At 69.6% G+C, this 112,440-nt stretch carries 111 protein-coding genes, 1 tRNA gene and 1 riboswitch; of the genes, 45 read left to right on the forward strand and 67 right to left on the reverse strand.

Annotation, left to right across the window (positions count from 1 at the left end; translation table 11 throughout):
- Positions 1 to 5 precede the first annotated feature (5 nt).
- The 6 genes from RAC81_RS03250 to RAC81_RS03275 form a co-directional block, all read right to left on the reverse strand.
- Positions 6 to 1,301, reverse strand: a complete 1,296-nt coding sequence (locus RAC81_RS03250) for a citrate synthase (RefSeq protein WP_251585836.1) — start codon at positions 1,299 to 1,301, stop codon at positions 6 to 8.
- Positions 1,302 to 1,472: 171 nt separating this feature from the next.
- Positions 1,473 to 2,585, reverse strand: a complete 1,113-nt coding sequence (dapC, locus tag RAC81_RS03255) for a succinyldiaminopimelate transaminase (protein ID WP_375080999.1) — start codon at positions 2,583 to 2,585, stop codon at positions 1,473 to 1,475.
- 3 nt (positions 2,586 to 2,588) lie between these two features.
- A complete protein-coding gene (gene fdxA / locus RAC81_RS03260; RefSeq protein WP_050721431.1) occupies positions 2,589 to 2,909 on the reverse strand; it encodes a ferredoxin in 321 nt (106 codons plus the stop codon).
- Between the two features lie 9 nt (positions 2,910 to 2,918).
- The gene (locus RAC81_RS03265) at positions 2,919 to 3,416 is read right to left on the reverse strand and encodes a histidinol dehydrogenase (RefSeq protein WP_375081000.1); all 498 of its coding nucleotides are present in this window, start codon (positions 3,414 to 3,416) and stop codon (positions 2,919 to 2,921) included.
- Positions 3,417 to 3,481: 65 nt separating this feature from the next.
- A complete protein-coding gene (locus RAC81_RS03270) occupies positions 3,482 to 3,796 on the reverse strand; it encodes an AzlD domain-containing protein (protein ID WP_375081001.1) in 315 nt (104 codons plus the stop codon).
- Positions 3,793 to 4,503: an AzlC family ABC transporter permease gene (locus tag RAC81_RS03275; RefSeq protein WP_375081002.1), complete on the reverse strand. Its 711-nt coding sequence runs from the start codon at positions 4,501 to 4,503 to the stop codon at positions 3,793 to 3,795. Before RAC81_RS03275 ends, RAC81_RS03270 begins: the two co-directional genes overlap by 4 nt.
- A gap of 93 nt (positions 4,504 to 4,596) precedes the next feature.
- Between RAC81_RS03275 and RAC81_RS03280 the strand changes: the two genes are divergently transcribed.
- A complete protein-coding gene (locus RAC81_RS03280) occupies positions 4,597 to 5,145 on the forward strand; it encodes a helix-turn-helix domain-containing protein (protein ID WP_375081003.1) in 549 nt (182 codons plus the stop codon).
- Here the strand turns inward: RAC81_RS03280 and RAC81_RS03285 are convergent, their stop codons facing one another.
- The 4 genes from RAC81_RS03285 to typA form a co-directional block, all read right to left on the reverse strand.
- Positions 5,146 to 6,771 (reverse strand): MFS transporter, encoded by a 1,626-nt coding sequence (locus RAC81_RS03285; RefSeq protein ID WP_375081004.1) that lies wholly within the window; start codon positions 6,769 to 6,771, stop codon positions 5,146 to 5,148.
- A gap of 43 nt (positions 6,772 to 6,814) precedes the next feature.
- Positions 6,815 to 7,840 (reverse strand): glutaminase A, encoded by a 1,026-nt coding sequence (glsA, locus tag RAC81_RS03290; protein ID WP_375081005.1) that lies wholly within the window; start codon positions 7,838 to 7,840, stop codon positions 6,815 to 6,817.
- 105 nt (positions 7,841 to 7,945) lie between these two features.
- A complete protein-coding gene (locus tag RAC81_RS03295; RefSeq protein ID WP_375081006.1) occupies positions 7,946 to 8,818 on the reverse strand; it encodes a phospholipase in 873 nt (290 codons plus the stop codon).
- Between the two features lie 161 nt (positions 8,819 to 8,979).
- The gene (gene typA / locus RAC81_RS03300; protein WP_096714842.1) at positions 8,980 to 10,893 is read right to left on the reverse strand and encodes a translational GTPase TypA; all 1,914 of its coding nucleotides are present in this window, start codon (positions 10,891 to 10,893) and stop codon (positions 8,980 to 8,982) included.
- Between the two features lie 100 nt (positions 10,894 to 10,993).
- Here typA and RAC81_RS03305 point away from each other — a divergent pair, with 100 nt between their 5' ends.
- The gene (locus tag RAC81_RS03305) at positions 10,994 to 11,779 is read left to right on the forward strand and encodes a CPBP family intramembrane glutamic endopeptidase (protein ID WP_375081007.1); all 786 of its coding nucleotides are present in this window, start codon (positions 10,994 to 10,996) and stop codon (positions 11,777 to 11,779) included.
- A gap of 21 nt (positions 11,780 to 11,800) precedes the next feature.
- Here the strand turns inward: RAC81_RS03305 and RAC81_RS03310 are convergent, their stop codons facing one another.
- The 13 genes from RAC81_RS03310 to RAC81_RS03370 all read right to left on the reverse strand — a co-directional run bounded on the left by RAC81_RS03310 (position 11,801) and on the right by RAC81_RS03370 (position 28,040).
- Positions 11,801 to 12,364 carry a PH domain-containing protein gene (locus RAC81_RS03310; RefSeq protein WP_375081008.1) on the reverse strand — a complete coding sequence of 188 codons (564 nt, stop codon included), beginning with the start codon at positions 12,362 to 12,364 and terminating at the stop codon, positions 11,801 to 11,803.
- 2 nt (positions 12,365 to 12,366) lie between these two features.
- Positions 12,367 to 14,040: a dipeptide ABC transporter ATP-binding protein gene (locus RAC81_RS03315; protein WP_375081009.1), complete on the reverse strand. Its 1,674-nt coding sequence runs from the start codon at positions 14,038 to 14,040 to the stop codon at positions 12,367 to 12,369.
- Positions 14,037 to 14,978: an ABC transporter permease gene (locus RAC81_RS03320; RefSeq protein WP_375081010.1), complete on the reverse strand. Its 942-nt coding sequence runs from the start codon at positions 14,976 to 14,978 to the stop codon at positions 14,037 to 14,039. Before RAC81_RS03320 ends, RAC81_RS03315 begins: the two co-directional genes overlap by 4 nt.
- Positions 14,971 to 15,897 carry an ABC transporter permease gene (locus RAC81_RS03325; RefSeq protein ID WP_375081011.1) on the reverse strand — a complete coding sequence of 309 codons (927 nt, stop codon included), beginning with the start codon at positions 15,895 to 15,897 and terminating at the stop codon, positions 14,971 to 14,973. Before RAC81_RS03325 ends, RAC81_RS03320 begins: the two co-directional genes overlap by 8 nt.
- Positions 15,898 to 15,995: 98 nt before the next feature.
- Positions 15,996 to 17,633 (reverse strand): ABC transporter substrate-binding protein, encoded by a 1,638-nt coding sequence (locus RAC81_RS03330; protein WP_375081012.1) that lies wholly within the window; start codon positions 17,631 to 17,633, stop codon positions 15,996 to 15,998.
- A gap of 259 nt (positions 17,634 to 17,892) precedes the next feature.
- On the reverse strand, positions 17,893 to 20,769 hold the full coding sequence (gcvP, locus tag RAC81_RS03335) for an aminomethyl-transferring glycine dehydrogenase (RefSeq protein ID WP_375081013.1): 2,877 nt from the start codon (positions 20,767 to 20,769) through the stop codon (positions 17,893 to 17,895).
- Positions 20,770 to 20,776: 7 nt separating this feature from the next.
- On the reverse strand, positions 20,777 to 21,154 hold the full coding sequence (gene gcvH / locus RAC81_RS03340; RefSeq protein ID WP_251585868.1) for a glycine cleavage system protein GcvH: 378 nt from the start codon (positions 21,152 to 21,154) through the stop codon (positions 20,777 to 20,779).
- Positions 21,151 to 22,257: a glycine cleavage system aminomethyltransferase GcvT gene (gene gcvT, locus RAC81_RS03345; protein WP_375081014.1), complete on the reverse strand. Its 1,107-nt coding sequence runs from the start codon at positions 22,255 to 22,257 to the stop codon at positions 21,151 to 21,153. The genes gcvH and gcvT overlap by 4 nt, the downstream gene beginning before the upstream one ends.
- Before the next feature lie 150 nt (positions 22,258 to 22,407).
- Positions 22,408 to 22,502: riboswitch (glycine riboswitch) on the reverse strand.
- Positions 22,503 to 22,643: 141 nt separating this feature from the next.
- Positions 22,644 to 23,480, reverse strand: coding sequence for an ABC transporter ATP-binding protein (locus RAC81_RS03350; protein ID WP_375081015.1), 837 nt, complete (start codon positions 23,478 to 23,480; stop codon positions 22,644 to 22,646).
- Positions 23,477 to 24,340, reverse strand: a complete 864-nt coding sequence (locus RAC81_RS03355; protein ID WP_375081016.1) for an ABC transporter ATP-binding protein — start codon at positions 24,338 to 24,340, stop codon at positions 23,477 to 23,479. Before RAC81_RS03355 ends, RAC81_RS03350 begins: the two co-directional genes overlap by 4 nt.
- Positions 24,337 to 25,320 carry an ABC transporter permease gene (locus RAC81_RS03360; RefSeq protein ID WP_375081017.1) on the reverse strand — a complete coding sequence of 328 codons (984 nt, stop codon included), beginning with the start codon at positions 25,318 to 25,320 and terminating at the stop codon, positions 24,337 to 24,339. The genes RAC81_RS03355 and RAC81_RS03360 overlap by 4 nt, the downstream gene beginning before the upstream one ends.
- The gene (locus RAC81_RS03365) at positions 25,313 to 26,308 is read right to left on the reverse strand and encodes an ABC transporter permease (protein ID WP_251585878.1); all 996 of its coding nucleotides are present in this window, start codon (positions 26,306 to 26,308) and stop codon (positions 25,313 to 25,315) included. The genes RAC81_RS03360 and RAC81_RS03365 overlap by 8 nt, the downstream gene beginning before the upstream one ends.
- A 40-nt stretch (positions 26,309 to 26,348) precedes the next feature.
- A complete protein-coding gene (locus tag RAC81_RS03370; RefSeq protein WP_375081018.1) occupies positions 26,349 to 28,040 on the reverse strand; it encodes an ABC transporter substrate-binding protein in 1,692 nt (563 codons plus the stop codon).
- Between the two features lie 277 nt (positions 28,041 to 28,317).
- On the opposite strand from RAC81_RS03370, the gene RAC81_RS03375 reads away from it, so the two are divergent.
- The 7 genes from RAC81_RS03375 to RAC81_RS03405 all read left to right on the forward strand — a co-directional run bounded on the left by RAC81_RS03375 (position 28,318) and on the right by RAC81_RS03405 (position 35,682).
- Positions 28,318 to 29,004, forward strand: coding sequence for an NUDIX domain-containing protein (locus RAC81_RS03375; RefSeq protein WP_375081496.1), 687 nt, complete (start codon positions 28,318 to 28,320; stop codon positions 29,002 to 29,004).
- Entirely contained in the window at positions 29,001 to 30,338 is a 1,338-nt protein-coding gene (gene nadA / locus RAC81_RS03380; RefSeq protein WP_375081019.1) for a quinolinate synthase NadA, read from the forward strand. Before RAC81_RS03375 ends, nadA begins: the two co-directional genes overlap by 4 nt.
- Positions 30,335 to 31,819 carry an L-aspartate oxidase gene (gene nadB, locus RAC81_RS03385; protein WP_375081020.1) on the forward strand — a complete coding sequence of 495 codons (1,485 nt, stop codon included), beginning with the start codon at positions 30,335 to 30,337 and terminating at the stop codon, positions 31,817 to 31,819. The genes nadA and nadB overlap by 4 nt, the downstream gene beginning before the upstream one ends.
- Entirely contained in the window at positions 31,819 to 32,670 is an 852-nt protein-coding gene (nadC, locus tag RAC81_RS03390; RefSeq protein ID WP_375081021.1) for a carboxylating nicotinate-nucleotide diphosphorylase, read from the forward strand. The genes nadB and nadC overlap by 1 nt, the downstream gene beginning before the upstream one ends.
- Before the next feature lie 4 nt (positions 32,671 to 32,674).
- A complete protein-coding gene (locus RAC81_RS03395; protein ID WP_375081022.1) occupies positions 32,675 to 33,814 on the forward strand; it encodes a cysteine desulfurase family protein in 1,140 nt (379 codons plus the stop codon).
- Positions 33,815 to 33,934: 120 nt separating this feature from the next.
- A complete protein-coding gene (locus RAC81_RS03400; RefSeq protein WP_375081023.1) occupies positions 33,935 to 34,882 on the forward strand; it encodes a glycosyltransferase family 2 protein in 948 nt (315 codons plus the stop codon).
- Complete coding sequence (locus tag RAC81_RS03405; RefSeq protein ID WP_375081024.1) at positions 34,879 to 35,682, forward strand: SDR family NAD(P)-dependent oxidoreductase; 804 nt, start codon at positions 34,879 to 34,881, stop codon at positions 35,680 to 35,682. The genes RAC81_RS03400 and RAC81_RS03405 overlap by 4 nt, the downstream gene beginning before the upstream one ends.
- 22 nt (positions 35,683 to 35,704) lie before the next feature.
- Here RAC81_RS03405 and RAC81_RS03410 read toward each other — a convergent pair whose 3' ends face one another.
- A complete protein-coding gene (locus RAC81_RS03410) occupies positions 35,705 to 37,756 on the reverse strand; it encodes an ABC transporter ATP-binding protein (RefSeq protein ID WP_375081497.1) in 2,052 nt (683 codons plus the stop codon).
- Positions 37,757 to 37,932: 176 nt separating this feature from the next.
- Between RAC81_RS03410 and RAC81_RS03415 the strand changes: the two genes are divergently transcribed.
- The gene (locus RAC81_RS03415) at positions 37,933 to 39,408 is read left to right on the forward strand and encodes an MDR family MFS transporter (RefSeq protein WP_375081025.1); all 1,476 of its coding nucleotides are present in this window, start codon (positions 37,933 to 37,935) and stop codon (positions 39,406 to 39,408) included.
- Between the two features lie 128 nt (positions 39,409 to 39,536).
- Here RAC81_RS03415 and RAC81_RS03420 read toward each other — a convergent pair whose 3' ends face one another.
- Positions 39,537 to 39,686 carry a hypothetical protein gene (locus RAC81_RS03420; protein WP_375081026.1) on the reverse strand — a complete coding sequence of 50 codons (150 nt, stop codon included), beginning with the start codon at positions 39,684 to 39,686 and terminating at the stop codon, positions 39,537 to 39,539.
- 131 nt (positions 39,687 to 39,817) lie between these two features.
- On the opposite strand from RAC81_RS03420, the gene RAC81_RS03425 reads away from it, so the two are divergent.
- Positions 39,818 to 40,417 carry a 1-acyl-sn-glycerol-3-phosphate acyltransferase gene (locus tag RAC81_RS03425; protein ID WP_375081027.1) on the forward strand — a complete coding sequence of 200 codons (600 nt, stop codon included), beginning with the start codon at positions 39,818 to 39,820 and terminating at the stop codon, positions 40,415 to 40,417.
- On the opposite strand, the gene RAC81_RS03430 is transcribed toward RAC81_RS03425, so the two are convergent.
- A complete protein-coding gene (locus tag RAC81_RS03430) occupies positions 40,384 to 40,584 on the reverse strand; it encodes a hypothetical protein (protein ID WP_096715215.1) in 201 nt (66 codons plus the stop codon). The genes RAC81_RS03425 and RAC81_RS03430 overlap by 34 nt on opposite strands.
- Before the next feature lie 84 nt (positions 40,585 to 40,668).
- Between RAC81_RS03430 and RAC81_RS03435 the strand changes: the two genes are divergently transcribed.
- Positions 40,669 to 41,193 (forward strand): DUF6328 family protein, encoded by a 525-nt coding sequence (locus tag RAC81_RS03435; RefSeq protein ID WP_375081028.1) that lies wholly within the window; start codon positions 40,669 to 40,671, stop codon positions 41,191 to 41,193.
- A 22-nt stretch (positions 41,194 to 41,215) separates the two neighbouring features.
- Here RAC81_RS03435 and RAC81_RS03440 read toward each other — a convergent pair whose 3' ends face one another.
- Complete coding sequence (locus RAC81_RS03440) at positions 41,216 to 41,755, reverse strand: Dps family protein (protein ID WP_375081029.1); 540 nt, start codon at positions 41,753 to 41,755, stop codon at positions 41,216 to 41,218.
- A 102-nt stretch (positions 41,756 to 41,857) separates the two neighbouring features.
- Here RAC81_RS03440 and RAC81_RS03445 point away from each other — a divergent pair, with 102 nt between their 5' ends.
- The 3 genes from RAC81_RS03445 to RAC81_RS03455 all read left to right on the forward strand — a co-directional run bounded on the left by RAC81_RS03445 (position 41,858) and on the right by RAC81_RS03455 (position 43,219).
- Entirely contained in the window at positions 41,858 to 42,367 is a 510-nt protein-coding gene (locus tag RAC81_RS03445) for a GNAT family N-acetyltransferase (protein WP_375081030.1), read from the forward strand.
- A 76-nt stretch (positions 42,368 to 42,443) separates the two neighbouring features.
- The gene (locus tag RAC81_RS03450) at positions 42,444 to 42,743 is read left to right on the forward strand and encodes a Fe-S cluster assembly protein HesB (RefSeq protein WP_096715219.1); all 300 of its coding nucleotides are present in this window, start codon (positions 42,444 to 42,446) and stop codon (positions 42,741 to 42,743) included.
- 131 nt (positions 42,744 to 42,874) lie between these two features.
- Entirely contained in the window at positions 42,875 to 43,219 is a 345-nt protein-coding gene (locus RAC81_RS03455) for a LysR family transcriptional regulator (RefSeq protein WP_375081031.1), read from the forward strand.
- A gap of 4 nt (positions 43,220 to 43,223) precedes the next feature.
- On the opposite strand, the gene RAC81_RS03460 is transcribed toward RAC81_RS03455, so the two are convergent.
- From RAC81_RS03460 to RAC81_RS03470, 3 genes are all read right to left on the reverse strand, one after another.
- A complete protein-coding gene (locus RAC81_RS03460; RefSeq protein ID WP_375081032.1) occupies positions 43,224 to 43,772 on the reverse strand; it encodes an isochorismatase family protein in 549 nt (182 codons plus the stop codon).
- 4 nt (positions 43,773 to 43,776) lie between these two features.
- Positions 43,777 to 44,337, reverse strand: a complete 561-nt coding sequence (locus tag RAC81_RS03465) for an alpha/beta fold hydrolase (RefSeq protein WP_375081033.1) — start codon at positions 44,335 to 44,337, stop codon at positions 43,777 to 43,779.
- A gap of 98 nt (positions 44,338 to 44,435) precedes the next feature.
- Positions 44,436 to 45,860 carry a M20/M25/M40 family metallo-hydrolase gene (locus RAC81_RS03470; RefSeq protein ID WP_375081034.1) on the reverse strand — a complete coding sequence of 475 codons (1,425 nt, stop codon included), beginning with the start codon at positions 45,858 to 45,860 and terminating at the stop codon, positions 44,436 to 44,438.
- 202 nt (positions 45,861 to 46,062) lie between these two features.
- Between RAC81_RS03470 and RAC81_RS03475 the strand changes: the two genes are divergently transcribed.
- The gene (locus tag RAC81_RS03475; RefSeq protein WP_375081035.1) at positions 46,063 to 46,944 is read left to right on the forward strand and encodes a manganese catalase family protein; all 882 of its coding nucleotides are present in this window, start codon (positions 46,063 to 46,065) and stop codon (positions 46,942 to 46,944) included.
- Positions 46,945 to 47,036: 92 nt separating this feature from the next.
- Here RAC81_RS03475 and RAC81_RS03480 read toward each other — a convergent pair whose 3' ends face one another.
- The 4 genes from RAC81_RS03480 to RAC81_RS03495 all read right to left on the reverse strand — a co-directional run bounded on the left by RAC81_RS03480 (position 47,037) and on the right by RAC81_RS03495 (position 49,570).
- Positions 47,037 to 47,357, reverse strand: a complete 321-nt coding sequence (locus RAC81_RS03480; RefSeq protein ID WP_375081036.1) for a HigA family addiction module antitoxin — start codon at positions 47,355 to 47,357, stop codon at positions 47,037 to 47,039.
- Positions 47,344 to 47,625: a type II toxin-antitoxin system RelE/ParE family toxin gene (locus tag RAC81_RS03485; protein ID WP_375081037.1), complete on the reverse strand. Its 282-nt coding sequence runs from the start codon at positions 47,623 to 47,625 to the stop codon at positions 47,344 to 47,346. Before RAC81_RS03485 ends, RAC81_RS03480 begins: the two co-directional genes overlap by 14 nt.
- A gap of 94 nt (positions 47,626 to 47,719) precedes the next feature.
- Complete coding sequence (ychF, locus tag RAC81_RS03490; protein WP_375081038.1) at positions 47,720 to 48,793, reverse strand: redox-regulated ATPase YchF; 1,074 nt, start codon at positions 48,791 to 48,793, stop codon at positions 47,720 to 47,722.
- A 36-nt stretch (positions 48,794 to 48,829) separates the two neighbouring features.
- Positions 48,830 to 49,570, reverse strand: coding sequence for a class I SAM-dependent methyltransferase (locus RAC81_RS03495; protein ID WP_375081039.1), 741 nt, complete (start codon positions 49,568 to 49,570; stop codon positions 48,830 to 48,832).
- Between the two features lie 59 nt (positions 49,571 to 49,629).
- Between RAC81_RS03495 and RAC81_RS03500 the strand changes: the two genes are divergently transcribed.
- Together RAC81_RS03500 and RAC81_RS03505 are read left to right on the forward strand one after the other, a co-directional pair.
- Positions 49,630 to 50,253, forward strand: a complete 624-nt coding sequence (locus RAC81_RS03500; RefSeq protein ID WP_375081040.1) for an exonuclease domain-containing protein — start codon at positions 49,630 to 49,632, stop codon at positions 50,251 to 50,253.
- A gap of 71 nt (positions 50,254 to 50,324) precedes the next feature.
- Positions 50,325 to 51,584, forward strand: a complete 1,260-nt coding sequence (locus RAC81_RS03505) for a DNA recombination protein RmuC (protein WP_375081041.1) — start codon at positions 50,325 to 50,327, stop codon at positions 51,582 to 51,584.
- Positions 51,585 to 51,607: 23 nt separating this feature from the next.
- Here the strand turns inward: RAC81_RS03505 and RAC81_RS03510 are convergent, their stop codons facing one another.
- Complete coding sequence (locus RAC81_RS03510; RefSeq protein WP_375081042.1) at positions 51,608 to 51,910, reverse strand: hypothetical protein; 303 nt, start codon at positions 51,908 to 51,910, stop codon at positions 51,608 to 51,610.
- A gap of 158 nt (positions 51,911 to 52,068) precedes the next feature.
- Positions 52,069 to 53,055 carry a class II fructose-bisphosphatase gene (gene glpX / locus RAC81_RS03515; RefSeq protein WP_251585932.1) on the reverse strand — a complete coding sequence of 329 codons (987 nt, stop codon included), beginning with the start codon at positions 53,053 to 53,055 and terminating at the stop codon, positions 52,069 to 52,071.
- A 182-nt stretch (positions 53,056 to 53,237) separates the two neighbouring features.
- Here glpX and fbaA point away from each other — a divergent pair, with 182 nt between their 5' ends.
- Positions 53,238 to 54,266 carry a class II fructose-bisphosphate aldolase gene (gene fbaA / locus RAC81_RS03520; RefSeq protein WP_375081043.1) on the forward strand — a complete coding sequence of 343 codons (1,029 nt, stop codon included), beginning with the start codon at positions 53,238 to 53,240 and terminating at the stop codon, positions 54,264 to 54,266.
- A gap of 64 nt (positions 54,267 to 54,330) precedes the next feature.
- Here the strand turns inward: fbaA and RAC81_RS03525 are convergent, their stop codons facing one another.
- From RAC81_RS03525 to RAC81_RS03535, 3 genes are all read right to left on the reverse strand, one after another.
- Positions 54,331 to 54,852, reverse strand: coding sequence for a DUF6264 family protein (locus RAC81_RS03525; protein WP_375081044.1), 522 nt, complete (start codon positions 54,850 to 54,852; stop codon positions 54,331 to 54,333).
- A 253-nt stretch (positions 54,853 to 55,105) separates the two neighbouring features.
- A complete protein-coding gene (locus tag RAC81_RS03530; protein ID WP_375081045.1) occupies positions 55,106 to 55,894 on the reverse strand; it encodes an IclR family transcriptional regulator in 789 nt (262 codons plus the stop codon).
- A gap of 2 nt (positions 55,895 to 55,896) precedes the next feature.
- Complete coding sequence (locus tag RAC81_RS03535; protein WP_375081498.1) at positions 55,897 to 56,940, reverse strand: 4-hydroxy-3-methylbut-2-enyl diphosphate reductase; 1,044 nt, start codon at positions 56,938 to 56,940, stop codon at positions 55,897 to 55,899.
- A gap of 90 nt (positions 56,941 to 57,030) precedes the next feature.
- Between RAC81_RS03535 and xseA the strand changes: the two genes are divergently transcribed.
- The 6 genes from xseA (at position 57,031) to RAC81_RS03565 (ending at position 62,419) form a co-directional block, all read left to right on the forward strand.
- Positions 57,031 to 58,311 (forward strand): exodeoxyribonuclease VII large subunit, encoded by a 1,281-nt coding sequence (gene xseA / locus RAC81_RS03540; protein ID WP_375081046.1) that lies wholly within the window; start codon positions 57,031 to 57,033, stop codon positions 58,309 to 58,311.
- 110 nt (positions 58,312 to 58,421) lie between these two features.
- A complete protein-coding gene (locus tag RAC81_RS03545) occupies positions 58,422 to 58,661 on the forward strand; it encodes an exodeoxyribonuclease VII small subunit (protein ID WP_341935061.1) in 240 nt (79 codons plus the stop codon).
- Entirely contained in the window at positions 58,658 to 59,296 is a 639-nt protein-coding gene (locus tag RAC81_RS03550) for a DUF4245 family protein (RefSeq protein ID WP_375081047.1), read from the forward strand. Before RAC81_RS03545 ends, RAC81_RS03550 begins: the two co-directional genes overlap by 4 nt.
- A gap of 3 nt (positions 59,297 to 59,299) precedes the next feature.
- A complete protein-coding gene (locus RAC81_RS03555) occupies positions 59,300 to 59,989 on the forward strand; it encodes a carbonic anhydrase (RefSeq protein ID WP_375081048.1) in 690 nt (229 codons plus the stop codon).
- Positions 59,986 to 61,386: a class II fumarate hydratase gene (locus tag RAC81_RS03560; RefSeq protein WP_375081049.1), complete on the forward strand. Its 1,401-nt coding sequence runs from the start codon at positions 59,986 to 59,988 to the stop codon at positions 61,384 to 61,386. Before RAC81_RS03555 ends, RAC81_RS03560 begins: the two co-directional genes overlap by 4 nt.
- A gap of 193 nt (positions 61,387 to 61,579) precedes the next feature.
- On the forward strand, positions 61,580 to 62,419 hold the full coding sequence (locus RAC81_RS03565; RefSeq protein ID WP_375081050.1) for a DUF559 domain-containing protein: 840 nt from the start codon (positions 61,580 to 61,582) through the stop codon (positions 62,417 to 62,419).
- Between the two features lie 90 nt (positions 62,420 to 62,509).
- On the opposite strand, the gene RAC81_RS03570 is transcribed toward RAC81_RS03565, so the two are convergent.
- Together RAC81_RS03570 and RAC81_RS03575 are read right to left on the reverse strand one after the other, a co-directional pair.
- Entirely contained in the window at positions 62,510 to 63,892 is a 1,383-nt protein-coding gene (locus RAC81_RS03570) for a PhoH family protein (protein ID WP_096715239.1), read from the reverse strand.
- A gap of 198 nt (positions 63,893 to 64,090) precedes the next feature.
- The gene (locus RAC81_RS03575) at positions 64,091 to 64,870 is read right to left on the reverse strand and encodes an isoprenyl transferase (RefSeq protein ID WP_375081499.1); all 780 of its coding nucleotides are present in this window, start codon (positions 64,868 to 64,870) and stop codon (positions 64,091 to 64,093) included.
- A 120-nt stretch (positions 64,871 to 64,990) separates the two neighbouring features.
- Between RAC81_RS03575 and RAC81_RS03580 the strand changes: the two genes are divergently transcribed.
- Positions 64,991 to 65,719: a hemolysin III family protein gene (locus tag RAC81_RS03580; protein ID WP_375081051.1), complete on the forward strand. Its 729-nt coding sequence runs from the start codon at positions 64,991 to 64,993 to the stop codon at positions 65,717 to 65,719.
- A gap of 10 nt (positions 65,720 to 65,729) precedes the next feature.
- Here the strand turns inward: RAC81_RS03580 and RAC81_RS03585 are convergent, their stop codons facing one another.
- A complete protein-coding gene (locus RAC81_RS03585; RefSeq protein ID WP_375081052.1) occupies positions 65,730 to 66,041 on the reverse strand; it encodes a hypothetical protein in 312 nt (103 codons plus the stop codon).
- A 69-nt stretch (positions 66,042 to 66,110) separates the two neighbouring features.
- Between RAC81_RS03585 and RAC81_RS03590 the strand changes: the two genes are divergently transcribed.
- Both RAC81_RS03590 and greA read left to right on the forward strand, forming a co-directional pair.
- Positions 66,111 to 66,497 carry a DUF4307 domain-containing protein gene (locus RAC81_RS03590; protein ID WP_375081053.1) on the forward strand — a complete coding sequence of 129 codons (387 nt, stop codon included), beginning with the start codon at positions 66,111 to 66,113 and terminating at the stop codon, positions 66,495 to 66,497.
- A gap of 96 nt (positions 66,498 to 66,593) precedes the next feature.
- Complete coding sequence (gene greA / locus RAC81_RS03595; protein ID WP_096715243.1) at positions 66,594 to 67,082, forward strand: transcription elongation factor GreA; 489 nt, start codon at positions 66,594 to 66,596, stop codon at positions 67,080 to 67,082.
- Between the two features lie 133 nt (positions 67,083 to 67,215).
- Here the strand turns inward: greA and ilvA are convergent, their stop codons facing one another.
- Complete coding sequence (gene ilvA, locus RAC81_RS03600) at positions 67,216 to 68,445, reverse strand: threonine ammonia-lyase (protein WP_375081054.1); 1,230 nt, start codon at positions 68,443 to 68,445, stop codon at positions 67,216 to 67,218.
- Entirely contained in the window at positions 68,442 to 69,638 is a 1,197-nt protein-coding gene (locus RAC81_RS03605) for an AI-2E family transporter (protein ID WP_375081055.1), read from the reverse strand. Before RAC81_RS03605 ends, ilvA begins: the two co-directional genes overlap by 4 nt.
- A gap of 114 nt (positions 69,639 to 69,752) precedes the next feature.
- On the opposite strand from RAC81_RS03605, the gene RAC81_RS03610 reads away from it, so the two are divergent.
- Together RAC81_RS03610 and RAC81_RS03615 are read left to right on the forward strand one after the other, a co-directional pair.
- Positions 69,753 to 71,030, forward strand: a complete 1,278-nt coding sequence (locus tag RAC81_RS03610) for a winged helix-turn-helix domain-containing protein (RefSeq protein WP_375081056.1) — start codon at positions 69,753 to 69,755, stop codon at positions 71,028 to 71,030.
- Positions 71,027 to 71,506: a hypothetical protein gene (locus tag RAC81_RS03615; RefSeq protein WP_375081057.1), complete on the forward strand. Its 480-nt coding sequence runs from the start codon at positions 71,027 to 71,029 to the stop codon at positions 71,504 to 71,506. The genes RAC81_RS03610 and RAC81_RS03615 overlap by 4 nt, the downstream gene beginning before the upstream one ends.
- A 39-nt stretch (positions 71,507 to 71,545) precedes the next feature.
- Here the strand turns inward: RAC81_RS03615 and RAC81_RS03620 are convergent, their stop codons facing one another.
- The 3 genes from RAC81_RS03620 to RAC81_RS03630 all read right to left on the reverse strand — a co-directional run bounded on the left by RAC81_RS03620 (position 71,546) and on the right by RAC81_RS03630 (position 74,753).
- Positions 71,546 to 72,112, reverse strand: a complete 567-nt coding sequence (locus tag RAC81_RS03620) for a LemA family protein (protein ID WP_050721493.1) — start codon at positions 72,110 to 72,112, stop codon at positions 71,546 to 71,548.
- Between the two features lie 83 nt (positions 72,113 to 72,195).
- The gene (locus RAC81_RS03625; RefSeq protein ID WP_375081058.1) at positions 72,196 to 73,509 is read right to left on the reverse strand and encodes a D-arabinono-1,4-lactone oxidase; all 1,314 of its coding nucleotides are present in this window, start codon (positions 73,507 to 73,509) and stop codon (positions 72,196 to 72,198) included.
- Positions 73,506 to 74,753, reverse strand: a complete 1,248-nt coding sequence (locus tag RAC81_RS03630; protein ID WP_375081059.1) for an amino acid deaminase/aldolase — start codon at positions 74,751 to 74,753, stop codon at positions 73,506 to 73,508. Before RAC81_RS03630 ends, RAC81_RS03625 begins: the two co-directional genes overlap by 4 nt.
- An 86-nt stretch (positions 74,754 to 74,839) precedes the next feature.
- Here RAC81_RS03630 and RAC81_RS03635 point away from each other — a divergent pair.
- A tRNA-Leu gene (locus RAC81_RS03635) sits at positions 74,840 to 74,915 on the forward strand.
- An 11-nt stretch (positions 74,916 to 74,926) separates the two neighbouring features.
- On the opposite strand, the gene RAC81_RS03640 is transcribed toward RAC81_RS03635, so the two are convergent.
- From RAC81_RS03640 to RAC81_RS03685, 10 genes are all read right to left on the reverse strand, one after another.
- Complete coding sequence (locus RAC81_RS03640; RefSeq protein WP_375081060.1) at positions 74,927 to 75,712, reverse strand: cation-transporting ATPase; 786 nt, start codon at positions 75,710 to 75,712, stop codon at positions 74,927 to 74,929.
- 278 nt (positions 75,713 to 75,990) lie between these two features.
- Entirely contained in the window at positions 75,991 to 77,568 is a 1,578-nt protein-coding gene (locus tag RAC81_RS03645; protein WP_375081061.1) for an NAD(P)/FAD-dependent oxidoreductase, read from the reverse strand.
- 39 nt (positions 77,569 to 77,607) lie between these two features.
- Entirely contained in the window at positions 77,608 to 78,897 is a 1,290-nt protein-coding gene (locus RAC81_RS03650) for a S8 family serine peptidase (protein ID WP_375081062.1), read from the reverse strand.
- The gene (locus RAC81_RS03655) at positions 78,894 to 79,436 is read right to left on the reverse strand and encodes a DUF501 domain-containing protein (protein WP_375081063.1); all 543 of its coding nucleotides are present in this window, start codon (positions 79,434 to 79,436) and stop codon (positions 78,894 to 78,896) included. The genes RAC81_RS03650 and RAC81_RS03655 overlap by 4 nt, the downstream gene beginning before the upstream one ends.
- A 61-nt stretch (positions 79,437 to 79,497) precedes the next feature.
- Positions 79,498 to 80,058 carry a septum formation initiator family protein gene (locus tag RAC81_RS03660; protein WP_375081064.1) on the reverse strand — a complete coding sequence of 187 codons (561 nt, stop codon included), beginning with the start codon at positions 80,056 to 80,058 and terminating at the stop codon, positions 79,498 to 79,500.
- A gap of 55 nt (positions 80,059 to 80,113) precedes the next feature.
- Complete coding sequence (gene eno, locus RAC81_RS03665; protein ID WP_375081065.1) at positions 80,114 to 81,394, reverse strand: phosphopyruvate hydratase; 1,281 nt, start codon at positions 81,392 to 81,394, stop codon at positions 80,114 to 80,116.
- A gap of 99 nt (positions 81,395 to 81,493) precedes the next feature.
- Entirely contained in the window at positions 81,494 to 82,153 is a 660-nt protein-coding gene (locus RAC81_RS03670; protein WP_375081066.1) for an O-methyltransferase, read from the reverse strand.
- 33 nt (positions 82,154 to 82,186) lie between these two features.
- Complete coding sequence (locus tag RAC81_RS03675) at positions 82,187 to 83,155, reverse strand: lysostaphin resistance A-like protein (protein ID WP_375081067.1); 969 nt, start codon at positions 83,153 to 83,155, stop codon at positions 82,187 to 82,189.
- Positions 83,152 to 84,204, reverse strand: coding sequence for a DUF1648 domain-containing protein (locus RAC81_RS03680; protein WP_375081068.1), 1,053 nt, complete (start codon positions 84,202 to 84,204; stop codon positions 83,152 to 83,154). Before RAC81_RS03680 ends, RAC81_RS03675 begins: the two co-directional genes overlap by 4 nt.
- On the reverse strand, positions 84,201 to 84,629 hold the full coding sequence (locus RAC81_RS03685; protein WP_375081069.1) for a GntR family transcriptional regulator: 429 nt from the start codon (positions 84,627 to 84,629) through the stop codon (positions 84,201 to 84,203). The genes RAC81_RS03680 and RAC81_RS03685 overlap by 4 nt, the downstream gene beginning before the upstream one ends.
- A 106-nt stretch (positions 84,630 to 84,735) precedes the next feature.
- Here RAC81_RS03685 and RAC81_RS03690 point away from each other — a divergent pair, with 106 nt between their 5' ends.
- Together RAC81_RS03690 and RAC81_RS03695 are read left to right on the forward strand one after the other, a co-directional pair.
- Positions 84,736 to 85,206, forward strand: a complete 471-nt coding sequence (locus tag RAC81_RS03690) for a DUF4442 domain-containing protein (RefSeq protein ID WP_375081070.1) — start codon at positions 84,736 to 84,738, stop codon at positions 85,204 to 85,206.
- Positions 85,207 to 85,260: 54 nt separating this feature from the next.
- Positions 85,261 to 86,490, forward strand: a complete 1,230-nt coding sequence (locus RAC81_RS03695; RefSeq protein WP_375081071.1) for an APC family permease — start codon at positions 85,261 to 85,263, stop codon at positions 86,488 to 86,490.
- Here the strand turns inward: RAC81_RS03695 and RAC81_RS03700 are convergent.
- Complete coding sequence (locus tag RAC81_RS03700) at positions 86,462 to 87,310, reverse strand: helix-turn-helix domain-containing protein (protein ID WP_375081072.1); 849 nt, start codon at positions 87,308 to 87,310, stop codon at positions 86,462 to 86,464. The genes RAC81_RS03695 and RAC81_RS03700 overlap by 29 nt on opposite strands.
- A gap of 87 nt (positions 87,311 to 87,397) precedes the next feature.
- Here RAC81_RS03700 and RAC81_RS03705 point away from each other — a divergent pair, with 87 nt between their 5' ends.
- A complete protein-coding gene (locus RAC81_RS03705; protein ID WP_375081073.1) occupies positions 87,398 to 87,922 on the forward strand; it encodes a VOC family protein in 525 nt (174 codons plus the stop codon).
- Here the strand turns inward: RAC81_RS03705 and RAC81_RS03710 are convergent.
- From RAC81_RS03710 to RAC81_RS03720, 3 genes are all read right to left on the reverse strand, one after another.
- Positions 87,891 to 88,715, reverse strand: coding sequence for an SGNH/GDSL hydrolase family protein (locus tag RAC81_RS03710; RefSeq protein ID WP_375081074.1), 825 nt, complete (start codon positions 88,713 to 88,715; stop codon positions 87,891 to 87,893). The two genes, RAC81_RS03705 and RAC81_RS03710, sit on opposite strands and share 32 nt — an antisense overlap.
- 51 nt (positions 88,716 to 88,766) lie before the next feature.
- A complete protein-coding gene (locus tag RAC81_RS03715) occupies positions 88,767 to 90,038 on the reverse strand; it encodes a histidine--tRNA ligase (RefSeq protein WP_375081500.1) in 1,272 nt (423 codons plus the stop codon).
- 63 nt (positions 90,039 to 90,101) lie between these two features.
- Positions 90,102 to 90,707: a MazG family protein gene (locus tag RAC81_RS03720; RefSeq protein WP_375081501.1), complete on the reverse strand. Its 606-nt coding sequence runs from the start codon at positions 90,705 to 90,707 to the stop codon at positions 90,102 to 90,104.
- A 148-nt stretch (positions 90,708 to 90,855) separates the two neighbouring features.
- Between RAC81_RS03720 and RAC81_RS03725 the strand changes: the two genes are divergently transcribed.
- Together RAC81_RS03725 and gdhA are read left to right on the forward strand one after the other, a co-directional pair.
- Positions 90,856 to 93,543, forward strand: coding sequence for a phosphoenolpyruvate carboxylase (locus RAC81_RS03725; protein ID WP_375081075.1), 2,688 nt, complete (start codon positions 90,856 to 90,858; stop codon positions 93,541 to 93,543).
- Between the two features lie 232 nt (positions 93,544 to 93,775).
- Positions 93,776 to 95,101 (forward strand): NADP-specific glutamate dehydrogenase, encoded by a 1,326-nt coding sequence (gdhA, locus tag RAC81_RS03730; protein ID WP_375081502.1) that lies wholly within the window; start codon positions 93,776 to 93,778, stop codon positions 95,099 to 95,101.
- 84 nt (positions 95,102 to 95,185) lie between these two features.
- Here gdhA and RAC81_RS03735 read toward each other — a convergent pair whose 3' ends face one another.
- From RAC81_RS03735 to RAC81_RS03750, 4 genes are all read right to left on the reverse strand, one after another.
- The gene (locus RAC81_RS03735; RefSeq protein WP_375081076.1) at positions 95,186 to 96,613 is read right to left on the reverse strand and encodes an APC family permease; all 1,428 of its coding nucleotides are present in this window, start codon (positions 96,611 to 96,613) and stop codon (positions 95,186 to 95,188) included.
- Positions 96,614 to 96,765: 152 nt separating this feature from the next.
- Positions 96,766 to 99,696: an aminotransferase gene (locus RAC81_RS03740; protein ID WP_375081077.1), complete on the reverse strand. Its 2,931-nt coding sequence runs from the start codon at positions 99,694 to 99,696 to the stop codon at positions 96,766 to 96,768.
- Positions 99,693 to 100,313, reverse strand: coding sequence for a gamma carbonic anhydrase family protein (locus tag RAC81_RS03745; protein ID WP_375081078.1), 621 nt, complete (start codon positions 100,311 to 100,313; stop codon positions 99,693 to 99,695). The genes RAC81_RS03740 and RAC81_RS03745 overlap by 4 nt, the downstream gene beginning before the upstream one ends.
- Before the next feature lie 39 nt (positions 100,314 to 100,352).
- Positions 100,353 to 100,514: a hypothetical protein gene (locus RAC81_RS03750; protein ID WP_375081079.1), complete on the reverse strand. Its 162-nt coding sequence runs from the start codon at positions 100,512 to 100,514 to the stop codon at positions 100,353 to 100,355.
- Between the two features lie 173 nt (positions 100,515 to 100,687).
- On the opposite strand from RAC81_RS03750, the gene RAC81_RS03755 reads away from it, so the two are divergent.
- Complete coding sequence (locus tag RAC81_RS03755; RefSeq protein ID WP_375081080.1) at positions 100,688 to 101,569, forward strand: SDR family oxidoreductase; 882 nt, start codon at positions 100,688 to 100,690, stop codon at positions 101,567 to 101,569.
- A 62-nt stretch (positions 101,570 to 101,631) separates the two neighbouring features.
- On the forward strand, positions 101,632 to 101,847 hold the full coding sequence (locus RAC81_RS03760; RefSeq protein ID WP_375081081.1) for a VOC family protein: 216 nt from the start codon (positions 101,632 to 101,634) through the stop codon (positions 101,845 to 101,847).
- A gap of 6 nt (positions 101,848 to 101,853) precedes the next feature.
- Here RAC81_RS03760 and mfd read toward each other — a convergent pair whose 3' ends face one another.
- Positions 101,854 to 105,417: a transcription-repair coupling factor gene (gene mfd, locus RAC81_RS03765; protein ID WP_375081082.1), complete on the reverse strand. Its 3,564-nt coding sequence runs from the start codon at positions 105,415 to 105,417 to the stop codon at positions 101,854 to 101,856.
- A gap of 216 nt (positions 105,418 to 105,633) precedes the next feature.
- Between mfd and RAC81_RS03770 the strand changes: the two genes are divergently transcribed.
- The 7 genes from RAC81_RS03770 (at position 105,634) to RAC81_RS03800 (ending at position 111,225) form a co-directional block, all read left to right on the forward strand.
- Positions 105,634 to 106,200, forward strand: a complete 567-nt coding sequence (locus tag RAC81_RS03770) for a GNAT family N-acetyltransferase (RefSeq protein ID WP_375081083.1) — start codon at positions 105,634 to 105,636, stop codon at positions 106,198 to 106,200.
- 48 nt (positions 106,201 to 106,248) lie between these two features.
- Entirely contained in the window at positions 106,249 to 107,112 is an 864-nt protein-coding gene (locus RAC81_RS03775; protein ID WP_375081084.1) for an Fpg/Nei family DNA glycosylase, read from the forward strand.
- A 277-nt stretch (positions 107,113 to 107,389) separates the two neighbouring features.
- Positions 107,390 to 108,445 (forward strand): bifunctional diaminohydroxyphosphoribosylaminopyrimidine deaminase/5-amino-6-(5-phosphoribosylamino)uracil reductase RibD, encoded by a 1,056-nt coding sequence (gene ribD, locus RAC81_RS03780; protein ID WP_375081085.1) that lies wholly within the window; start codon positions 107,390 to 107,392, stop codon positions 108,443 to 108,445.
- Entirely contained in the window at positions 108,445 to 109,074 is a 630-nt protein-coding gene (locus tag RAC81_RS03785) for a riboflavin synthase (RefSeq protein ID WP_375081086.1), read from the forward strand. Before ribD ends, RAC81_RS03785 begins: the two co-directional genes overlap by 1 nt.
- Positions 109,071 to 110,339: a GTP cyclohydrolase II gene (gene ribA, locus RAC81_RS03790; protein ID WP_375081087.1), complete on the forward strand. Its 1,269-nt coding sequence runs from the start codon at positions 109,071 to 109,073 to the stop codon at positions 110,337 to 110,339. The genes RAC81_RS03785 and ribA overlap by 4 nt, the downstream gene beginning before the upstream one ends.
- Entirely contained in the window at positions 110,336 to 110,812 is a 477-nt protein-coding gene (gene ribH, locus RAC81_RS03795; protein ID WP_375081088.1) for a 6,7-dimethyl-8-ribityllumazine synthase, read from the forward strand. The genes ribA and ribH overlap by 4 nt, the downstream gene beginning before the upstream one ends.
- A gap of 53 nt (positions 110,813 to 110,865) precedes the next feature.
- Positions 110,866 to 111,225 (forward strand): Fe-S protein, encoded by a 360-nt coding sequence (locus tag RAC81_RS03800; protein ID WP_375081089.1) that lies wholly within the window; start codon positions 110,866 to 110,868, stop codon positions 111,223 to 111,225.
- A 105-nt stretch (positions 111,226 to 111,330) separates the two neighbouring features.
- On the opposite strand, the gene RAC81_RS03805 is transcribed toward RAC81_RS03800, so the two are convergent.
- On the reverse strand, positions 111,331 to 112,314 hold the full coding sequence (locus tag RAC81_RS03805) for a LacI family DNA-binding transcriptional regulator (RefSeq protein ID WP_375081503.1): 984 nt from the start codon (positions 112,312 to 112,314) through the stop codon (positions 111,331 to 111,333).
- Positions 112,315 to 112,440: the final 126 nt, after the last annotated feature.

Raw genomic sequence — 112,440 nt, forward strand, 5'->3', positions numbered from 1 at the left:
GACCGTCAGCGGGTCTGGAAGGTGCGCTCGACCGATCCCGTGTACAGCTGCTGCGGACGGCCGATCTTGGTCTGCGGGTCGAGCTGCAGCTCCCGCCACTGGGCGAGCCAGCCGGGCAGGCGGCCGATCGCGAAGAGCACGGTGAACATGCGGGTCGGGAATCCCATGGCCTTGTAGATCACGCCGGTGTAGAAGTCGACGTTCGGGTAGAGACGACGCTCCTTGAAGTAGTCGTCGGCCAGCGCGATCTCCTCGAGCTCCTGCGCGAGGTCGAGCAGCGGGTCGGTCACGCCGAGTTCGGCGAGGACCTCACCGGCGGCCTCCTTCACGAGCTTGGCGCGCGGGTCGTAGTTCTTGTAGACCCGGTGGCCGAAGCCCATGAGCTTGACGCCCTCCTCCTTGTTCTTGACCCGCTCCACGAAGCGCGAGACGCTCTGACCGGAATCGCGGATCTGGCCGAGCATCGTGAGCACGGCTTCGTTCGCGCCGCCGTGGAGGGGGCCGGAGAGGGCCTGGATACCGGCGGAGATCGACGCGAACTGGTTGGCCCCCGTGGAGCCGACGAGGCGCACGGTCGAGGTCGAGGCGTTCTGCTCGTGGTCCTCGTGCAGGATGAGGAGGAGCTCGAGCGCCTTCGACATGACCGGGTTGATCTCGTACGGCTCGGAGTTGACGCCGAAGTTCAGCTTGAGGAAGTTCTCCACGAAGCCGAGCGAGTTGTCGGGGTAGAGGAACGCCTGACCGACGCTCTTCTTGTGCGCGTAGGCGGCGATCACCGGCAGCTTCGCGAGCATGCGCACCATGTTGAGCTCGACGTGCTCGGGGTTGTGCGGGTCGGTCTGGCCCTCGTAGTAGGTCGAGAGCGCGGCGACGGCAGACGACAGCACCGACATGGGGTGCGCCGTGTGCGGCAGCGCGGAGAAGAAGCGCTTGAGGTCTTCGTGCAGCAGCGTGTGGCGGCGGATCTTCTCGTCGAACTCGGCGAGCTCGGCCGCCGAGGGCAGCTCACCGTAGATGAGGAGCCAGGCCACCTCGAGGTAGCTCGTCTTCCCGGCGAGCTGCTCGATCGGATATCCGCGATACCGCAGGATGCCCTTGTCGCCGTCGATGAACGTGATCTCCGACTTCGTCGACGCCGTGTTCACGAATCCGTAGTCCAGGCCGGTGTAGCCGGTCTGCCTGGTCAGCGTCGAGAAGTCGATGCTGTCGTGTCCGGCCGTGCCGCGCACGACGGGGAACTCCGCCGTGGTCTCGCCGATCGTCAGCTTCGCCGTCGCCTGCTGGTCTGCCGCTGCGCTCACGCGGGGGCCTCCTCATGGGTCTTCATCAAGCCTGGTGTGGCGATGTCACGACGCTGTGCGTCGGGGTCGGGCCGAGATCGTCGATACGCGACCGAATCGCTCCTACAGCCTAGTAGGCGCATAGGCCTACTGTGACATCGCACAAAACAACGGGGGTGTCGGGGAGGACTTCTACAGCGCCGAGTCGCGCAGGCGCCGCGCCGCCTCGTGCACCCGCGCCGTGGGCGCGGTGAGTGCGAGCCGCACGTGCTGCCCCGAGGAGGCGCCGTAGAACGAGCCGGGACCGGCGAGGATGCCGAGGTCTGCCAGGCGCGTCATGCTCGCCCAGGCGTCCTCCCCCGCTGTCGCCCACAGGTACAGACCGGCCTCGGAGCCGTCGATGCGGAACCCCGCCGCCTCGAGGGCCGGGCGCAGGGCGTCGCGGCGCTCGCGGTAGAGCTCCTTCTGCGCTGCCACGTGCTCGTCGTCGCCGAGCGCGACGGCCATGGCGTGCTGCACGGGAGCCGGAGGCATCAGCCCCAGGTGCTTGCGAGCCGCCAGGAGGTCGCCCACGATGCGTGCGCAGCCAGCGAGGAACGCGGCTCGATAGCCGGCGAGGTTCGACTGCTTGCTCAACGAGTAGACGCTCAGGAGGTTCGCCCTGCTGCCCGCGGTGACCCGCGGGTCGAGGATCGACGGAATCGTCTCGGATGCCCAGGCGCCGTCCCAGCCGAGCTCCGCGTAGCACTCGTCGCTCGCGAGCACGGCGTCGAGCTCCCGTGCGCGGCGCACCGCTGCGGCGAGTTCATCGACGGTCCACGTACGACCGTCGGGGTTGCCCGGCGTGTTGATCCAGATGAGCTTGGCGCCCTCCGGCCATTCGGCGGGATCGTCGGCGGCGACCGGGGTCGCTCCGGCGACGCGCGCGCCCACCTCGTAGGTCGGATAGGCCACCCGCGGATGCACGACGATGTCACCCTCGCCGAGCCCCAGAAGCGTCGGGAGGAGCGCCACGAGCTCCTTCGAGCCGATGGTGGGGAGCACGTTGTCGACCGTGAGGTCGGGCACTCCCCTGCGGCGCGCGTACCAGTCGACGATCGCCTCGCGGAGGATCGGCGTGCCGACGGTCTGCGGGTAGCCGTGCGCATCGGTCGCGTCGGCGAGCGCCCGGCGGATCAGCTCGGGTGTCGGGTCGACCGGAGAGCCCACGGAGAGATCGACGAGACCGTCAGGATGCTGCGCCGCCCGCTCGCGGTATGGGACCACCGCGTCCCAGGGGAAGTCGGCGAGGTCGTGGACGCTCACGGGCTACTCGCCCTGCGGCGGCAGCGCGGCGATGATCGGGTGGTCGTGGGCGATGACGCCGACCTTGGCCGCCCCACCGGGCGAACCGACCTCGTCGAAGAACTCGACGTTGGCCTTGTAGTAGTCCTGCCACTCCTCGGGCAGGTCGTCCTCGTAGTAGATCGCCTCGACGGGGCAGACCGGCTCGCAGGCACCGCAGTCGACGCATTCGTCGGGGTGGATGTACAGCGACCGTTCGCCCTCGTAGATGCAGTCAACGGGGCACTCGTCGATGCAGGCGCGATCCTTGACATCGACGCACGGGAGGGCGATCACATACGTCACGCCACCAGTCTACGTGCCGAGACCCGTGCGATCTCCCCGCTCGGGCTCGATGCCGTCGGCTGGGCGCCGATCGATGCCGGGGACCTCGGTGATGGGGGCGGGAGATGCGCCCGCCTGAGCCGCTGCCGCAGACGCCTCCGTGCGCGACGGCACGCGCGCGATCCGCGGCCACGCGACGACGAGGAGTACGAGCCCGGCGACCAGGTAGATCCAGATCCTGCCGCTCAGGGACTCCTGCACGACGATCGATCCGCCGGGTCCGACGCCCGAGATCAGCACCAGCATGCCGAGCATGCCGAGGCCGGAGGCCAGGGCGGCTCCGCGGTCGTGGGTCAGGGCACGGATGGCGATGAGGATGGCGCCGCACGCGATCGTGCCGACGATGAGCCCGACGGGCACCGGCCCCCACGTCACGCTGTGGGCGATGGTGCCGGCCACGCCGAAGACGCCGCCGACGAGAGCCGCGGCGACCCAGGACAGCACCCGGGAGATCCATCCGATACGCACGGATCGATCCTACGCGCGCTCGACACCCGCCACGGTCGATGCCGACGCCGCCGCGACGACCGGCCTCACGCCGCGAGCCCCGTCAGTCTCAGCAGCGCGGCGACCGCCGCCGCGGCGACGACGACCACGAGGAACGACTGCCGCATCCACAGGAGTCCGCCGGCGACGAGGAGCGCCGGTACCCGCGCGTCCACGACGACGGCCTGCCCGGCACCGAGGGTCTGCACCGCCACGAGGGCCGCCAGCAGCGCCACCGTCAGCAGGTCGGAGATGCGCGCCGGACGCGGCGCCTCGAGCACCTTCGGCGGCACCAGGTACCCGACGGCCTTGAGCGCGAGACAGATCACGGCGGCGAGCAGGACCGCGCTCCAGACGCTCATCGCCCCTCCTCCGGCGCAGACGCCCCTCGCACATCATCGCGGCCCAGCCAGTCGAACCATCCGACGAGGATCGCGACCAGTGCTGCGACCAACACGGGGAGGCCGGGCATGAGGGCGGGCGTCAGAGCCGCGGCGACGACAGCCGCCGCCACACCGACCGCGATCGCCTGGCGCTGCTTCAGACGCGGCCACAGCAGGGCGAGGAAGGCGGCGGCGGCCGCGGCATCCAGCCCCCAGGCCTTCGGGTCGCCGAGCACGTCGCCGACGAGCGCGCCCACGAGGGTGGTGAGGTTCCACCCGAGGAAGATGCCGATGCCGGTGACCCAGAAGCCGACCTGTCGCAGACGAGGGTCGCTCTGCGAGACCGCGACGGCCGTGGACTCGTCGATCGTGAAGTGCGCAGCCGCTGCGCGGCGTGCGGATGTCGTGCCGACGAGGGGAGACATGCGCATGCCGTAGGCGATGTTGCGCACGCCGAGCAGCGCCGCGGAGGCGATCGCGGACGGCAGAGCGGCCACACCACCGGCGGCGAAGACCCCGACGAACGCGAACTGCGATCCCCCGGTGAACATGAGCAGGCTCAGCACGCAGGTCTGCCAGACGTCGAGACCCGAGGCGACCGCGAGGGCACCGAACGAGACGCCGTACGCGCTGGTCGCGATCACGACGCCGGCGGCCTCGCGCCAGACCTCGCGCTCGGCCGTCATTCGCCGACCGTTCGATCGAGTGAACACATGACCATCATTCTGAACACCCCAGAGAGGATAGTCAAGCGAACGATCGTTTGACATGATGAACGGATGGACGACCTCCGCACTCGCATCGCCCGCACCCTCCGTCGAGAGCGCGAGGCGGCAGGCATCTCGGTCTCGGAGCTCGCCCGTCGCGCCGGCATCTCCAAGGCGACGGTCTCGCAGCTGGAGGCGGGCGCCGGCAACCCCAGCGTCGAGACCCTGTGGGCACTCGGCGTCGCGCTCGGCGTGCCGTTCGCCGTCCTCGTCGATCAGCAGTCGAACGCCCCGACGCTCATCCGGGCGGACGAGCACGCCGGCGTCCCGTCGTCGGCATCCGCTTACAGCGCCACCCTGCTGTCCGCGAGCCCACCAGGGGCACGTCGCGACGTGTATATGATCCAGGCCGAGCCGGGCGACCCGCGTCGGTCGGATCCGCACCACGGCGGAACGACCGAGCACGTCATCCTGGTCTCGGGCCAGGCGCGCATCGGTCCGGTCGGCGACGCGGTGCTGCTGAATCCCGGCGACTACCTCTCGTATGCCGGAGACGTGCCGCATGTCTTCGAGGCCGTCGTACCGGGCACGAGCGCGGTGCTCATCTCGGAGCTGCGCTGATCATTCCCCTGCCGGCACGGGCGACGGGTCGGGGATCTCGTCGGGCTTGTAGCGCGGCAGACGTGACGCAGGCAGGATCGCGATCGCGCTGACGCCGGCGAGGAGCAGGAGCCCCAGCCGGAGCGTCCCCAGCCGCGCCTGCTCGTTCACGGCCACCGCGGCGTCGACCTGAGCCGGGGTCGCATCGGTTCCCTCGAGCACCGCTCGCAGATCGTCGTTGCTGATGAAGTTCACGTCGTCGAGGTCGACCTGCGCGACGAGCTCGGGCGGCAGTTCCGGATGCTCGACCACAGCACGCCCGACGCTCAGACCGAGCAGCGACACAAGCAGCGCACCGGCGAGCGCCGTGCCCACCGCCGAGGCCAGGTTCTGCGTCGTGCCGCGCAGGGAGCCGACATCGCCGGCGAGCTCCGACGGCGCGGCCGTGACGAGCACGTTGAACACGAGCGTGACGAGCGCACCCTGCCCGATGCCGAAGACGATGAGTCCGAGGATCGTCGCGAGGGTCTCCCAGTTGTTGTTCACGACGATCGACAACCACACCAGCGCCACCGTGGTGAGCACGAAGCCGAACATCCCGATGATCCGGGGCGGATAGCGGCGGTAGAAGCGCACCACGAGAGTGGCCGTGATGAAGACGGTGAGGTTGAACGGCATCATCGCGAGCGAGGTGTCGAACGGAGTGCGGCCCTGCACGATCTGGATGTACAGCGGAATGGTGAAGTTCACGCAGGCTTCCAGAGCGACGACGATGAACATCGCGTACACGGCGGCCCGCTCGCGCGACGACTGGAGCACGCGCAGGTCGATCAGTGGAACCCCGCCGCGGGCGATGCGCCGGCGGGTCCACACGAAGAACCCCTGCCCCAGCACGATCCCCGCCACGACGAAGACGGGGGCGGGCGAGAGCCCGAGGATGCTGAACGGCGCCGCGTCCGTCGCCGCCAGCGCACCCCAGCCGTTGAGGTTGTTGAAGCCGAGGGTGAGCAGCACGATCGCGGTGCCGATGAGGAGCGACGCCACGAGGTCGATGCGGATGGAGGAATCACCGCGGTCGCCGCGCAGGGTGAAGCTCAGTGCGAAGACGATCACCGCGATGGCGAGCACGATCACGAACAGGGGGCGCCACCCGACGAGGGTTCCGAGCGTGCCGCCGATGAGGAATGCGGTGACGCCGGAGATCGCCCGCGCCGACCCGATCGCTCCGATGGCCGTGGCCTGCTGACCGCCGCGGTAGTTCTCGGCGATCAGCGCGACGATCGAGGGGACGATGATCGCGGCTGCGGCACCGGCGACCGCCTGCCCGGCGATCGCCCACCCGACGCTCGGCGACACGATCATGAGCACGGCGGAGCCGGCGAACAGGACGATGACGATCCGGAAGATGAGCACCCAGCCGACCCGCTGGCCGAGCTTGGCGCCGGTCATCACGAGCGCGGCCACCGCCAGGCCGTACATCACGATGGTCGTGCTCGCTACGGTGGGCGGCACGCCGAACTCGGCGACGATGCCCCCGAGCGAGATCGGCAGCGCGGCGACGTTGAACGACATGAGCACCTGCGCGAGGAAGAGGCTGACGAGAGGCAGCCAGGAGGTCCGGGTCTCGGGCGATGCGGTGGAGGTCATGGCGTCTCCTTTGTGGTGGGTGACCAGGCGTCGGCGATGGTCTTCATCCCCGCGCGAGCTCGTCGGCCGAGTGGTCGCGTGCGGGCGCCGAGGCGAAGAGGTCGAGCCCGAGCGATCGGGAGAGATGGGCGATCGCTCGCTGCGATCGGATCGAGTTGCCCGCGCGGTCGAGCAACGGCGAGAAGCCCGCCACGGCGCACTTGCCGGGCGAAACGGCGACGATCCCTCCGGCGACCCCCGACTTCGCGGGCAGGCCGATCTCGAACAGCCACTCCCCCGACCGCTCGTAGAGGCCGGTCGCGGCGACCACGGCGAGCGTGTCCCGGCAGACGTCCGCGGAGACGACGCGATCCCCCGTGACCGGGTTCACCCCGCCGTCCGCGAGCGTCGCCCCCATGACGGCGAGGTCGTGGGCGGTGACCAGGAGCGCGCACTGTCGCGTGTACACGTCGACCGCCTCGTCGGGGTCGCCGTCCAGCCTGCCGTAGCTGCGCAGCAGACGCCCCAGTGCGCGGTTGCGGTCGTTGGTCTCGGCCTCCGAGGCGTAGACCCGCCCGTCGAGTCGGAGCTGCCGCCCCGCGAACGCCGACAGCCCCTCCCTGAGGAGCTCCCAGCGCTCGACCGACGTCTCGCCGGGCAGCAGCGCCGTGGTCGCGATCGCACCTGCGTTCACCATGGGGTTCATCGGATGGCCGTCGTTGAGCTCGAGCGCCATCACCGAGTTGAACGCGAGTCCTGTGTTGTTCACCCCGACGATCTCGCGCACCTTCTCGTGGTCGTGCTCCTGGATCGCGAGCGCGTAGACGAACATCTTCGAGATGGACTGGATCGAGAACGGATGCTGCGCGTCACCGGCATCATGCAGGCCGCCGTCCACCTCGACCAGAGCGAGTCCGAACAACGACGGATCCGCGTGCGCGAGCTCGGGGATGTAGTCGGCGACCGTGCCGTCGTCGATGCCGATGCTCTCGGCGTGCGCCTCGCGGACGAGGTCCTCGACGCTCGCCCATCCGGGCAGCGAGCCCGTCGAGACGCGAGCGGGGATGTCGTGCCGTGCCGCGGACTCCACGCGCCCTCCTCGGATCGGTGACGCCCCAGCCGCCTTCGCTCACGCTAGCGCGACGACGGCCCCCTGCCTAGAGGCAGAGGGCCGTCGGGTGAGCGCAGGGCTGGCTCAGTACCAGTTGGTGGCCTGCGAATGACCCCAGGCGCTGCACGGGGTGCCGTACACCGAATCGATGTAGCCGAGTCCCCAGGCGATCTGTGTCGCGGCGTTGTCCCGCCAGTCGGAGCCTGCGGAGGCCATCTTGCTGCCGGGAAGAGCCTGCGGGATGCCCGTGGCGCCACCGGAGGAGTTGTAGGCCTTGTAGTTCCAGCCGGACTCCTTGGTCCACAGCGAGTTCAGGCACGAGAACTGGTCGTCACCCCAGCCGTACTGACTCGCCATCATCTGCCGCGCCGTGGCCTTCGCGCCTTCGGGGGTGTTCGCCTGCGCCAGCGCCGCTGCGGCCGCTGCCGCCTGCTCCTGCTCGACCTTGCGCTGCTGGGCGGCCGCGTAATCGTTCTGCAGGGTGGCTGTCTCGGCCGTCACGGCCTCGGTCTCGGAGGCGACGTAGGCCTCGAGGCTCGTGACCTCACGCGACGACAGCCCGTCGCGGTCGCCGAGCCTGTCGATCCAGGTGGTCAGGTCCGAGGTGTCGACCGCAGCGGGTGCACCGGCGAGATCGAGGCCGGAGGCGGCGACCTCGGCGGTGACAGCGTCCGCGGCGGCCGCCGCGTCCTGAGCGAGCGACATGTGGATCGCGGCGTCGTCGGCCTTCTTGGTGAGCGGCGCCACGCCGCCGGTCACGAACGAGGTGACGTCGGCGACGGCGTCGGGCGTCTCGGCGCCCGCCGCCGGCGCCGACACGATGCCGACGGTGAGGGCGGCGCCGATGACGCCCCCTGCGATGGTTCCGAAGATCCACTTCGGGCGACGGGCGGTTACCGCGTTGCGGGCCTCCGCCACGGACGAGGCGCGCCGAAGCGCACGGGTGTTCTGCAGCATGGGTTTCGACTTTCGGGTCGTCGTACGCCCCTTGGAGGAGCCCTCATCGGGAGTCGGCTCCGGGCGCAAGGTAACGATTCTGCAACATCGCACCTGAGCGCTTCATGAGAGAGGGCCCTGCCCCGTCGTCGGACGGTGCAGGGCCCTCTCAAGCGACCCGGTCAGGCGTTGGCGTCCTGACGCTTCAGACGGGCGGTCTCGCGGGCGCGGGTCGTCGCGTCCAGGTTGACCTTGCGGATGCGCACGGCCTCGGGCGTGACCTCGACGCATTCGTCGTCGCGGGCGAACTCCAGGCTCTCCTCGAGCGTGAGCACGCGAGGCGGCGTCATCGACTCGAAGTTGTCGGCCGTGGCCGACCGCATGTTCGTGAGCTTCTTCTCTTTGGTGATGTTCACGTCCATGTCGTCGGCGCGCGAGTTCTCGCCGATGACCATGCCCTCGTAGACCTCCGCCGTGGGCTGCACGAAGAACGACATGCGCTCCTGCAGGGCGATGATCGCGAACGGAGTGACGACACCCGCGCGGTCGGCGACGATGGAGCCGTTCTGACGGGTCGTGATCTGACCGGCCCACGGCTCGTAGCCGTGCGAGATGGCGTTCGCGATGCCGGTGCCGCGCGTGGTGGTGAGGAACTCGCTCCGAAAGCCGATGAGACCGCGCGACGGAACGATGAACTCCATGCGCACCCAGCCCGTGCCGTGGTTCGTCATGTTCTCCATGCGTCCCTTGCGGTTCGCCAGGAGCTGCGTGATCGCGCCGAGGTGCTCCTCCGGCGTGTCGATCGTCAGGTGCTCGAACGGCTCGTACGTCTTGCCGTCGATCTTCTTCGTGACCACCTGCGGCTTGCCGACCGTGAGCTCGAAGCCCTCACGGCGCATGTTCTCGACGAGGATGGCCAGCGCGAGCTCTCCGCGGCCCTGGACCTCCCACGCGTCAGGACGGCCGATGTCGACCACCTTGAGCGAGACATTGCCGATGAGCTCGCGGTCGAGACGGTCCTTCACCATGCGCGCGGTGAGCTTGTGCCCCTTGACCTTGCCCATGAGCGGCGACGTGTTGGTGCCGATCGTCATGGAGATGGCGGGGTCGTCGACCGTGATGGCGGGGAGCGGACGCACGTCCTCGGGGTCGGCGATGGTCTCGCCGATGGTGATGTTCTCGAAGCCGGCGATCGCGACGATGTCACCGGGGCCGGCGGACTCGGCCGGGTACCGCTCGAGCGCACGGGTCTTGAGGAGCTCCGTGACGCGAGCGTTGCTCGTGGTGCCGTCCGAGCGCACCCAGGCGACCGTCTGACCCTTCTTGAGCGTGCCGTTGAAGATGCGCAGGAGCGCGAGGCGACCCAGGAACGGGCTCGAGTCGAGGTTGGTGACCCAGGCCTGCAGAGGCGCCTCGTCGTCGTACGACGGAGCCGGGACGTGCTCGAGGATCGCACCGAAGAGCGGCTCGAGGTCGTCGTTGTCGGGCAGCGAGCCGTCGGCGGGGCGGTTCAGCGACGCGGCGCCCGCGCGACCGGAGGCGTAGACCACGGGCACGTCGAGCAGCGCGTCGACGTCGAGGTCGGGCACGTCGTCGACGAGGTCGGAGGCGAGGCCGAGCAGCAGATCGTGCGCCTCCTCCTCGACCTCCGCGATGCGGGCGTCGGGGCGGTCGGTCTTGTTGACCAGGAGAATGACGGGCAGCTTCGCCTCGAGCGCCTTGCGCAGCACGAAGCGGGTCTGCGGCAGCGGACCCTCGCTCGCGTCGACGAGCAGCACGACGCCGTCGACCATCGAGAGACCGCGCTCGACCTCGCCGCCGAAGTCGGCGTGGCCGGGGGTGTCGATCACGTTGATCGTGATCTCCTGGCCGTCGGCGTGGGCGCCCTTGTAGGTGATCGCCGTGTTCTTGGCGAGGATCGTGATGCCCTTCTCGCGCTCCAGGTCGTTGGAGTCCATGGCGCGCTCGTCGACGTGGGCGTGTTCACCGAACGAGCCCGTCTGGCGGAGCATCGCGTCGACGAGGGTGGTCTTCCCGTGGTCGACGTGCGCGACGATTGCGACGTTGCGGAGGTCAGAGCGGAGGGCGTGCGCCATGCAGGAGTCCTAAAGAGTGTGGGTTTTCGCCGGGAAGCCGACATTCCAGGTTACCGTATGCGCACGGCTCGTTCTTGAGCGGGATGAGTACGATCAGCACGTGACCGCCGCCGACCTCTCCCCCGCCCCGTCGCGCTCCCGACTGTGGTGGGAGGTCGCGATCGTGCTGGCCCTGGGACTCGGCCAGTCAGCGGTGTACGCGATCGTGCAGCTCGCCTACCGTCTGAGCGATTCGACGCCGCTCGCCGATCAGACCGCGACGTTGAATCCCTCTCGCAGCGACCGCGAGGTGTTCGACCTCATCTACCAGGTGCTGTCGATCGGATTCTCGATCGTTCCCGTGCTCCTCGTCTGCTTCCTGCTCTGGCAGTCGCGCACGCCTCACCTGGGCGCACTCGGACTGGACGGGCGGAAGGTCGGATCGGATGCCGGGCGCGGCATCCTCCTGGTCCTGGCGATCGGCATCCCCGGCCTGGCGCTCTACCTCGTCGGGCGAGCGCTCGGCCTGTTCGTGGCGGTGAACCCGGCAGGACTCGACGCGCACTGGTGGACCGTGCCGGTGCTGCTCCTGGCCGCGGCTCGCGCCTCCATCCAGGAGGAGTTCGTGGTGCTCGGGTACCTGTTCGCCCGGCTGAGGCAGCTGGGTTGGGGGCCGTGGCCGATCGTCCTCGCGACGTCGGTCTTGCGAGCGAGCTACCACCTCTACCAGGGCCCCGGTGCCTTCATCGGGAATCTCGCGATGGGGCTGCTGTTCGGCTGGCTGTTCCAGCGCTCCGGACGGCTGCTGCCGTTCCTCGTCGCGCACTTCCTCATCGACGCGACCGTGTTCGTCGGCTACCCCTGGGCGGCGGCCACGTGGCCGGAGCTGTTCGGGCTTCCTGGCTGATGACCCGTGCCGTCGCCGCTGTCAGTTCGCGGTGATCACGATCGAGACGATCGCCCACGCCACGACGAGTCCGAGTGCGAGGAGCGCGCGCCCATCCCACTCGCGGCGGATCGGCGCATCCGTCGCGCCGGACGCGGCCTGCCAGCGATCGCGGATCTCTGTGAGATCGCGCAGCCCCGCCGGGGCTTTTGTCTCCGCGTCGTGGTCGGACGGACGCCGCGTCGGCCGCGCTCTGGCCGGCCCGCCGTAGCAGGTGACATCGGCGCCGTCTTCGAGCGAGAACACGAGCTGCCAGCGCAGGTCGATGTCGCGGACGCGATTCCAGCCGAATGAGGTGCGACGGAGCATGTTCTGCACCACCGCCCCGCTCTCGTCCACGCGCACTGCGGAGACGAAGGCCACTTCGTAGACGACCCAGATGGCCAGCAGCACCCAGGGAGCGAGCAGAAGCATCTGACCCCATCCCGCGCGGAAGACGGCGTCGCCCAGCAGGAAGAGTGCGAGCAGCGAGCACAGCACGAACGTCACCGGCCCGGAGGCCGCGCGGAACGTCCGCGCGGCCCCCGGCCGAGAGTCTGCCGACACGCTCAGTGACCGCCGAGGGTGATCGACGCACCCGGGATCGCCTGCAGCAGCCGATCCGTGTACTCCTGCTGGGGGTTGGCGAAGATCTCGTCGACAGTGCCCTGTTCGACGACCTTGCCCTTCTCCATCACGCACACCAGGTCGCTCGACACACGAACGACCGCGAGGTCGTGCGTGATGAACAGATACGTCAGCCCCAGCTCCGACTGCAGGTCGGCGAGGAGCTTGAGGATCTGGTCCTGCACGAGCACGTCGAGCGCCGAGACGGCCTCGTCGAGCACGACGATGTCGGGCTTGAGCGCGAGCGCGCGGGCGATCGCCACGCGCTGACGCTGACCGCCCGAGAGCTCGTTCGGGTAGCGCGTCGCGAGGGCACGCGGCAGCGCGACCTGGTCCAGCAGCTCCTCCACGCGCTCACGGTGCGACGCACGATCCCCGACCCCGTGGATCTGCAGCGGCTCGGCGATCGTGTTGCCGATGTTGCGCAGCGGGTCCAGTGAGCCGTACGGGTCCTGGAAGACCGGCTGCATCCGCCGACGCAGGCCGAACGCCTGCGCGTTGGAGAGGTTCGAGACGTCCTGACCGTCGATCTCGATCGTGCCGGCGGTCGGGTCCTCGAGCTTGAGGACCATCTTCGCCACTGTCGACTTACCCGAGCCCGACTCCCCGACGAGCGCGAGCGTCTTGCCACGGGGGATCTCGAACGACACGTCGTCCACTGCGCGGAAGGCCTCACTGCGGAAGCCGCCCTGGCGGATCTTGTAGTCCTTCGTGAGTCCGGCGACTCGGACCGTGGGCGGGATGTCGGCCAGGTCGTCGATGGTCTCGATGCCCCGGTCCTCCACGACCGCCTGGATGCGCTGCGACGCCACGCTCGGCGCCGCCGCGACCAGTCGCTTCGTGTAGGGATGCTGAGGATCCTCGAGGATCTGACGGCTCGGCCCCGCCTCGACGATGTTGCCGCCGTTCATCACGATGATCTTCTCGGCGCGCTCGGCCGCGAGGCCGAGGTCGTGCGTGATCAGCAGCACCGAGGTACCGCGATCGCGCGTCAACGACGCCATGTGGTCGAGGATCACACGCTGCACCGTCACGTCGAGTGCCGAGGTCGGCTCGTCGGCGATCAGGAGCTTCGGGTCGGCCGCGAGGCCGATGCCGATCAGGGCCCGCTGGCGCATGCCGCCGGAGAACTGATGCGGGAACTGGTGCAGACGGCGCTCCGCGTCCGCCAGCCCCGCCTGCTTCAGCACCTCGATCGTGCGTGCATTGACGGCGTCCCGGCCCTGGGCGAGGCCGTTCGCGCGGATCGCCTCCTTGACCTGGAAGCCGATGCTCCACACCGGGTTCAGGTTCGACATGGGATCCTGCGGCACGAAGCCGATGTCCCGGCCGCGCACCGCCTCGATCTCTCGGCGGTTGAGCGTGGTGAGCTCCCGCCCCTCGAGGGTGACGGACCCGCCGGTGACCTGACCCGTCCCGGGGAGCAGGTTCACGATGGCCGTGGCCGTCGTGGACTTGCCCGATCCGGACTCGCCCACGATCGCGACGGTCTCTCCAGGGAAGATGTCGAAGCTGGCCCCGTGCAGGACCTCTCGCATGCCCTCCTGCGTGCGGAACGCGACCGTGAGGTCGCGCACGCTCAGCAGCGGCACCTGTGCGGCAGTGCGATCGCTCATCGGCGTGCCCTCGCCTTCGGGTCGAGGGCGTCTCGGATGAGCTCGCCCAGGGTCACGAACGCGAGCACCGCGAGGGTCAGCGCGATCGACGGATAGATGAGCGCCATGGGGGCGACCCGCAGCGCGGCCTGAGCCTGCCCGATGTCGTTGCCCCAGGACATGACGCTGCTGCCGAGTCCGACGCCGAGGAACGACAGGGTCGCCTCGGCGACGATCGCCGCAGCGAAGCCGAGCGTCGACACCACGAGCAGCGGTGCGATCGCGTTCGGGATCACGTGACGCAGCAGCGTTCCGAACTTCGACTGTCCGAGCGAGCGCGACGCCATCACGAAGTCCGCCTGGCGGACCCGCAGGATCTCGGCTCGCACCACACGGGCGGTCGAGGCCCACGCGAACCCGCCGATGGCGAGAGCCAGCGTCCAGACCGATCGCGCGTCCGAGAAAACGGTCATGACGACCACGGCGGCGAGGATGTACGGGATGGCGAAGAAGATGTCGCCGATGCGCGAGAGCAGCGCGTCGAGCCAGCCGCCGTAGAAGCCGGCCAGCGCGCCCATCAGCAGACCCAGGAACGACGAGATGATCGTCGCGATCAGACCGACCGAGAGGGATGTCTGAGACCCCCACACGATGCGCGAGTAGATGTCGCAGCCCTGGAAGGTGTAGCCGAGCGGGTGTCCGGCCGCGGGACCCTCGTTGCTGTACATGAGGTCGCAGCTGCGCGGGTCGACGTTCGTGAAGAGCGACGGCCACGCGGCGACGAGGATGAACAGACCGGCGAGCACGACCGAGAACCAGAACAGCGGACGACGACGCAGGTCACGCCAGGCGTCGCGCCACAGGTTGCTGGGCTTCTCGGAGATGCGGACGGCGTCGACGGCGATGGACTCCGTCTCGACCGGAGCGACGTAGTGCTTCTGGGTCGTGGGGTCAGACATAGCGGATCCTCGGGTCGAGCAGACCGTAGAGCAGGTCGATGAGCAGGTTGACGAGGACGTACAGGATCACGAACACCGTCACGAAGGAGACAACGGTCGGCCCTTCACCGCGCTGCACGGCCTGGAACAGCGTGTTCCCGACTCCCGGCACGTTGAAGATGCCCTCCGTGACGGTCGCGCCGACGAGCAGGACGCCGAAGTTCGTCGCGGAGTTCGTGATCACCGGGATCAGCGAGTTGCGCAGCACGTGCACCGGGATGACCCGGCTGCGCGACAGGCCCTTGCTGTACGCCGTGCGCACCCAGTCCTGGTTGAGGGTGTCGATGACCGAGCTGCGCATGAGGCGCATGCTCACCGCGAAGAGGCTGAATCCGAGCACGATCGCGGGCAACCAGAGTCCGCCCCAGTCGTTGTCGGCGCCGACCGTGGGTTTGAACCAGCCCCATTGGATCGCGAGGAAGTACTGGGCGAGGAAGCACATCACGAAGATCGGGATGGCGATCGCGACCAGTGCCACGACGAGTGCGGTGTTGTCGAAGATCTTGCCCTTGCGGAGGCCCGAGATGGTGCCGATGATGATCGCGAGCGTGAACTCGATGCCGATCGCCATGAGAGCGAGACGGCCCGTCACGGGGAGGGTCTCGGCGAGCACAGTGGAGACGGGGCGTCCGGAGAACGTGTCGCCCAGGTCTCCCTGGAGCACGCCGGTGATGTAGTACCAGTACTGGACGATGAAGGGGTCGTTCAGGTGATACTGCTCGCGCAGCGACTCGACGAGTGCCGGGTTCGGGGTCCGGTCGCCGAAGAGCGCGAGGATCGGGTCGCCGGGCATGGCGAACACCAGGAAGTAGATGAGCAGGGTGGCCCCGAAGAACACGGGGATCACCTGCAGAAGACGTCTGAGGATGTAGCTGAGCATCCGCTGTCCCTTTCTAGGAACGCGAGCAGGGTAACCACAACAGCCTACGAGGCGGTGACGCTTCCGTCACCGCCTCGCGGGCTTGTTCGTGATCAGGCCTACTCGGCGGCCTTGGTGATCTGGTAGTACAGCGGGACGGAGTTCCAGCCGAACTCGACGTTCTGGACGCTCTCGCTGTAACCGCCGGTCACGTTGGAGTACCAGAGCGGAATGGCGGGAAGGTCGTTGAACAGGATCTCCTGCGCCTTCGTGAAGTCCTCGAGCTGAGCATCAGCGTCGGGGTTGCTGATGCCGGCGGCGATCAGCTCGTCGAACTCGGGGTTCGAGTAATCGCCGTCGTTCGAGCCGGCGTTGCTCGCGTAGAGCGGGCCGAGGAAGTTGTACAGACCCGGGTAGTCCGCCTGCCAGCCGGAGCGCGCAGCGGTCTTGATCGTACGGTTGTTGATCTCCTCGCGGACGACCGCGAACGTCGGGTACGGAGCGCCGGAGGCGTCGATGCCGAGCGTGTTCTTGATCTGGTTCGTCACCGCGTCGACCCACTCCTGGTGGCCGCCGTCGGAGTTGTACGCGATCTGGAACGTGCCTTCCCACGGCGAGATGGCGTCGGCCTCGGCCCACAGCTCCTTCGCCTTCTCGGGATCGTACTTCAGCACCTCGTTGCCGGGGACCGAGTCCGACCAGCCGTCGATCACCGGTGAGGTGAAGTCGGCGGCCGGGGTACGGGTGTCGGAGAAGATCTTCTCCGTGATCTGCGCGCGGTCGATGGACATCGAGATCGCCTGGCGACGGAGGATGCCCTCCTCACCGGAGAAGTGCGGCAGGAACTGTCCGATCGTGAACGACTGGAAGACGGCGGACGGCTGGTTCACCGCGCGGTCGCCGAGGTCGTCCTGGAAGGTGGGCAGCGAGACCGCGGGGATCTGGTCGATCACGTCGACCTGACCGGCCTGCAGGTCGGCGTACGACGCCTCCTGCGTGGCGTAGAAGTTGATCGTCAGACCACCGTTCTGCGCCTTGCGGCCTCCCTCGTAGTCGTCGTTGCGGACGAGGTCGATCTGGACGTCGTGCTGCCACGCGCCCTCGCCGTCGAGCATGTAGGGACCGTTGCCGACGGGGTTCTCGCCGAAGGCAGCCATGTCCTCGAACGCGACGTCGGGGAGCGGGTAGAACGCCGAGTAGCCGAGGCGCAGCGCGAAGTCCGACGCCGGCTTGTTCAGCTTGATCGTGAACGTGTAGTCGTCGACCTGCTGCAGACCGGTGAGCTCGGAGTCCTCGTCGTAGCTGAAGCCCTCGATGTCCTCGAAGAAGTAGCTGGAGAGGTGAGCGTTCGATGCCTTGGCACCCTCGTTCCACGCCTTGATGAAGTTGTCGGCGGTGACCTCTTCACCATCGGTGAAGGTCTGGCCCTCCTTGAGCTTCACGGTGAGGTTCTGCGGGTCCTCCGTCGTGATCTCCTCGGCCATGTCGTTGACCGGCTTGCCCTCGGCGTCGTAGTAGATGAGTCCTGCGAAGATCTCGTCGAGGATCTTGCCGCCACCCACCTCGTTGGTGTTGGTGGGGATCAGCGGGTTCTCGGGCTCGGAGCCGTTCGTCGTGATGATGGCATCCGGGTCGGCCTCGCCGCCGGCGCTGCCGCCGTCGTTGTTGCCGCCGCCGCCGCTCGCGCAGCCCGCGAGCGCCAGGGCGCCGATCGCGAACAGCGCGGTGCCCGCAAGGGCGATCTTGTTGCGCTTCACTGTGTGTCCTCCTGTGGACGGGTATTCATCAGACTGCGCGCTCATCGTCGAACGCGTAGGGATAGTTGAGCGTAACCCGGGGTTCGCACAACCCCGCGCTCGGCTAATGAACCGTTACTGAGTGGTGACCATCCGTAATATTGCTGAAACACGCGGTCGACGCGAGTACGGTTGTTGGCCGCTCCGCGCGAGCGCCCGCTCGACGTTCGCGAAAAGGGGGTCGGATGCCGCGGCATCCGACCCCCTTCTGCACGTGCGATCAGGCGAAGGCCTCGATCGGCGGGCAGGCGCACACGAGGTTGCGGTCGCCGTATGCCTGGTCGATGCGGCGCACCGGCGGCCAGTACTTGCCCGCGACGAGGGCGTGCACCGGGTAAGCGGCGTCCTCGCGCGTGTAGGCGTGCTCCCACTCCCCTGCGATGAGCGACACCGCGGTGTGCGGAGCGTTCACCAGGGGGTTGTCGTCGGCGGGCCAGCGCCCGGCGGCGACGGCATCCGCCTCCGCCTTGATCATCACCATGGCCTCGACGAAGCGCTCGATCTCGTCGATGTCCTCCGACTCGGTCGGCTCGACCATGAGGGTGCCGGCGACCGGGAACGACATGGTCGGGGCGTGGAATCCGTAGTCGATGAGCCGCTTCGCGACGTCGTCGACCGTGACGCCCGTGGCCTCCCTGAGGGGACGCAGGTCGAGGATGCACTCGTGCGCCACGCGTCCGTTCTCGCCGCTGTAGAGCACCGGGTAGTGCTCGCCGAGGCGTGCGGCGATGTAGTTCGCCGACAGGACGGCGGATGCCGTGGCGCGGCGCAGTCCGTCGGTGCCCATCATGCGGACGTACGCCCACGAGATCGGCAGGATGCCCGCGGAGCCGTACGGCGCCGCCGAGATCGGACCGCCGTCGAACACGAAGCCGCCCGCGTGCTCGGCGCGCTGCGCGAGCGGGTGCGAGGGCAGGAACGGCGCGAGGTGGGCCTTCGCGGCGACCGGACCGACGCCTGGTCCGCCACCGCCGTGCGGGATCGCGAACGTCTTGTGCAGGTTGAGGTGCGAGACGTCGCCGCCGAGGTCGCCGAAGCGCGCGTAGCCGAGCAGGGCGTTGAGGTTCGCCCCGTCGACGTACACCTGACCGCCGGCGTCGTGCACGGCCGCTGTGATCTCCACGACGTCCTGCTCGTACACGCCGTGCGTGGACGGGTAGGTGATCATCAGCGCCGCGAGCTCGTCGGCGTGCTGGGCGATCTTCGCGCGCAGATCCGCGAGGTCGACGTTGCCGAGGTCGTCGGTCGCGACCACGACCACCTTCATGCCCGCGAGCACGGCCGAGGCGGCGTTCGTGCCGTGGGCCGACGACGGGATCAGGCAGATCGTGCGATGCGTGTCGCCGTTGGCGTGGTGGTACCCCCGGATCGCCAGGAGCCCGGCCAGCTCGCCCTGCGAGCCCGCGTTCGGCTGCAGCGAGACGGCGTCGTATCCGGTGACCTCGGCGAGCCACGACTCGAGCTGGTCGATGAGGTCGAGGTAGCCCTGCACATCGGATGCCGGGGCGAACGGGTGGATGCCGGCGAACTCCGGCCACGTGATCGCGGCCATCTCGGTGGCGGCGTTGAGCTTCATGGTGCAGGAGCCCAGCGGGATCATGCCCCGGTCGAGCGCATAGTCTCGATCGGCGAGCGACTTCAGGTAACGCATCATGGCGGTCTCGCTGCGGTGCGCGTGGAAGACCGGGTGCGTCAGGTACTCGTCCTGGCGGAGCAGCGCCTCGGGGAGCGCCGAGAGCGGGCCGGTCAGGCCGAACACGCGCTGCTGGGGCCCGCCGAACACCCGGGCCACCTCGTGGAGGTCCGCGGTCGTGGTGGTCTCGTCCACCGAGATGCCCACGGTGTCGGTATCCACCGCGCGCAGGAGGATGCTCTTCTCGTGCGCGGCCGCGATGCGCTCGGCTGCGGCGCCGGGAACCCGCACCTGCAGGGTGTCGAAGAAGGCGTCGTGCACGACCTCCGCGCCCGCCTCGATCAGCCAGTCGCGCAGCAGGGCAGCCTTCGCGGCCGTCTCACGGGCGATGGCGCTGAGCCCGTCCGGGCCGTGGTAGACCGCGTACATGGAAGCCATGACGGCGAGCAGCACCTGAGCGGTGCAGATGTTCGACGTGGCCTTCTCCCGGCGGATGTGCTGCTCGCGGGTCTGCAGCGACAGTCGATAGGCGGGCCGGCCGTCGGCGTCGACCGAGACGCCGACGAGGCGTCCGGGCAGCTGACGCTCGAGACCGGCGCGCACGGCCATGTAACCGGCGTGCGGTCCGCCGAAGCCCATCGGCACACCGAATCGCTGGGTCGTGCCGACCGCGACGTCGGCGCCCATGCTCCCCGGTGACGCGACGAGCGTCAGGGCGAGCAGGTCGGCCGCGACGACCGCGAGGCCGCCGGCGAGGTGGGCGGCGTCGATCACGGCGGTCGGGTCCCACACGCGACCCGAGGCGCCGGGGTACTGCACGAAGACGCCGAACAGCTCGGCGGGCAGCTGCTCCCCCGCGGCGAGGTCGACCGTCACGAGCTCGATGCCCACGGCCTCGGCACGCGCGGCGAGGAGGGCCCTGGTCTGCGGGAACGCGTCGGCGTCGACGGCGAACACGTTCGACGTCGTCTTCGAGGCGCGGCGCGCGAGCAGCATCCCCTCGACCACGGCGGTCGACTCGTCGAGCATCGAGGCGTTGGCGGTGGTCAGACCCGTCAGCTCCGAGACCATGGTCTGGAAGTTGATGAGCGCCTCGAGGCGGCCCTGCGAGATCTCCGGCTGGTACGGCGTGTAGGCGGTGTACCACGAGGGGTTCTCGAGAACGTTCCGCTGGATGACGCTCGGGGTGATGGTGCCGTAGTAGCCGAGACCGATCATCGGCCGGTTCACCGTGTTGCGGCGGGCGAGCGAACGGAGTTCGGCCAGCGCCTCCGTCTCGCTCGCGGCGGGCGGGATGACGCTGTCCTCGCGCTCCGGCGTGAAGATCGAGGCGGGCACCGCCTCGCGCATCAGGGCCTCGATCGGGCTCTGTTCGGGGGATTCGGCGGAGAGCCCGAGCGCGTCGAGCATCCGGCTCTGGGCGGACGAGGTGAGTCCGATATGACGATCGGCGAAAGAGACCACGAGGTGATCAGCCCTCCGTGTGCGCGACGTACGCGTCGCGGTCGAGGAGTCCGTCGAGCGCGTCGTCCGCGACCTCGACCTTGATGAGCCACGCGTCCTCGAACGGCGAGGAGTTCAGCAGCGCAGGGTCGTCGACGACGGCCTGGTTCACCTCGGTCACCGTGCCCGCGACGGGCGCGTAGAGCTCGGAGACCGACTTCGTCGACTCGGCCTCGCCGAACACGTCGCCGCGGGAGACCGCCGTGCCGACGGCCGGCAGCTCCACGAAGACGATGTCGCCGAGGGCGTCAGCCGCGAAGTCGGTGATGCCGACGGTCGCCACGGCGCCGTCGACGGAGACCCATTCGTGCTCTTCGCTGTACTTGAGGGTGGTCAGATCGGTCATTTCGTCCTCCGGTAGAAAGGCAGAGCGGTCACGGTCGCGGGGATGCGGGTTCCCCGCACGTCAAGGAATACTGCGGATCCCTCCGCAGCGGAAGAAGGATCGACGTACGCCATCGCGATGGGATGGCCCAGCGTCGGGCTCAGGGCACCGCTCGTGATCTCGCCGATCGGCGTGCCGTCCTCGGTCACGACCGCGTAGCCGGCGCGACCGGCGCGCTTACCGTCGGCCGCGAGACCCACGAGGACGCGGGCGTCGGATGCCGGCTCGACGGCGTCCTTCCCCACGAAGCTCTCCTTCGCGGTGACCACGACACGGCCGAGGCCGGCCTGCGCGGGCTTGGTGTCGAGCGTGAGCTCGTGGCCGTAGAGCGGCATGCCGGCCTCCAGGCGCAGCGTGTCGCGGGCGGCGAGACCGGCGGGGATCAACCCGTGCGGCTCGCCCGCAGCGACCACGGCATCCCACAGCTGTCCGGCGAGCGCGGCAGGGACGAGCAGCTCGAAGCCGTCCTCGCCCGTGTAGCCGGTGCGGGCGAGCAGCAGCGGCTCGCCTCCGAACGTCGCGGTCGCCCACGCGTAGTAGCGCTGCTCCGACCACGGGATGCTGACGTCGGCGACGCCCTCGGTGTCGGCGAGGATCGCCTCGGCGTTCGGACCCTGCACGGCGATGAGGGCGTAGTCGTCGGAGACGTCGTCGACCTCGACCGTGAAGCCGTCGGTCCGGGCGGAGAGCGCCTCGCGCACGGCATCCCGGTTCCCGGCGTTCGAGATGACGAGGTAGTCGTCGTCGTCGAGCCGGTACACGATGACGTCGTCGATGATGCCGCCGGTCTCGGCGAGCAGCAGGGAGTACTTGGCCTTGCCCACGGCGAGCGCCGACAGTCGCCCGGCCAGGGCGTGGTCGAGGTAGGCGTCCGCCTCGGCGCCGCGCACCGTGAACTCGGCCATGTGCGAGATGTCGAAGATCCCGGCGGCCTGGCGCACCGCGTGGTGCTCGGCGAGGTCGGAGGTGTAGCGGACCGGCATCTGCCAGCCGCCGAAGTCGGTGAACGACGCGCCGAGAGACTCGTGGCGGTCTCGCAGCGGTGTGTAGCGGGGGTCGGACATGGAGTTCTCCCGGGCTGGGTCGGGCGGAACGGCGGCGACGTCGTTCCTCGGAACTCCCCCTCTGTCATGGGCCTGAGAGTTTCACCCCGGAGGGGCTTTCACCGTCGGCGGACGTGGGGCTCTGCGCTCCACGTCGCTTTCCAGAGTGGCCGGGACCCCGCGGTACGCGTACCTGAGAGATTGGCGGGGAGGCTTGCTCCTTCGGTGCCCGGCTGCGTTCGCCGGGGCTCTCCCGCGTGGCCCGTTCGGCCTGTGTTCGATTGTGGTTTCAGTGTAGCGGGCACGATCCGCCGTTCCGATCGCGATTCGTGCCGCGTCGGTCGGGCCGGAGCGGCACGGAGTGCGACCGGAGTGCGACCGGAGCGCGAAGAGCAGGATGCCGCCCCTCAGCGCCCGGCGAGCTCCGCCCTCACCTCGTCGCGGAGACGACCCAGGTTCTCGGGCTCGGGTGCAGCGCCGAGGAGAGTCTTGGTGTACTCGTGCTGCGGGTTCAGGATGACGTCGTCGGCGGGCCCTCGTTCGACGACGTCGCCCTTGTAGAGGACCATGATCTCGTCGCTGAAGTGCCGCGCGGTGGCGAGGTCGTGAGTGATGTACAGCACCCCGAGGTCGTCTTCGCGCTGCAGGTCGGCGAGCAGGTTCAGCACCCCGAGCCGGATCGACACGTCGAGCATCGACACGGGCTCGTCGGCGACGATGAACCGTGCACCGGGTGCCAGCGCGCGCGCGATCGCCACGCGCTGGCGCTGCCCGCCGGAGAGCTCGTGCGGACGACGCTCGGCGAAGCTCTCGGCCGGTGTGAGACGCACGCGCTCCAGCAGCTCGAGGGCGCGCTCGCGCACCTCTGTGCGCGACAGCTGCGGGTGATGCAGCCGGATCGGCCGCTCCAGGTGGTGGAAGATCGTGTGGTACGGGTTCAGCGACGCGAACGGGTCCTGGAACACCATCTGCACCTGCGAGCGGTAGCCCTCCACCGCGCGACCGCTCGTGCCGGTCTCCTTCCCGTCGAGCAGGATCTGCCCGCTCGTCGGGGTCTCGAGCTTCATCAGCATCCGAGCGATCGTCGACTTGCCCGATCCGGACTCCCCGACGAGCGCTATCGTCCTGCCCGCCTCGATCGTGAACGAGACGTCCTTGACGGCATGCAGCGTCGATGTCTTGAATCCGGACCGCAGGTGGAAGTCCTTGACGAGGTTCCTCGCCTCGAGAGTGGGCGCGCTCATCGGATCTCCTCCTGGCTGACGCGGCTGCCGGAGCGGACGAAGTCGCCGCGCTCCCCCGTCAGGCTCGGGAAGCTCGACAGCAGGCGCTTGGTGTACTCGTGCTGCGGTGTGCGGTAGATCTCCTCCGCCGTGCCCTGCTCGACGATCTCGCCCTGCAGCATCACCGCGATGCGGTCGCTGATCTCGATGAGCATCGGCAGGTCGTGGGTGATGAAGATGACCGCGAAGCCGAGGCGCTCGCGCAAGCGCATGATCTCGCGGATGATGCCCCGCTGCACGACGACGTCGAGAGCGGTGGTCGGCTCGTCCATGACCATGACCTGCGGGTCGAGGGCGAGGGCCATCGCGATCATCATGCGCTGCCGCATGCCGCCCGACAGTTCGTGCGGGAAGCTGCGGAGGCGAGAGGGATCGACGCCCACGAGCGTGAGCAGCTCCTCGGCCCTCGCCTGCTTGTCGCGCTTCGACATGCCGGGTCGGTGCGTGTCGAAGATGTCGAAGATCTGCGCCCGCACGTCGATCACCGGGTTGAGCGAGTTCATCGCGCCCTGGAACACCATCGAGATCTTGTCCCAGCGGAAGGCCCGCAGCCCGTCGCCGTCGAGCGCGACCACGTCGATGTCGGCTCCGTTCCGATCGTGGAAGACGATCTCGCCGCCTGTCATGAGCGCCGGCGCTTTGAGCAGCCGGTTCATGCCGTACGCGAGGGTGGTCTTGCCGCATCCCGACTCGCCGGCGAGACCGAGGATCTCCCCGCGGTTGAGAGTCAGCGAGACGTTGCGGACCGCCTTGACCGGCGGGTCGACCTCGTACTCGATGGACACGTTGCGTGCGGTCAGCACGGCTTCCGGGGCGCTCACGCGGCGACTCCCTTCGTCTTGGCGGCCTTGCGCACGCGGCGGGCGGCGTCGGGCGCGTTGCGCAGCTTGGGGTTGATGACCTCGTCGATCGCGAAGTTGATGAGGGCGAGACCCGCGCCGAGGAGCGCGATCATCACACCCGGCGGCACGAACCACCACCAGGCGCCTCGACCGAGCGCCTGGCCCGACTGCGCGTCGTTGAGGATGCTGCCCCACGTGATCGACGAGTTGGGGCCGAGACCGAGATACGACAGCCCGGCCTCGCCGAGGATCGCGAAGATGATCGCGAAGAGGAACTGCGCGGTCAGCAGCGGCAGCAGGTTCGGCATGATCTCGACGAGGATGACGCGGAACGAGCGCTCCCCCGCGACCTTCGACGCGTACACGTAGTCGCGCGTGCGCAGCGAGCGGGTCTGCAGCCGCAGCACGTACGCGGCACCGGCCCAGGAGGTGATGCCGAGCACGAACGCCACGAGCTGCCAGCTGCGCTGCGGCACGAACGACGCGATCACCATAACGAGCGGAAGCCCGGGGATGACGATCATCACGTTGGTCAGGAGCGCGAGGGCGTCTTCGCGCCAGCCGCCGAGGTAGCCGGCCAGCACGCCGAAGACCAGCGACAGGACGATCGCGATGCCGCCGGCCACGACACCCACGAGCAGTGATCCCTGCGCGCCGATCGCGAGTTGCGCCAGCATGTCGTTGCCGAGCTTGGTCGTGCCGAGCCAGTGCTCCGCGGACGGAGGCTGAAGGGCGGCGTTGTCGGTGCTGCGCGGGTTCTGGGTGAAGAACGGGGCGATGATCGCGAAGAGCACGATCGACAGCACGAGGATGAGGCCGACGACGAACTTCGCCGAGCGGGTCGGCAGCAGACCGCGGCCCTTCTTCGGCTTCTGCGTCGCGAGCGTGACGGTGGTCGCCGGCTCCGAGGTCGGCTGCTCCTTGACGATCTGCATCGGGGTGAGCTTGGTGTCAGACATTCTGGCGCGCCCTCGGGTCGATGAATCCGTAGATCAGGTCCATGAAGAAGTTGGCGGCGAGCACCGTGATCGTGATGACGAGGAACAGCCCCTGCATGAGGGCGTAGTCGTTGTTGGTCACGGCCTGGAACATGAGCTTGCCGATGCCGGGGTAGGTGAACACCTGCTCCATCACGATCGAGCCCGCGACGACGAAGCCGAGGGTGATCGAGAAGCCGGCGATCGACGGGATGGCGGCGTTGCGCGCGGCGTAGGTCGTCATGATGCGGCGGGGACGAAGGCCCTTGGCCTCGGCGGTGAGCACGTAGTCCTCCGACATCGTCTGCACCATCATGTTGCGCATGCCGAACAGCCATCCGCCGACAGAGCTGACCACGATGGTGAGCGCGGGCAGGATCGCGTGCGACAGCGCATTGGAGAAGAACGCCCACGTCGGCTCGGGGCCATCGGGGAAGTCGAACACGTCGTAGCCGCCGAAGATCGGGAACCATCCGAGCCCCACGGCGAAGACGGCGACGAGGATGAGCGCCATCCAGAAGTACGGGATGGACTGCAGCACGGTCGTCGCGGGGATGATGTGGTCGACCCAGGTGCCGCGCTTCCAGCCGGCCCAGGCGCCGAGCACGACGCCGAGGATGAAGGAGATGACGGTCGCGGTCCCGACGAGGATCAGCGTCCACGGCAGCGCCTGGCCGATCAGCTCGGTCACCGGGGTCGGGAACTTGGTGACGGACACCCCTAGGTCGCCCTGGAACATCCGCCCCCAGTAGGAGAGGTACTGCTCCCAGAGGGAGGAGTCGTCGCCACCGAGCAGCAGCTTGATGTTGCGGATGGTGGTCTCGGAGACCTCGCCGCCCGCACGCTGCATCTTGGCGATCATGATGTCGGCTGGATTGCCCGGCATCATGCGGGGAAGCAGGAAGTTGATGGAGATGGCGGCCCACAGCGTGAACGCGTAGAACCCTATTCGTCGTGCGTAGAACTTCATGACGGTCTTCTTCGACTCCCTGCTTCCCCGGTGACGCGGACTACTCGGCGGGCTGCAGGTGCGTCAGGACGTAGCCTGCCGCGATCGAGCCCCAGGACGGCGGGAAGGCGTAGAGGTCGTCCTCCGTCGGCCAGCCCGTGTAGTCCTTCGTGTTGTAGAAGGTCTGGGTCGCGTTGATCACCAGCGGGATGTACGGCAGGTCGCGCACGATCTCGGTCTGGATCGTCCCGTACAGCTCCTTCTTCGTCGCCTCGTCGTTCGTGCTGATGGCGGACTGCACAGCCTGATCGACGACCGGGTTGTTGTAGCGGCTGAAGTTCCAGCGGCCGGTCGGGACCTCTTCGCCGACAGGGCCGGTGGAGCCGACGGTCGTGCCGCCGAACCAGTCGCGGTAGATCTGGAACGGGTCGGCCACGGAGGTGCCGATCATGCCGCCGACGATGAGCTGGAAGTCACCGCTCTGACGCGAGTCGGAGAACTCCTGCCACTGCACGGTCGACGCGTTGATCTTGATGCCCGCGGCCTCGGCCTGCTCGGCGATGAGCTTCGCGGCGTCGTTGTAGTCGGTCCAGCCGTCGACCGAGGTCAGGGTGAGCTCGACCTTCTGGCCGTCCTTCTCGTAGATGCCGTCCGAGCCCTTGGTGTAGCCGGCCGCTTCGAGGATCGACCCCGCCTCGGCGGCATCCGGCTCCTGCGGGCTGACCTCGTTCGCGGAGTCGGCGACCCACTTCTCGTCGCGGGGAAGCAGCGCGTATGTGGGCGAGATGTCGCCGGTCAGGCCGACGAACGCCTTGTCCTTGATGGTGCTGCGGTCGATCGCGGCGTTCAGCGCCTGACGCACCGCGACGTCGGTCTGCGGACCGGAGCAGCCGAGCTCGGCGTTGGAGCAGGTGTAGAGGACGGTCGGATCCTGCGGGGTGTTGATCCACGAGATCGCGCCGTTCGCGGTGACGTCGTCGGGGTTCGGGATGAACATGCCGGTCCAGTCCAGTTTGCCGGCGGCGAGGAGGTCCTGCGCGGTCTGGTTGTTGTCGACCGCGATGTACTGCACCTTCTTCACGCCGAGGTCGTCGGCGCCGCGGAAGTTCTCGTTCGCGACGAGGGTGTAGGACTCGCTCGTGGTCTTGTCGACGACGTAGGGGCCGGAGCCGACGGGCTCCTCGTTCGCGAAGTTCGCGTAGTCGTCGACGTCGGCCCAGATGTGCTCGGGAAGGATGTACGTCGAGCCGAGACGCTGGAACTCGGTCGTGAACTGCGCGGTCGAGTAGGTGAGCACGACGGTGGTGTCGTCGGTCGCCTCGGCTGAGACGAGGCCGTTGCCCTCGGGGTTGTTGGCCTCGTAGTTGAACGAGAACGCGACGTCGGCGGCGGTGAGCGGCTCGCCGTCGCTCCACTTCAGGTCGGGCTTGATGGTGATCGTGATCACCGTGCCGTCCTCGTTGTACTCGTACGTGTCGCCGATCATGCCCTCCGGCTCGGAGTCGGAGGTCTTGTTGAAGAAGAACAGCGGCTCGTAGATGGGGCCGAGCGCACCGTGGAGCACGGTGGGCGCGAAGGGGTTGTAGTTCGCCGTGATCGGGGTCTGGCTTCCGGCCCAGACGCGGAGCGCGCGGTCGCCGTCTGCGCCGCTCCCGTCGTTGCCGCCCGCGCCACAGGCCGTCAGGCCCAGGGCGAGGACGGAAGCCCCCGCCACGGCGGTGAGCGCGATCTTGCGCTTTCCGGTACGGATCATTCTGTCGTTTCCTCTCGGTGCTGCACTGCAGGAGGGATTCTCCGGATGGAGACGGACCCCTGGGCGGGGCTCGGGCAAACCCCGGAAGGGGGTTTGTTAGGACAGTAACCTAACAAACCCGCCCACCCTCGACAAGACCTCGCGACGCTCCTGCATAACGTTTCGGACTCGACCGACGGATGCCGTCACATTGCTGCACTAAGGGTCGCGATGACACTAAGATCGATCGCGGGAGGTTAAGGTGCCGAAGACCCGAAGTGACGAGATCGACATCGCGGTGTCGACCGTGATTCTCACGCTGCGACGTGCCGAGAGCGGCGAGCCTGTGCTCGCCCTCCCTCTCGTGCGTCGCACCCGTGCGCCCTTCGACGGCGAGTGGGCGCTGCCCGGCGGATGGCTCACTGCAGCCGAGTCGCCCGTCGACGCGGCAGCGCGCACGCTGGCCGAGACCACCGGCCTCACCCCGAGCTACCTCGAGCAGCTGTACGCGTTCGGAGCAGTCGACCGCTCCCCCACCCGGGTCGTGTCGATCGTGTACTGGGCGCTGCTGCGGCAGGACGACGTCGACGCGCAGAGCGCCGCGCACCGTGCATCCGGTCTCGCGCCGGAGAACGTGCGCTGGTTCGATCTCTCCGAGCGCCCTCCTCTCGCCTTCGACCACGACAAGATCGTCGACTACGCACTGTGGCGTCTCCGCAACAAGGTGGGCTACAGCCGCGTCGCGCAGGGGTTCCTCCCCGCCGAGTTCACCCTCTCCGATCTCCGCGAGGCGTACCAGTCGATCCTCGGCCGCCAGCTGGACCCGGCGAACTTCCGCCGTCAGGTCGAGGGCACGGGGAACCTGATCCCCACCGACCGCTTCCGCACCGGGAGCCATCGGCCCGCCCGCCTGTACCGATACGACACCGATGTGGAGCTGGCCGATCGCGGCCCGCTCGGTCCCGAGGAAACGAGCATCCGATGAGCATCACCTTCGTCCCCACCCCGTCCGTGCCGACCTCGGACGCCTCCGTGGATCACGCGATCCAGGCGATCGTCGCCGGCGCCTCGACCGACGCGACCTGTACGACCGATCTCGCCGCGGGCCCGTGGGACTTCGACATCCGTCCGGGATACGGACCGGGGTCGTCGATGGGCGACGTGATCCCCACCGGCGCACCGCGGCAGGGCGAACTCCCCGCCGAGTATCGCGAGGCGACGGAAGAGGAGCTCGACCGGCGGATCCGTGCCGCGAAGGAGGTGCTCGGCGATCGCGTCGTGATCCTCGGCCACTTCTACCAGCGGGAGGAGGTCGTGCGGCACGCCGACTACGTCGGCGACTCGTTCCAGCTCGCGACCGCCGCCAAGGACCGACCGGATGCCGAGGCCATCGTGTTCTGCGGAGTGCACTTCATGGCCGAGACGGCGGACCTGCTCTCCGGCCCTGACCAGGCCGTCGTGCTGCCGAACCTCGCCGCCGGCTGCTCCATGGCGGACATGGCCGACATCGATCAGGTCGAGGATTGCTGGGAGCAGCTGGCCGATGTGCTCGGCGACCTCGACGAGCGGGACGAGGACGGGCGCGTCCCGGTGATCCCCGTGACCTACATGAACTCCTCCGCGGCGATCAAGGGCTTCGTCGGACGCCACGGTGGGATCGTCTGCACCTCCTCGAACGCGCAGACGGTGCTGGAGTGGGCGTTCGAGCGCGGTCGCCGCGTGCTCTTCTTCCCCGACCAGCACCTCGGCCGCAACACGGCGAAGGCCATGGGCGTTCCGCTCTCGCAGATGCCGATGTGGAACCCGCGCAAGCCGCTCGGCGGATCCACCGAGGCGGAGCTCGCCGATTCCCGCGTCATCCTCTGGCACGGGTTCTGCTCCGTGCATCGCCGATTCACGGTCGGCCAGATCGACCAGGCGCGTGCCGAGCACCCCGGGGTCCGCGTCATCGTGCATCCCGAGTGCCCGATGGAGGTCGTCGACGCCGCCGACGAGGCGGGGTCGACCGACTACATCCGCCGCGCCATCGCCGCCGCGACCGAGCCCACGACCTTCGCGATCGGCACCGAGATCAACCTGGTGCGGCGCCTCGCCGCCCAGTTCCCGCAGCACGAGATCTTCTGCCTCGACCCGGTCGTGTGCCCGTGCTCGACGATGTACCGCATCCACCCCGGTTATCTCGCGTGGGTGCTGGAGGAGCTCGTGGCCGGGCGCACCCCGAACCGGATCCGGGTGACCTCAGACGTGGCCGACCCCGCACGCGTCGCCCTCGAGCGGATGCTGGCCGCGAAGCCCCCGGTGGCGGCGAGCGCTCGATGAACGTCGTCGTGGTCGGATCCGGCATCGCCGGACTCACCGCCGCGCTGCACGCCGCGGAGGCCGGTCACCGGGTGACGCTGGTGACGAAGGGCGCCGTCGGAGACGGCTGCACGGGCTACGCGCAGGGCGGCGTCGCCGGCGTCTACGGGCCCGACGACTCCGCGGAGCTCCACGCGGCCGACACGATCACCGCCGGTGCGGGGCTGTCCGATGCCGACGCCGTCGACGTGCTCGTGCAGGGCGCGGCGGCGCGGATCGCCGAGCTGATCGCCCGCGGCGTCGCCTTCGACCGGGATGCCGACGGTCGGCTGCTGCTGGGACGGGAAGCGGCGCACAGCCACGCGCGCATCGTCCACGCGGGCGGGGATGCGACGGGCGCGGCGATCTCGCGGGCGCTGGTGGCGGCGGTGCGCGGCGACGTGCGGGTCGCGGTCGTCGAGCGCGCCATGCTGCTCGACCTCATCCTCGCGGACGGCGCGGTGCGCGGCATCCGCCTTCTCCGCGACGGAGCAGCCGCCGATCTGGAAGCCGATGCCGTGATCCTCGCGACCGGCGGCGCCGGGTGCCTGTACGCGCACACGACGAACCCGGAGGGGACGACGGGCGACGGCATCGCGGCGGCGATCCGCGCCGGTGCGGCAGTGGCCGACCTCGAGTTCGTGCAGTTCCACCCGACCGTGCTCGCGGTCGGCTCCCCGTTCCTCATCTCGGAGGCCGTGCGCGGCGAAGGCGCGACGCTCGTGGACGACGCAGGACGACGCTTCGTCTTCGACGCGCACCCCGACGGCGAACTGGCTCCCCGTGACGTCGTGTCGCGGGCGATCGCGCGACAGGCCGCGGCCCAGGGCTCGCCCGTCCACCTCGACGCGACGATGCTCGGGGCGGCCAGGCTGGCCCGACGGTTCCCGACGATCGATCGGGTCACCCGCGAGCGCGGGCTCGACTGGTCGGCGCATCCCCTCCCGGTCACACCTGCGGCGCACTATCTGATGGGCGGGGTGCAGACCGACCTCGACGGCCGCACCACTCTCCGGAACCTCTTCGCGGTCGGCGAGGTCGCCCGCACCGGCGTGCACGGCGCGAACAGACTCGCCTCGAACTCCCTCCTCGAGGGGGCGGTGTTCGGCGCCCGCGCGGCAGCCGCGCTCACGGCTCCGTGGACCGAGCTGCAGGTCGCCGCTCGCCCGAAGCCGGCGGCCACACGCGACACTGCCGCCGTCCCGTTCGGCCGCACCGCGCTGCAGCGGCTGATGTGGGATCACGTCGGGCTGCTCCGTGACACCCCCGGTCTCGAGGCGGCCCTCGCGACCGTGCGGGCCTGGGCTGCGGCTGCGACGCCGCCCGTGACGGCCAGGGCGCACGAGGACGCGAATCTGCTCCTGCTGGCCGAGGCCACGGCATCCGCCGCCCTCTCCCGCGTCGACCCGGTCGGCGCGCACTATCGCGAACCCACTCCCGCACCCCTTCTGGAGACCGTCTGATGCTCACTCCCGCCGCCATCTCCCGCGTTGTCGGCGCCGCCCTCGACGAGGACGCGCCCTGGGGCGACATCACGAGCAGCGTGCTGCTGCCGCCCGACGCGACGGCCACCGCCGATCTCGTCGCCCGGGAGGCGGGCGTCTTCAGCGGCGGCCAGGTCTTCACCGCAGCCTTCACGCTCACCGACCCCGCGATCCAGGTCGACGTGCACGTCGGCGACGGAGACGATTTCTCCGCCGGCGACGTGCTGGCGACGGTGTCGGGAAGCGCCCGAGGCATCCTCACGGCCGAGCGGATAGCGCTGAACTTCACGCAGCGCATGAGCGGAATCGCCACGCTCACCGCCGCCTACGTCCGCGCGACCGAGGGCACCGCGGCCCGCATCGCGGACACCCGCAAGACCACGCCGGGGCTGCGGGCGTTCGAGCGGCACGCGGTCGTCTCCGGCGGCGGCCACAATCACCGTCACTCGCTCTCCGACGCGGTCATGGCAAAGGACAATCACCTCGCGGTGCTGCAGCGCTCGGGGCGCGACCTGGGCGCAGCCCTGCGAGAAGCGCTCGCGCAGCTCCCCCACACGACCCACGTCGTCGTCGAGGTCGACCGCCTCGACCAGATCGAGGCGGTCATCGCGGGCGGCGCCCACACCGTGCTGCTCGACAACTTCGCACCGGACGAGCTGCGAGCCGGAGTCGCCCTCATCGACGGACGCGCTCAGGTCGAGGCCTCGGGTGGCGTGAACCTCGACACGGTCGCCGCGATCGCGGCGACCGGGGTCGACGTGATCTCGGTCGGCGCGCTCACGCACTCCGCCCGCGCGCTGGATCTGGGCCTGGACGTCCGGATCGACTGAGCGGATGCTGTACCTCGACCACGCCGCGACCTCGCCCCTGCGACCCGAGGTGCGCGACGCCATGCTCCCCTACCTGACCGGGGCGTTCGGCAACCCCTCCAGCCACCACACCGTCGGAGAGGCCGCGGCCCGCGCGCTCGACGACGCCAGGGCGCGGGTGGCGACGGTGCTCGGGTTCCGCAGCGGAGACGTGATCTTCACGGGCGGCGGCACGGAGGCGAACAACCTCGCCGTCAAGGGCATCGTGCTGGCGGCGCTCGACCGCGGCCGGCGCCACGTGATCGTGTCGTCGATCGAGCACGAGTCGGTGCTCGCTCCCGCCGACTACCTGCACCGTTTCCACGGCGTCGAGGTGACCCGCCTGCCGGTCGACCGCGCGGGACGGGTCGCGGTCGACGACCTGCGAGCGGCGCTGCGCGACGACACAGCGCTCGTCTCGGTCGACCACGCGAATAACGAGATCGGCACGGTGCAGGACATCGCGGCGCTCCATGCCGTGACCTCGGCGACCGGCGTGCCGCTGCACGTCGACGCCGTGCAGTCGGCGGGTTGGCTTCCTCTGCGGGACCTCGGGGCGGACGCCGTCACGGTCGCCGGGCACAAGATCGGCGCACCCCAGGGCATCGGCGTGCTGGCCGTTCGGGGGCGTGTGCCCGTCGAGCCGCTGCTGCACGGCGGCGGACAGGAACGCGGACGCCGTTCCGGCACCGAGAACGTCGCCGGCGCCATCGCGCTCGCCACCGCGCTCGAGCTCGCCGCGTCGGAACAGCAGGAGGTGCACGCGAGGGTCGGTGAAGCCACCGCGCGGTTCATCGCCGGCGTGCTCTCCTCGGTGCCCGGAGCCGCGCTCACGGGCGATCCGCACTCGCGTCTTCCGGGTTGCGCGAGCTTCACGTTCGCCGGGGTCAACGGTGAGACGGTACTGCTGGAACTCGAGCGCCGCGGCGTCGTGTCGTCGAGCGGATCGGCCTGCGCGGCCGACAGCGGCGAGCCCTCGCACGTGCTGCTCGCCTGCGGCGTCGACCCCGATCTGGCTCAGACCGCAGTGCGGTTCACGTTCGGGCGCGAGCCGCTGCCGACGGAGGTCCCCGGCCGACTCGCCGCTGCGGTCGCCGAGGCGGTGCGCGCAGCCGCCGGCGTCTGAGCTCGACGACGTGATGCGCCGCCTCGCGGACGCCAGAGTCGCGATGCCACAAGCGTGCGCCGTCGTGCGGCCGACGACCGACGGAGGCCGACCCCGCCCGCTCCGCCCTAGACTCGGCTGGTGACCGCCTCCGACCCGATCGTGACCGTGATCGTCCCCGGGCGCGACATCGCCGCCTACGCCCCCGCAGCTCTCGACTCCCTGCGCGCCCAGACGGAGAACCGGTGGCAGGCCGTCCTCGTCGACGACGGATCGCGCGACGCGACGGCGAGCGTCTTCGCTGCGGCCGTCGACGCCGACCCCCGCTTCCGCCTGATCTCGAACGACGAGTCTCATGGTCTGGGAGCCGCGCGCAACGCGGCACTCGATACCGTCGACACCCCGTACGTGGGTTTCCTCGACGGCGACGACGAGCTCGCACCCACGGCCCTCGAACGTCTCACCGGCACCCTCTCCTCGACCGGAAGCGACCTCGTCGCCGGTGCCTACGTGCGATCCCGATTCGACGGCGAACGCTACGTCTCGGGACGCGTGCAGCCCTGGGTCGCCGCGGCCACCGATCCCGAGCGCCTCGGCACGACGATCGTCGAGCATCCTGCGGCGAGCGCGAACATCGTCGCCTGGTCCAAGGTGAGCCGCACTGAGATGTGGCAGGACCTGCGCTTCCCCGAGGGCGTCGCGTACGAGGATCAGATCGTCGCCCAGCTGCTGTACACGCGGGCCCGCCGCTTCGACGTGATCCCCGATGCCCTCGTACGCTGGCGTGTGCGCGCCGACGGAACCTCGATCACGCAGGGGAAGGCGCAGCTGCCGGTGCTGCGCGACTACCTCGCGGCGCTGCTCGGCGGCATCCGCGTGCTGCAGGAGGCGGATGCCGGAGCCGCCGTGACAGCGCGGCTCGATCTCATCCTCGCGATGGACCTTCCTCCTCTGCGCGACATCGCCGCTCAGCATCCGGACCCGGAATACGGCAGAACGCTCGACGACTTCGTCTCGGAGCTGCAGACGCTCCCCCAGTTCGCCGACGCCCGGCCCGACCCCACGCTCACCGCCGGTCTCAGCTGGTGACCGCCGACATCGCCACGGAGAAACCTGTGAACGACTACCTCGCCGACCTGTTCTCGCTGCACGGCCGCACGGCCGTCGTCACCGGCGGCAGCTCCGGCATCGGGCGCGGCATCGCGACCGCACTCGCCCGTGCCGGTGCAGCCATCGTGATCGTCGCCCGCGGTGAGCAGCGGATCGACAGCACCGTGCGGGAGCTGAAGGATGCGGGATGCCGCGCGGCCGGCGTCGTGGGCGATCTCGGCTCCCGCGACGGCATCCAAACGCTCGCAGAGGCCGCCGTCGAGCCGTTCGGCGAACCGGACATCCTCGTGAACTCCGCCGGCATCAACATCCGTCCGCCTTTCGCCGAGATCACCGAGGAGGACTGGGATGCCACGATGACCGTCAACGCCCTCGCGCCCTTCCTGCTCGGACAGCGCTATGCCACCGGGATGGCCGAGCGTGGGTACGGCAGGCTCATCCACATCAGTTCTCAGCAGGCGCACCGCGCGTTCGTCTCGAGCGGCGTCTATGGCGCGTCCAAGGGCGCGGTGGAGTCGCTCATGCGATCGGAGGCGGAGGCGTGGGGCGGCTCCGGTGTGACGAGCAACACGCTCGTGCCCGGCTTCGTGCTCACTCCGCTGAACGCGCGTCTGCAGGAGGATCCGGAGCAGATCGCCGCCCTCGCAGCGCGCACCATGATCGGTCGCAACGGACTCCCCGAGGACTTCGCCGCCGCGGCCGTGTTCCTCGCGGGCGCAGGGTCGGCCTACGTCACGGGTCACTCGCTGTTCGTGGACGGCGGACTGTCGGTCCATTGAGACTGCCCCGGGGACCGGCGGGTCAGTGCTGCTCCGGATACACCCGGTCATCGGCAGGCGGCGCATCGAGCAGCGGCACGGACGCCGTGAGGGTTGCCACGGCGTCCTCACCCGCCGAATCGTCGGGCGCGCGATCGGCGCGCCGTTCCGCGAGCGCGGCGCCGATCCCTCCGGTGACGGCCTGTTCGACCTCGGCCTCGGTGTCGAGCACACGCGACGCGGCCACCTGCTGGGCGGCCAGCTCGGCGTAGAGGCCGCCGTGGGCCAGGAGCTCCGCGTGGGTGCCCGACTCGACGATCTGCCCCGCTTCGAGCACGTGGATGACGTCGGCCGACATGACCGTCGACAGACGGTGCGCGATCGTGAGCGTCGTGCGTCCCTTCGCTGCCTCGTCGAGCGCCTCCTGGACGACACGCTCTGACACGGTGTCGAGGGCGGAGGTCGCCTCGTCGAGCAGCAGCACCGGCGGATCCTTCAGCAGCACGCGCGCGATCGCGATGCGCTGCTTCTCGCCACCGGAGAGGCGGTAGCCGCGCTCCCCCACGACGGTGTCGTACCCCTGCTCGAAGCCCGCGATGATGTGGTGGATGTTGGCCGCCGTGCACGCGGCGATCATCTCCTCCTCGGTCGCCCCGGGCTTCGCGTAGAGCAGGTTGTCGCGAATCGTCGCGTGGAAGAGATAGGTCTCCTGCGAGACGATGCCGACCTGGTCGATGATCGACTCCTGTGTGAGCGAGCGCACGTCGGCGCCCGCGAAGAGCACCGCACCGCCGTGTGCCTCGTAGAGCCGCGGCGCCAGGTAGAGGACGGTCGTCTTGCCCGCGCCCGACGGCCCGACGAAGGCGACGTGCTGCCCCGGCTCCGCCACGAAGGAGACTCCCTGCAGCGTGGGGCGCGCGTCCGGCGCCGCGTCGGGGTAGCGGAAGACGACCTCGTCGAACTCGATCCGACCGCGCGGACCGGGGGCCCGGGCGACGTCGATCGCGTCGGGTGCGTCCTGGATCTCCGGCACGAGGTCGAGGTACTCGAAGATGCGCGCGAACAGCGCCGACGAGGTCTGCAGGTCGAGCGACACCCGCATGAGCCCCATCAGGGGCTGCAGCAGCCGCGCCTGTACGGTCGTGAAGGCGACGATCGTACCGGCCGTGATCGCGCCGGTGCCCCCGGCGATCAGGTATCCGGAGACGAGGTAGATGATCGCGGGCACACTGGCCATGAGCACCTGCACCACGGCGAAGAAGCCCTGGCCGCTCATCGCCCGCCGCACCTGCAGGACGACTTGGTTGCGGTTCTCCGCCTGATACCGCGCCGACTCCGTGCGCTGCCGGTTGAACGCCTTGGAGAGCAGCATGCCCGACACGCTCAGCGTCTCCTGCGTGATCGACGTCAGCTCGGAGAGCGACTCCTGCGTCTCGCCCGCGATGCGCGCCCGCACCTGGCCGACGCGCCGCTGCACGATGATCAGGAACGGCATGAGCACGACGGCGATCAGCGTGAGGCGCCAGTCGATGAGGATCATGGCGACGAGCGATGCGATGACGGTCACCACGTTGCCGAGGATGCTGGTGACCGTGTTCGTGAGCACGCCGGAGACGCCGCCCACGTCGTTCTGCAGACGGGATTGGATCACACCGGTCTTCGTGCGGGTGAAGAACCCGAGCTCCATGGCCTGCAGGTGCTCGAAGAGTCGCACGCGCAGGTCGCCGGTCACGCTGTTGCCCACCGTGGAGGTCAACCAGGTCTGCGCCACGCCGAGTGCGGCCGAGAGAAGGAACAGGCCGATCATGCCGCCCACGAGCCACCCGAGCAGCGACAGCTGCGGACCGCCGCCGTCGATCGGGAACAGCGCGTCGTCGAAGATGCGCTGGACGAGAAGGGGCGGGATGACGGCGATCCCCGCTCCGAGCACCACGAGGATGCCGGTCACCGCGATGCGCCAGCGGTACGGACGGAACAGGGCCACCACCCTCGCGCCGAGTCCGGTGATGCGCGGAGCCTCGGCGTTCATGCGGCGCTGCGCCGCCTCGTCGACGCCGCGGAAACCTCCGCCGCGCCCTGCCATACCGCCGCCCATGCTCATCTCGCCAGCGTAGTCAGCGCCGACGACACCGGGCCCGGAACCGCGCTGTCCGATCTCCGCCGAGAGCGGATTCGCTCGGATCCGGAATGGAATGTCCGAACCTGACGTTACGCTGAGTGGTCCCCGCGCACTCGCGCACCCTCCCTCTTCCGCGCCTAGGAGGCCGCCGCATGTCTGCCGTCGACACCGGTTCCATCACCACGCCCCCTCCCGCAGCGAGGGGCGAGATCGCGCGCAGTGACATGCGCGTCATCTGGCTGCTCCTCGTGGCCGCGTTCGTCGCCATCCTCAACGAGACGACGATGGGTATCGCGATCCCGCATCTCAACGCCGACCTCGGCATCCCGCCGGAGCTCGGCCAGTGGCTCACCAGCGCCTTCATGCTGACCATGGCCGTCGTGATCCCGACCACCGGATTCATCCTGCAGCGCTTCACCACCCGGCAGGTCTTCATCGCCGCGATGACGGCGTTCTCACTGGGAACGCTCGTGGCGCTCGTCGCGCCGGGTTTCGCGGTGCTGCTGGCCGGCCGCGTGATCCAGGCCGCGGGCACCGGCATCATGATGCCGCTGCTGATGACCACGATCATGAACGTCGTGCCGCCGCAGTCGCGCGGCCGCATGATGGGTCGCGTCGGTCTCGTCATCTCGCTCGCGCCGGCCATCGGCCCGACTCTCGCCGGCGCCGTGCTGGAGACGCTGAACTGGCGCGCCCTGTTCGCGATCGTCCTCCCGATCGCGATCGTGTCGCTCCTGATGGGCGCCAAGTGGATGACGAACCTCGGCGAGACCCGCGCCGTTCCGCTCGACGTGATCTCGATCCCGCTCGCCGCCCTCGGCTTCGGCGGCATCGTGTTCGGCCTGAGCCAGTTCGGCGGCGAGGGCGGTTCCGGCGAGGCAGCGGGCATCATCGCACTCGTGGTGGGCGCGGTCGCCCTCGGTCTGTTCGTCTGGCGGCAGCTGGTCCTGCAGCGCATCGACGACGCCCTGCTCGACCTGCGGGTCTTCCGCTCCGTGAACTTCACGTTCTCGGTCATCATCATGACGATCCTCGCCCTGTCGATGTTCGGCACCCTCACCCTGCTCCCGCAGTACCTGCAGAACGTCGCGGGTCTGAACGCGCTCGAGTCCGGCCTCATCCTGCTGCCGGGGTCGGTGCTGATGGGTCTGCTCGGTCCGGTCATGGGCCGCATCTACGACGCGAAGGGCACCCGCCCGCTGCTCATCCCCGGCACGATCCTGGTCTCGGCGTCGCTGTTCTTCTACTCGACGGTCGGCGAGCACACGGTCTTCTGGGTCCTCGTCCTGGTGCAGGCGGCGATGTCGGTCGGCCTCGCGATGTCGTTCACGCCGCTGTTCTCCGCCTCGCTCGGCTCGCTCGACCGGTCGCTGTACTCGCACGGCTCTGCGGTGCTCAACACACTGCAGCAGGTGGGTGGTGCGGCCGGCGTCGCCCTGCTCACGGTGACGTACTCGTCGATCCTGCATGCCGGAGAGAGCGAGGGTCTGTCCGTGGCCGTCGCCGGAGCGCCCGGCGCGCGCATGGCGTTCCTCATCGCGGCGATCATCTCGCTCGCGGCGGTCGTGCTCAGCGCGTTCGTGCGCAAGCCCGCCGAGGAGCCGTCGGGCTTCCACGGCGGTCACTGATCGCTGACTCGACGTTCCGGCGTCGAGACCCCCGTGATCGACGAGACCCCCGCCTGCTGACGTCAGCGGGCAGGGGTCTCGGCGATGAAGCGGGGCCTCTGCGGCTGGCGGAGTCAGGCCTGGACTCGCTACTGCGTCTTCGGCGCGGGGAAATGGCAGACGCCCCCGCTGCAGTAGCCGATGCTGTCGTCGGCGTCGTCCAGCAGATTCAGGGCGCCGGGCAGCGGCGACAGCGCCGGGCGCTGCTCGTGCTCTGCGGGTTCCTGTGTGGTGGCCATCCCTCGATGGTACGCCTGCTGCGAGGCTTCGGCGCCGTCCTCACCCACGCCACCGACCGCATGCCCGCATACCGAGCGGGAGCGTGTCAACCGCCAGGGAATCGACAGTCCGCTCCCCTAGCGTTGAAAGCATGGTGACCCGACTCCTCGCCCGCCTCTATTGGGCGCTCAGCCGCTGGACCCTGACCGTCGAGGCGGTGCCCACCCGCCCTACCGTGCTGATCGGCGCCCCGCACACCTCCAACTGGGACTTCGTGCTCATGCTCGCGATCGCATGGCGCCTCGGCATCGATGTGCGCTGGCTGGGCAAGAGCAGCCTGTTCCGAGGGTGGCGGGGTCCGATCATGCGTCGCCTCGGCGGCATTCCCGTGGATCGCTCCGACCCCGCACGCGTGGTCGGCGACGTGGTCGCGCGCGTGCATCAGGGCGAGGTCTTCGGTCTCGTCGTCACTCCCGACGGCACGCGCAGCGCGACAGGCTACTGGAAGTCGGGCTTCTACCGGATCGCCCGTGAGACGGGCATGCCGGTGACGCTGGGGTTCGTCGACCGCACGACGATGACCACCGGGCTCGGGCCGACCATCGAGCTGACCGGCCGCGTCGGCGCCGACATGGACCGCATCCGCGCCTTCTACTCCGACAAGGCGGGGCTGCGCCCCGAGCGCCGGCGCGAGCCGAGGCTCCGCGAAGAGACGGATCAGACCTCTTTCGACGTCTCGGACCGCGCGTAATCGAGGTCGTCGTCGGTGAGGGTCTCGGCCATCCCGACGACCGCACCGGTGATCTCGCGGATCTCCTCCCTGGCGATCTCTCCCACGTGCGGCGCGTGCTCGAAGACACCGAGCCTCGCCTCGTCTGAGAGCTCGTTCCACCACTCCCTGATCGGCGGCAGAGTCATCTGGGGTCTCCCTCCACGGGCGGGTTTGCGGCGGACAGGTCAAGAGTCTGGACAGCAGTGAGCGGCGACCGGGAAACTGTCGACATGGATTCGGAAGACCGCTCGCTGCACCCGATCGAACGCGACGACCGCGCAGACGGTCGGGATGAGACGGTCAACGAGCGCGCCGATCGCAACTGGGACGAGCTGCTGCAAGAACTCCGCGTGATGCAGACCGGCACGCAGATCCTCACGGGCTTCCTCCTCGCGGTCGCATTCCAGCCTCGCTTCGAGGACATGGACGCCTTCCAGCGCGACGTCTACGTCGTGCTCGTCGGCCTGGCAGCTCTCGCGACCATCCTCGCACTCGCACCGGTCGGGATGCACAGGGCGCTGTTCGGTCGGCAACGCAAGCCGCAGCTCGTGCGGGTGGCGGCTCGGATCGTGCGGATCGATCTGATCGTCATCGCCGCGCTCACGGTGGGAGTGACGACCCTCATCATCGACTTCACCGTCAACCGCTCGGCCGGTCTCATCGCGCTCATCGCCTCGGTCGTGGTGATTGTCGGGCTGTGGGTCGCGATGCCGACCCTCGTTCGACGGGCTCGGAGCGACATCCGCGACAGATGAGTCCGAGCCCGTCTCGCGATTCTCAGTTGCCCGCGGGCGTGCGGTTCTCCGCGCTGACCATCCACGCGAACTGCTCGAGGCTCTCCAGCACGGCGTGCAGGATGTCGGCCGAGGTGGGGTCCTCCTCGTCGACCGCGTCGTGCACATCGCGCATCGTGGCGATCGCCGCCTCCAGACGCGCGGTGATGAGGTCGATCGTGTCCTCGGTCGACACCTCGCCCATCGGGAAGGCGGGAAGGGAGGTCGTCTCCGCGATCGTGTCGGTGCGGCCGTCGGGAACGGCATGCAGCGCGCGCATCCGCTCGGCGACCGTGTCGCTGAACGTGCGGGCCGCGTCGATGATCTCGTCGAGTTGACGGTGCGTGTCGCGGAAATTGCGTCCGACCACGTTCCAGTGCGCCTGCTTGCCCTGCAGGGACAGCTCGATCAGGTCGACCAGCACGGTCTGCAGGTTCGCCGCGAGCGTGGGCGACGCGGTGAATCCCTTCTCCGCGTTCTGACGGCGGGTGGTCTTCGCACCGCGCTTGTTCGCCGCGGTGCCGGTGCTCTTCTTCTCAGCCATGTGTGTCCTCCTGCCGGCGACGATAGCCGGGATGATCCCTCGCGATCGAGGGGGTTGACACTCGCTCCCCGCACCGCCGAGGGTGGCGTGCGGAGGTCACGAATGACAGAAACGAACGAGCAGATCGAGATCGCGCCGCTGAGCGCAGCGGATGCCGGCGAGGTGATGACGCTGCAGCGCGCCGCCTTCGTCTCGGAGGCTCAGATCTACGGCAGCGCCGACATGCCCCCGCTGACGCAGACGCTGGCCGAGGTCGAGGCGGAGCTGCGGTCGGGTTCGGGCCTCGGCGCGCGCATCGGCGGTCGACTGGTCGGGGCCATCCGGTTCGCGGAGGACGCGCGGATGCTGTTGATCGGCCGTATCGCGATCGCCCCCGACATGCAGGGAGAGGGCATCGGCCGGACGCTCTTGGCTGCCGCCGAGGAAGCGTCGTCCGCGGAGACCGCCGAGCTGTTCACGGGGAGCCTCAGCGAGGCGAACATCCGCCTGTACGAGGCGTGCGGGTACGCGGAGAGCGCCCGCATCCCGCAGGGCGACGGCACCGACCAGGTGTTCCTGCGCAAACCTCTGCATCCGGTGGGAGAACCCTCTGAACCGGGCGCGTCGGGTTGAGACCTCCGGCGAGGTTCGGAATCGTGGCCCGGACACGTCGCGACCGCCTCGTGTCCGCAACCGGAAGGAGAGTCTCGTGCTCACCCTCACCGACAACGCAACCGCCATCGTGAACACCCTCGTCAGCCGTCAGACCGACGCCGCAGATGCCGGTCTTCGCATCCACTCGACGCCTGACCCCGGACCCGACGGCGGCGCCCGTCTCGCGGTGCTCGTCGCACCCGATCCGGAGCCGGCCGACCAGGTCGTCGAGGTCTCCGGCACCCGCCTGTTCCTCGACGAGACCGCGGCCGCCGCGCTCGACGACAAGGTGCTCGACGCCGGCGTAGACGACGAGGGCGCGGTGTCCTTCGCCGTTCTCAGCCAGGTCGCCTGACCTCACCAGTGTCATCCCGGATGCCGCGGCTCGTCGAGCCGCGGCATCCGTGTGTCCGGGGCGCGGCGCACCCGACGGGCGCGTCGCGTAGGTTGGGAGGAGACCGAGCACCGCCGAGGAGGCGAACCCGAATGAAGATCGCGCTGCTGCGCCGTTACGTGGTGCTCGCCGAGACGCTGCACTTCCCCCGGGCGGCCGAGCAACTCGGCATCCCCCTGGCCTCGCTGTATACGTCGCTCGACAAGCTCGAGGCCGAGGTGGGCCACACCCTCATCAACCGCGAGGGCACCCCGCGGCTGACGAACGTCGGCACCCTGTTCCTCGCGGAGGCGCAGGCCGCTGTCGCGGCCGCTCCCCCGCCCGCGCCGAAGACCGTGGCCCCGGCCGGCGGCAAGGCGAAGGCGTCGAAGGGCAAGGGACGCGCGCCGATCGTCAAGGGTCAGCCCAAGCCCTACAAGAAGCGTCAGGGGCGCTGAGCCGTCACAGCCGGACGGCGTCGTGCGTCTCGAGCTCGAAGCTCTGCCCCGGGTATCGGAGCCCCGAGAAGTACATGTTCGTGTGCGCGACGATCTGCTCGCCCGAGATCGCAACACCATCCCATTGCGTCCCGACCGTGGTGTGCGCGTCACTCACCAGAGCGACGTCATAGCCGTCGGCGGCCGCGCGCTGCATGGTCGTGCGGACGCAGAAGTCCGACTGGGCGCCGGCGATCACCAGACGCGTCGCTCCGAGTCCGTCGAGCACCTCGCGCAGTGCGGTCTCGGCGAAGGAGTCGCGGTAGTCCTTCTGGATCAATGACTCGCCCTCGACGCGGCGCAGCGGTGCGGCGAGCTCCCAGTCCGGGGTCCCGACGCCGACCGGATCGTGGAGCACCCACACTACGGGCGTCCCCAGGTCGCGTGCGCGACGGACCAGGGCATCCGCACGCGCGAGAACGCCGTGCTCGTCGGCGCAGCCGGTCATCACGCCGACCTGCATGTCGATCACGAGCACGACGGTCCGCTCGCTGTGTCGTCCTGACGCGGCCACGATGTCAGTCCCAGTCGAGGTACTCCTCGATGATCACTCCGGTCTCGATCGGGTGATGCACCGGGAAGAGGTGGTCGCCGGCGATGGTCTTGATGGTGGAGCGGTCCGGAACGCTCGCCTGCAGCGCTTCGGCGTTCGCGGGCGGGGTGTCGGTGTCTTCCGTGCCCTGCACGATCAGCACGGGGATCGCCGGTGCGACCGGGATGTCGACGTCCTCCACGCCGAGCAGCAGCAGGCCGTTCGCGCGGTCGGTGTGAGCGGCGACGAGGGCGCGGGCGATCGTGCCGCCGAACCCGTGACCGCCGACCCAGGTGTCGTCGATGCCGACGTGGTCGATCACGGCGACGGCATCCTCGACGCGTTCCTCGAGAGTCGCGTCGCCCGCACGGTGTCCGATGCGCAGCACGTGGAAGCCAGCCTCCTCGGCGAGGTAGTGCGCGGCGACACCCAGCACGTCGGCGGCAAGCCCCTGCTCCTGGATCAGGACCAGCTTGACCGGACCGTCGCCCTCGTCGGCGAACGGGATCGCGCGGCCGTCGGGCTCGAAGATCTGGGTGTCGGTCATGGGCGTGGTTCTCCTCGTGCCGTCTCAGTGGGTGACGAGGGGCTCGCGGCGACGCGCTCGTCCGTCGCCGTCATCCCTCGTCCTCCAGCGTATCCCGCTCACTCGCGCAGAGCGGATCTCCCTCGGCGCGCGATCTCCCGCCAGAGGTGAGCGATCGTGGCTGCGCCCTGCAGCAGCATCCGTACGTCCACGCTCTCGTCGCTGGCGTGCCAATGGTCTTCGGGCAGCCCCGTTCCGAGGAACGTGACCGACGCTCCCAGTTCCTGCGACAGCAGGTCCGCAGGCCCTCCCCCGGCGTTGCCCATGCGTCCGCGCACCTCGGTTCCGTAGCCGCGGGCGAGAGCGAGCTCGAGGGCATCCAGCATCACGCCTCGCGGTGACGCGTACGGTTCCTGCGCGATGCGCTCGTCGACCGTCAGCTCGTACGCGGCTCCGACGGGCATCGCCGCGGCGACGTACTCTCGGAGGCGATCCGCGACGTCGTGGTTGCTTTGATCGGGAACGGTGCGGATGCTGAGTGAGGCCGTCGCCTCACGCGGGATGACCGACCGTTCGATCCCGGTCGGATCCCCCGCGAGCAGGGAGATCACCTCGATGGCCGGCCGCACCCACAGTCGCTCGGGAACGGTGTACCCCGCCTCGCCCGTGATCACTCGCGTCTCCGTGCGTTCGAGCCAGACGTCTTCATCGAACGGGAGCTCACCCAGCTCCCGGCGTCTCTCCGGAGACACGGCGGCGACCCCGTCGTAGAAGCCGGGGATGGCGATTCGGTCCGCGTCGTCGTGCATTCCCGCGAGGATGCGCGCCAGGGTCAGCGACGGATTCAGGGTCACGCCTGACGCGACCCCGCTGTGCACGTCGCGCTCCGGTCCCATGACGGTCAGCGTGGCGGTGAGGGTGCCGCGCATCGAGGTGACCGGAGCCGGCGCGTCATCGCGCCACTGGATCGTGTCGGAGAAGACGATCGCGTCGCAGGCGAGCCGATCGCGGTGCTCCCGGAGCAGCGCCTCGAGGTTCGGTGAGCCGATCTCCTCCTCGCCGTCGATGAGCAGTTTCACGTTCAGAGGCAGACCGCCGCAGGCGTCGAACGCTCGCAACCCCCAGACGTGCGCGAGCACCTGCCCCTTCGCGTCCGACGCCCCGCGCCCGTAGAGACGCCCGTCACGGAGCGCAGGTGTGAACGGCGCCGTCTCGCTCCATTCCTCGGGCTTCGCGTGCCGCACGTCGTGATGACTGTAGACCAGGATCGTGGGCGCCTCGGGGTCGACCAGTCTCTCGCCGAGCACCGCGAAGGAATCCCCCGTCGGCAGCAACGTCGTCTCGAGCCCGGCGTCACGCATCTCGCCGGCGATCCAGTGCGCCGATCGCGTCATGTCCATCCGACGGTCGGGATCCGCCGACACGGAGGGGATCATCACCCAGGCGGAGAGCCGATCGAGGATGTCGCCCGCGACATCCTCCAGGTACGAAGCGATCCCGTCGCTGGCCTGGTCGTCTGCCGCGCGCGGTTCCGTGTCGTCCATGCGGCCACCCTGGCCCTCTGCCGTTCCCCGCGCTTCGGGCTTGACGCGGGCCGGCGGACCCCGCTACACGACCACGGAGAAGCAGTCGACGGGCGGGCGCGCGATTGTCGCAGGGATGAGCCGATCTGAAAACCCCCCTCGTGATCCGGGGTCACGAGCGTTGCATGGCCAGTCCACCGACAGACGATCAGAAAGGCGCACCATGTTCTTCCATCGACAGGAGCTCCAGTTCTCCGCGACACCCGAGGCCCCGGATGCCGTCTATGCGCGAAAGCTGCAGGAGGTGCTCGGCGGACAGTACGGCGAGATCACCGTCGCACTGCAGTACCAGTTCCAGGCCTGGAACATGCACATCCCCGGAAAGTACCGCGATCTGGTGTTCGGCATCGGCGCGGAGGAGATGGGCCATGTCGAGATGCTCGCGGTGATGATCGCGCAGCTGCTCGAGAAGGCACCGCTCGGCATCACGGAGGATGCCGTGCAGGACGACCCGACCGTCGCCGCCGTCGTCGGCGGCACCGACGTGCAGCAGGGCATCGTCGCCGGCGCAGGCGCCCGCCCGGTCGACAGCAACGGCAACCCCTGGCAGGGCTCGTACATCACGTCGAGCGGCAACCTGCTCGCCGATTTCATGGCCAACGCCAACGCCGAGATGCAGGGGCGCGTGCAGGTCGCGCGGCTGTACCACATGACCGACGACCACGGTATCCGGGACATGCTGGGCTTCCTGCTCGCCCGCGACACGATGCACCAGAACCAGTGGCTCGCGGCGGTCGAGGAGCTCAAGGCCGAGGGAGCCGAGGAGCTGCCGGTGCCGAGCAACTTCCCGCTGGGCAAGGAGCACCGCGAGGTCTCGTACCAGTACCTCAACTTCAGCGACGGGGCGGCAGCCGCCGAAGGATCCTGGGCGAGCGGGCCGACGCCGGACGGCAAGGGCGAGTTCAGCTACCACGACGGCCCGACGACGACGGCGGTCATGCCGCCGCCCACCCGCCCCGACGCGCGGTTCTACGGCACGACAGACATGCCGAACGTCGTGGAGAAGGTCGCGGGAGCCGCCCAGGACGCCATGAACAAGGAGTGACGCGAGGACGTCGGACGCTCCTGCACCCTCTCGACCGGATGCGGATCCGGTCGAGGGGGCGACCCCCGGGCGCGGCGCTGTGGGGCGCCGGGTCAGGCGACCCGCAGGGGGGTGATGGCGGCGATCTGGTCCGCGACGCGATCCTCGGCGAGGTCGAGCTCGTACTGCGTCTGCAGATTCAGCCAGAACTGCGCAGACACCCCGAAGTACCTCCCCAGGCGCAGCGCCGTGTCGGCCGTGATGGCGCGTTTTCCGTGCACGATCTCGTTGATGCGTCGGGGCGGCACGCCGATCGAGACGGCGAGCTTGTTCTGCGTGATGCCGAACCCCTGGATGAAGTCCTCCATCAGTACCTCACCAGGGTGGATGGGTGCCAGCTTCTCAGTGGTACTCGATGACTCAGTGGTAGTCAACGATCTCCACCTCCTCCGGTCCGGCGTCCGTCCATTCGAAACAGATTCGCCACTGGTCATTGATCCTGATGCTGTGTTGTCCTGCTCGATTGCCTTTCAGCGCCTCGAGGCGATTTCCTGGCGGGGTGCGGAGGTCGTCGAGGACCTCCGCCGCTCCGAGTTGCCGAAGCTTGCGCAAGGCGACGCGCTGTATCCGAGGATCGAGCGAAGCGACGCGCTCCCGCCGCCAGAGCCGCTCGGTGTCCTTGCTGCCGAACGACCTGATCACTCATGAAGGCTATAACGTAACCCGTTATTAACGCAACGCGTTATATCGGAATCCTCCAGGTCGCGGGATGCGCGTCCATCGAACGACCGGCGCCTCAGTTGTTGAAGCGGAACTCCACGACGTCGCCGTCCTGCATAACGTAGTCCTTACCCTCGAGGCGGGCCTTGCCCTTGGCGCGGGCCTCGACGACGGATCCGGTCTCGACGAGGTCGTCGAACGAGACGATCTCCGCCTTGATGAAGCCCTTCTCGAAATCGGTGTGGATGACGCCGGCGGCCTGCGGCGCCTTCGACCCCTTGGGGATCGTCCAGGCCCGCGCCTCTTTCGGCCCCGCGGTCAGGTAGGTCTGCAAGCCCAGCGTGTCGAACCCGATGCGGGCGAGCTGGTCGAGACCGGACTCGTCCTGGCCGGTCGAGGCGAGCAGCTCCGCGGCATCCTCAGGGTCGAGGTCCTTGAGCTCCGACTCGATCTTCGCGTCGAGGAAGATCGCCTTCGCGGGAGCGACGAGCGCGGCCAGCTCCTCCTTGCGGGCGGTGTCGGTGAGCACGCCCTCGTCGACGTTGAAGACGAAGATGACGGGCTTCGACGTGAGGAGTCCGAGCTCGCGGATCGGGGTGAGGTCGAGTCCGCTGGTGGAGAGCAGGATGCCGCGCTCCAGCGCATCCTTCGCTGCCTTCGCCGTCTCGAGCACGACCGGCTCGATCTTCTTGCCCCGCACTTCCTTCTCGTACCGGGTGATGGCCCGGTCGACGGTCTCGAGGTCAGCGAGCATCAGCTCGGCGTTGATCGTCTCCATGTCGGATGCCGGGTTCACGGCCCCGTCGACGTGCACGACGTCGTCGTCGGCGAATCCCCGGACGACCTGAGCGATCGCGTCGGCCTCGCGGATGTTCGCGAGGAACTTGTTGCCGAGCCCCTCCCCCTCACTCGCACCGCGCACGATGCCGGCGATGTCGACGAACGACACGGCGGCGGGCAGGATGCGCTCGCTGTGGAAGATCTCGGCGAGCTTGTCGAGCCGCGGATCGGGCAGGTTCACCACGCCGACGTTCGGCTCGATCGTCGCGAACGGGTAGTTCGCCGCGAGCACGTCGTTCTTGGTCAGAGCGTTGAAGAGGGTGGACTTGCCGACGTTGGGCAGGCCGACGATGCCGATAGTGAGAGCCACGGGGTACGAGTCTACCCGCCGCCCGGACTCGTCCCGTCAGCCCTTGAGGCTGCGGAACGCCCTGGTCACGTACGGCAGGTCGATCGTCGCGTCGCCCTCGAGTCCGAGCTCGTCGAACAGCGCGTCCAAGTCGCGGCGGATGCGCTGCTTCTCGTCGTCCGGCGCGGTGATGATGTAGCTGCGTGAAGACGCCATGCGGTGCAGAAGGTCGCGCGTGATCGGACGCACCCATTCCCATGTCTGCTCTTCGAGCGGACCCAGCGGCGGCGCCACCTCGGGGCCGCCGTCAGCGAGCATGACCTCGGCGTGGCTGCCGTGCATGATCGCGGTGAGGCGGCGCACCCAGTCGACGCGTTCGTCGCGGATGTTCCAGATCAGTCCGAGCACGCCCCCGTCGCGCAGCACACGCCCGATCTCCGCCGAGCCGCGCACCGGATCGACCCAGTGCCAGGCCTGGCCGAGCACGACGGCGTCGAGACTGACGTCCGGGAGGGGCAGCTTCTCGGCGGTTCCGACGAACGTCGGCACCCCGGGGATCGCTCGGCGCAGAGCGGCGAGCATTTCGGCATCCGGATCGACCGCGACGATCTCGGCATCCGGCGCCTTCGCGAGAACACGTGTGAGCTTGCCTGTTCCGGCACCGATGTCGGCGATGCGGTGCGAGTCGGCGGGCAGCGTCTCCAGCATCCAGGCGACCGCCTCGAACGGATAGTCGGGTCGCCCCAGCTCGTAGTTGTGCGCCTCGGCGCCGAAGGATGTCGACAGTCCATCGCTCATGTCGTCAGCCTACGGCGCGTCCTCCTCGCGGCCCGAGCGCCGAGGGAGAGAGTGGAGTCGTGCCCCTGGACTTCACCGCGATCGACTTCGAGACGGCGAACTCCAGCCCCGCCTCCGCCTGCTCCGTCGGACTCGTCCGAGTCCGCGACGGTCGCGTCGTCGCCACAGCGGGGTGGCTGATCCGCCCGCCTGCGGGACACGACGAGTTCCAGGAATGGAACGTGAGGATCCACGGGATCCGTGCGCAGGACGTCGTTTCGGCCGCGTCCTGGATCGATCAGTTCGCCGCCCTGTGCGAGTTCGCCGGCTCCGACGTGCTCGTGGCGCACAACGCCGGCTTCGACCTCAACGTCCTCCGGCGAGCGTCGGAGGCCACGGGCCTCGACTGCCCTCCGTATCGATCGCTCTGCAGCCTGCAGGTGGCGAGGAAGGTCTACGACCTCGAGTCGTATCGGCTGCCGAAGGCCGCCGAGGCGGCCGGGTTCACCGGTTTCTCCCACCACGACGCCCTCGCGGATGCACTGGCCTGCGCGCACATCGTGATGGATGCCGCGCAGCGCCTGGCCGCGCCCGACGTGTTCTCCCTCGCGGAGGCTCTCAGCCTGCGGGTGACGACTCCTCGTGCACCGCAGCCGCGCCCGGCCGAGGCGCTCGTCGCCGCGCAGGACCTCGCGGTCGCCTGACGCCTACTCCTCCCTCGCCCGATCGCCGGGTCGTGCCGGGGAATGTCGGAGGCCGCGGGCACCATGGAGCCATGGATGCTCTCACGATCGTTCTCCTGCTGGTGGCGCTGCTGCTCGGCGCCGCAGGAGGATGGGTGCTGCGCGCCGCTCGCGGCGGCGTCGACCTCGCGCGCGCCGAGGCCGAGCTCGCCGCCCTGCGTGACGACCGCGACCGACAGTACGACCTGTACCGGGATGCCGTCGATCACTCGCGCTCGGCGCAGCGGGCCGAGGCCGAGCGCGTGCAGCAGCAGAACGCCGTTCTCACGGCCCTCGCACCGGTGCGCGAGAGTCTGCGACAGATGCAGACGAAGGTGTCGGCCATGGAGCAGGAGCGCCATGAGCAGTTCGGCTCGCTGGCCGAGCAGCTGCGGCGGGCGCAGGAGTCCGATGAGGCGCTGCGTGCGACGACCGAGTCTCTTGCCGGAGCGCTCCGCTCGACCGCGACGCGCGGCGTCTGGGGCGAGACCCAGCTGCGGCGTGTCGTCGAGGCGGCCGGACTCACCCGGCACGTCGACTTCGACCTGCAGACGACCATCGCCTCCGACCGCGGTCAGGGGCGCCCCGACATGGTGATCCGTCTGGCGGGCGGCGCGTCGATCCCGGTCGACGCGAAGGTCCCGCTCGACGCGTTCCTCGAAGCGTCGGCACTCCCGGTGGGCGATGCGCACGAGGCGCAGCGACGAGCGCACATGCAGAAGCACGTCAAGGCGGTGCGCGCGCACATCGACGCTCTCGCAAGGAAGGCGTACTGGTCGGGGCTCGAGTCGGGCCCCGAGTTCGTGATCTGCTTCCTGCCGAGCGAATCCCTGCTGTCCGCAGCCATCGACGAGGACCCCACCCTGCTCGACTACGCCTTCGGCCGTCGCGTCGCGCTGGCCTCGCCGGTCAACCTCTGGGCGGTGCTCAAGACGGTCGCCTACACCTGGACTCAGCAAGAGGTCTCGACCGAGGCACGCGCCCTGCTCGCACTGGGCACGCAGCTGTACGACCGCCTCGGCGTCGTGGCGGGGCACGCCGACGATCTGCGTCGCGCTCTGGAGCGCACGGTCGAGAGCTACAACCGCTTCGCCGGTTCGCTCGAGAGCCGGGTGCTCGTGACGGCGCGGCAGTTCCCCGGCATCGACACGACCGGGCTGGCCGAGTCACCGAAGGGTGTGACCACGCAGACGCGACGATTCACCGCACCCGAGCTGGTCGGCGACGGCGAGCCCGTCGACGATTCGCTGTTCGCGGACGTGGGCGAGGTCCGTTCGCGCCTGGAAGGGGGAGGCGACCGGGGCAGGGACTGAATCCCGGGTCCGGGGTGTCCGGGTCAGGCGACGCCGGGCACGCCGCTCATCAGCAGGATCACGAGACCGCTCGTGACCACGAACGCACCGATCATCCACCACGAGCTGAGCTCGTGACCTTCGTCGCGGCGCTTGCGGAAGAGCACGTCGGCCCGGCGCGCGGGATCGGTGACGACCGGCGACGGCGCTCTGGGAGGCGTTGCCGCAGGGGCCGCGGCTCCCGGTGCCGACATCTCGTCGACGTTCACGCGCAGGATGCGACCTGTGTTGGTGGTGACGATCTTCGTCCGCGCGGCCTGAGAACCACTCGTCTGCTGCGTTGCCATCTGTTCGCCCTCCTGTGCCTGCGGTGCCTGGCGGCTCCGTCGACGGCGACAAACCCAGGGTCAATTGTGACACGACCCCGCAGGAAAGCTCGGCGCCGGGTCGCCGTCAGGGCATACCGGCTCGGTAACGATGCCCCGACGACGCAGCGGCGATCAGGTCACAGCCACTTCGAGACGAGGTGCTCAGAAGCGATGCGACGCAGTGTTCCCGAGGCCCCGCGCAGCACGACGCTCTCGGTGTAGATGTACCCGTGCTCGCGGCGGACGCCAGCGACGAGCTGACCGTCGGTGACGCCCGTCGCCACGAAGATCGTGTTGTCCCCGCGCACGAGGTCGTCGGCCTCGTACACCTTGTCCATGTCCAGCCCGGCGTCGATGCCGCGCTGGCGCTCGTCGTCGTCGCGGGGCCACAGACGCCCCTGGATGTGCCCACCCAGAGCCTTGATAGCGCACGCGGTGACGATCCCCTCCGGGCTGCCGCCGACACCGACGCACATGTCAGTCCGCGCGGCGTGTCGCGCGGCGTTGATGCCGCCGGCCACATCGCCGTCGCTCATCAGGCGGGTACCGGCGCCGGCATCCCTGATCTCCTGGATGAGCTTCTCGTGCCGCGGCCGGTTCAGCACCGACACGACGATCTCGTCGACCGGCTTTCCCAGCGCACCGGCGAGCTTGCGGATGTTCTCGCCGATCGGCAGGCGGATGTCGACGACGCCGACGCCGGCGGGGCCGGTGACGAGCTTGTCCATGTAGAAGACGCTCGAGGCGTCGAGCATCGATCCTCGGTCGGACACCGCGATCACCGAGAGCGCGTTCTGACGTCCGGCGGCGGTCAGCGAGGTGCCGTCGATCGGATCCACGGCGATATCGCACTCGGGACCCGTGCCGGTTCCGACGACCTCGCCGTTGAACAGCATCGGGGCGTTGTCCTTCTCCCCCTCGCCGATCACGACCCGACCCTGGAACGCCACCGTGCCGAGGAACGCGCGCATCGCGTCGACCGCCGCACCGTCAGCCGCCTCCTTGGCGCCGCGACCGATGAAGGGAACAGCTCGGATCGCCGCCGCCTCGGTGGCGCGCACCAGTTCCATTGCGAGATTTCGGTCGGGACGCAGGGGGCTCAGATCGGCCGTCAGACTCACCATGCGGTCAGCCTAGCTACGGAGCGATGACAGCGAGCCGGTTTTCGGTGCCTCGCGCCAGAAGGAATCGCGATTCTTAACGCCAGGGCAGGGAGCGACCGTCGGCATGACGCCCTCGACAGCATCCGAACATCGACCCCGATAGAGTGACAGCTGTCCCGGCTTCACCTATCGCAGGAGTTCTCATGCCCGTCGCCACCCCGGATCAGTACGCCGAAATGCTCGACCGCGCGAAGGCCGGCGGCTTCGCGTACCCCGCATTCAACGTCTCCAGCTCGCAGACGATCAACTCTGTCCTGCAGGGACTGACCGAGGCCGGCTCCGACGGCATCATCCAGGTCACCACGGGCGGTGCCGACTACTTCGCCGGCCACACCGTCAAGGCCCGCGCCACCGGCGCTCTCGCTTTCGCGCGCTACGCGACCGAGGTCGCCAAGAACTACCCCGTCACCGTGGCGCTGCACACCGACCACTGCCCGAAGGACGCCCTCGCCGGCTTCGTCGAGCCGCTCATCGCGGCATCCGAGGAAGAGGTGAAGGCCGGCCGCAACCCGATCTTCCAGTCGCACATGTGGGACGGCTCGGCCGTGCCGCTCGCCGAGAACATCGAGATCGCGAAAGACCTCCTTCCCCGCATGAAGGCCATCAACGCGATCCTTGAGATCGAGATCGGCGTCGTCGGCGGCGAGGAGGACGGCGTCGCACACGAGGGCTCCAACGAGGCGCTCTACACGACCTTCGCCGACGTCGACCAGGCCGTGCAGGCGCTGGGCCTCGGCGAGCAGGGCCGCTACATCGCCGCCCTCACCTTCGGAAACGTCCACGGCGTCTACAAGCCGGGTGGCGTGAAGCTGCGTCCGGAGCTCCTGGGCGAGATCCAGGAGCAGGTGGCAGCGAAGTACAACACGGGCCCCAAGCCGCTCGACCTCGTCTTCCACGGCGGGTCCGGGTCGACCGACGAGGAGATCGCGCTCGCGGTCGCCAACGGCGTCATCAAGATGAACATCGACACCGACACGCAGTACGCCTACACGCGTGCGATCGCCGACTACATGTTCAAGAACTACGACGGCGTACTCAAGGTCGACGGCGAGGTCGGCAACAAGAAGCAGTACGACCCCCGCGCGTGGGGCAAGATCGCCGAGACCGCGATGGCGGCCCGTGTGGTCGAGTCGACGCGTCAGCTCGGCTCGTACGGGCAGTCGCAGAGCTGACTCCCCGCTGACAGACGGATGCCCCGGCCGACTCGGCCGGGGCATCCGTGCATCCGGGGCTGGGTCAGCGTCCGGTGGTGCTCATGATGTAGTCGACGAAGGCGGGGTCGCCCATCATCGGGATCGCCGCGCAGATCGACGTGAGCAGCAGCGTGATCGCCGCGCCGACGAGGGGAACCCACCAGCTGAGGCGCCTGCTGCGCAGCCGCCGGAGCGAGACGGCCGCGGTCAGAGACCATCCGACCACCAGCACGATCGCGGCGATGGTGCCCCAGACGCGCCCCTGCGCGATGTTGGTGAACTCTCCGTCGACGCCGACGATCTTCATCACCTCGTTCATCGCGGTCGGGAAATCGAGGTACGAGATCGCGGTCAGGACCACGTTGATGAGGCCGTACGCGAGCAGCGCGACCGTGACGAATCGGTCGACCGGGTTCGCTCGCGTACTGGGGTATTCCGGCTGGGCGGCGGTCGGCGGGGCGGCGACGACGGCATCCGGCATCTGATCCAGCGGGGGCAGGCCCGCCGCCTTGCGCTGTTCCTCCGGAGTGGCGAGTTCTCCGTACTGCGGCCGCTGATCGGTCATCCCGTCATGCTATCCGGGCCGCCTCTGAGCGACTCCCAGCAGAGTCGCCCGGAAACGATGACGGCCCCGGAGGCTTGGGGAATCCTCGGGGCCGCGGACGGCGGTGCTGGGGACACGTGCCGTCCTGGTGGTAGATGGAACGCTGGGGACGTTCTCACACCAGTAGCCTCGTTCGCACAGAGGACTACACCTTGATGATAGGAGCTGCCGTCTGCGCCCACCAGGCCGATTTCTTCAGATAGTGAAACAACCCTCAGATGGAGAAATCGAGAACGCTCTCGCTGTCGGACAGCACCTCGGCCCCCAGCTGGAGGGACAGCCGCCGCGCGATCTGCTGCATCCTCATCACGAGCCCGCGGTCGACGACGTACTCGGAGGGCAGCGAGACGGCCAGAGACGCCATCACGTTGGGGGCGACGACCGGCACCGCCACGCAGGTGTTGCCGATCGCGTACTCCTCCTGATCGACGGCGAAGCCCGGGGAGTGCTCGAGCTGAGTGAGCAGGGTGCGACGATCGCTGATCGTGCGCGGGGTCAGCTCCTCGAGACGGTGCCGGGAGAGATAATCGAGCCGCTCCTCGTCGGAGAGGTCGGCGAGGATCTGCTTTCCGAGCGCCGTCGCGTGAGCGCTGGCGTCGAGGCCGACCCAGAGCTCGATGCGCGGGTTGCGTACGGCATCCACGATGTCGACGAGGTGCATCTCGCCGTCGTGATATCGCGACAGATAGGCGGTCGCCCCCACCTCGTCGGTGACCGTGCGGAGAGCCGCCCGCACCCGTGCGAGGAAGACCCCGCGCGCGTCGGTCTCCGACTGGAAGGCCGGGAAGCGGGTGCCGAGGACCAACCCGTCGGGTTCGCTCGCGAGGTATCCCTCGTGGATCAGGGTGCGCACGAGGTTGTAGGTCGTGCCGGTGGTGAGTCCGGTGAGGGCGGAGAGCGTCTTCACCGGCATCGGACGAGGCGAGTTGGCGACGATGTCGACGAGGCGCAGCGCGCGCTGCACCGACCCGATGAGGGTCGGCTCCGCCTCGGCGGCGTTCACCGCTATGCGCCTCCGCCGGACGTGCGACCTCCCAGTGCCCGCGAGTCGCGCTGACCCGAGGCATCCTGTCGCAACTCCTTCGGCAGGGAGAACATCAGGTCCTCCTCGGCCGTCTTCACTTCTTCGACGTCCCGGTAACCCGCGCCGTCGAGGGCGTCGAGCACCTCGCGCACGAGCACCTCGGGTACCGAGGCCCCGCTGGTCACGCCGACGGTGGCGACGCCGTCGAGCCACTCCTGCTTGACCTCTTCCGCGTAGTCCACGCGGTAGGCGGCCTTCGCGCCGTACTCGAGAGCGACCTCGACGAGCCGCACGCTGTTCGAGGAGTTCGCCGATCCGACCACGATCACGAGATCCGCGTCCTTCGCGACCTTCTTGATCGCGACCTGACGGTTCTGGGTCGCGTAGCAGATGTCGTCGGACGGCGGATTGTGCAGCTCGGGGAAGCGCGTGCGCAGTCGGTTGACCGTCTCCATGGTCTCGTCGACCGACAGCGTGGTCTGCGAGAGCCAGACGACCTTCGACGGGTCCTTCACCTCGACCGTGTCGGCCTCCTCCGGGGAATTCACGACGGTGACGTGCTCCGGGGCTTCTCCCGCGGTGCCCTCGACCTCCTCGTGGCCGTCGTGGCCGATGAGCAGGATCTCGAAGTCGTCACGCGCGAAGCGCACGGCCTCGCGGTGCACCTTCGTGACGAGGGGGCATGTGGCGTCGATCGCGTGGAGTCCTCGATCGGATGCCGCGTTCACGACCGCGGGCGACACTCCGTGTGCGCTGAAGACGACGTGTGCGCCCTCGGGGACCTCGTCGACCTCCTCGACGAAGATCGCGCCCTTCTCCTCGAGCTCGGTGACGACGTGGATGTTGTGCACGATCTGCTTGCGCACGTAGACGGGCGAACCGTAGCGCTCCAGGGCCTTCTCGACCGCGACCACGGCGCGGTCGACGCCGGCGCAGTATCCGCGCGGAGCGGCGAGCAGAACACGCTTCTGTCCGACCACCGGGTTATCCTGAAGCCGACCTGCCGCCGCACGTACTCGTGGGATGCGGGGAGTCGGGAGATGAACGGCAGTCGAAGTCACCCTTAGATTCTACCGTCGGCTACCTGAGCAGGACCGGGAAGGTGCACTGAGCGGATGACAGTCTTCGAAGCGTCGACGCGCCCCGGCGAGACGCCTCCCGCCGACGCCGTCGCGCCGCGCGATTCATCGGCCTCCGCCCCGACCTCGGTGGCGCGGCTGAACGCCACGATCCGCGACTTCGTCGCCCGCTGGAACACCGTCTGGGTCGAGGGCGAGATCACCTCGTGGAACGTCCGCGCCGGCAACATCTTCGCCCGGTTGAAGGACACCCGCTCCGACGCCCAGATCTCGATCCGCATCTGGTCGAGCGTGCGGCCACGGATCCCGAACGATCTGGGCGTGGGCGATCACGTCGTCGCGGCGGTCAAGGCCGACTACTTCGTGAAGTCCGGCGACTTCAGCTTCGCGGTGTCGGCCATGAAGCACGTCGGGCTGGGTGACCAGCTCGAACGCCTCGAGCGCCTGCGCGTGCAGCTGCGGCAGGAGGGCCTGTTCGATCCGTCACGCAAGAAGCGTCTGCCCTTCCTCCCGCACGTGATCGGCCTCATCACCGGCGAGCGGTCGGATGCCGAGAAGGACGTGCACCGCAACGCCGAGCTGCGCTGGCCGCAGGTGCGGTTCCGCACCGAGTACGCGGCGGTGCAGGGCGATCGCTGCGTGCCTGACACGCTGGCGGCCCTCGCGAGGCTCGACGCCGATCCCGACGTCGACGTCATCGTCATCGCCCGCGGTGGCGGCGATCCGCAGACCCTGCTCGGCTTCAGCGACGAGCGCCTGGTGCGCGCCGTCGCGGCGGCATCCACCCCCGTGGTGAGCGCCATCGGTCATGAGAACGACCATCCCCTGCTCGACGACGTCGCCGATCTGCGTGCGTCGACCCCGACCGACGCCGCGAAGCGGGTCGTGCCGGACGTGAGCGAGCAGCGGGCGCTGATCGCCCAGCTGCGCTCACGCGCGACGTCACGTCTCACCCAACGGATCACGCACGACATCGCGCAGCTCGAGCAGCTGCGCTCGCGGCCGGCCCTGCGCTCCCCCGACCCGATCATCGACTCGCGCTCCCAGGAGGTGTGGCTCATGCTCTCCCGCGGACGTGACAGCATCGCTCGACAGCTCGATGCAGCGTCACGGGAGACGAGCGAGCTGCGCGCGTCGCTGCGCGCGCTCTCCCCCGCCGCGACGCTCGCCCGCGGCTACGCGATCGCCCACCTCGACGGCGGGGTGATCCTTCGCGACGCCGCCGACGCGCCGGCGGGCAGCGCTCTCACCATCACGGTCGACCGGGGCTCGATCGCCGCGCGCTCCGAGGGCGAGATCGCGGAGAGCGACGGCTGACGTCGGACGGATCCTGAAGCGGTCATCGCGCCCGGACCACCACCTGCGGAGCCCCTGCGATACCGCGCTCTCCGGATGAGCGCGACGTGTGCACCGCGTAGGATGGAGGCGTGAGTGCGCTGAACGACACCCCTGTGGACACGCTGTCGTTCGAGGCCGCGCGCGACGAGCTCGTCAAGGTGGTGGCGGAGCTCGAACAGGGCGCGCCGACCCTCGAGCAGTCGCTCGCCCTGTGGGAGCGCGGCGAGGCCCTAGCCGCCCGCTGCGAGGAGTGGCTCCTCGGCGCGAAGCGCCGTCTGGACGCCGCCAGGGCCGCGGCATCCGACTCCCCCGACGGAGCGGAATCATGAGCAAGCGCGCCCCGATCGTGGCCGAGCTCGGCCGTCCTGAGACGCCGGAGGAGACCGCGGCTCGCAAGGCCGAGTTCAGCAAGGCGTACCGCTCGAGCCAGACGGTCCGCGGACTCGTCGCCGCTCTGCTCGCCACCCTGGCGATCGTCGTCGTCATCGTTCTGGCCGTCCCCCGAGGGGAGCCGGCGACCGAACGGACCATCGACGTGACCGGCGTCGCCGCCGACGTGGAGTCGTCGCTCGGCAGCCCGGTGATCGTCCCCGAGCTCGGTGACTTCTGGCGCGTGAACGCCGCCGGCCTCACGAGCGGTGCGACCCCTGTGTGGGATGTCACGCTCGCCCCCGCATCGCAGAACGAGCGAGGCTTCATCAAGCTCGCCCAGGCCTTCGGCGTCGACTCCTCCTGGGCCCCGCAGCGGCTGAACGGCATCGCCCCGACCGACACCACCGACATCGGCGGACTGGAGTGGGATGTCTACTCGCTCGGTGATGCGGGTGCCAAGCAGAACGTGACCTACGCCATCGGCACGCAGGCCGGCGACGACTACGTGCTCCTGTACGGCTCGCGCTCGGCGGAATCGACCGCCGATCTCGCCGAAACCCTCGTCCCCCAGATCCGCGATCTCTCGGAGTAGCCCATGACGCACCCGCTCACGCCCGCCGCCGCCTGGACGCAGATGCAGGAGGGGAACCGGCGCTTCGTGAACGACGAGCCCCGTCACCCCAATCAGGATGTGGCGAGGCGCCGCGACCTCGAGGCCGCCCAGCATCCTGTGGCGACGCTGTTCGGGTGCTCCGACTCCCGCCTGGCTGCCGAGATCATCTTCGACCTCGGCCTCGGCGACCTCTTCGTCGTCCGCAACGCCGGCCAGGTGATCGGCGAGTCGATCGTCGCGAGCCTCGAGTACGCCGTAGCCGTGCTCGAGGTGCCGCTGATCGTGGTGCTCGCGCACGACTCGTGCGGCGCTGTGCGCGCCGCGATCGACGGGACGGCCATCGACGCCGCGCCACTGCCTCCGCACATCTGGAAGCTCGTCGCCCCGATCGTCCCTGCGGCCCGGAAGGTGCTCGCCGAGAGCGGCGGGTCGACCGTCGACGAGATCGACGCCGAACTCGTCGGTCGCGAACACCTGCGCAACACGGTGGGCGACCTGCTGCAGTCGTCCGAGATCATCTCGAACGCCGTGGCGGAGGGCCGCCTGGGCATCGTCGGCGCGAACTACCGACTCGCAGAGGGCACCGCCGTGCCCGTCGTCACCGTCGGCATCGAGACCGACGGTATCGAGACCGAGGGGCAGAGCCCCGTGACCAAGGAAGGTTCGGAATGACCGACACCCAGCAGGAGTACCGCATCGAGCACGACACCATGGGCGAGGTGCGGGTGCCCGTGAACGCGCTCTACGGGGCGCAGACCCAGCGCGCGGTGGAGAACTTCCCGATCTCGGGCAAGGGCCTGGAGTCGGCGCAGATCGCCGCGCTCGCCCGCATCAAGAAGGCGGCGGCACTCGCCAACAAGGAGCTCGGTACGCTCGACGGTGCGATCGCCGACGCCATCGCACGGGCCGCCGACCAGGTCGCCGCCGGCACGCACGACGGAGAGTTCCCCGTCGACACGTATCAGACGGGCTCCGGTACGTCGTCGAACATGAACATGAACGAGGTCCTGGCCACGCTGGCGACCCGCATCCTCGGCGCGAACGTGCACCCTAACGACCACGTCAACGCCTCGCAGTCGTCCAACGACGTGTTCCCGACCTCCGTGCACATCGCGGTCACGCAGGCGCTCATCGACACGCTCATCCCGGCTCTCGACCACCTCGCGGTCGCCCTCGAGGCGAAGGCGGAGCTCTGGAAGGACGCCGTCAAGTCCGGCCGAACGCACCTCATGGACGCCACGCCGGTCACCCTCGGTCAGGAGTTCGGCGGGTACGCGCGTCAGATCCGTCTCGGCATCGAGCGCGTGCAGTCGGCTCTCCCCCGCGTCGCCGAGGTGCCGCTCGGCGGCACCGCCACCGGAACCGGCATCAACACCCCGCTCGGCTTCCCGCAGAAGGTCATCGAGCTGCTCGCAGCCGAGACCGAGCTGCCGATCACCGAGGCGAAGGACCACTTCGAGGCGCAGGGCGCCCGTGACGGTCTCGTCGAGGCGTCCGGCGCACTGCGCACCATCGCGGTGTCGCTCACCAAGATCAACAACGACCTGCGCTGGATGGGCTCCGGCCCCAACACCGGTCTCGGCGAGCTGCACATCCCCGACCTTCAGCCGGGATCGTCGATCATGCCGGGCAAGGTCAACCCCGTCGTGCCGGAGGCCGTGCTCATGGTGTGCGCGCGCGTGATCGGCAATGACGCGACGGTCGTTTGGGCCGGGGCATCCGGTTCCTTCGAGCTGAACGTCGCGATCCCCGTCATGGGTACGGCGCTGCTCGAGTCGATCCGTCTGCTCGCGAACGCCTCGCGCGTGCTCGCCGACAAGACCGTCGACGGCCTGCAGGCGAACCTCGACCGTGCAGCCGCCTTCGCCGGCATGAGCCCGTCGATCGTGACCCCGCTCAACAAGCTGATCGGCTACGAGGCTGCGGCGAAGATCGCCAAGCACTCGGTCGCCAAGGGCATCACGGTGCGCGACGCCGTGATCGACCTCGGCTACGTCGAGCGCGGCGACCTCACCCTCGAGCAACTCGACGAGAAGCTCGACCTGCTCTCGATGACCCACCCGGGCTGACCCGGACCGCGCCCCGATCTGCCTGCCCTGTCCCGATCCGCCGAACTCTCCGGAGATTTCGTCAGCAGATCGGGACGCGGTCCGCAGATCGGGGCGTTTCGTCGTCTCCTGCACAATCGTCCGACGAACAGCGTGACGGCAATGTCCTGGGGAGAGGAGTCCACGGACTGTCGGCAGCACGCGCAGTGGAGGCATGCTCTCCCCCGCCGACACCGTCCGCCGAATGGGCGGCCTCGCGAGAGGAGTCGACCTGCAGCGGGTCGGCTTCAGCCGTCGGAGCCTTTCACGAGCCGTGCAGCGCGGCGACATCGAGCGCATTCGCGACGGCGTCTTCGCCGTGGGAACGCTGGACCCGTTCGTCCGGGCGGCGACGGCCCACGGCGGAGCACTGACGTGCGCGAGCGTCCTCCAGCTGCTGCACGTCTGGGTGCTCGCTCCAGTGATCGTGCCCCACGTCTGGCTCGGTCCTGACAGGCACGCCCACCCGCATGACGGTTGCATGTGCGTATCGCACTTCTACCGAGGGGAGCGCCCGCCTCTCGGTCGTGTGACGGCCGAGGTGGCGCTCGCGCACTTCCTCAGGTGCGCCGGAGACGAGGCGTTCTTCGCCGCATACGAATCCGCTCTGCGTCTGCGGCTGCTGACGAACGCGGCACGCGTCCGCCTCGCGGCGATGATCCCGGCATCCGCCCGGTGGCTCATGGATCTGGCACGCACGGATGCTGACAGCGGTCTGGAGTCGATCTTGCGTCTCAGGCTTCATCTGCTCGGCATCCGACTCGACTGCCAGGTGCAGATCGACGGAGTGGGTCGGGTCGACTTCGTGATCGGCGGGCGCCTCATCCTCGAAGTCGACGGCAAGGTGAATCATGACGGAGCCACGATGCGCCACCGGGATCTGGTTCGGGATGCCGCGGCATCCGCGCGCGGGTTCGAAACTCTGCGATTCGATTACGCCCAGGTCGTTCACGAGTGGCCGACAGTACAGGCCGGGGTTCTCGGTGCCTTGACCCGCCTTCGGGATCACGCGTGACCCGATCTGCGGACGGTGTCCCGGTCCACTGACCGTTCTTGACGATCGGTCAGCGGACCGGGACACGCTCAGCGGATCGGGACGTCCGACCTAGCTGAGCTCGCCGCCCTCCAGCAGTTCGGTGACGAGCGCGGCGATCGCCGAGCGCTCCGACCGCATAAGCGTCACGTGGGCGAAGAGGTCGTGCCCCTTCAGGGTCTCGATCACGCTGGCGATGCCGTCGTGGCGTCCGACCCGCAGGTTGTCGCGCTGGCCCACGTCGTGCGTGAGGATGACCCGGGAGTTCTGCCCCATCCGGCTCAGGACCGTGAGAAGCACGTTGCGTTCGAGCGACTGCGCCTCGTCGACGATCACGAACGCGTCGTGCAGCGAGCGCCCGCGGATGTGTGTGAGCGGCAGCACCTCCAGCAGCCCGCGCTCGACGACCTCCTCCATGACGTTGCCCGAGACGACCGATCCGAGCGTGTCGAACACGGCCTGCCCCCACGGCCCCATCTTCTCGCCCTGGTCTCCGGGAAGGTATCCGAGCTCCTGACCTCCGACGGCGAACAGCGGCCGGAAGACGATGATCTTCTTCTGCTGCTGGCGCTCGAGCACGGCCTCCAGGCCGGCGCACAGTGCCAGCGCCGACTTGCCGGTTCCCGCCCGCCCGCCCAGGGAGACGATCCCCACTTCGGGGTCGAGCAGCAGGTCGATCGCGATGCGCTGCTCGGCGGAGCGGCCGTGCATGCCGAAGATGTCGCGGTCACCGCGGACGAGGCGGTACTCGCCGTCTCCCGTGACGCGCCCCAGCGCCGAGCCCCGCTCGGAGTGGATGATGAGCCCGGTGTTCACGGGCAGGCCGCGAGCCTCCTCGCTGATCCCGACCTCGCTCTCGTACAGGTCGCTGATCTCGTCGCCCGACAGGTCGAGTGTGGTGATGCCCGTCCAGCCGGAGTCGACGGCCTGCTCGGCGAGGTACTCCTCGGCGCGCAGGCCCAGCGATGCGGCCTTCACGCGCATCGGGAGGTCCTTCGACACGATCGTGACGTCCTGACCGTCCTGGGCGAGGTGCATCGCGACCGAGAGGATGCGGCTGTCGTTGTCGCTCAGTCGGATGCCGGCGGGGAGCACCGACGTGTCGGCGTTGGCGAGCTCGACGCGGAGCGTGCCGCCTTCGCCGACCTCGACAGGGAAGTCCAGCCTGCCGTGTTCGATGCGCAGGTCGTCGAGGTGGCGGAGCGCCTGGCGCGCGAAGTAGCCGATCTCCGGGTCATGGCGCTTGCCCTCGAGTTCGGTGATGACGACGACCGGGAGGACGACGGAGTGCTCGGCGAAGCGGAACAGCGCCTGCGGATCGCTCAGCAGCACTGAGGTGTCGAGCACATAGGTGCGCAGATCCTGATCAGGAACTGCGGACGTGGCCCGACTCGTCGTCTTACGGGTGGACTGCTGCGCGGTGCTGGAGGACTGCTGCGCTGTACGTGAGGTCACGACCCACTCCCGACCCGGGGAATCCCGGCTATTCGAACGAGTCGACCAGGGGGTCACGAGTCGCGAACCTGAGGCCGACTCGACGGGCGCCTTGCCCGATGCCTAGAAGCTACGACCAGGCGCCGACATTTCGTCGGCTCGACACGCCAGCAATTCGTTACGTGTTGATGAACGGATCAGCGACGCCCGCGCGGCGGCTCAGCGACCGAATCGGCGGTCGCGGTCGGCGTAGTCGCGGATCGCGCGGAGGAAGTCGACCTGACGGAGATCCGGACCGAGCGCCTCGACGAAGTAGAACTCGCTGTGGGCGCTCTGCCACAGCAGGAAGTCGCTGAGCCGCTGCTCGCCGCTCGTCCGGATGACGAGATCCGGATCGGGCTGCCCACCCGTGTAGAGGTGCTCCCCGATCATCTCCGGCGTGAGGTGGGCAGCGAGATCTTCGATCGTCCCACCGGACGCCTGATGCGCCGTGACGATGCTGCGCACCGCGTCGACGATCTCGTTGCGTCCGCCATATCCGACCGCGAGATTCACGTGCAGACCCGAGTGGTCCTTGGTGCGCTCCTGCGCGTCGTCGAGCACTCGGGCGAGCTCCGGCGGCAGGATGTCGGAGCGACCGACGTGCTTGACCCGCCAGTTGCCCTCCCGTGACAGCTCGTCGGCGAGCTCGGCGATGATCTCGATGAGGTCGGCCAGCTCCGCGGAATCGCGCTTGCGGAGGTTGTCACTGGACAGCAGGTAGAGCGAGACGACCCGGATGCCGAGCTCGTCGCACCAGCCGAGGAACTCGATCATCTTCGCCGCGCCGGCGCGATGCCCTTCCGCAGGGGTGGCGTAGCCGAGCTGTCGCGCCCACCGACGGTTGCCGTCGATCATCATGGCGACGTGATGCGGAACGGACGCCGGATCGAGGTGGCGGCGCAGCCGGCTGGTGTAGAGGCGGTACAGCGGCCCCCGCCCCTGACCATCGCGTGACATCACCTCCCTACGCTATCGTGCGGGGCTCGGTAAAGCCCGGGAGCGAGCCTCGACCCGACCCTGCGAGTGCTCTCAGGTTATGTACGCCCGGCGGAATGGCACCCCGCCTAAAGTGAGCACGTGAGCACTCCCGACGCCTCCGCCCCCGATCTTCCCCAGCTCCCGCTGCTCGAAGAAGCGGCCGACGACGCGCACGTCGAGCTCAAGCCCACGTGGCGCGGCTGGATCCATGCCGGGACCTTCCCGGTCGCGATCGCCGCCGGCGTGGTGCTCATCGTCTTCGCGCAGGGCGGCGCCGCCAAGTGGGCCGCCGCCGTGTTCATGGCCTCGTCGCTGCTCCTGTTCGGCAACTCCGCCGTCTACCACCGGTTCAACTGGAGGCCCACGGTCAAGGTCGTCCTGAAGCGCATCGACCACGCGAACATCCTGCTGCTCATCGCCGGCACGTACACGCCGCTCGCCGTGCTCGCGCTTCCTCCGGAAAAGGGGATGCTGCTGCTCATCCTCGTGTGGAGCGGCGCGCTGCTCGGCATCCTGTTCCGGGTGTTCTGGATCAACGCGCCTCGCTGGTTGTATGTCGCCCTCTATCTGCTGCTCGGCTGGGCCGCGGTGATGTACATCGTCGACCTGCTGAACGCCAACGTCGCGATGATGGTGCTGGTGATCATCGGCGGGCTGCTCTACACGGGCGGCGCGGTGGTCTACGCGCTGAAGAAGCCGAACCCGTGGCCGGGGCACTTCGGGTTCCACGAGATCTTCCACGTGTGCACGGTGCTGGCTTTCCTGTGCCACTGGACGGCGTGCCTGCTCATCGCTCTCGAGCCGCTGTCACCGTCGCTCGGCGCCTAGCGGCCGAGAATCAGCGCCTCTCGGGGCCGTCGTCGCCCTCGCGCACGATCGGCTCGTCGGCATCCGAGCGCCGTCTGCTCTCGCCGGTTCCCTGGTGGGTCGCCTCGTCCGCCGCGCGTGCGGCCTCCTCGGCATCCAGCTCCTCGCGGACCTCTTCGCGGTAGCGCACGCGACGGATCCGGCGGTTCATGTCGAGGATCAGCAGGATCACGGCGACGAGCAGGATCACCACGGCGGCGAAGCCGACGAATCCGGGGGTGACCGACTCGGGCGCCACCGTCATCGACGGTGTCGGCATCGGGGTCTCGGTCAGAGCGAGCATGGAGTCTGCCTTTCCTGCGCAGGTCGCATAACCTGGAGTTACCAGCCTAACGACCGGAAGACCCGCCCCGTGACGACCGCACAGCAGCTCGACGACCGCTATGGACGTACCCGCCGGCGTAAGGCACCCTGGATCGTGCTGATCGCGGTGGCCGTGATCCTCGTCGGGGCTTTCGGCTGGTCGATCGTGACGGAGCAGATGAACAACGTCGACTCCGACGACCTGGGTTTCGACCTCGTCGACGAGCACACGGTCGACGTGCGCTTCCAGATCACCGGCGCGCAGGGCAAGGACGTCGTGTGCGTCGTCGAGGCGCTCGACGAGGAGTTCGGCGTGGTCGGCTGGAAGGTCGTCGAGATCGCGGCATCCGACTCCCACTCCCAGGCGCTGTCGACCACCGTGCCCACCGTCGCGGAGGCGACGACGGGTTTGGTGAACAGCTGCTGGGTCGCCTAGACTCAGGGCAGACAGACGACGCCCTGGCACCGTGCCGGGGCGTCTTGGCATATCCCCCGCAGGATGTCGGCGGATACCGAATGAAGGAGCTTCGTCATGTCTACTGACGCTCAGGTTCCCTTCCTCACGCAGGAAGCCTACGACCGGCTCGTCGCCGAGCTGGAGCACCTGTCGACGACGGGTCGCGAGGAGATCGCCAAGCGCATCGAGGCCGCCCGAGAAGAGGGCGACCTCAAGGAGAACGGCGGCTACCACGCCGCGAAGGACGAGCAGGGCAAGCAGGAGGCCCGCATCCGCACCCTCGAAGGTCTGCTCAAGACCGCGAAGGTCGGCGAGGCTCCGCCCAGCCGCGGCATCGTCGAGCCGGGCACGGTCGTCACGGCCGTCGTCGCAGGCGGCGAAGAGGTCTTCCTGCTCGGCAGCCGCGAGATCGCGGCCGGCAGCGACCTCGACGTCTACAGCGAGGCGAGTCCGCTCGGCCAGGCCATCCTCGGACTCAAGGTCGGCGACAAGTCGTCGTACGAGGCCCCGAACGGCCGCTCGATCTCGGTCGAGATCGTCAACGTCGAGACCTACACCGGCTGACCGGTGACACGAAGAAGGCCCCGTCCGAGCGGACGGGGCCTTCTTCGTGTGCGGCGTTATCGCTCGGCACGTTCAGTCGGCACCTGCTGCGGCAATCCTGCGTGAATTGCGGCATCAGGTGCCAAGTCAAGGATCAGTCGGGCACGACCATCGGCAGGAAGCCCTCGCGCCGCAGCGTCTCGAGCGTGAAGTCGGAGTGCTCGGGTCCGCGCGTCTCGACGCTGAGCTCGAGGATGACGTCGTTGATCTGCAGTCCGTGACCGTGGCGCGTGTGCATGGCCTCGATGACGTTGGCGCCTGCCTCGGCGATGAGCTCCGAGACCCGGGCGAGCTGACCGGGACGGTCGGGAAGCGGGATGCGGATCGTGAGATAGCGGCCGGAGGCCGCGAGTCCGTGCGAGACCACGCGCTGCAGCAGCAGCGGGTCGATGTTGCCGCCCGACAGCACCGCCATGGTCGTGCCGGACGACCGCACCTTGCCGGCGAGGATCGCGGCGACGCCGGCCGCGCCCGCGGGCTCCGCGACGACCCTGGTCTGCTCGAGCAGGATGAGGATCGCCCGGGCCAGATCGTCGTCGGAGACGGTGATGACCTCGTCGACGAGATCCTTGATGATGCCGAAGGGGATCGCGCCGGGGCGCGCGACGAGGATGCCGTCGGCGATCGTCGGCCGGGTCTCGATGTCGACGGGTTCACCCGCTTCGAGAGACGGAAGCATGGCAGCGGCGTTCTCCGCCTGCACGCCGATGATCCGCACACTCCTCCCGCGCTCTGCGGCTCGCGCCCTGGCCGCAGCGGCGACCCCGGCGATGAGACCACCGCCGCCGATGCTCAGCACGATCGTGTCGACGTCGGGGGCGTCGTCGAGCAGCTCGAGTCCCAGCGTCCCCTGGCCGATCACGATGTCGCGGTGGTCGAACGGGTGGATGAGCACGGCGCCGGTGCGCTCGGCGAATTCCGCGGCCAGCCGCAGCGAGGTCGCGACCGTCTCCCCCTCGAGCACCACCTCGGCACCGTAGTTGCGGGTCGCGAGAAGCTTCGGCACCGGGACGCCGATCGGCATGAAGATCGTCGCGGGGATGCCGAGCGCCTGCGCGGCGAGGGCGACGCCCTGCGCGTGGTTGCCGGCCGACGCCGCCACGACGCCGCGGGCTCGCTCCTCTGCGCTGAGCCTGGAGAGACGGTAGGCGGCCCCGCGGATCTTGAAGGAACCGGTGCGCTGCAGGTTCTCCATCTTGAGCAGGACGGGCGAGCCGAGCACGTCGGTCAGAGCACGCGACGGCAGGGTCGGCGTGTGCATGATCACCTCAGCCAGACTCTGAGCGGCGTGCTCGAACTCGGTCAGGCTGGGGACTGCGCTCATCGATTCCTCCGTGTCCGCTCGCGCGGGACTGTGCTCCAGATCAGGTCGGCGTCCGGCTGATCGCCGGTGCGCCACGACCCCGTGCTGATGGTGACCGCGGCGACGTTGACGAACGCCGCGAGGGGCACCGCGAAGAGCGCCCCGGGGATGCCGCCGACCATCGAGCCGCCGGCCACGACGAGCACCACGGCGAGCGGGTGCACCTTGACCGCCGACCCCATCATGATCGGCTGCAGGATGTGTCCCTCGAGCTGCTGCACCGCGAGCACGACGCCGAGCATCGCGAGGGCGATCCAGGGGCCGTTGTAGACGAGGGCGAGCAGCACGGCGATCGCGCCGGTGACGACCGCACCGACGATCGGCACGAACGAGCCGAGGAAGACGAGGACGGCGACGGGGATCGCGAGCGGGACGCCGAGGAGAGCGGCGCCGACCCCGATGCCGACGGCGTCGATCGCGGCGACGAAGAGCTGCGTGCGCGCGTAGTTGACGAGGGTCGCGAACCCGTTCGTCGCGGCCGCGTCCGCCGCCGGACGCGCAGCGCGCGGGAACAGGCGGAGCGTCCATCGCCAGATGCGGCCGCCGTCGGCGAGCAGGCAGATGAGGATGAAGAGCGCCAGCACCGCTCCGGTGACGACGTGCGCGGCGGTGGTTCCGACAGCCAGCGCGCCGTTGAGGAGGGTCTGGGCCTGCTCGTTGATGATCTGCAGGCCCTGATCGATGTACCCCTGGATCTGGGCTTCGCTCAGGTGGAGCGGACCGTTCAGGAGGAACTGACGGAAGTCCGCGATCGCCTGCGTGCTGCGCTGCTGCACGTCCGGCAGCTGCTGGCGGATCTGCCACACGACGAGCCACATGAGCACCGTCACGATCGCGATGGTGCCGATGATGGAGATCGCCACCGCCGCCCACCGCGGGAAGTGGTGTCGCAGCATCCACTGGAACGCCGGCCACAGCAGGGCGGTGATGAGGATGCCGATCATGAGCGGGATCACGAGCAGCTTGAGTTCGATGACGAGCCAGATGAACCCCGCGGCGACGGCCGCGATGAGAAGCAGTCGCCAGGCGTAGGCGGCAGTGATGCGCAGGCCGCGCGGGACCGCCTCATCGGCTTCCGTCGTGACCGTGCGCTCGGTCGAGATCGGGCGCGGACGGAAGAGGTCTCTCAGCCGCGGACGCTGCTCTTCGCTCATCGCCCAAGTCTACGGCGCTCGACCGGGCTGCCCCGACGCGGAGCGGGAACATGACGAGGCCCTGCGGCTCGTCGCCGGAGCCTCGATGTCGGCGCACCTGGATACGCTGGCCGGGTGACCGACACTCTCAGCTCAGCGCAGGCGCGCCGTATGGCCCTGGCGGCTCAGGGCTTCTCCCGCGCCCGTCCGGCGGCGCCCTCGACGCGTCACATCCACCGCGTCATGGACCGCCTCGGCGTGCTGCAGATCGACTCGGTCAACGTGTTCGCCCGGTCGCACTATCTTCCGCTCTTCTCTCGTCTCGGTCGCTACGATCCCGCGCTGCTCGACCGGATGTTCCTGTCTCGTACGACGCACTACGTGGAGTACCTCGCCCACGAGGCGACGTTCATCCCGATCGAGGACTGGCCGCTGTGGCGTTTCCGCATGGAGAGGTTCCGGCGGCGCGGGGCCGACCCGGAGTCGTGGGCGAGTCAGAACGCCCAGACCGTCTCCTGGGTCCTCGACGAGCTCCGGGCGCAAGGCCCCCTGCGGCCGGCCGACCTGCGAGCGGACGCGCCGCGCGAACGCGGCACCTGGTGGGACTGGGACGACGTGAAGCTGGCGCTGGAGCATCTCTGGCGCACGGGCGACGTGGCGATCAGCGGGAGGAAGGGGTTCGAGCGGAGCTACGCATTGGCGGAGCACGTCATCCCCGATGACATCCGATCGCGCGAGCTGTCGTACGACGACTCCGTCCGCGAGCTGATCCGGCGTGCGGCTCGCTCGTCGGGGGTCGCCACGATGGCCGACCTCGCCGACTACTACCGGATCCGCGACCGCGCGACGATCTCGCGCGCCGTGGCCGACCTCGTCGACGAGGGCGAGCTCGTGCCCGTTCGGGTACGGGGGTGGGAACGCGCCGGTCGCCCTCTCGCCGCGTGGCGGCACCGCGATGCTGTGCTGCCCCGCCGGATCGACGCGGCCGCGCTGCTCACCCCGTTCGATCCTGTGGTGTGGTTCCGCGACCGGGCGCTCCGCGCCTTCGAGCTCGACTACCGCATCGAGATCTACGTCCCCGCGGCGAAGCGACGTTACGGCTACTACTCGCTTCCCGTGCTGGTCGGCGACCGGATCGTCGCCCGCGTCGACCTGAAGGCCGAACGGGCGACCTCGACGCTGCAGGTGCAGTCGGCATGGTGGGAGCCGCAGGCGGATGCTGCGGCGGACGCCGAGCGCATCGCGAGCGAGCTCGTGCTCGCTGCGTCGTGGCAGGGCCTCGAGCACGTCTCGGTCTCGGGCTGGGGCAGCGCCGCGGAAGCCCTCCATAGCGCCCTCGACGCTCTGTCCGCCACTCCCGGGTCCGCTGTCTCGGTGCGCCGACACGTCCACACCAGGGAGGCGACGCCGTGACTCGGCGCACCAAGTCGCTTCTCGGCGGCGCGGTGCTGCTCGTCGTGATCGTCGCGATCGCGGCGATCAGCTGGGCGACGGCACGCCCCGGACCGGAGGCATCAGCCATTCCTACTCCGTCGCCGAGCCGCACGATCGACCTGCTCGTCTCCGCACAGGCTGAACTCGACGAGCACCTCGAGCAGTGCGTGGCGGCGGGCGCGCCGAACGGCGTGCTGCCCGAGGCGTGCGGAATCCGCATCCCGTGGGGAACCGAGTTCGCGGCCGTGTCCGACGCGCGGTTCCGCATTGAGCGGATGCCCGAGGTCACCCTCACCGATGACGGTTTCGTCGCCCAGGGCGGTGAGCTGATCGCCACGGTCACGGGCACCGGTCAGGACGGCGCCCCGCGCACCGAGACCTATCGCACGCAGAACTGGTCGGTGCGCGGCGATGCCGAGCGCACGAGAACGGGCGTCGACATCACGGTGTGGTGAGGTCGACGCCCGCTGTCGTCAGGTGAGAGCCCGTGAGGGTCAGAACTGGACGCGCGGCGGCTCGGAGATCGCACCGCTGTCGGCGACCTCGAAGAACTCGCGCTCGGTGAATCCGAGCCCCTTGGCGAAGAGGTTGTTGGGGAAGACCTTGATCTTCGTGTTCAGCTCGCGCACGCCGCCGTTGTAGAACCGACGGGCAGCCTGGATCTTGTCTTCGGTGTCGACGAGGGCCTGCTGCACCTGCAGGAAGTTCTGGCTCGCCTGCAGCTGCGGGTACGCCTCGGCCACCGCGAACAGGCTGCGCAGCGCCTGCTGAAGGTGCCCCTCGGCGATGCCCGCCTCGCCCGGCCCGCTCGCCGACAGCGTCTCGGCGCGAGCACGCGTGACGTTCTCGAACACCGCCTTCTCGTGCGAGGCGTAGCCCTTGACCGTCTCGATGAGGTTCGGAATGAGATCGGCTCGGCGCTTGAGCTGCACGGTGATGCCGCTCCACGCCTCGTCGACGCGGACGTTGAGCTGCACCAGCGAGTTGTACGTCGCCCACAGGTAGATGCCGACGAGCAGGATCACTCCGACGACGATCAGTACCGGCACGAGCCATTCCATCAGAGGCCCACCCTTCCTCGTGTTTCTCTCATCCTATCGGCGCAGTCTGCGCGTCGACTGGGCGCATGACGGTGCGCTCCAGGTCAGGCGCCGAGGACGCGATCGAGGTAGCGGTTGGCGAAGCGTCGCTCCGGATCGAGTCGGTCTCGAAGAGCGAGGAAGTCGTCGAACCGCGGGTAGCGCTCACGCAGCTGCTCGGCGGTCAGCGTGTGCAGCTTGCCCCAGTGCGGCCTGCCGTCGTGTTCGAGCATGATCCGCTCGACCGCCTCGAAGTACTCGGTGGGGTCGGCCCGCCAGTAGCGGTGCACGGCGATGTATCCGCTCGCGCGCCCATGTGCCGTCGAGAGCCACCGGTCATCGGCCGCGGCGAAGCGCACCTCGATGGGGAACTCGATGCGCCATCCGCGCTTCGCGATCAGGGCCTGCACCTCTCGGAACGCCGGCACGACGTTCTCGGCGGGGACGGCGTACTCCATCTCGCGGAAGCGCACGGTGCGGCTCTGCGTCAGCACGCGGTGCGACAGATCGGTGTACTCGCGGTCGCCGGTGACCTTCACGGCGAGGCGGCTGAACGGCGGCGTGATCGCCGGGACCGCCTGTCCCGCGGCACAGGCCACACGGTAGACACCGTTCGACAGCAGGGTCTCGTCGACCCACTTGCCCACTCGGGGCAGGGGCTGTCGTCGCGTCGACTCGGCGAGCCGGGTCTGCTGCTTCGTCAGGGCGACCTCGGTGTGCGGGAACCAGTAGAACTCGAAGTGGTCGGATGCCTCGGCCCGCTGATCCAGCGACTCCAGCACCTCGTCGAGCGGCTCCGGCCGATCGACGGCCCGCAGGACGAACGCGGGGACGCACTGCAGCGTGACCTCGACGATAATGCCGAGCGCCCCGAGACCGAGTGCCACGGCAGCAAGCAGCTCCGGCTGATGATCCTCGTCGATGCGCAGGAAATCCCCTTCCGCGGTGACGAGGGTCACGCCGACCACCTGGGTCGCGAGGCCACCGAACCCGGCACCGGTGCCGTGGGTGCCGGTCGAGATCGCGCCGGCGATCGACTGACGATCGATGTCTCCGAGGTTCTGCATCGCGAGGCCGTGCGCCGCCAGCAGCCGCGGGATGCGGTGCAGCCGCGTGCCGGCGAGAAGCGTGGCGCGGCCGGTGGCGGCATCCGCCGAGACGAGTCCCTGCATGTCGTCGAGCTCCAGCAGCACCCCGGGGGCGATCGCGATTCCCGTGAAGCTGTGCCCGGCGCCGACGGCCTTGATGCTCAACCGCTGGGCGATGGCGGCCTTCACCGCGCACTGAACGCCCTCCGGACTGCGCGGACGCTCGACGCGCAGCGGCTTGATCTGCGCCGACCGTCCCCAGTTCTGCCAGGTGCCGCCGATCCGCGTCATAGGAACGCCTTCCCCTCGCCGCGGTAGGTGGGCAGCTCGTCGACGACCTCGTCCCCCGACACCAGGTGGTAGCTGTCGATGCGCTCGGCCGGTTCGCCGCTCTTCGCGTGACGGAACCACACCCGGTCGCCCACCCCGAGCGTGGCGGCCTTGGGCCCCTGCAGCGGCGTCTGGACCTCGCCTGCCGCCTCTCTCGACAGCGTGCGGAGACCATCGGGCCAGACCGGTCTCGGCTGCCGCGAAGTCACGGCCGGGCCGGAGGCGATCCATCCGCCGCCGAGCACGGTCGCGATGTCGGCGGCCGGGCGACGGACGACGTCGAACGCGAAGGCGGCCGCGGGGGCGGGGCGGAACGACCGGTATCCGTCGAAGAGGTGACCGCCGAGCAGTCCGCTCCCTGCGCTCGCCTCCGTGAGCGACTCGTCGCTGCCCGTGAACTCGAGCGATCCGGTGCCGCCGCCGTTGAGGAACTCCAGGTGTGCGATGCCGGTGAGCGCTCCCACGATCTCGGCCCGCCGCTCACGCAGCTCAGCCCGCGAACGCGCCTGCACGAGGCGGATGACCGGAGCGTCGGGGCCGGCGTCGTCACCCTGGCCGGCGATCTGCGCCTCGTACATCTGGAGGCCGACGAGGCGGAACCCGGGACGTCGCACGATCGTCCGTGCGAACGCCGCGACCTCCCCTGCCGTGAACAGCGCGGATCGTCGGACGCCGATGTGACCGAGCGCCGCGGATCGGAGCGAGGCGTCGGCGTCGATCGCGACGCGGATCTCCGGTCTGCGGCCCGGTGGGGCGACGCTGTCGATCAGATCGAGGTGCGCGGGGTCGTCGACCATGAGGGTGATGCGCCGTGCCGCCTGCTCGGATGCGAAGAGCTCCGAGAGAGCGGCGCGATCGACGGTCGGGTACCCGATCACGATGTCGTCGTGCGTCTCGGCGAGCCAGAGCGCCTCCGGCAGGGTGAAGGCGAGGATGCCGCGGTAGCCGGGCAACTGCAGCACGGCGTCGAGCACGGCGCGCACCCGCACGGACTTCGACGCCACGCGGATCGGGAGCCCTCCCGCCCGCACCAGCATGTCGAGGGCATTGTGGCGGAGCGCCTCGCGATGGATGACGGCGACCGGGGCCGGCAGGTGCCCCGTCGCCGCGGACAGGCGCGGCCAGTACCGAGCGGGGTCGTGCCATTCGGGGGCGACCGGGGACTGCTCCGATGCGGGGCTCAGGTCGGCGGTGAGGTCGAGCACTCCCCCACCATACGACCTGGGTGCACTCGGATTCACCCTTTGCGGGACCGGGTCGCAGACGATCCCGGCGGTAGGCTGGCGATCGTGCCCCCGTAGCCCAATGGCAGAGGCAGGCGACTTAAAATCGCTTCAGTCTGGGTTCGAGTCCCAGCGGGGGCACCACCGCGTCCGACTCAGCGCCCGAAGAGGTCGCCGATGCCGGGGATGCCGAGATCGCCGAGCTTTTGTCCCCACTCGCTCGCCGTGTCACCGAAACCCGAAACCGTTTCGCCCGCGGATCCCATGAGACCCTCGGCCGCTCCCGTGAGTTCTTCGGCGCCGAGGCCGCTCGCGATCGCGTCGAGATCGACGCCCTGCGCCAGCGCGTCGAAGTCGACGCCGAGGCCCGCCGCCTGCTCGAGCAGCGGTGCGGCGACCGCGCTGCCGATCGCTCCGACCGCCACGACGCCCAGTGCTCCGACCGCGGCGCCGCCCACCACCCCGGCTGCTCCGAAGCCGCCGACGCGCGACAGGAGTCCGCGCATGCGTCCTGGGCGCGCCGCCTCAGCGCGTCCCGCGGCGCGGGCCAGGTCGTCGGGCGATGACGACACCGGACGCTCGCCGAGTGCGAGCTCGGCCGTCATCCGCTGCTGGACCTGGTCGCGCTGATCCGGCGTCAGCCGCGCGAACGCTTCGCGGTGAATCTGCTCGACGCGGTGCGGATCGGCGGTCTGCAGCAGGTAGTCGTAGCGCGCGATGGCCGCACGGTCGGCATCCGTCCCGTGCCGCGCCTCGACGGGAGGCGGTGCGTACCGGCCCTGCGGCGCGGGCGGTGCGTACCGGTCACGGGCAGCGGCTGGCCTGTAGGACTGCGACGACGGTGGCTGGTGCGGAGCGCGCGACGTCGATTCCCGGTTGCCGGTGCCGTCGAGGTCGAGCGCCTTCGCGGCCATTCCGAGCAGGCGGTTCAGCTTTCCCATGGTGGCGGTTCCTTCGTGTGACGAGCGGACCGCCCGGAACCGGTGAGGAGGATCCGTGGCCGTCCGCGCTGATACGGACGCCCGGTCTCCTCCACCCTTGCGGGCCGATGGGCCGGGACACGATCTCATGTCCGTAATGACGACGCCATCGCAGATGGGAGTACTCCCCTTGCAGTCCCCACCGTAGCCACTTCGCCTATGAGTGCGGTGCGAGCCGAAGCTCCCGGGAAACGGCGAACGCCCCGACTCCGCGAGGGGTCGGGGCGTTCGGCGAGCGCTTACTTGGCGGCGGCCGTCTCGGCCGGCTTGTCGGCAGCGGCCTTCTTCGCGGCCGGCTTCTTCGCCGCGGGCTTCTTGGCCGGAGCCTTGGATCCAGCGGCCTCGGAAGCGGGCTTCTCTGCGGGGGCGTCGTCGGTCACTGGCTCGTCGGCAGCCGGCGTCGACTCGGCGGCGGCGATGGTGGTCGCCGGCTCCGAGGAGTGCGATCCGGGCAGTGCCGGAGCGGCCGGGGCGGCGGGCGCCGGAGCGTCGGCGGCCGGACGCGGGCGAGCGGCGAACTCCTCGAACACGTACCGCGGGTTCTGCACCGTCTGCAGGTTGACCAGGTCGCGGCCCAGCCACAGGTTGTTCCACCAGCCCCACAGCACCCGCCACTTGCGCTCCCACGTCGGCATCGCCAGACCGTGGTAGCCGCGGTGCGCGAGCCAGGCGATGAATCCCTTGAGCGCGATCTTGCCGGACTGGAAGACACCGTTGTAGAGGCCGAGGCCCGCGACGGCGCCGAGGTTCTTGTGGAAGTACTCCTTGGGAGCCTCACCGCGGAGCACCGCGACGAGGTTCTTCGCGAGCAGCTTCGCCTGACGCACGGCGTGCTGCGCGTTCGGCACGCAGAAGCCGCCGACACCGCCACCCGAGAGGTCGGGGACGGCCGAGACGTCACCGGCAGCCCAGGCGCCCTCGACGAAGGCCTCGGGAGTGCCGACACGCAGGTCGGCGCGGGTCTGGATACGACCACGCTCCTCGACGGGCAGGTCGCCGCCGCGCACGACGGTCGGGTTCGCCATGACGCCGGCCGTCCACACGATGAGGTCGGTCGGGATGACCTCGCCGGTCGACAGCTCGACGTTGCCGTCGACGGCGCTCGTGAGCTGCGTGTCGAGGTGGATGAACGCGCCTCGCTTGCCCAGATCCTTCATGACCCACTTGCTCGTCTCGAGCGAGACCTCGGGCATGATGCGGCCCATCGCCTCGATCAGGTGGAAGTGCGTGTCGTCGAACGTGAGCTGCGGGTACTTGCTCACCAGCGACGAGGCGAGCGAACGCAGCTCGGCGAACACCTCGATGCCCGCGAAGCCGCCGCCGACGACGACGACGGTCAGCAGACGGTCGCGCTCGGGGCCGGCCGGCAGCGTGGCGGCCTTATCGAAGTTCGACATCAGACGGTCACGGATCGCGACGGCCTCTTCGATGGTCTTGAGACCGATCGCGTTGTCGGCGATGCCCGGGATCGGGAACGTGCGCGAGACGGCACCGGCGGTGACGACGATCTGGTCGTACGCGAACTCGTACGGCTCGCCGAGCGGCGGCGTGATGGTCGCCGTCTTCGCGGCGTGGTTGATGTTCGTCACCTTGGCGGTCAGCACGTGCGTGCGCTTGAGGTGACGACGGTGGGCGACCACCGAGTGGCGGGCCTCGATCGAGCCGGCGGCCACCTCGGGGAGGAAGGGCTGGTACGTCATGTACGGCAGCGGGTCGACCATGGTGACGTCTGCTTCACCCTTGCGAAGGTGCTTCTCGAGCTTCCACGCGGTGTAGAAGCCTGCGTAGCCTCCACCGACGATCAGAATCTTGGGCACAGTGCTGTTCTGAGGCACGGGGGAAAAACTCCTCGGGAGTCAGGAATGTGGCGTGCGAGCGCGCGCCGATCGGATGCGCCGGGCAGCAGCGGTGACGCCAAGCGCTATCAGGATACCAGGGACTGTGAGCGCGATGAGCGGCAGGGTACCGTAGCGCAGTGAATCGGCGCTGGGAAGCAGCGGTGAACCGGGCTCCGACGGCGCGTCGGCCGCGGGCAGCGGCGGCACCGCGATGGGCGTCGCCGTGGGCTCGGGCTGAGGCACCGTCTCCGCCCTGCGGTACAGGCGCACCCACTCGGCGAGATCGCCCATCGGGTTCTCGCTGACCTTCGGGAGATCGGCGGTCACCGCCGCCTGCGCGTCGATCAGCCCGTACCCGTAGAACGGGTCGGGCACCCTGGCCATCCCCTCGACGGGGATGGCCGTCTTGATGATGCGGTTGATGACGTTCGCGGCGTCGAGCTCGGGGTGCGCCGACCGGATCAGCGCCGCGATGCCCGCGACGATCGGCGCCGCGCCACTGGTGCCGCTCCACGAGACGAGCTTGCCGTCGGCCGAGACGCCGAGCAGCCCCTCGCTCGGTGCGGCGACGCCGATCGTGATGCCCTGCGTCGACGCCTCGATGCTCGCGGTGCCCGTCTGGTCCACTCCCCCGACCGTGAGCACGCCGGGGATCGTCGCCGGCGCCCCGATGATGTCGGTGCCGCTGCCGCGGTTGCCCGCCGCGACGACCACGACGACATCGTGCTCGAACGCGTAGAGGAAGGCCTCGTCCCAACTGCGGTCCCAGTCGAGCGTGTTGGTCGTGAAGGAGAGGTTGATGATGTCGGCGCCGTTGTCGACCGCCCACTTCATGGCCTTCGCGACCTGCTCGGTGAACGGCACGGCCGCGGCGGCGCCGAAGCCCACCGAGATCGAGAGCAGGTTCGCCTCGGGAGCGACGCCGATCATGCCGGTGCCGTCGGCCGCCCCGCGACCTGCGGCCAGCGAGGCCACCCAGGATCCGTGGTTGCCGTCGACCGCTCCCAGCGGCGTGCGTCCGTCCGGCGAGCCGGCGCCGGAGACGTCGGTCCCGCCCAGCACGGCGCCGTCGAACGTACCGGGCACCTTGCCGATGCCCGTGTCGATCACCGCGATCGTCACACCCTCGCCCCGCGTGGTCTGCCAGGCCTCGCGAATCCGCGCGCCGTCGAGCCAGTACTCCGCCGCGCGCGTCGGGTCCTGCGGGTCGTCGGCGACCGGCGGCGGCGTCGCCGCGCCGAGCAGCAGCACGGATGCCACCACCGCCGCAGCCGCGACGGCACTGCGCAGCATCCGCCCCCGGCTCATGCCGATGACGCCTCGGGGTCGCGGAGCGCCGCGCCGGGGTCGTCGCAGCGGCAGACGTCGGGAGACCAGCTGGAGCGTGCGAGCGCCTCGTCGCCGATCGGGTTGACTCCGGGCCCCGCGGCCAGCGCGTGTCCGGCGAGGGCGTGCAGGCACTTCACGCGGGTCGGCATGCCGCCGGCGGAGACACCGTCGATCTCGGGCACGTCGCCGAATCCCGCGCGATCGGCGAGATACGCCTCGTGCGCGGCCAGATAGCTCGCGGCCATGTCGGCGTCATCGGCGAGCAGAGCCGCCAGCTCGGGCATCACCTGTGTGGCCTCGAGGGTCGACATGGCGGCCGTCGCGGCCGGGTGTGTCAGGTAGTAGAACGTCGGGAAGGGCGTGCCGTCGGGCAGCCGCGGCGTGGTCGCGACCACGGTCGGGTTCCCGCAGGCACAGCGTGCGGCGATGCCGACGACCCCGCGGGCCTGGCGCCCCAGCTGGGCCGAGACCACGGCTATCTCAGCGGGCGTGGGGGCAGGGAAAGGCGGGGTGGTCACCTGACAAGCGTACGGGAGCAGTCGGGGAGGATGCTCGGAGCCGCGCGGGCCGCGACCGCGGTCAGCGCGCGACGACGGCGGTGTCGCTGAGACCGGCCGAGGTGAGCGTGCGCAGCAGCTGCGGCATCCAGTCCGAGGGCTTCTCCTCGAGCGTGTCGCTGACCGGCCCCTGTTCCTGGGGCAGCGCCGCGGGGTCGAGGTCGTTGTCGATGAGGTAGACGACCTCGCCGGGCTTCACGTAGTAGAGGCGCTCTCGGGCCTGGGTCGTGATGTACGCCGGGTCGTTCCAGCGCTCGCGCTCCTTCTGGAGGGCCGTGATCTCGTCCTCCGACACCTGGATCGAGTGCTCGAGCGCGCCGATCTTCTGGCGCTGGTCGATGTAGGTGCCGAGCGTCGGCACGAGCACCCACGCGCCCAGCACGACGAGCGAGAGCATGATGACGGAGAAGGCCGAGAGTCGGATGCCGGAAGCCCACTCGCGCACGTCGACGCGCCGCTCGCCGGCACCGCGCGTCTGCGCGGTTCCTCGGGGTGTCGAGGTGCGACCGCTCCGCGGAGCGGTCGGCGCCGTGGCCCGCGACGTGCCCGCAGACGCCGAAGGAGGAGCCGGTCGTCGTGCCACGGCTCCTCCTCCGGGTTCAGACCGCAGGGGTCTGGTGGATCGTCTTCAGCTGCGCTCAGCCCTGGTAGCGGGGGAAGGCGGAGCGGCCGGCGAACACCGCGGCGTCGCCCAGCTCCTCCTCGATGCGCAGAAGCTGATTGTACTTCGCGACGCGCTCGCTGCGAGCAGGCGCACCCGCCTTGATCTGACCCGCGTTCGTCGCGACGACGAGGTCGGCGATGGTGGTGTCCTCGGTCTCGCCCGAGCGGTGCGACAGCATCGCGGTGTAGCCGGAGCGCTGTGCGAGGCTGACCGCGTCGAACGTCTCGGTCAGGGTGCCGATCTGGTTCACCTTGACGAGCAGCGAGTTCGCGACGCCGCGCTTGATGCCGTCGGCGAGGCGGCTCGGGTTGGTGACGAACAGGTCGTCGCCGACGAGCTGGACCTTCGAGCCGAGTGCGTCGGTGAGGAGCTTCCAGTTGTCCCAGTCGTCCTCGGCGAGGGCGTCCTCGATCGTGACGATCGGGAAGTCGTTCACCAGGCCCTGGTAGTACTCGATCAGCTCGGGGCCGGTCCAGTCCTTGTTGTCGAGGCGGTACACGCCGTCGGAGAAGAACTCGGTCGCGGCGACGTCGAGGCCGAGCGCGATGTCGGTGCCGGGCGTGAAGCCGGCCTTCTCGATCGCCTTGACGAGGAAGTCGAGGCCTTCGCGGTTGCTGGGCAGGTCGGGGGCGAAGCCGCCCTCGTCACCGAGGCCGGTCGCGTAGCCGGCGGCCTTCAGCTCGCTGCGCAGCACGTGGTAGGTCTCGACGCCCCAGCGCAGCGACTCGGAGTAGGTCTCGGCGCCGATCGGCGCGAGGAAGAACTCCTGCATGTCGATGCCGTTGTCGGCGTGCTCGCCACCGTTGATGACGTTGAACAGCGGCACGGGCAGGACGTGCGCGTTGGGTCCGCCGAGGTAGCGGAACAGCGGCAGGTCGGCCGAGTCGGCGGCGGCCTTCGCCACGGCGAGGCTCACGCCGAGGATCGCGTTGGCACCGGTGCGCTGCTTGTTGTCGGTGCCGTCGGTCTCGATGAGGATCTCGTCGACGATGCGCTGCTCGCTCGCCTCGACGCCCTCGAGGGCCGGGCCGAGCTCGTCGATGACGGCCTCGACGGCCTTGAGGACGCCCTTGCCGCCGTAGCGGCTCTTGTCGCCGTCACGCAGTTCGTACGCCTCGAACGCACCCGTGGATGCACCGGAGGGGACGGCGGCCCGCTGGACGACGCCGTCGTCGAGGAGCACCTCCACCTCGACGGTCGGGTTTCCGCGCGAGTCGAGAATCTCGCGTGCGCCTACAGCCTCGATCAGTGCCACTGATGTGCTCCTTGTTCAGAGAGGAAGATGTGTGGAGCGTCGTCGATCCGCGCCCAGTCTAGCTCGCCGTCCGCTCCGGCCCGGGGGTCGTGTCCGGCGTCAGACGACCACGGCGAGAGCTATGCCGTCCCACCCTTTGACCCCCACGGTCTGCAGGGCGGTGGCGTCGAAGCGGGGGTCCTCCCCCAGCATCTGCAGGCCCTCGCGCGTGCCGATCACCTTGGGGTCGGTGGTGTCGTCACGCACGATCTCACCCTCTCGGCCGATATTGTCGAGCACCACAGCCGTGCCGGGATGCCCGAGTCTCGCGGCCCAGTCGAGATACAGCGTGTTCGACTCCTTGTCGGCGTCGATGAACACGAGGTCGAAGGCTCCTTCCAGCGTGGGCAGGACGTCCTCCCCTCGTCCGACCCGGATCTCGACGCGGTCGCCGACACCGGCCGCGTCGATGCTCGCCCGCGCGACGGAGGCGTTGTCTGCCTCCGCCTCCACCGTGACGACCCGACCCTCCGGCCCGACGGCCCTGGCCATCCAGATCGTGGAGTACCCGCCGAGCGTGCCGATCTCGAGCACCCACCGGGCACCGCTGATGCGCACGAGCAGGTTGAGCAGCTTGCCGCCCACCGGTGCGACCTCGATCTCGGGCAACCCGGCCTCACGCTGCGCGTCGAGCGCCGCCTCCAGCTGCGGATCGTGTCCGACCAGGAGGTCGGCGAGGTAGGCGTCGGCGGTCGACCAGGCGGAGGGTGTGGATTCCATGCTCCTCAGCCAACCGCGACGCGGACGAGGGCGTCAAGGGGCGACGAACGGGGATGCCGGAGCAGCCGTCTCCACTGCATGTTTCGCCCGGGCGGGTGCATCGCCGAGCTCGGGCTGGCGCCGGAACTGACCGGTGGCGAGGAGCACCGCGATGGCGACGGCCGCCGCCACCCACCCCGCGACTCCGAGGGGTCCGGCGAGCGCGAGGTCGGGTCGCCCGGCGGCGACGATCAGGATGAGCCCTGCCGAGGCATTCAGCGATCCGTGCGCGACGACTGCCGGCCAGATCGAGGCGGATCGCAGACGCAACCACCCCAGCAGCACGCCCCAGCCCACACATCCCACGGTCATGAACAGCACGCCGGAGAGGTCGGTTCGCCCGAAGTTGTAGCCGAGCAGGATCACCGGGCTGTGCCAGAGCCCCCAGATCGCGCCGCTGAGAGCCAGCGCGGGCCACGTGCCGAGCGGTCGGAGGGCGGGCATGAGCCATCCGCGCCACCCCAGCTCCTCCCCGAGCGCGGGAACGCTGTTGATGATCGCGGCGATCGGCACGAAGGCGAGCTGGGAGATGACGACGAGACCGACTGGGGGCATCGGCGCCCCGGCCGGGAGCGCCTGTTCGATCTGCGCGGAGAGGCCCGCGAACGTGAAGTCGAGCTGCACGAAGCCGACCGCGACGGCGATCAGGATGCCGAGAGCGACCACGATCGGCGGACCGAGCCAGCCGATCAGCAGCAGCCAGACGACACGCTTCGCCGGTCGCAGCGGCCAGAGTCCGAGGAACCACAGCCGGGCGCCGCGCGCGGGCGCCCCGAGCGCGAACGTGACGATCAGCGCGGCGACGGCGGGGGTGAGCATCATGACGACGAGCAGCACGGGGGCGAGCGGCTCCGCGAGGCCGTCGCCGAGCCACAGCGGCAGCGCGACGAGCCAGGCGAGCCCGCACGCGAGGAGCACGAAGGCGAGCACGGGCGTCCAGCGCACCCTCTGCGCCGCGTTCATCGCTCGTCCTCACTCGGCGAGGCGGCCGGTCGTCCCGCTTCCCGGTCGACGTACGTCTGCAGCAGGGCCGCACCTTCCTCAGCTCCGTCGACCGTGACGAGGAAGGGCTTGCGCCCTCGTCGCGACACCTCGATCGCCGGACCGCGACGCATCACGACGCCCGTGCGACCGTCGACGGAGATCCGCCAGCCCCAGCCGCCGAACTCTCCGAACGGCGACACGTCGATCGCGCGCACATCGGCGATCTCGTCGAGCGGGATGACGATGTGCGGCCGCCCCAGGAGGGCGCGGGCGGTGAACCCCTCGGGCGTCGCGCTCACCCGGTACGACGCTGTGGCGGCCAGCGCGAGTGCGACGACCACGGCGACGAGCGCGACGATCCATCCGCCGGGCACTCGTGCGGCGAGCATGAACACGGCGAGCACGACGAGACCGGCGAGGACGAGGCCGAGGAGCACGAGCACGCCACGAGGCATGGTGGCCGTCGCCACCCAGACGACCCGCTCGCCCGTGCCGACCCGGACGTCCTGCCGCGGCGCGAGAACCCGTCCGTCGGGGGTGCGGTAGCGAGGCTGAATCACCCACGCGAGACCGCCGACCAGGAGGAGGCCCGCCAGTGCGAGTCCCATCACTCCCCCGATACCCGGGATCTCGGCACCGGACGCGAGGTCGCGCTGGATCCACAGAGACCCCAGGCTCATGACGGCGGCGAACGCCGACATCCCCGCGGCGAGCGCACCCATCAGCCGGGCGGCGGGGCCCCACTGGTCGCGCGAAGCGACCAGGGTCGTCACGACCATGAGCAGCGGCACTCCGAGACCGACCCCCAGAAGCAGCCACAGGAAGGTGGATGCCGGTCCGAAGCCGTCGGCGCCGCCGATGCCCCAGTGCGTGGCGACCGGGTCGGGGAACGCCGGCAGCCAGCGGACCAGCACGATGACCCCGACCGCGGTGACGACGACGGGGATGGCGACCGCGACGAGCAGGAAGAGCAGCTTCGCTCGTCTCCTCGGGGCGGTGGAGTCGGGCCGGGTGCCGGTGGGTGTCATGGTGCCTCCTCGGACTCGCGTGGCATCGGGGTCTCTCGCGGTCGCGCCGCGTCGTGTGGTCGGGCGTCGGAGCCGGTCTGCGGGTGCGCTCGGATGATGCCGGCGAGGATCTCAGCGGAGACCCCCATGTGCGCGGCACGGGCCACGAGGTCGTCGATCTCGTGCGCGAGCTCCGCGAGTGGCGCGGCAGCCGCCGAGATGACGGCTCCACGCCCGCGGCGAAGATCGATCAGGCCCTCGTCGCGGAGCCGCTGATACGCGTGCAGCACCGTGTGCTGGTTGATGCGCAGCGCCGTCGCGACGTCGCGCGCGGCAGGGAGTCGATCACCGGGCGCGAGGACGCCGGCGAGCAGATCGGCGCGGATGGATGCCGCCACCTGGTCGTACAGCGGCCGGGGGCTCTCGGGGTTGACCCTGATCAGCATCCTCGCACCTCCACTGTATTCACCAATAATTCTATGAGAAGTATAACAACTGTGGCAACCTCCAGAAGAGTTCGGATGGCGCGCTCCCCTGCCGCACAATGACGACATGCGCATCACCCCTCGCCGTCTCGCGATCGGCATGAGCCTCTGGGTCCCGAACCTGTTCAGCGGCATCCGCGTCCGTCGGTTCTCGGACGACTGGACCCACGCGACCGTCGACCTGCACGTCAACGTCATCACCCGCAACTACGTCAAGACCGCGTTCGGCGGATCCATGTCGGCGATGACCGACCCGTACTTCTTCATGCTCGTGATGCATCAGCTCGGCCGCGACTACGTCGTCTGGGACACGCGCGGCGAGATCGAGTTCGTCAAGCCGGGCCGAGGTGTGCTCACGGCGGAGTTCGAGGTCTCACGCGAGAAAGCTGCAGAACTGCGGGAGCGTGCTGCCGGCGGTGCCAAGGTGCTCGAGTGGTTCGAGACCGTGATCACCGACCGCGAGGGCGACGTCGTCGCGCGGGTTCGGCGCGAGGTGTACGTCCGCGAGAAGAAACGGGTCACCGCCTCCCGCGGCTGACACGCTCCGGCGCCGCGATACCGCCCGTTCATCCGCCCGTGACACGATGAACGCGTGCCCCTCGCCCGCCGCCTGAGCCTCGCTGACGCCGTCGTCATCGGCCTGGGCTCCATGATCGGCGCCGGCGTCTTCTCGGTCTGGGGCCCGGCGATCGGGGTCGCCGGCAACGGCATCCTCATCGCGCTCGGAGTCGCCGCGGTCGTCGCGTACTGCAACGCCACCGCCTCGGCCCAGTTGGCCGCCTCGTATCCCGTCGCCGGCGGCACCTACGCGTACGCGCGGGCGGAGATCGGCCCGTGGTGGGGTTTCCTGGCCGGGTGGAGCTTCGTGATCGGCAAGATCGCGAGCTGCGCGGCGATGGCTCTGACCTTCGCCGCCTATGCGGCCCCTGCGGGTTGGCAGGTGCCGGTGGCAGTGGTCGCCGTCGCCGCGCTCGTCGCGGTGAACTGCTTCGGTGTGACGCGCACGGCGCTGCTCACCCGCATCCTCGTCGTGTGCTCTCTTCTCGGACTCGCGGTCGTCGTGGCGATCGGCGTGGGATCGTTGCCCGGCAGCGACCCCGCGCCCTTGTCCGACCCGACCGCCTACGGCGTGCTGCAGGGTGCGGGGCTGTTGTTCTTCGCATTCGCCGGATATGCGCGCATCGCGACGCTCGGCGAAGAGGTGGTGGACCCCGTTCGCACGATCCCGCGGGCGATCGTGCTCGCCCTGGGCGGTGCCGTCGTTGTGTACGCCGCGGTGGGGATCACGGTCACACTCACCCTCGGCGCGGACGCCGCGGCCACCGGCGCTCCGCTCGCGGAGGTGGTCGCCGCCGGCGGGTGGTCCGCACTCGGTCCCGTAGTGCGGATCGCCGCAGCCGCCGCGTCGCTGGGAGCGCTGCTCGCCCTCCTCACCGGTATCGGTCGCACGACACTGGCGATGGCACGGGAGAGCGACCTGCCGCGCGTCCTCGCCCGCATCGACGACCGATGGCACGTGCCCCGCCGCGCCGAGATCGCCGTCGGCGTCGTCGTGATCGGCATCGTGCTGCTCGGCGACCTGCGGGAGACCATCGGATTCTCCTCGTTCGGCGTGCTGCTGTACTACCTGATCGCGAACGCCGCGGCATTCCGTCAGACGGGGCCGGCACGTCGGTATCCGCGCGCACTGCAGGTGATCGGCGCGCTCGGATGCCTCCTGCTCGTGAACTCGCTGCCCATCGTCGCGTCGCTGATCGGCACCGCCGTGGTTCTCGCCGGGGTGGCCTATCGCCTCATCCGTCTTCGTGTCTCGCGGCGCTGAGGCCGTCGAAGGCTTCCGATCTGTCCGCGGCGGCCCGGTAGGCCCGGGGCACGACACCGAGATTGCGGCGGAAGTCGCGGGTGAGGTGCGCGTGGTCCGCGTATCCCAGGGACGCCGCGAGATCGGCGATATCGAGGTCCGCATCCTGCCGGAGACGCTCTGCGGCTCGCTGCAACCGGCGCCGCCGGAGCATCGCGGCCGGCGACAGCCCGACGTGCCGGTGCGTGATGCGCTGCAGGGTGCGCATCGATACGGACACACGCCTCGCGATCTCCTCGACCGTATCCGGGCCGTCCTCCGCCATGAGCAGGTCCACGACCCGGTTCGACTGGTGCGCGGAGGAATCGAGCGCACCGACCCGCCGCACCAACCAGTCCGAGACGACGGTCGCGGCACGCTCGCGGTGGCCGACGTCGGATGCCATCGCTGCCGCGACATCGCCGGCGAGCCCGGGAGCGGCGATCTCGATCCCGGTGTCGACCAGATCGGCGGGCGCGTCGGTGAGGGCGGCGACCGCGGCGGGCCGCAGCAACGCTCCGACCGCCCAGCCCGTGCCGCTCAGGTCACGGAACGACGCTCGACTGGTCGCGCCCGAGAGCGTCACGGCGGCCGGCTCCCCGGTCGGCTCGACAGCGCTCTCCACGACGAGATTGAGAGCGGGATACCCGACGACGTGCTGCCTGGATGATCGGCCGGGCTCGATGTCCCACTCCGGGATCCAGAACCAGCCGACGAGATCCCTTGCTGCGCTCGACGCGGGCAGGCGGTGGAACTGCGGCAGACGCGCCGGATACAGCACTCCTCGCTCGCCCGTCGCCATCGCTCCAGAGTAGGTCCGGCACCCGACTCGCGCAGCGTGTCGCGAAAGTTCAAGCGGTGCGATGGGCCGCCTTCCTAGCGTTGCCCCATGACTGATGAGAAGACCTCCGGTGCCACCGGCGAGCACACCACCGACGGGCGTCCGCGCAGCGCGACGACGCTGACGCCCTTTCTCGCGATCCCGCAGGCCCGCGAGGCGATCGCCTTCTACCGGGACGTGTTCGGTGCTCGCGTGATCGACGTCACCGAATTCGACGGACTGGTCGTGCACGCCGACCTCGATCTCGGCTTCGGGCGCCTGCAGCTCGGCGAGCCGAACGCCGACTACCACCTCGTGGCCGCGCCGAGCGGCGAGGACGACTGCTACTCGCTGGGCATCTACGTCTCGGACGCCGATCGAGTGGTCGAGCGAGCCGTATCGGCGGGCGCGACGGTGCGCGAGGCTCCGTCCACCTTCGTCTCGGGCGACCGGTATGCGAGCATCCGCGATCCTTTCGGGGTTCGCTGGTCCGTGATGACGCGGGTGGAAGACCTGTCGGATGAGGAGAGTGCGCGGCGCGTAGCGGAGTGGGCCGCCTCGTTCAGCGGATCGTCGACGGGCGACGTGAACTGAGCGCCGCCTCTGCCGCACGCTGGACGTCGGGAAGTAGCGCCTCGGCCGTGCGGCGGTAGCCGAGCGGGCTCGGGTGGAAGCGATCCATGCTGAACATCGCGTCGGGGTCGTCGAAGAACAGTGCTCCCACCGCCCGCCGGAGGTCGACCGGCCGGGCGCCCGCAGCCCGTGCGGCCTCGGTCTGCGCGGCGGCCAGTCGGCGCGACATGCTGGAGATCAGGCGCCGGAGCGGTTGCGGGACCGGGCGCAGCGCGCCGAGGTCGGGACAGGTGCCGACGACGACCTCCGCACCCCGCTGACGCAGGCGGAGGATCGCATCCCGCAGGTGCTGCGTCGACACCGCGACCGGCACGCGGTGCGTGACGTCGTTGCCGCCGACGATGATGACGGCGACGTGCGGCGCGTAGTCGGCGGACAGGCCGTCGAGCTGAACGGCGAGGTCGGAGGACTCGGCGCCCACCACCGCGCCCGTGCGCAGATCGACAGGTCGCCCCGTGCCGCGCGCGAGTCCCTTCGCCAGCCGCCCACCGAGCGTCTCCTTGCGGCGGAGGGCGCCGAGACCCGCCGCCACCGAGTCGCCCAGCACGAGCAGTTCGAGCGGTCGGCCGTCGAGCCTCCGTCGCCACACCCGGTCGGCATCGAGCGAGTCCTCGCCCAGCGGCTTCCCGATCCGGCGGCGTGCGACGGCCGCCTGACGCGTCAGGACGGCTCGGATGCCGGCGGCGAGCGCCACCGTCGCGACCCCGAGTCCGAGCCCGACGCCCACTCCGGCGACGAGGGACGAACGGCTCACGCTCCGATTCGACCCGACCGCCGTGAACGCGACGTGAACGAGCGTGCCTTCTCAGCCGAGCGGCTTGAGCTGCAGCTCGGACGCCCCGGCGCTCACGGTCGCGAACGCGGTGTAGCCGTCGGCGGCCGAGCGCTCGAGCAGCGCCTTTACGTTCTTGGTGCGCCGTTCGAGACGCACGCGGGCGCCGGACGCGACGAGCGCGGCCTTGTGCCGGACGAGCTCACCGACCGGGACGTCGGCGTCGTGGATCAGCACGACGGCGGGCTCCTCGGCATCCGTCGCGTCCGCGACGAGGTCGACGAGCCGCTCGAAGCCGAGCGAGAACCCGACCGCCGCGACCTGCTGTCCGAGGAAGCGGCCGATCATGCCGTCGTAGCGCCCCCCGCCGCCCAGCGAGTAGCCGACCGAGGGGTGCGCCAGCTCGAAGATCGTGCCGGTGTAGTAGCCCATGCCCCGCACGAGGAACGGGTCGAAGACGAGCGGGATGTCGGCGGGTTCGGAGGAGGGGGCGACCGGAGCCCGACCCGCCGCCACAGCCTCGCCGATGCCGACGAGGTGCGCGACGATGTCGTCGGGCGCTCCGTCGGGCATCGCCTTGCGGATCTGCCTCTCGCCGAACGGGTTGTACTCCATGGTCTGCGGCCGCTGCAGGAACGCCTCGAACGCATCCACAGCGGATGCCGCGGCGCCCCGCTCGCGGAGCTCCGCAGCCACCCCCTCGACGCCGATCTTGTCGAGCTTGTCGATCGTGATGAGCACGCCGGGGCGCTCCTCGGCGGTGAAGCCGAAGCTGTCGAGCATCCAGTCGAGCGCGCGACGGTCGTTGATGCGCACCGTCGCTTTCTCGAGCCCCAGGGCGTCCACGGCGTCGAGCGAGGCCACCATGAGCTCGGCCTCCGCCCGCGATGAGTCGTCGCCGATGATGTCGATGTCGCACTGCACGAACTGGCGGTAGCGCCCCTTCTGCGGACGCTCGGCGCGCCAGACCGGCCCGATCTGGATCGCGCGGAACACACCGGGAAGCTGCCCGCGGTTGCTCGCGTAGAAGCGCGCGAGCGGCACAGTGAGGTCGTAGCGGAGTCCGAGGTCGGCGAGCGCCCCCTGATCGTCGGCGGCCGCCCTGATCGCCTCGGCGTCGAGGCCGCGGCGCAGCACGTTGTACGCGAGCTTCTCGTTGTCGCCGCCGATGCCGGCGTGCAGGCGCGAGTACTCCTCGAGCGCGGGGGTCTCGATCTCGTCGAAGCCGTGCGCGCTGTAGCGGTCGCGGATGACGGAGAGCACGCGCTCGCGGCGGGCCTTGTCGGCGGGGAGGATGTCGCGCATGCCGCGCGGCGGGTTCACAGTAGCCACGTCTCCATCTTCCCAGGTCGCACCGAGTGCCTCCGGTCAACCAGCGGCCTCGGCGGCACGCACCTCGCCCTCGAGGCCGCGCAGACGCTCGCGCAGAGCGCGCTCAGCATCCCATCCCCGCTCGCGTGCGAGCGCGACGAGGGCGAGCATGGCGTCGCCCAGCTCGGATTCGGAGGACGGCGCGGCCGCGGACTCCGCGGCGTCCGGCGCGACGCCGACACCGGCTGCGCGTCCGACCAGCTTCTGGGCGAGGGCGAGCGCCGGCATCCCGCGCGGCACGCCGTCGAGCACGCTGGTCCTCGTGCGCTTCTCGGCCGCCTTCGCCGCGTTCCAGTGCACGAGCACCTCTTCGGGCGTGGTCGCGACCTCACCGGCGAAGACGTGCGGATGCCGCCTGACCATCTTCTCGGTGAGGGTCTCCGCCACATCGTCGATGTCGAACGGGTCGTACGGATCCTGCGCCGCGATGGCGGAGTGGAACAGCACCTGCCACAGCAGGTCGCCGAGCTCTTCGCGCAGGTCGTCGCTCGTGCCGCTCTCGACGGCCTCGATCACCTCGTGCGACTCCTCGATGAGATAGGGCACGAGGTCGCGATGGGTGATGCGCTGCGACCACACGCAGCGCTCCCTGACGGCGCGCATGGTGTCGGCTGCAGCCCGTAGCGGATCGGTCTGGGAGTCTTCGGTCACGGCTGCTCCTCGGTGCTGCTCCTCGGTTCGGATCGACTCTCTCACGTCTCGCGCCGTCATGCGTGCAGGGCACCGGTCCCGACCCGGCTACTCTCGAACCGTGACCCCCGCACAGAGTTTTCCCGAGCCCACCGACACCTCGGCGATCCGCATCATCGGCCGATTCGAAGCGGGCCGCGGCATTCCGGACGCCATGCGCTCCGATGTGAGAATGCTCGGCGGTCTTCTCGGACAGGTGCTGCGCGAAGCAGGAGGCGACGACCTCTTCGCCGACGTGGAGCGTCTGCGACTCGCGACGATCCAGGCGTACGACGAGGAGACCTCCGACGCGTTCGAGCGCGCCGCCGCGATCGCCGAGTCGTTCACGATCGAGCGCGCCGACGAGGTCGCCAGAGCGTTCACGTGCTACTTCCACCTGGTCAACCTCGCCGAGGAGCACCAGCGCGTGCGCGTGCTGCGCGAGCGCGCCGGCCAGCCCGGCCGCGAGGACGCGGCCGACACCGTCGCGACGGCGTACGCGCGACTGAAGTCCGAGGTCGGCGACGACGAGGCCCGCCGGCGCCTGCAGGGACTGCGCTTCCACCCCGTGTTCACCGCGCACCCCACCGAGGCCCGCCGGCGCGCGGTGTCGTCGAGCATCCGCCGCCTCTCCGAGCTGCTCACGCAGCACGACGCCGCGAGCGAGAGCGGTGCGGAGCAGCACCGGGCACGCCGCCGCATGCTCGAGGAGATCGAGACCCTGTGGCGCACGGCGCCGCTGCGCGCCCAGAAGCCCTCGCCCACCGACGAGGTGCGCACGGTCATGAGCGTGTTCGACGAGACGCTGTTCACCACGGTGCCGCACGTCTACCGCCGCATCGACGACGCCCTGCGCGGCGACGACTCCGGCGCGAGCGAGCCCGTCGTGCCGGCCTTCGTGCGCGTCGGATCGTGGGTCGGGGGCGACCGCGACGGCAACCCGTTCGTCACGGCATCCGTCACCAGGGAGGCGTCGCAGATCGCCTCCGACCACGTCCTGCGCGGACTCGAGCGCGCGCTGGAGCGCATCGGCCGCACGCTGACTCTGGATGCCGAGGGCACGCCGCCGAGCGACGAGGTGACCGCCCTGTGGGCGCGCTTCGCGGCCGCCCAGCCCGGACTCGCCGACGAGCTCGCCGCGCGGTCGCCCGAGGAGCCGCACCGCCGGGTCGTCCTCGCCCTCGCGCACCGCGTCGGCGCCACCCGTCGCGGCGACGACGAGCGGTACGGCGCCCCCGAGGAGCTCCTCGCCGATCTCCGCGCGGTGCAGTCGTCGCTCGCGGATGCCGGAGCCCGCCGCCACGCGTTCGGCGGCGTCCAGCACCTGATCTGGCAGGTCGAGACCTACGGCTTCCACCTGACCGAGCTCGAGGTGCGTCAGCACTCGCAGGTGCACGCGAAGGCCCTCGCCGAGCTGTCGGGCGACGAGCCGGTGAGCGCACAGACCGAGGAGGTGCTCGAGGTCTTCCGCGCGATCGCCGACATCCAGCGCGACCGCGGCCTGCGTGCTGCGGGTCGCTACGTCGTGTCTTTCACGCAGGCCGCGTCCGACCTCGCGAACGTGTACACGCTCGCCCGCCACGCGCTCGGCGACGACGCCCCGGTGCTCGATGTGGTGCCGCTGTTCGAGACCTTCGCCGACCTGCAGGCCGCGCCCGCGATCCTCGCCGAGGCCGTCACGTTCCCCGAGTTCCGCGAGCGCATGGCCGCAACCGGCAACCGCCTCGAGGTCATGCTGGGGTACTCCGACTCGTCGAAGGACGTCGGCCCGGTCGCCGCCAACCTCGCGCTGTACGAGGCGCAGGAGAAGATCGCGCTCTGGGCCAAGGAGTCCGGCATCGAGCTGACGCTGTTCCACGGTCGGGGCGGTGCTCTCGGCCGCGGCGGCGGCCCCGCGAACTCCGCGATCCTCGCGCAGCCGCCGCACTCGGTCGACGGCCGTTTCAAGCTCACCGAGCAGGGCGAGGTCATCTTCGCGCGGTACGGCGAGCCCGCGATCGCGATGCGCCACATCGATCAGGTCGCCGCGGCGACGCTGCTCGCCTCCTCCCCTACCGTCGAGCAGCGCACGAGCGACGCGGCCCGACGGTTCGCCGACATCGCCGAGGTCATGGACCGGTCGTCGCGCGAGCGGTTCTTCTCGCTCGTGAAGGCCGACGGCTTCGCCCCGTGGTTCGCGACCGTGACCCCCATGGAGGAGATCGGCCTGCTCGCCCTGGGCTCGCGTCCGGCGCGGCGCGGCCTGTCGGTCGAGTCGCTGGAAGACCTTCGGGCGATCCCGTGGGTCTTCGCGTGGACGCAGGCGCGCATCAACCTCGCCGGCTGGTTCGGACTCGGCACGGCCCTCGCCGCCGTGGGCGACGAGCAGCGTCTGGCAGAGGCGTACCGCGAGTGGCCGCTGCTGCACACCATGATCGACAACGTCGCGATGAGCCTCGCGAAGACCGACGAGCGCATCGCACGGGAGTACCTCGCGCTCGGCGATCGCGACGACCTCGCGCAGCTCGTGCTCGACGAGCTTGCGCTCACCCGCGAATGGGTCATCCGCCTGACGGGCGGCGTCGGTCTGCTCGAGAACAAGCCGATCCTGCAGCGCGCGGTGCAGCTGCGCACCCCGTACGTCGACGCGCTGTCGCTGCTGCAGCTGCGCGCGCTGCGCGCCCTCCGCGACCCGGCCGAGGCCACGGGCTCCGGGTCGGAGGACGAGCAGCGACGCCTCCTGCTGCTCTCCGTGAGCGGCGTGGCAGCCGGACTGCAGAACACCGGATGACCTGATGCCGGAGCGGCGGGCGGGAGGCGGTCGCACCGCGTCCCGCCCGCCTCTCCGTGCGCTCGGCATGCCATATTCCGGCATCCCGATAGAGTGAAAAGCTCGCCCCATCCGGCGTCCCCTTCTTCACGCGACACGATCGCACGCCCCTGAACCCCGTCAGAAAGCTCTCTCGCGCGTGACCCCTTCATCGCCTTCCCCCGCCGCCGACTTCCACCCGCTCGCCCGCTCCGTGCAGCCCGTCTTCGACACGGTGCTGACGCGCAGCCCCCACGAGCCGGAGTTCCAGCAGGCCGTGCACGAGGTGCTGAACTCGATCGCCCCGGTACTGGAACGGCATCCGGAGTACGTCGACGGCGGCATCGTCGAGCGCCTCGTCGAGCCGGAGCGACAGATCCTGTTCCGGGTGCCGTGGGTCGACGACTCCGGGAAGCTGCAGGTCGATCGCGGCTACCGCATTCAGTTCTCGTCGGTGCTGGGGCCGTACAAGGGCGGGCTGCGCTTCCACCCCTCGGTGAACCTGTCGATCATCAAGTTCCTGGGCTTCGAGCAGATCTTCAAGAACGCGCTCACCGGACAGGGCATCGGCGGCGGCAAGGGCGGCTCCGACTTCGACCCGCACGGACGGTCGGATGCCGAGATCATGCGCTTCTGCCAGTCGTTCATGAGCGAGCTCTACCGTCACCTCGGCGAGCACACCGACGTGCCCGCCGGTGACATCGGCGTCGGCGGCCGCGAGATCGGCTACCTGTTCGGCCAGTACCGCAAGATCACCAACCGCCACGAGTCGGGCATGTTCACCGGCAAGGGCACCGGCTGGGGCGGCGCCGAGGTGCGCACCGAGGCGACAGGCTACGGCGCGGTGTTCTTCGCGCAGGAGATGCTCGGCGTGCACGGCGACTCGCTCGAGGGCAAGCGCGTCGCGGTCTCCGGCTCGGGCAACGTCGCGATCTACGCGATCCAGAAGGCCGCCCAGCTCGGAGCGACCGCCGTCACGGCATCCGACTCCTCCGGCTATGTCGTCGACGACGAGGGCATCGACGTCGATCTGCTGCGTCAGATCAAGGAGGTGGAGCGCGCCCGCATCGTCGAGTACGCGCGTCGCCGGCCGAGTGCCCGGTTCGTCGAGGGCGGCAGCGTGTGGGAGGTCCCCGTCGACATCGCGGTGCCATCGGCGACGCAGAACGAACTCGACCTCGACGCCGCGCAGGCGCTGATCTCGAACGGCGTCCGCGCCGTCTCCGAGGGCGCGAACATGCCGTGCGTCCCCTCGGCGATCGACGCCTTCCAGGCTGCCGGCGTGCTGTTCGCCCCCGGCAAGGCTGCGAACGCCGGCGGCGTGGCCACCTCGGCGCTCGAGATGAGCCAGAATGCCTCCCGTCAGCGCTGGAGCTTCGACGCGAGCGAGAACAAGCTGCGCGAGATCATGGCCGACATCCACCGAGCCGCGTTCGACGCCGCCGAGCGCTACGACGTCGCGGGCGACTACGTGGCGGGCGCCAACATCGCCGGCTTCGAGCGCGTGGCTGCCGCGATGCTCGCGCAGGGCGTCATCTGACGCCTTCCGGGTTTCGAATCGCATGAATGGCAACTCCCACCCGGGGGATGCTGCAATTCACGCGATTCGAGACCGGCCGACGCCTCAGCGCTCGTCGACCGGAACCTTCACGACCTTGTTGTAGCCCGTCACCGCCTGGTTCTCGTCGAACGCGACGACCTTCTTGCGGAAGCCCTTCGTGATGACAGCGAGGTAGATGAGGCCGAGCACGGTCCACGTGATGCCGCCGATCAGCGCGTCGGGGTGCAGGTTGACCCACAGCAGACCGGTGAGCAGCGTGCCGATCGCGGGCATCACGATGTACGAGAAGATCTCCCTCGGCGTGCGGCGCATGCCCTTGCGGATCGCGAACCACGCGATCACGGAGATGTTCACGAACGTGAAGGCGATCAGGGCGCCGTAGTTGATCCAGGCGGCGATGAGCTCGAGCGTGAACGGGATCGCGAGCAGCGAGATCGCCCCGACGAGCACGATGTTGAACGTCGGCGTGTGGGTGCGGCGGCTGATGTAGCCGAACGCTCGCTGCGGCAGCACGTTGTTGCGGCCCATCACGAGCAGCATGCGCGACACCGAGGCGTGCGACGCGAGGCCCGACGCGAGCGTGGCGCAGAAGCCGGCTGCCGTGAGCACGGCCATCAGCACGTTGCCGCCCACGAGCTCGCCGATGATCGGCAGCGTGGAGTCCTCGACGAACTGCATGTCGCCGCCCGGGGCGAACTCGTTCCAGTCCGGGAACCGCAGCTGCGACACGTACGAGGCGACGAGGAAGATGCCACCGCCGATGAGGACGGTGAGGAGGATCGCCTTCGGCATGATCTTCGGGTCCTTCGCCTCCTCGGCGTACATCGTGACCGCGTCGAATCCGATGAAGGAGAAGCAGACGATGGTCGCACCGGTCAGCACCGCGCCCAGGGTCACGTCGTCGTGCAGGAAGGCGCCGACCGACAGGATCGTCGCCGCTCCGTCACCGCGCATCAGCTGCGCGACGACGAGCACCACGAACACGACCATGACGACGATCGAGAACACGAGCAGGATCATGTTGAGGTTCGACGTGCCGCGCATGGTCATGTAGATGACGCTCGTGACGGCGATGCAGTACAGCACGACCCAGATCCACGCGGGGACGTCGGGGAACATCGCCTCGAGGTAGCTCTTGATGATGAGGCAGTTCACCATCGGGAGCAAGACGTAGTCGATCAGCGAGGTCCAGCCGACCATGAAGCCGAGGTTCGGATGGATCGACTCGCGCACGTAGGTGTAGGCCGAACCGGCGCTCGGGATGGCGCTCGCTATCTTGCCGTAGCTGATGGCCGTGAACACCATCACGACCAGCGCGACGAGGTAGGCGGCGGGGACGACGTCGTTCGTGTCGCGGGCGACCATTCCGAAGGTGTCGAACACCACGGTCGGCGTCATGTATCCGAGTCCGAGACCGACGATCGCCCAGAGACCGAGATTGCGCCGAAGGGTCCCGCCGCCGTGCGCGAGCGGCTTCGTCTTCTCTGCCATGTGTACTCCTCGGGGACAGCGCAGGGGCCGGACTTCGGGTCGTCCGACGCTGAGCATCAGTATGTACCCGAGATATTCGTCAGCGGAAGAGCGAATCTCGTTCGAAATACGCATTTAACATGGCGTGCGAAGGAGGGATTCGAAGCCGCGACTCACCAGCCTTCCGAGAGCACCCGATCGAGCGATGCGAGCACATGATCGGCGCTCTCCGCCGTCAGGCAGAGGGGCGGCTTCACCTTCAGCACGTTCGATCGCTCCGACGTCGTGAGGACCACGACTCCGAGCTCGCGCATCCGTTCGCAGATCGCAGCGGCCTCGGCATCCGCCGGCTCTATCGTCTCCCTGTCGCGCACGAGTTCCACGCCGAGATAGAGTCCCGCCCCGTGCACGGGTCCGATGAGCGGATGCCGTCGCGAGAGCTCACGGAACCCTGCCGCCAGCCGATCGCCGATCTCGCGTGCGTTGCTCTGGAGACCGTCCGCCTCCATCGCGTCGAGCACTGCGATGCCCACCCGACAGCTGAGCGTGCTGCCGCCGGCGGACGAGAAGAACTGCCCCTGGCTGCTCAGCGCGTCGGCGATGCGCTTCGAGGTGATGACGCCGCCGATCGGGAATCCGTTGCCCATGGGCTTCGCGATCGTGACGATGTCGGGCACGACGCCCGACTGCTCGAATCCCCAGAAGGTCGAGCCCATGCGCCCGAACCCGACCTGCACCTCGTCGGCGATGCAGAGACCGCCGCGGGCGCGCACGCGTTCGTACGCGCCCGCCAAGTATCCGTCGGGGAGCAGGACCCCGCCGGCATTGCCGAGCACGGATTCGCAGAGGAAGGCCGCGACGTCCCGCCCCTCGGCGGCGAGTCGGTCGAGGTCGACGTCGAGGTCCGCGAGGTAGCGGTGGGCCGTGTCGTCGCCGCGATAGGTGCCGCGGTAGCGGTTCGGCACGTCGGCGACGTGCACCCAGTCGGGACGCGTCTCGAGCGCGAACGGGTTGTCGTACGCGCTGGTCGTGACCGCGTCGCTCGCCATGGTCCACCCGTGGTACGCCTCCCGGAGCGCGACGACCGTCCGACGCGCGGTGGCGGCCTGCGCGAGCCGGAGGGCGAGATCGACCGCCTCGGAGCCGCTGTTGACGAGCAGCACCGTGTCGAGCGCGCTGCCCTCCGGCATCAGCGCGATGAGCCGCTCGCTGTACTCGGCGAGGTCGCGGAACAGGAAGCGCGAGTTGGTCGCGAGCGTGCGCAGCTGACGACTCGCCGCCTCCGCCACGAGAGGGTGCGCGTGACCGAGCCCGGCGACGTTGTTCACCGTGTCGACGTACGTGCGACCCGTCGTGTCGATGAGGTGGTGGCGCCATCCGCGCTCGATCTGCGGCGGACGCTCGTAGTACCGCTCCTGCGCCTCGGCGAAGATGCGCTCCCGCCGGCGCAGTTCGTCCTGTGCCTCGTCGCGCTCCGCGTGCGAGGGGATGCCGAGCAGCGCGGCCGGATCCGCCGTGAGCCGCCGCCAGGCGGGCACGCGTTCGGGCGTGACGAGCGCTGCGCCCTCCGCAGAGCGCTCGAGCTGCGGTGCGTCGGCCCGTCGGAGCCCGACGACGAGCAGGGCGGGACGGTCGACCGAGGCGACGGTCGCGATCTCCTCCCCCGCGCTGACCGGCGTCCCGGGGTCCCGGACGCGGAGCCCTGAGCAGCGGAGCTCCAGCACCCAGCCGTCGGCCCCGACGAGGCGGAGCCCTGCATCATCGTGCTGCAGGTCGCCCGGCCACGGCGCGACAACGCGCGACTCCGGTCCAGGAACGAGATGCAGCTCGGTCTCGACCGGCCACGTCGCTGCCGGGTCGGCCGAGTCGACCGCTGCGCGGGTGAGGCGGAACGCTCCGTACGGCAGCACCGCGACGTCCCCACCCCGCGCATGCGCGTCGGCGACGAGCCGGGCCTCGGCATCGGCATCCATCCAGCGCCCGGCGTCGAGCTCGGCCGACTCGATGCCCGCGTCGACCACGACCAGCGCGCCGGCGAGGTCGGGAAGCAGCCCGTGCATCGGCTGCGGCTGGCCTGCGGTCGACGCGATCCCGACCCGGTCGAGTACGTGCTCGACGGCTTCGGCGAGCGGCACTGCCGTCGCGGCGTCGAAGATCGCCTGCTCTCCTGCGACGCGTTCACGCGCGTAGTCGTTCGCGCCATCGATCGCGAGCTGCCGCCATCCGCTCGCGACGAGCAGCGCCGCCCGCAGCACGATGAGCGGCCACACGGCTTCCGCCTCCGCTCGTCGCAGCGGCACGCGCTCGTGGAAGGCCGCGATCGTCTCGAGCACCCGCAGCGGACGCTCCGGCTCGTGGTGCAGCATCGACGAGGCGCACACCGCGAGCTCCGCGACGCGCCATCCGAGTCCGAGGTCGCCGAGGTCGAGCACGACGTGCGGGTGCAGTCGTGAGTCCGGTCCACGGACGCCTGTCACGTTGTCGTCGGTGAGGTCGCCGTGGATCGGTTGCACAGGGAGGTCGGACGCCACCGCGGCGAGCACGACGTGCGCTTCGTCCGCCGCCGACAGCACGCGCCGCCGCAGATCGCCGTCGTCGATCGCGTCGGCGAGCGCGCGGACCTGATCGTAGGCGACGCGCATGTCCCACATCTGCTCCCGGTCGAGTCCCGGATGCCGCAGGTCGACGAGCGCCGAGACGGATGCCGCGGCGAGCGCGCCGAACTCCGCGAGAATCACCGGAGCGAGGTAGCCGGCATCGACGATCGGCTCGCCCTCCGCGTACTCGCTGCGCCGCACGGCGAACCCCCGCCAGCGCTGGGTCAGTCGACCGTCGAGTCCGGGGAGCACCGCAGGCACGCGCACGCCCGCCGCGCGGTACGCCTCGATCGCGGCGTGCTGGGCGTCGCGCGCCTCGTCGCCGAGCACCGGGTTGTCGACCCGCAGCACGCTGCGTCCGCCGTCGGCCTCGTGCAGCACGAAGTTGCGGTCCTGGTTGCTGCCGAGCTCGGTCGCCGCCGCCTCCACGCCGTAGCACGCGCGGGCGATCGCCTCAGCATCCTCCGTCGAGATGTCCGGGCGGACCAGGCCTGCGCCGACGCTCACTCCCCACCCGCCGCCGGGCCGTCGACACGCACGTCGTGGGCGTGCCGAGCCAGCGAGCTGCCGTAGCGCTCGGTGAGCTGCACCATGAGGTCGGGGGTGTCGCGGTCGACGCCGAACACGTGGCCGGGGAAGTCGAGCTCGGGCTGCGCGGCGGCGATCTCGTCCTGCCGGTCCGGCGACAGCAGCTGCACGGGGTCGCCGACGGCCACCCAGCCGATCGGCACCACGGTCCCCGACGGCAGCACCGCGCGCCGGTGCACGATCGCGTTCACGCGCACCTCGCAGCGGTCGCCGACGATCGCGCCGTTGAAGATCCGGGCGCCGGAGGCGAAGAACACCTCTTCGCCCACCGTGGCGCCCGCGATGCTGGCGAGGGTGCCGACGAGCGTGTGCGGCCCGATGTGCACGGCGTTCGCTGCGGTCGCTCTGATGAGGGCGTTCTCCATGACGATCACGTGCTCGCCGAGCGTGATCGGTCCGCCCTCGGCAGTGATGACGGCTCCGTGCAGAACCTGGCAGCCGGGTCCGATCTGCACGTCGCCGGAGATCACGGCGGTCGGGGCGATGACGGCGGTGTCGTGGATCCGGGGCCGAGCCCCGAGGTGCTCGTACAGCATGTCGCCAGCGTAGCGCCGACGAACGCGGGAGCGAGAGACCTACTTCTTGGTGGCGGCGCCTCGGCGCAGCATCCCGATCACGAGCGTCGCGAGGAACAGCACGACTCCCAGGACCGCCAGCCACAGCAGCCCCTTGATGACGAAGCCGAAGACCGCGAGACCGGCCCACAGGACGAGGAGGATGATCAGCAGTGCCCACATGCGTCCAGCATCTCCCGCCCGCGCGGCGCCGGTCACCCCGTTGACGTGCGGCTCGCCTGTCGCTAGTGCCGCTGCTACGCTGGCGCGCATGGCTGGCCTCTGACTCGATCCTCTCCCCCGCCGTTCGGCTGCGTTCCCGCGCGCCTCGGCACCTCCGATCGAAAGGCACCCCCATGCACGCTTCCCCTCTTCCTCTGCGCGGCAAGACCGCCCTCGTGACCGGCGTCTCGCGCGTGCGCGGCATCGGGTTCGCGACCGCCACCCGGCTCGCGACCCTCGGCGCGAACGTCGCGATCCATCACTACCGTCCGCACGACCTCGACCAACCCTGGGGCGCGGACGATCTCGACGCCGTGCGGGCCGGCATCGCCGAGGCGCTCGTCCCGGATGCCGTGATGATCGATCACCACGCCGATCTGCGCGATCCGGCGACCATCGATCCGCTGCTCGATGCGGCGTCCGCGCTGACCGGCCGTCTCGACATCCTCGTCTGCAATCAGGCTCTGACCGGAGGGGACGGCTCGATCTTCGACATGACGCCCGAACGGCTCGACGCGCACTGGCAGACCAACGCCCGCACGTCGCTCCTGCTGACCGCGGGACTCGCTCGGCGGCGGCGGACCGAACTGGGCGGCGCGGAGGTCGAGGTCGCGCGACCGGGAGATCGCGTCGCGGACCTCGGCCCGTTCTCGGAGCCCACCGGTCACGTCATCTGGATGACGTCGGGCCAGGGCCACGGCGCGATGGTCGGAGAGGTCGCCTATGCGACGAGCAAGGCGGCGCTCGCCGGGATCACCCGGTCGGTCGCGAGGGAGCTGCTCGACGTCGGCATCGTGCTGAACACCGTCAACCCCGGTCCGGTGAACACGGGGTACCTCGATCCGGACACCACCGACCGCGATCTCTCTGGCGTCGCCGAGTGGATCAGCGCGCAACCGTTCGGCAGGGTAGGGCGCCCGTCCGATCCCGCGAGCCTGATCGGGTGGCTGTGCACGCCGGACGGGTCATGGGTCGTGGGTCAGGTGCTGACCTCCGACGGAGGGTTCTCCCTCTGAGGACGTCGCCTCCCACCCCGGGCACAACTTCGGATCTCAGGGAAGACACTCCGCGGCGGCCCGTGGCTGACGGGCGTGTCGCCCGCCACCTCCGAAGCTGTGCTGGGGGCCAGGTGCTGCGCACGTCGAACCTCCCTCGTCTGAGTCGCTTCTACGAGGAGGCGGCCGGCGCGGAATCGATCGCGGCACCCGAGGACCTGCCGTGGGGCGAGCGGGTCGCCCAGGTCCGCGACCCCGACGGCAACCTCCTGTACGTCGCGACGCCTACGGTCGACTAGATCCGCTCACTCGGGCGTGACCGGCTCCGGGAAGATCGCGGTGAACAGCTGGCCGACCCACTCGAGCAGCTCGGCGTCGGGCAGGGGCTCGAGGCCCACGCCGACGGCCGCAGGCACGGTAGGCATGGGCACGACGAGCGCCTCTCCCCCGGCCACGAGTTTGGCCTTCGGATACAGCCGCTGCAGGCGCACCTTGATCGAGTCCTCGAGGCGGGCGGGCGCGATGCGCAGGTTCGAGCCCATCACCACCACGTCGGCGAGGCCCGCACGGGCTGCGCGGCGCCGCAGCCGGGCGACGGCGATCAGACCCTCGACCTCCTCCGGAGGCGTGCCGTAGCGGTCGGTGAGCTCGTCGATCACGAGGTCGATCGCGTCGTCCTTGGCGGTCGCGGCAGAGGCGGCGGAGAGCTTCTGGTACGCCTCCAGTCGCAGGCGCTCGCTGTCGATGTAGTACTCGGGGATGCGGGCGTCGAGCGGCAGTTCGAGTCGCAGCTCCTGACCGCTCTCGACCTCGTCGCCGCGGAACGTCGCGACGGCCTCCCCGATCATCCGGAGATAGAGGTCGAAGCCCACGCCGGCGATGTGTCCTGCCTGCTCGGCACCGAGCATGTTTCCCGCTCCGCGCAGTTCGAGGTCCTTCAGGGCGACCTGCATGCCCGAACCGAGGTCGTTGTTCACGGCGATGGTCTGCAGCCGATCGGCCGCCGTCTCCGAGAGCGGCTTCATGTCGTCGTACAGGAAGTACGCGTAGGCGCGCTCGCGTCCGCGGCCGACGCGTCCTCGGAGCTGGTGCAGCTGGCTCAGGCCGTACTTGTCGGCGCGGTCGATGATGATCGTGTTCGCGTTCGAGATGTCGAGACCGGTCTCGATGATCGTCGTCGACACGAGCACGTCGAACTTGCGCTCCCAGAAGTCGTCGACGACCTGCTCGAGCTGGTGCTCGCCCATCTGCCCGTGAGCGACCGCGATCCGAGCCTCCGGTACGAGTTCGGCGAGCTGGGCGGCGACCCGCTGGATCGACTGCACCCGGTTGTGCACGAAGAACACCTGGCCCTCGCGCAGGATCTCGCGGCGGATGGCGGCGGCGATCTGCTTGTCGCTGCGGGGTCCGACGAATGAGAGGATCGGATGCCGATCCTCGGGCGGGGTCGCGAGAGTGGACATCTCGCGGATGCCGGTCACGGCCATCTCGAGCGTGCGCGGGATCGGAGTCGCGCTCATGGCGAGGATGTCGACGTTCGTCTTCATCTTCTTGAGCGCGTCCTTGTGCTCGACGCCGAACCGCTGCTCCTCGTCGATGATCATCAGGCCGAGGTCTTTGAAGATGACCTGGTCGGTGAGGATGCGGTGCGTGCCGATGACCATGTCGACCGTGCCGTCGAGCAGGCCCTCGAGCGTGAGACGGGCCTCCTTGTCGGTCTGGAAGCGCGACAGCGGCCGCACCTTGACCGGGAAGCCGGCGAACCGCTCGGTGAAGGTCTCCAGGTGCTGCTTGACGAGCAGGGTGGTCGGCACGAGCATGGCGACCTGCTTGCCGTCTTGGATCGCCTTGAACGCCGCGCGCACGGCGACCTCGGTCTTGCCGAAGCCGACGTCGCCCGAGAGCAGACGGTCCATGGGGATGGGCCGCTCCATGTCGGCCTTGATCTCGTCGATGGTCTGCAGCTGGTCGTTCGTCTCGGCGAACGGGAACGCCTCTTCGAGCTCCCGCTGCCACGGGGTGTCGGGTCCGAAGGCATGGCCCTTGGCGCTCATGCGCGCCGAGTAGAGCTTAACGAGCTCGACGGCGATGTCGCGCACCGCCTTGCGCGCCTTGCCCTTGGCCTGCGCCCAGTCGCTGCCGCCCATCTTCGACAGTGTCGGCGCCTCGCCACCCACGTACTTCGACAGCAGATCGAGCTGATCCGTCGGCACGAAGAGCTTGTCTCCCGGGTAGCCGCGCTTCGACGGCGCGTATTCGAGCACGAGGTAGTCGCGCGTCGACTTGGTCGCGTTGCGTCCGCCCGTCGACACCTCGCGCTTGGTCATCTCGACGAAGCGTCCGATGCCGTGCGTGTTGTGCACGACGAAGTCGCCCTGCTTGAGCTGCAGCGGATCGACGACGTTCTTGCGTCGCGAGGCGAGCTTCTTCACGACGCGCTGGTCGCCGCCGATCGTGCGGCCGTAGAACTCGTTGTCGGTGAGCACGGCGAGCTTGGCGTCGGCGATCTGGAAGCCCGCCTCGACCGCTCCCGTCACGAGCGTGGCGACCCCGGTGTCGGGAAGGTCGGTCAGCTCCTCGACGACCCGAGCGGCGATTCCCCGGTCGGACAGCACGTCGCGCGCCCGGTCGACGAGACCGGGGCCGGTCGCGATCACCACGACGCGCCAGCCGTCCGACACCTTCGCGTCGACGAACGAGATCGCGCCGTCGACGTTGCCGTGGAACGAGGGGATGACGGCGGCGTCGATCGTCTCGGCATCCTTTCCCCCCATCGCGAAGGGGCTGAGGCGCCACCAGACGCCGCCGCGGTCGCGCACGATCTCGCGAAGTCTGGCGATCGTCAGGAAGTCGCCCGCTCCCAGGTCGATGGGCGCAGAGGCGCCGGAGGTCGCGGCGCTCCACGCGGCGTCGAGGAACTCGCGGTTCGTCTCGCCGAGGGTGATCGCGCGGGCGCTGGAGCGCTCGGGGTCGACCACCGCGGTGGCGCTGCCCTCGGGGAGGTACTCGACCAGCGACTTGAGCGGGCCCGCAACGGCCGGCAGCAGGGACTCCATTCCCTCGACGGGGATGCCCTCGGCCATCTTCTCGAGCATCCCGGCGATCGCGGGGAAGCCGCCGATCAGTGCTCGCGCGCGGTCGCGCACGTCCTGGGTGAGCAGCAGCTCGCGGCTCGGGGGCAGATCGACCAGCGCGACATCGCCGGGGAGCGAACGCTGGTCGGCGACCGAGAACGCACGGATCTGGTCGATCTCATCGCCGAAGAACTCCACGCGGAAGGGGTGCTCGGACGTCGGCGGGAAGACGTCGAGGATGCCGCCGCGCACCGCGAACTCGCCTCGGCGCGACACCATGTCGACGCGGGAGTAGGCGCGCTCGACCAGCTGCTCCGCGACGTGGTCGAGCTCGTGCCCGCGCGCGCCGACCGAGAGCTCGAGCGGCATGATCTCTCCGAGGTTGCCGGCGATCGGCTGGAGAGCGGCGCGGACCGACGCCACGACGACGAGCGGCCGCTCCCCCGACCACTCCGCGATCCGTCGGAGGGTCTGCAACCGCAGGCCGACCGTGTCGGGACTGGGGCTGAGTCGCTCATGCGGCAGGGTCTCCCACGCCGGGAAGGTGACGACCTCGGCCTCGGGCAGGTACGCGGCGAGCGCCTGCGAGAGCGACTCGGCGCGGCGCCCCGTCGGGACGACGGCGAGCAGCGAGGCAGGCTGCCCCGCTGCACGACGCTTCTCGAGAAGGCCGGCGAGCGCGGGCGCGTCGAGTCCGTCGACCAGTCCGAGGTCGGCGTCGGTCTGCGCCCAGCGGAGGGCGTCGCGGTACAGAGACGCCTCTTCCAAGGCGCGCAGAATCCCCGGAACAGTCACCAGACAAGCCTAGCCGCGGCGTCGGACACGGCGGCGCGAACCCTCGCACGCGGACGTGCTCGCGTCCGCCGAGCGCCTTCGCCACGCGCCTTCGCCGAGCCACCGCCGAGCCACCGCCGAGCCACCCCTGTGCGTACGACCCACCCCCTTTGAGCCCGTCCATAAAGGGGCCGCTCGGGAGCAAGGGGGCCGCTCGGCGATCAGTAGGCTTTCCGGATGGAACCGGTCACCCTCACCACCGATCGCCTCGTGCTGCGCGCTCCGGACGCCTCCGACGTCGACGCCATCGCCGAAGCGTGCCAGGATCCGGAGATCCAGAGGTGGACCACGGTTCCCAGCCCCTACGCGCGGACGGACGCCGAGGAGTTCGTACGACTGGTGAGCGGCTGGTGGGCCGAGGGCAGCGAGACGGTGTGGGCTCTACGACTCGACGAGGCGCTGGTCGGCATGATCGGGCTGCACCACATCGCGGCACATCGCGCGGGAGGGCGCGCCGAGCTCGGCTTCTGGGTGACGGCGGCGGCCCGCGGGCGCGGGTACGTCGTCGAGGCGGCGAGCGCCGTGATCGACTGGGGGTTCGCAGAACTCGGCCTCGCGCGCATCGAGTGGCGCGCGGTCGCCGGCAACGTCGCCTCTGCGAAGGCCGCCCGAGCTCTGGGATTCCGATACGAAGGGCTGCTCCGTCAGGCTTTCGCGAGCGGCGACAGGCGCGAGGACAGCTGGATCGCCGGCCTCCTCCGTGACGACGACCGCACCCCGGCGGCCTGGCCCGTGCTGGACTGATCCGCCCGATCCTGGCCCCGTGTCGGACCCGGGTGGCAGGATGGGCGCATGCCGGAGATGCCGGAAGTACAGGGCCTGACGACCTTCCTCGCCGACCGCGTGGTGGGACGAACCATCACGCGAACGAGCGTCGGGGCGATCGCCGCGCTCAAGACCTACGATCCGCCGAACACGGCGCTGCACGGCGCCGAGATCACCGCGGCGGCGCGGCGGGGCAAGTTCGTCGTGCTGTCGGCGGGCGACGACCTGCATCTCGTGTTCCACCTGGCGAAGGCCGGCTGGCTTCGGTGGTACGAGATGCTGCCGACGACCCTCATCAAGCCGGGCAAGTCGCCGATCGCCCTGCGCGTGGCATTCGATGACGACAGCGGGTTCGACCTCACCGAGGCGGGAACGAAGAAGTCGCTGGCCGTCTACGTCGTTCGCGACCCCGAACAGGTTCCGGGCATCGAGAGGCTGGGGCCCGACCCGCTCGATCCCGATTTCACCCGCGAGGCGTTCGGAGATGTGCTCACCGGGCGGCGGATGCAGATCAAGGGCCTCCTCCGCGATCAGGGGGTGATCGCGGGGATCGGGAACGCCTACTCCGACGAGATCCTGCACGCGGCGAAGATGTCGCCGTACGCGATCGCCGACAAGCTGACCGCAGACGAGGTCGACCGGCTCTACGCCGCCATGCACAGCACGCTGACGGACGCCGTGGCGCAGGCGTCGGGCAAGCCTCCGGCCGATCTCAAAGACGCGAAGCGGAGGGGGATGCAGGTGCACGCCCGCCGCGGCGAGGCCTGCCCCGTCTGCGGGGACACCGTGCGGAGCGTGTTCTTCGCGGACCGCTCGATGGAGTACTGCCCGACCTGTCAGACCGGCGGCAAGATCCTCGCGGATCGCCGCCTCTCCCGCCTGCTCAAGTGACGTTCCCTCTCACCTCGTATTACGGGGAATGAAACCTGCTCCCGCGCGACTTGTACACTCAGAACATCAACGTGCTCCGGGGTCGGTGGGAATCCGAACCGGCGGTGACAGTCCGCGAGCGTCTCGATTCGTCGAGGTGCCGATCCGGTGGAAATCCGGAACCGACGGTGATGCGAGGCCCGGCCTCGCTAGTCCGGAAGGGAGGCAGCACGGTGGCCGCCGCATGCGCGTTCCGCCATCTCCTCCCTGCGACCCCTGAGTCCAGAGAGGAACACGGATGGCAGTGAACGAGGCGGAACGCCGGGCGATGACCCGCGCGCTCGAGCTCGCGACCCTCGGCCCGCGCGGGGTGAACCCGCAGGTGGGTGCCGTGATCCTCTCCCCCGACGGCGACGTTCTCGCCGAAGGCTGGCATCGCGGAGCCGGAACGCCCCACGCCGAGGTCGACGCGCTGTCGAAGCTCGCGCCGGGCGACGCCGCAGGTGCCACTGCGGTCGTCACGCTCGAGCCCTGCAATCACACGGGACGCACCGGGCCGTGTGCGGTAGCCCTGATCGAAGCCGGCGTCGCGCGGGTCGTCTACGCACTCGACGACCCGGGTGTCGTCTCGGGCGGCGGAGCCGAACGACTGCGGGCCGCAGGTGTGAGCGTCGACTCGGGCGAGCAGGCCGACGCCGCGCACCGGATCATCGACGGCTGGCTCACCGCCCAGCGGCTCGGACGCCCGCATGTCACCGTGAAGTGGGCGCAGAGCCTCGACGGCCGCGCCGCGGCATCCGATGGGTCCAGCCAGTGGATCACCGGACCGGAGGCGCGTGCCGACGTCCACCGCCGCCGCGCGCAGGCCGACGCGATCGTCGTCGGCACGGGCACGGTGCTCGCCGACGACCCGTCGCTGACGGCTCGCGACGGCGACGGGCTGTACCCGACTCAGCCGATCCCGGTCGTGATCGGGTCGCGTCCTGTTCCGGCCGACGCCGCGATCCGCCGGCATCCGCACGCACCCCTCGCCTACGACACCCACGACCTGCACGCCGTGCTCGCCGACCTGCATGCTCGCGGCATCCAGAGCGTGTTCGTCGAGGGCGGCCCCACCCTGGCCAGCGCGTTCGTGGCCGCGGGGCTCGCCGACCGGGTGCTCGCCTACCTCGCGCCGGTACTGCTCGGCGGCGACCGGCTCGCGCTCACCGACATCGGGGTCGACTCGATCGACGGAGCACGTCGCCTGACGGTCGACGAATGGATGCCGCTCGGCGCCGACCTGCTCGCGATCGCGCACCCCGCGGAGCCCGCATCGCAGGCTGTGAAGACCTCACGAGAAGGAGCACGCTGATGTTCACGGGAATCATCGAGGAGATCGGCGAGATCACTGCGATCACGCCGTCGGGCGACGGGTGGCGGCTCACCGTCCGCGCTCCGAAGGCGGCGGCGGACGCCGTGCACGGTGAATCGATCGCGGTGTCCGGCGTGTGCCTGACCGTCGTCGGGTCGACGCCGGAGTCCTTCGACGCCGATGTCATGAAGCAGACCCTCGACGTCGCGGCGCTGGCCACGGCATCCGTCGGCACGCGCGTCAACATCGAGAAGGCGATGCCGGTCGGCGCCCGCCTCGGCGGCCACATCGTGCAGGGGCATGTCGATGGGGTCGGCACGGTCATCGACGTGCGCCCCGGCGAGCAGTGGAGCGTGCTGCGCATCTCGCTGCCCGACGACCTCGCCCCGCTCGTCGTCGACAAGGGCTCGATCTCGGTCGACGGCACCTCGCTGACCGTGAGTGCGGTGAGCGACCCGAGCACCCCCGACGCCTGGTTCGAGGTGTCGCTCATCCCGGAGACGCTCGCCGCCACAACCCTCGGATCCCGCGCAGTCGGCGATCGCGTCAACCTCGAGACAGACATCCTCGCCCGGCACGTCGAGCGGCTGCTCGCCTTCCGGGCCGCACCGGAAGGAGGCTCGCGATGAGCCTTTCCACCATCCCCGAGGCGCTCGAGGCGCTGCGCGCCGGACGCCCCGTGCTCGTGGCCGACGACGAGAACCGCGAGAACGAGGGCGACGTCGTGCTGTCGGCGCAGCTCGCGACGCCCGAATGGGTCGCGTGGACCGTGCGTTGGTCGTCGGGGTTCATCTGCGCCCCAATGCCCGCGGACCTCGCCGACTCGCTGAACCTGCCGCCCATGGTCGCTGCGAGCGAGGACGCCCGGTCGACCGCCTACACCGTGAGCGTGGACGCTGCGGAGGGCGTCACGACGGGCATCAGCGCGCACGACAGGGCGCACACCCTGAATGTCCTGGCGAATCCCGACTCGACGGCGACGAGCATCATCCGCCCGGGGCACGTGCTCCCGCTGCGCGCCGTCGACGGCGGAGTGCGCGAGCGCAACGGCCACACCGAGGCGGCCGTCGAGCTCATGAAGCTCGCCGGACTGCACCCGGTGGGGGCCATCGCGGAAGTGGTCGCGGAGGACGGCAGCATGATGCGCCTTCCCGGACTGCTCGAGCTGGGCGCCCGCGACGGGGTGCCCGTCATCACGATCGAGCAGCTCATCGCGCATCTCAACGAGATCGACCCGGCGGGGGCCACCCCGGGCGCCGGAAGCCGTCGCGTGAGTCTGCGCGCCGACGCCACCGTGCCGACCGAGCACGGGGCGTTCCGCTTCCTCGCGTACAAGGACCGCGTGACCGGCACCGATCACATCGCGGTCGTCTCGGGCGAGCTGAGCGAGACCGCCCTGGTGCGTGTCCACTCCGAATGCCTGACCGGCGAGGCGTTCGGCTCGCTGAAGTGCGAGTGCGGCCCTCAGCTCGACGCGGCACTCGACGCCATAGAGCAGGACGGCGGCGTGGTGATCTACATGCGCGGCCACGAGGGCCGAGGGATCGGGCTGATCAACAAGCTCCGCGCCTACAGCCTGCAGGAGGAGGGGCTCGACACGGTCGACGCCAACCTCGCGCTCGGCCTCCCGGCGGACGCCCGAGACTACGCGGCGGCGGCCGGCATCCTCTCCGACCTCGGGGTGTCGAGGGTGCGGCTGCTGACGAACAACACCGACAAGGTGAACCAGCTGCGCGGCCTCGGCCTCGACGTCGTGGAGCAGGTGCCGCTGATCGTGGGGGTCGGACCGAACAACCACCAGTACCTCGAGACCAAGCGTGACCGGATGGGTCACATCATCGGAGAGGCGGAGCTGGCACAGGCTCTCGCCGAAGGAAAGAAGGACGACGCATGAGCGGCGCAGGAGCAGCACCCCGCACAGAGAAGATCGACGGATCAGGCCTCGACGTCGTCGTGATCGCCGGCACGTGGCACGAGGTCATCACGAACGGGCTCATCGCCGGCGCGCAGCGCGTGCTCGACGAGTCCGGTGCCTCCTACCGCGTGGTACGGGTCCCCGGCTCGTTCGAGCTGGCCGTGGCGGCGCAGGCCGCGTTCGCCGGCGGAGCGGACGCCGTCGTGGCGCTCGGCGTAATCATCCGCGGCGGCACCCCGCACTTCGAGTACGTGTCGGCGGCGACGACCGATGGGCTGACACGGGTCTCGCTCGACGCGGGCAAGCCGGTCGGATTCGGCGTGCTGACGCTCGACGACGAGAAGCAGGGCCTCGATCGGGCAGGGCTCGAGGGCTCGCACGAGGACAAGGGCGCTGAAGCGGCGGATGCCGCGCTGCGCACCGCGCTGGTGACCAGGGAGCTTCGCGGCTGAGGTGAGGTCGTCCTTGCTGGCGGAGTATCGTCGCGCGTCAGTAGCGTGAGGGCATGGAGACCCTGCGCCACATCGTTCTCTTCGTCCACCTGATCGGCTTCGCCGTCCTGTTCGGAGCGTGGGCGGTGCAGGCGTTCGGTGGCAAGCGCGAGTTCACACGGCTCATGAGCATCGGCATGACCATCGCCGCGGTCGCGGGTCTCGCGCTCGCCGCTCCCTGGGGTCTTCCGGAGGGCGCGGAGCTGAACTACGCCAAGATCAGCACGAAGCTCGTCGTGCTGCTCGCGATCGGCGCTCTGCTCGGGATCGGCACGGCTCGGCAGAAGCGCGGCGACGGCGTTCCCGCAGCGATGTTCTGGCTCGTCGGCATCCTCACGGCGGCGAACGTCGCGATCGCGACGATCTGGCGCTGAGTCCCCGGGTTCTCACCGCGTTTCGTCTCGCTCCGCTCGCTCGACGACCGGATTTCACTCACCGCGTTTCGTCTCGCTTCGCCCGCTCGACGACCGGCGTACCGGTCAGCGACGCGGCGGCGCCGTGCTCTCTCGCACGATCAGCTCCGTACCGACGAGCGGCGTCGGGTGCGGTTCGCTCCCGTCGAGTTCGGCGAGCAGGGCGTCGACCGCCAATGCACCCACCTTCTCCGGGTGCTGCTGCACGGTCGTGAGCGGCGGCCACAGCTGGGCGGCATCCGGCAAGCCGTCGAACCCCACGACGCTCACATCGCCCGGGATGTCCCGCCCGGCCTCGCGGAAGGCGCGCACGACGCCGATCGCCATCTGGTCGTTGGCCGCGAACACGGCAGTGACGGAGTCGTCCTCGCGCAGGCGGAGACCGGCGGCATAGCCCGATTCCGCACTCCAGTCCCCGGGCAGCGGCTCCGGCACCCGGAGGCCGCGGCTCTCGAGGGTCGCTCGCCATGATTCGCGACGACGCTCAGCGGAGTACGACTCGGCGGGGCCCGCCACATGCCACACCGTCTCGTGTCCGAGGTCGAGCAGGTGCTCCGTGGCGAGACGTGCCCCCTGCGCCTGATCGGTGTCGACGTACGGGTGGGCCGACCCGCGGTTCGAGTCGACGAGCACGACGGGCAGCCCGTCGGGGATCTCGACATCGGCTTCATCGAGCTGATGCGCCTCGATCACGATGATGATGCCGTCGAGCGCGTGCTCCTCCAGACGCCGGAAGGCTCCGGCGACGGTCTCCCGCGCGCTGGACTCGACGGGGATGAGCGTCAGGGCGTACCCCCTCTGCGAGGCGCGCACCGCGATCGCGTCGAGCGTGCGCTGATTGCCGTAGGAGCTGAACGAGAACATGACGACGCCGATCGCACGGAAACGTCCGGAGCGCAGCGCGCGAGCCGCGCTGTTGGGTCGGTAGCCGAGCCGCTGCATGGCGGCCTCGACACGCTCGCGGGTGGCAGCTCCCACGTAACCGCGCGCGTTGACGACGCGGGACACCGTCTGACCTGAGACGCCCGCCTCGCGGGCCACGTCTTCCATCGACGGATCGCGGCGACGCTGCGGCGCCTCTCCGAGCTGTTGCGATGTCACGTCACCCATCCGTTCATGTGTTGACGTTGACACACTAGCAGCGCATCGCATATGTTGACGTTGACACACGGCGCA

The organism is Microbacterium sp. CR_7 (assembly GCF_041954755.1).
In the GTDB taxonomy this organism is placed as follows: Bacteria; Actinomycetota; Actinomycetes; order Actinomycetales; family Microbacteriaceae; genus Microbacterium.

Coding starts and splice junctions, on each gene's coding strand:
- RAC81_RS03430 (WP_096715215.1), bottom strand. CDS start 40,584: ATGACTCTGCCGCCGATCAGGGAGTGGTGGAACGAGCTCTCAGACGAG.
- nadA (WP_375081019.1), top strand. CDS start 29,001: ATGAGCATCACCTTCGTCCCCACCCCGTCCGTGCCGACCTCGGACGCC.
- RAC81_RS03685 (WP_375081069.1), bottom strand. CDS start 84,629: ATGCTGATCAGGGTCAACCCCGAGAGCCCCCGGCCGCTGTACGACCAG.
- RAC81_RS03675 (WP_375081067.1), bottom strand. CDS start 83,155: ATGAACGCGGCGCAGAGGGTGCGCTGGACGCCCGTGCTCGCCTTCGTG.
- RAC81_RS03735 (WP_375081076.1), bottom strand. CDS start 96,613: ATGGCAGAGAAGACGAAGCCGCTCGCGCACGGCGGCGGGACCCTTCGG.
- RAC81_RS03350 (WP_375081015.1), bottom strand. CDS start 23,480: ATGAGCGCGCCCACTCTCGAGGCGAGGAACCTCGTCAAGGACTTCCAC.
- RAC81_RS03755 (WP_375081080.1), top strand. CDS start 100,688: ATGCACGCTTCCCCTCTTCCTCTGCGCGGCAAGACCGCCCTCGTGACC.
- glpX (WP_251585932.1), bottom strand. CDS start 53,055: ATGGTGAGTCTGACGGCCGATCTGAGCCCCCTGCGTCCCGACCGAAAT.
- gcvT (WP_375081014.1), bottom strand. CDS start 22,257: ATGTCCGACCCCCGCTACACACCGCTGCGAGACCGCCACGAGTCTCTC.
- RAC81_RS03360 (WP_375081017.1), bottom strand. CDS start 25,320: ATGTCTGACACCAAGCTCACCCCGATGCAGATCGTCAAGGAGCAGCCG.
- nadC (WP_375081021.1), top strand. CDS start 31,819: ATGCTCACTCCCGCCGCCATCTCCCGCGTTGTCGGCGCCGCCCTCGAC.
- ribA (WP_375081087.1), top strand. CDS start 109,071: ATGAGCCTTTCCACCATCCCCGAGGCGCTCGAGGCGCTGCGCGCCGGA.
- RAC81_RS03510 (WP_375081042.1), bottom strand. CDS start 51,910: ATGGCAACGCAGCAGACGAGTGGTTCTCAGGCCGCGCGGACGAAGATC.
- RAC81_RS03270 (WP_375081001.1), bottom strand. CDS start 3,796: ATGAGCGTCTGGAGCGCGGTCCTGCTCGCCGCCGTGATCTGTCTCGCG.
- ilvA (WP_375081054.1), bottom strand. CDS start 68,445: ATGAGCGCAGTCCCCAGCCTGACCGAGTTCGAGCACGCCGCTCAGAGT.
- RAC81_RS03690 (WP_375081070.1), top strand. CDS start 84,736: ATGCGCATCACCCCTCGCCGTCTCGCGATCGGCATGAGCCTCTGGGTC.
- RAC81_RS03750 (WP_375081079.1), bottom strand. CDS start 100,514: ATGTGGGCACTGCTGATCATCCTCCTCGTCCTGTGGGCCGGTCTCGCG.
- RAC81_RS03700 (WP_375081072.1), bottom strand. CDS start 87,310: ATGGCGACGGGCGAGCGAGGAGTGCTGTATCCGGCGCGTCTGCCGCAG.
- RAC81_RS03315 (WP_375081009.1), bottom strand. CDS start 14,040: ATGAGCGATCGCACTGCCGCACAGGTGCCGCTGCTGAGCGTGCGCGAC.
- RAC81_RS03465 (WP_375081033.1), bottom strand. CDS start 44,337: ATGACCGACACCCAGATCTTCGAGCCCGACGGCCGCGCGATCCCGTTC.
- typA (WP_096714842.1), bottom strand. CDS start 10,893: ATGGCGCACGCCCTCCGCTCTGACCTCCGCAACGTCGCAATCGTCGCG.
- RAC81_RS03715 (WP_375081500.1), bottom strand. CDS start 90,038: ATGCGCGACATCCTCCCCGCCGACAAGGCCCGCCGCGAGCGCGTGCTC.
- RAC81_RS03505 (WP_375081041.1), top strand. CDS start 50,325: ATGGATGCTCTCACGATCGTTCTCCTGCTGGTGGCGCTGCTGCTCGGC.
- ribD (WP_375081085.1), top strand. CDS start 107,390: ATGGCAGTGAACGAGGCGGAACGCCGGGCGATGACCCGCGCGCTCGAG.
- RAC81_RS03320 (WP_375081010.1), bottom strand. CDS start 14,978: ATGTCTGACCCCACGACCCAGAAGCACTACGTCGCTCCGGTCGAGACG.
- RAC81_RS03325 (WP_375081011.1), bottom strand. CDS start 15,897: ATGCTCAGCTACATCCTCAGACGTCTTCTGCAGGTGATCCCCGTGTTC.
- RAC81_RS03525 (WP_375081044.1), bottom strand. CDS start 54,852: ATGACCGATCAGCGGCCGCAGTACGGAGAACTCGCCACTCCGGAGGAA.
- RAC81_RS03565 (WP_375081050.1), top strand. CDS start 61,580: ATGCTCTCCCCCGCCGACACCGTCCGCCGAATGGGCGGCCTCGCGAGA.
- RAC81_RS03440 (WP_375081029.1), bottom strand. CDS start 41,755: ATGGCTGAGAAGAAGAGCACCGGCACCGCGGCGAACAAGCGCGGTGCG.
- RAC81_RS03425 (WP_375081027.1), top strand. CDS start 39,818: ATGGTGACCCGACTCCTCGCCCGCCTCTATTGGGCGCTCAGCCGCTGG.
- RAC81_RS03275 (WP_375081002.1), bottom strand. CDS start 4,503: ATGACGGCCGAGCGCGAGGTCTGGCGCGAGGCCGCCGGCGTCGTGATC.
- RAC81_RS03365 (WP_251585878.1), bottom strand. CDS start 26,308: ATGAAGTTCTACGCACGACGAATAGGGTTCTACGCGTTCACGCTGTGG.
- RAC81_RS03295 (WP_375081006.1), bottom strand. CDS start 8,818: ATGCTGCAGAACACCCGTGCGCTTCGGCGCGCCTCGTCCGTGGCGGAG.
- RAC81_RS03370 (WP_375081018.1), bottom strand. CDS start 28,040: ATGATCCGTACCGGAAAGCGCAAGATCGCGCTCACCGCCGTGGCGGGG.
- xseA (WP_375081046.1), top strand. CDS start 57,031: ATGACAGTCTTCGAAGCGTCGACGCGCCCCGGCGAGACGCCTCCCGCC.
- RAC81_RS03575 (WP_375081499.1), bottom strand. CDS start 64,870: ATGTCACGCGATGGTCAGGGGCGGGGGCCGCTGTACCGCCTCTACACC.
- RAC81_RS03640 (WP_375081060.1), bottom strand. CDS start 75,712: ATGGGAAAGCTGAACCGCCTGCTCGGAATGGCCGCGAAGGCGCTCGAC.
- RAC81_RS03775 (WP_375081084.1), top strand. CDS start 106,249: ATGCCGGAGATGCCGGAAGTACAGGGCCTGACGACCTTCCTCGCCGAC.
- RAC81_RS03620 (WP_050721493.1), bottom strand. CDS start 72,112: ATGGAATGGCTCGTGCCGGTACTGATCGTCGTCGGAGTGATCCTGCTC.
- RAC81_RS03585 (WP_375081052.1), bottom strand. CDS start 66,041: ATGCTCGCTCTGACCGAGACCCCGATGCCGACACCGTCGATGACGGTG.
- RAC81_RS03420 (WP_375081026.1), bottom strand. CDS start 39,686: ATGGCCACCACACAGGAACCCGCAGAGCACGAGCAGCGCCCGGCGCTG.
- RAC81_RS03560 (WP_375081049.1), top strand. CDS start 59,986: ATGACCGACACCCAGCAGGAGTACCGCATCGAGCACGACACCATGGGC.
- RAC81_RS03455 (WP_375081031.1), top strand. CDS start 42,875: ATGAAGATCGCGCTGCTGCGCCGTTACGTGGTGCTCGCCGAGACGCTG.
- RAC81_RS03395 (WP_375081022.1), top strand. CDS start 32,675: ATGCTGTACCTCGACCACGCCGCGACCTCGCCCCTGCGACCCGAGGTG.
- RAC81_RS03495 (WP_375081039.1), bottom strand. CDS start 49,570: ATGAGCGATGGACTGTCGACATCCTTCGGCGCCGAGGCGCACAACTAC.
- RAC81_RS03745 (WP_375081078.1), bottom strand. CDS start 100,313: ATGCTGTACGAGCACCTCGGGGCTCGGCCCCGGATCCACGACACCGCC.
- RAC81_RS03555 (WP_375081048.1), top strand. CDS start 59,300: ATGACGCACCCGCTCACGCCCGCCGCCGCCTGGACGCAGATGCAGGAG.
- RAC81_RS03475 (WP_375081035.1), top strand. CDS start 46,063: ATGTTCTTCCATCGACAGGAGCTCCAGTTCTCCGCGACACCCGAGGCC.
- RAC81_RS03285 (WP_375081004.1), bottom strand. CDS start 6,771: ATGACCTCCACCGCATCGCCCGAGACCCGGACCTCCTGGCTGCCTCTC.
- RAC81_RS03670 (WP_375081066.1), bottom strand. CDS start 82,153: ATGGAATCCACACCCTCCGCCTGGTCGACCGCCGACGCCTACCTCGCC.
- RAC81_RS03720 (WP_375081501.1), bottom strand. CDS start 90,707: ATGCGCGCCGTCAGGGAGCGCTGCGTGTGGTCGCAGCGCATCACCCAT.
- RAC81_RS03650 (WP_375081062.1), bottom strand. CDS start 78,897: ATGAGCCGGGGGCGGATGCTGCGCAGTGCCGTCGCGGCTGCGGCGGTG.
- RAC81_RS03605 (WP_375081055.1), bottom strand. CDS start 69,638: ATGAGCGAAGAGCAGCGTCCGCGGCTGAGAGACCTCTTCCGTCCGCGC.
- RAC81_RS03435 (WP_375081028.1), top strand. CDS start 40,669: ATGGATTCGGAAGACCGCTCGCTGCACCCGATCGAACGCGACGACCGC.
- RAC81_RS03550 (WP_375081047.1), top strand. CDS start 58,658: ATGAGCAAGCGCGCCCCGATCGTGGCCGAGCTCGGCCGTCCTGAGACG.
- ribH (WP_375081088.1), top strand. CDS start 110,336: ATGAGCGGCGCAGGAGCAGCACCCCGCACAGAGAAGATCGACGGATCA.
- RAC81_RS03470 (WP_375081034.1), bottom strand. CDS start 45,860: ATGGACGACACGGAACCGCGCGCGGCAGACGACCAGGCCAGCGACGGG.
- gcvH (WP_251585868.1), bottom strand. CDS start 21,154: ATGACCGATCTGACCACCCTCAAGTACAGCGAAGAGCACGAATGGGTC.
- RAC81_RS03805 (WP_375081503.1), bottom strand. CDS start 112,314: ATGGAAGACGTGGCCCGCGAGGCGGGCGTCTCAGGTCAGACGGTGTCC.
- RAC81_RS03415 (WP_375081025.1), top strand. CDS start 37,933: ATGTCTGCCGTCGACACCGGTTCCATCACCACGCCCCCTCCCGCAGCG.
- RAC81_RS03410 (WP_375081497.1), bottom strand. CDS start 37,756: ATGGGCGGCGGTATGGCAGGGCGCGGCGGAGGTTTCCGCGGCGTCGAC.
- RAC81_RS03280 (WP_375081003.1), top strand. CDS start 4,597: ATGGACGACCTCCGCACTCGCATCGCCCGCACCCTCCGTCGAGAGCGC.
- fbaA (WP_375081043.1), top strand. CDS start 53,238: ATGCCCGTCGCCACCCCGGATCAGTACGCCGAAATGCTCGACCGCGCG.
- RAC81_RS03680 (WP_375081068.1), bottom strand. CDS start 84,204: ATGACACCCACCGGCACCCGGCCCGACTCCACCGCCCCGAGGAGACGA.
- nadB (WP_375081020.1), top strand. CDS start 30,335: ATGAACGTCGTCGTGGTCGGATCCGGCATCGCCGGACTCACCGCCGCG.
- RAC81_RS03770 (WP_375081083.1), top strand. CDS start 105,634: ATGGAACCGGTCACCCTCACCACCGATCGCCTCGTGCTGCGCGCTCCG.
- RAC81_RS03625 (WP_375081058.1), bottom strand. CDS start 73,509: ATGACGCGGATCGGCGGCACCTGGCAGAACTGGGGACGGTCGGCGCAG.
- RAC81_RS03785 (WP_375081086.1), top strand. CDS start 108,445: ATGTTCACGGGAATCATCGAGGAGATCGGCGAGATCACTGCGATCACG.
- RAC81_RS03800 (WP_375081089.1), top strand. CDS start 110,866: ATGGAGACCCTGCGCCACATCGTTCTCTTCGTCCACCTGATCGGCTTC.
- RAC81_RS03705 (WP_375081073.1), top strand. CDS start 87,398: ATGACTGATGAGAAGACCTCCGGTGCCACCGGCGAGCACACCACCGAC.
- greA (WP_096715243.1), top strand. CDS start 66,594: ATGTCTACTGACGCTCAGGTTCCCTTCCTCACGCAGGAAGCCTACGAC.
- RAC81_RS03445 (WP_375081030.1), top strand. CDS start 41,858: ATGACAGAAACGAACGAGCAGATCGAGATCGCGCCGCTGAGCGCAGCG.